The 92,736-nt window shown below is 51.8% G+C and carries 77 protein-coding genes and 3 pseudogenes (1 of these 80 running past the window's edge); 41 read left to right on the top strand and 39 right to left on the bottom strand.

Translation table 11 applies throughout. The features are described from left to right. Positions 1 to 293 (bottom strand): annotated as a pseudogene (locus PsAD5_RS27895) (IS110 family transposase); the annotation flags it as partial. A gap of 15 nt (positions 294 to 308) precedes the next feature. On the opposite strand from PsAD5_RS27895, the gene PsAD5_RS19715 reads away from it, so the two are divergent. The 5 genes and pseudogenes from PsAD5_RS19715 (at position 309) to PsAD5_RS28695 (ending at position 3,142) form a co-directional block, all read left to right on the top strand. Next, complete coding sequence (locus PsAD5_RS19715; RefSeq protein WP_084404406.1) at positions 309 to 626, top strand: Ig-like domain-containing protein; 318 nt, start codon at positions 309 to 311, stop codon at positions 624 to 626. Continuing rightward, positions 568 to 1,149, top strand: coding sequence for a VCBS domain-containing protein (locus PsAD5_RS28600; RefSeq protein WP_063293315.1), 582 nt, complete (start codon positions 568 to 570; stop codon positions 1,147 to 1,149). The genes PsAD5_RS19715 and PsAD5_RS28600 overlap by 59 nt, the downstream gene beginning before the upstream one ends. Beyond that, positions 1,044 to 1,385 (top strand): annotated as a pseudogene (locus tag PsAD5_RS28595) (VCBS domain-containing protein); the annotation flags it as partial. The gene PsAD5_RS28600 and the pseudogene PsAD5_RS28595, both read left to right, overlap by 106 nt. 36 nt (positions 1,386 to 1,421) lie before the next feature. Then, positions 1,422 to 1,847 carry an FG-GAP repeat protein gene (locus PsAD5_RS28590; protein WP_275078137.1) on the top strand — a complete coding sequence of 142 codons (426 nt, stop codon included), beginning with the start codon at positions 1,422 to 1,424 and terminating at the stop codon, positions 1,845 to 1,847. 50 nt (positions 1,848 to 1,897) lie between these two features. Then, entirely contained in the window at positions 1,898 to 3,142 is a 1,245-nt protein-coding gene (locus PsAD5_RS28695) for a VCBS domain-containing protein (protein WP_063293313.1), read from the top strand. Between the two features lie 1,117 nt (positions 3,143 to 4,259). Here the strand turns inward: PsAD5_RS28695 and PsAD5_RS19695 are convergent. Continuing rightward, entirely contained in the window at positions 4,260 to 4,667 is a 408-nt protein-coding gene (locus PsAD5_RS19695; RefSeq protein WP_063293312.1) for a hypothetical protein, read from the bottom strand. Between the two features lie 89 nt (positions 4,668 to 4,756). Continuing rightward, on the bottom strand, positions 4,757 to 8,098 hold the full coding sequence (locus PsAD5_RS19690; RefSeq protein ID WP_063286827.1) for a M10 family metallopeptidase C-terminal domain-containing protein: 3,342 nt from the start codon (positions 8,096 to 8,098) through the stop codon (positions 4,757 to 4,759). Between the two features lie 1,405 nt (positions 8,099 to 9,503). Here PsAD5_RS19690 and dctP point away from each other — a divergent pair. From dctP to PsAD5_RS19675, 3 genes are read left to right on the top strand one after another with little or no spacing between them, the layout of a single operon-like run. Continuing rightward, positions 9,504 to 10,514 carry a TRAP transporter substrate-binding protein DctP gene (gene dctP / locus PsAD5_RS19685; RefSeq protein ID WP_063293342.1) on the top strand — a complete coding sequence of 337 codons (1,011 nt, stop codon included), beginning with the start codon at positions 9,504 to 9,506 and terminating at the stop codon, positions 10,512 to 10,514. A 53-nt stretch (positions 10,515 to 10,567) separates the two neighbouring features. Then, the gene (locus PsAD5_RS19680; RefSeq protein ID WP_063293311.1) at positions 10,568 to 11,218 is read left to right on the top strand and encodes a TRAP transporter small permease; all 651 of its coding nucleotides are present in this window, start codon (positions 10,568 to 10,570) and stop codon (positions 11,216 to 11,218) included. 2 nt (positions 11,219 to 11,220) lie between these two features. Then, the gene (locus PsAD5_RS19675; protein WP_063293310.1) at positions 11,221 to 12,528 is read left to right on the top strand and encodes a TRAP transporter large permease; all 1,308 of its coding nucleotides are present in this window, start codon (positions 11,221 to 11,223) and stop codon (positions 12,526 to 12,528) included. 37 nt (positions 12,529 to 12,565) lie between these two features. On the opposite strand, the gene PsAD5_RS19670 is transcribed toward PsAD5_RS19675, so the two are convergent. Next, positions 12,566 to 13,045 (bottom strand): FCD domain-containing protein, encoded by a 480-nt coding sequence (locus PsAD5_RS19670; protein WP_275078136.1) that lies wholly within the window; start codon positions 13,043 to 13,045, stop codon positions 12,566 to 12,568. After that, a pseudogene (locus tag PsAD5_RS28690) lies at positions 13,028 to 13,180 on the bottom strand (GntR family transcriptional regulator); the annotation flags it as partial. The pseudogene PsAD5_RS28690 and the gene PsAD5_RS19670, both read right to left, overlap by 18 nt. Before the next feature lie 508 nt (positions 13,181 to 13,688). Here PsAD5_RS28690 and PsAD5_RS19665 point away from each other — a divergent pair. Beyond that, positions 13,689 to 15,038, top strand: a complete 1,350-nt coding sequence (locus tag PsAD5_RS19665; protein ID WP_063293308.1) for an FAD-dependent oxidoreductase — start codon at positions 13,689 to 13,691, stop codon at positions 15,036 to 15,038. Between the two features lie 155 nt (positions 15,039 to 15,193). After that, on the top strand, positions 15,194 to 16,807 hold the full coding sequence (locus PsAD5_RS19660; RefSeq protein ID WP_208988709.1) for a BCCT family transporter: 1,614 nt from the start codon (positions 15,194 to 15,196) through the stop codon (positions 16,805 to 16,807). A 33-nt stretch (positions 16,808 to 16,840) separates the two neighbouring features. Here PsAD5_RS19660 and pdxR read toward each other — a convergent pair whose 3' ends face one another. Continuing rightward, entirely contained in the window at positions 16,841 to 18,328 is a 1,488-nt protein-coding gene (gene pdxR, locus PsAD5_RS19655; RefSeq protein WP_063293306.1) for a MocR-like pyridoxine biosynthesis transcription factor PdxR, read from the bottom strand. Positions 18,329 to 18,540: 212 nt separating this feature from the next. Between pdxR and PsAD5_RS19650 the strand changes: the two genes are divergently transcribed. Both PsAD5_RS19650 and PsAD5_RS19645 read left to right on the top strand, forming a co-directional pair. Continuing rightward, positions 18,541 to 19,281 (top strand): enoyl-CoA hydratase/isomerase family protein, encoded by a 741-nt coding sequence (locus PsAD5_RS19650; protein ID WP_063293305.1) that lies wholly within the window; start codon positions 18,541 to 18,543, stop codon positions 19,279 to 19,281. Positions 19,282 to 19,301: 20 nt separating this feature from the next. Next, positions 19,302 to 20,888: a CoA-transferase gene (locus PsAD5_RS19645; RefSeq protein ID WP_063293304.1), complete on the top strand. Its 1,587-nt coding sequence runs from the start codon at positions 19,302 to 19,304 to the stop codon at positions 20,886 to 20,888. A gap of 219 nt (positions 20,889 to 21,107) precedes the next feature. Here PsAD5_RS19645 and PsAD5_RS19640 read toward each other — a convergent pair whose 3' ends face one another. From PsAD5_RS19640 to PsAD5_RS19620, 5 genes are all read right to left on the bottom strand, one after another. Further along, positions 21,108 to 21,872, bottom strand: a complete 765-nt coding sequence (locus tag PsAD5_RS19640; protein ID WP_063293303.1) for an ABC transporter ATP-binding protein — start codon at positions 21,870 to 21,872, stop codon at positions 21,108 to 21,110. Next, the gene (locus PsAD5_RS19635; RefSeq protein ID WP_084406009.1) at positions 21,869 to 22,921 is read right to left on the bottom strand and encodes a FecCD family ABC transporter permease; all 1,053 of its coding nucleotides are present in this window, start codon (positions 22,919 to 22,921) and stop codon (positions 21,869 to 21,871) included. Before PsAD5_RS19635 ends, PsAD5_RS19640 begins: the two co-directional genes overlap by 4 nt. Continuing rightward, on the bottom strand, positions 22,921 to 23,910 hold the full coding sequence (locus PsAD5_RS19630) for a FecCD family ABC transporter permease (RefSeq protein WP_084406008.1): 990 nt from the start codon (positions 23,908 to 23,910) through the stop codon (positions 22,921 to 22,923). The genes PsAD5_RS19635 and PsAD5_RS19630 overlap by 1 nt, the downstream gene beginning before the upstream one ends. 9 nt (positions 23,911 to 23,919) lie before the next feature. Then, the gene (locus tag PsAD5_RS19625; RefSeq protein WP_063293302.1) at positions 23,920 to 24,843 is read right to left on the bottom strand and encodes an ABC transporter substrate-binding protein; all 924 of its coding nucleotides are present in this window, start codon (positions 24,841 to 24,843) and stop codon (positions 23,920 to 23,922) included. A 149-nt stretch (positions 24,844 to 24,992) separates the two neighbouring features. Continuing rightward, positions 24,993 to 26,270 (bottom strand): MFS transporter, encoded by a 1,278-nt coding sequence (locus tag PsAD5_RS19620; RefSeq protein ID WP_063293301.1) that lies wholly within the window; start codon positions 26,268 to 26,270, stop codon positions 24,993 to 24,995. A 560-nt stretch (positions 26,271 to 26,830) separates the two neighbouring features. Between PsAD5_RS19620 and PsAD5_RS19615 the strand changes: the two genes are divergently transcribed. The 11 genes from PsAD5_RS19615 to PsAD5_RS19565 all read left to right on the top strand — a co-directional run bounded on the left by PsAD5_RS19615 (position 26,831) and on the right by PsAD5_RS19565 (position 38,679). Further along, positions 26,831 to 28,390 (top strand): glycosyltransferase family 39 protein, encoded by a 1,560-nt coding sequence (locus tag PsAD5_RS19615; RefSeq protein ID WP_063293300.1) that lies wholly within the window; start codon positions 26,831 to 26,833, stop codon positions 28,388 to 28,390. A 2-nt stretch (positions 28,391 to 28,392) separates the two neighbouring features. After that, on the top strand, positions 28,393 to 29,376 hold the full coding sequence (locus tag PsAD5_RS19610; RefSeq protein WP_063293299.1) for a glycosyltransferase family 2 protein: 984 nt from the start codon (positions 28,393 to 28,395) through the stop codon (positions 29,374 to 29,376). Beyond that, positions 29,360 to 30,136 (top strand): ChbG/HpnK family deacetylase, encoded by a 777-nt coding sequence (locus PsAD5_RS19605; RefSeq protein WP_063293298.1) that lies wholly within the window; start codon positions 29,360 to 29,362, stop codon positions 30,134 to 30,136. Before PsAD5_RS19610 ends, PsAD5_RS19605 begins: the two co-directional genes overlap by 17 nt. A 136-nt stretch (positions 30,137 to 30,272) precedes the next feature. Further along, entirely contained in the window at positions 30,273 to 31,166 is an 894-nt protein-coding gene (locus PsAD5_RS19600) for a GNAT family N-acetyltransferase (RefSeq protein WP_208988708.1), read from the top strand. Positions 31,167 to 31,178: 12 nt separating this feature from the next. Then, the gene (locus PsAD5_RS19595) at positions 31,179 to 31,628 is read left to right on the top strand and encodes an ABZJ_00895 family protein (protein ID WP_057462804.1); all 450 of its coding nucleotides are present in this window, start codon (positions 31,179 to 31,181) and stop codon (positions 31,626 to 31,628) included. A 286-nt stretch (positions 31,629 to 31,914) separates the two neighbouring features. Beyond that, the gene (locus PsAD5_RS19590; protein ID WP_063293297.1) at positions 31,915 to 33,504 is read left to right on the top strand and encodes an FGGY-family carbohydrate kinase; all 1,590 of its coding nucleotides are present in this window, start codon (positions 31,915 to 31,917) and stop codon (positions 33,502 to 33,504) included. Positions 33,505 to 33,533: 29 nt separating this feature from the next. After that, on the top strand, positions 33,534 to 35,174 hold the full coding sequence (locus tag PsAD5_RS19585; RefSeq protein WP_063293296.1) for a signal transduction protein: 1,641 nt from the start codon (positions 33,534 to 33,536) through the stop codon (positions 35,172 to 35,174). A 265-nt stretch (positions 35,175 to 35,439) separates the two neighbouring features. Continuing rightward, entirely contained in the window at positions 35,440 to 36,435 is a 996-nt protein-coding gene (locus PsAD5_RS19580) for a LacI family DNA-binding transcriptional regulator (protein ID WP_063293295.1), read from the top strand. Positions 36,436 to 36,704: 269 nt separating this feature from the next. Then, a complete protein-coding gene (locus PsAD5_RS19575) occupies positions 36,705 to 37,166 on the top strand; it encodes a nuclear transport factor 2 family protein (RefSeq protein WP_082830618.1) in 462 nt (153 codons plus the stop codon). Between the two features lie 93 nt (positions 37,167 to 37,259). Then, positions 37,260 to 38,045 carry a trypsin-like serine peptidase gene (locus PsAD5_RS19570; protein ID WP_063293294.1) on the top strand — a complete coding sequence of 262 codons (786 nt, stop codon included), beginning with the start codon at positions 37,260 to 37,262 and terminating at the stop codon, positions 38,043 to 38,045. Positions 38,046 to 38,115: 70 nt separating this feature from the next. Beyond that, positions 38,116 to 38,679, top strand: coding sequence for a hypothetical protein (locus tag PsAD5_RS19565; RefSeq protein WP_153041404.1), 564 nt, complete (start codon positions 38,116 to 38,118; stop codon positions 38,677 to 38,679). 48 nt (positions 38,680 to 38,727) lie between these two features. On the opposite strand, the gene PsAD5_RS19560 is transcribed toward PsAD5_RS19565, so the two are convergent. Continuing rightward, entirely contained in the window at positions 38,728 to 39,396 is a 669-nt protein-coding gene (locus tag PsAD5_RS19560) for a DUF6058 family natural product biosynthesis protein (RefSeq protein ID WP_063307098.1), read from the bottom strand. An 87-nt stretch (positions 39,397 to 39,483) separates the two neighbouring features. Continuing rightward, on the bottom strand, positions 39,484 to 41,166 hold the full coding sequence (locus PsAD5_RS19555; RefSeq protein WP_063293291.1) for a methyl-accepting chemotaxis protein: 1,683 nt from the start codon (positions 41,164 to 41,166) through the stop codon (positions 39,484 to 39,486). Positions 41,167 to 41,569: 403 nt separating this feature from the next. Between PsAD5_RS19555 and PsAD5_RS19550 the strand changes: the two genes are divergently transcribed. The 4 genes from PsAD5_RS19550 to PsAD5_RS19535 all read left to right on the top strand — a co-directional run bounded on the left by PsAD5_RS19550 (position 41,570) and on the right by PsAD5_RS19535 (position 45,569). Next, positions 41,570 to 43,171, top strand: a complete 1,602-nt coding sequence (locus PsAD5_RS19550; RefSeq protein WP_063293290.1) for a peptide chain release factor 3 — start codon at positions 41,570 to 41,572, stop codon at positions 43,169 to 43,171. Positions 43,172 to 43,284: 113 nt separating this feature from the next. Continuing rightward, positions 43,285 to 44,328 (top strand): class I SAM-dependent methyltransferase, encoded by a 1,044-nt coding sequence (locus PsAD5_RS19545; RefSeq protein ID WP_063293289.1) that lies wholly within the window; start codon positions 43,285 to 43,287, stop codon positions 44,326 to 44,328. A 28-nt stretch (positions 44,329 to 44,356) separates the two neighbouring features. Then, the gene (locus PsAD5_RS19540) at positions 44,357 to 45,055 is read left to right on the top strand and encodes a pseudouridine synthase (protein WP_063293288.1); all 699 of its coding nucleotides are present in this window, start codon (positions 44,357 to 44,359) and stop codon (positions 45,053 to 45,055) included. A gap of 124 nt (positions 45,056 to 45,179) precedes the next feature. After that, positions 45,180 to 45,569 (top strand): hypothetical protein, encoded by a 390-nt coding sequence (locus PsAD5_RS19535; protein ID WP_063293287.1) that lies wholly within the window; start codon positions 45,180 to 45,182, stop codon positions 45,567 to 45,569. A 63-nt stretch (positions 45,570 to 45,632) separates the two neighbouring features. On the opposite strand, the gene PsAD5_RS19530 is transcribed toward PsAD5_RS19535, so the two are convergent. From PsAD5_RS19530 to PsAD5_RS19500, 6 genes are all read right to left on the bottom strand, one after another. Next, the gene (locus PsAD5_RS19530) at positions 45,633 to 46,061 is read right to left on the bottom strand and encodes a hypothetical protein (protein ID WP_208988706.1); all 429 of its coding nucleotides are present in this window, start codon (positions 46,059 to 46,061) and stop codon (positions 45,633 to 45,635) included. Positions 46,062 to 46,146: 85 nt separating this feature from the next. After that, positions 46,147 to 47,037 carry an AraC family transcriptional regulator gene (locus PsAD5_RS19525; RefSeq protein ID WP_063293285.1) on the bottom strand — a complete coding sequence of 297 codons (891 nt, stop codon included), beginning with the start codon at positions 47,035 to 47,037 and terminating at the stop codon, positions 46,147 to 46,149. Between the two features lie 436 nt (positions 47,038 to 47,473). Continuing rightward, positions 47,474 to 47,812: a hypothetical protein gene (locus PsAD5_RS19515; RefSeq protein ID WP_063293283.1), complete on the bottom strand. Its 339-nt coding sequence runs from the start codon at positions 47,810 to 47,812 to the stop codon at positions 47,474 to 47,476. Positions 47,813 to 48,223: 411 nt separating this feature from the next. Then, entirely contained in the window at positions 48,224 to 49,156 is a 933-nt protein-coding gene (locus PsAD5_RS19510; protein ID WP_063293282.1) for an IS110 family transposase, read from the bottom strand. Between the two features lie 333 nt (positions 49,157 to 49,489). Then, complete coding sequence (gene lepB, locus PsAD5_RS19505; RefSeq protein WP_063293281.1) at positions 49,490 to 50,443, bottom strand: signal peptidase I; 954 nt, start codon at positions 50,441 to 50,443, stop codon at positions 49,490 to 49,492. Between the two features lie 754 nt (positions 50,444 to 51,197). Continuing rightward, positions 51,198 to 51,665 carry a hypothetical protein gene (locus PsAD5_RS19500; protein ID WP_063293280.1) on the bottom strand — a complete coding sequence of 156 codons (468 nt, stop codon included), beginning with the start codon at positions 51,663 to 51,665 and terminating at the stop codon, positions 51,198 to 51,200. A gap of 480 nt (positions 51,666 to 52,145) precedes the next feature. Between PsAD5_RS19500 and PsAD5_RS19495 the strand changes: the two genes are divergently transcribed. Together PsAD5_RS19495 and PsAD5_RS19490 are read left to right on the top strand one after the other, a co-directional pair. Then, complete coding sequence (locus tag PsAD5_RS19495) at positions 52,146 to 52,832, top strand: potassium channel family protein (RefSeq protein ID WP_208981836.1); 687 nt, start codon at positions 52,146 to 52,148, stop codon at positions 52,830 to 52,832. A gap of 212 nt (positions 52,833 to 53,044) precedes the next feature. Beyond that, positions 53,045 to 53,365: a carboxymuconolactone decarboxylase family protein gene (locus tag PsAD5_RS19490; protein ID WP_057462788.1), complete on the top strand. Its 321-nt coding sequence runs from the start codon at positions 53,045 to 53,047 to the stop codon at positions 53,363 to 53,365. Between the two features lie 173 nt (positions 53,366 to 53,538). Here PsAD5_RS19490 and PsAD5_RS19485 read toward each other — a convergent pair whose 3' ends face one another. Next, a complete protein-coding gene (locus PsAD5_RS19485; RefSeq protein WP_063293279.1) occupies positions 53,539 to 55,359 on the bottom strand; it encodes an ABC-F family ATP-binding cassette domain-containing protein in 1,821 nt (606 codons plus the stop codon). A 385-nt stretch (positions 55,360 to 55,744) separates the two neighbouring features. Here PsAD5_RS19485 and PsAD5_RS19480 point away from each other — a divergent pair, with 385 nt between their 5' ends. From PsAD5_RS19480 to PsAD5_RS19465, 4 genes are all read left to right on the top strand, one after another. Further along, positions 55,745 to 57,331 carry a peptide ABC transporter substrate-binding protein gene (locus PsAD5_RS19480; RefSeq protein WP_063293278.1) on the top strand — a complete coding sequence of 529 codons (1,587 nt, stop codon included), beginning with the start codon at positions 55,745 to 55,747 and terminating at the stop codon, positions 57,329 to 57,331. Between the two features lie 105 nt (positions 57,332 to 57,436). Continuing rightward, the gene (gene oppB / locus PsAD5_RS19475; RefSeq protein ID WP_057462785.1) at positions 57,437 to 58,360 is read left to right on the top strand and encodes an oligopeptide ABC transporter permease OppB; all 924 of its coding nucleotides are present in this window, start codon (positions 57,437 to 57,439) and stop codon (positions 58,358 to 58,360) included. 12 nt (positions 58,361 to 58,372) lie between these two features. Beyond that, positions 58,373 to 59,500 (top strand): ABC transporter permease subunit, encoded by a 1,128-nt coding sequence (locus tag PsAD5_RS19470; protein WP_057462784.1) that lies wholly within the window; start codon positions 58,373 to 58,375, stop codon positions 59,498 to 59,500. A gap of 9 nt (positions 59,501 to 59,509) precedes the next feature. Continuing rightward, positions 59,510 to 61,120, top strand: a complete 1,611-nt coding sequence (locus PsAD5_RS19465; RefSeq protein WP_063293277.1) for an ABC transporter ATP-binding protein — start codon at positions 59,510 to 59,512, stop codon at positions 61,118 to 61,120. 112 nt (positions 61,121 to 61,232) lie between these two features. On the opposite strand, the gene PsAD5_RS19460 is transcribed toward PsAD5_RS19465, so the two are convergent. Next, positions 61,233 to 61,685, bottom strand: a complete 453-nt coding sequence (locus tag PsAD5_RS19460) for a DUF2000 domain-containing protein (RefSeq protein ID WP_063293276.1) — start codon at positions 61,683 to 61,685, stop codon at positions 61,233 to 61,235. Between the two features lie 137 nt (positions 61,686 to 61,822). On the opposite strand from PsAD5_RS19460, the gene PsAD5_RS19455 reads away from it, so the two are divergent. After that, positions 61,823 to 62,317 carry an Lrp/AsnC family transcriptional regulator gene (locus PsAD5_RS19455; RefSeq protein ID WP_063293275.1) on the top strand — a complete coding sequence of 165 codons (495 nt, stop codon included), beginning with the start codon at positions 61,823 to 61,825 and terminating at the stop codon, positions 62,315 to 62,317. 47 nt (positions 62,318 to 62,364) lie between these two features. On the opposite strand, the gene PsAD5_RS19450 is transcribed toward PsAD5_RS19455, so the two are convergent. Further along, the gene (locus PsAD5_RS19450) at positions 62,365 to 63,432 is read right to left on the bottom strand and encodes a dipeptidase (RefSeq protein WP_063293274.1); all 1,068 of its coding nucleotides are present in this window, start codon (positions 63,430 to 63,432) and stop codon (positions 62,365 to 62,367) included. A 196-nt stretch (positions 63,433 to 63,628) separates the two neighbouring features. Between PsAD5_RS19450 and PsAD5_RS19445 the strand changes: the two genes are divergently transcribed. Then, a complete protein-coding gene (locus PsAD5_RS19445; RefSeq protein WP_063293273.1) occupies positions 63,629 to 63,943 on the top strand; it encodes a cupin domain-containing protein in 315 nt (104 codons plus the stop codon). A gap of 58 nt (positions 63,944 to 64,001) precedes the next feature. Here the strand turns inward: PsAD5_RS19445 and trhA are convergent, their stop codons facing one another. Next, a complete protein-coding gene (gene trhA, locus PsAD5_RS19440) occupies positions 64,002 to 64,646 on the bottom strand; it encodes a PAQR family membrane homeostasis protein TrhA (protein ID WP_057462778.1) in 645 nt (214 codons plus the stop codon). Between the two features lie 462 nt (positions 64,647 to 65,108). Here trhA and PsAD5_RS19430 point away from each other — a divergent pair, with 462 nt between their 5' ends. Then, on the top strand, positions 65,109 to 66,575 hold the full coding sequence (locus PsAD5_RS19430; RefSeq protein ID WP_057462776.1) for an ATP-binding protein: 1,467 nt from the start codon (positions 65,109 to 65,111) through the stop codon (positions 66,573 to 66,575). An 8-nt stretch (positions 66,576 to 66,583) separates the two neighbouring features. Here the strand turns inward: PsAD5_RS19430 and PsAD5_RS19425 are convergent, their stop codons facing one another. Continuing rightward, positions 66,584 to 67,447, bottom strand: coding sequence for a hypothetical protein (locus tag PsAD5_RS19425; RefSeq protein WP_063293271.1), 864 nt, complete (start codon positions 67,445 to 67,447; stop codon positions 66,584 to 66,586). A 224-nt stretch (positions 67,448 to 67,671) separates the two neighbouring features. After that, on the bottom strand, positions 67,672 to 68,562 hold the full coding sequence (locus tag PsAD5_RS19420) for a DMT family transporter (RefSeq protein ID WP_063293270.1): 891 nt from the start codon (positions 68,560 to 68,562) through the stop codon (positions 67,672 to 67,674). Positions 68,563 to 68,944: 382 nt separating this feature from the next. On the opposite strand from PsAD5_RS19420, the gene PsAD5_RS19415 reads away from it, so the two are divergent. Continuing rightward, entirely contained in the window at positions 68,945 to 71,128 is a 2,184-nt protein-coding gene (locus tag PsAD5_RS19415) for a malate synthase G (RefSeq protein WP_063293269.1), read from the top strand. A 71-nt stretch (positions 71,129 to 71,199) separates the two neighbouring features. On the opposite strand, the gene PsAD5_RS19410 is transcribed toward PsAD5_RS19415, so the two are convergent. The 4 genes from PsAD5_RS19410 to PsAD5_RS19395 form a co-directional block, all read right to left on the bottom strand. Next, a complete protein-coding gene (locus tag PsAD5_RS19410) occupies positions 71,200 to 71,862 on the bottom strand; it encodes a DUF1906 domain-containing protein (RefSeq protein WP_063293268.1) in 663 nt (220 codons plus the stop codon). A gap of 133 nt (positions 71,863 to 71,995) precedes the next feature. Continuing rightward, positions 71,996 to 72,664 carry a DUF1906 domain-containing protein gene (locus PsAD5_RS19405; RefSeq protein ID WP_063293267.1) on the bottom strand — a complete coding sequence of 223 codons (669 nt, stop codon included), beginning with the start codon at positions 72,662 to 72,664 and terminating at the stop codon, positions 71,996 to 71,998. A gap of 112 nt (positions 72,665 to 72,776) precedes the next feature. Next, positions 72,777 to 74,225, bottom strand: a complete 1,449-nt coding sequence (locus PsAD5_RS19400; RefSeq protein ID WP_063293266.1) for an ATP-binding protein — start codon at positions 74,223 to 74,225, stop codon at positions 72,777 to 72,779. After that, a complete protein-coding gene (locus PsAD5_RS19395; RefSeq protein ID WP_057462770.1) occupies positions 74,222 to 74,950 on the bottom strand; it encodes a response regulator in 729 nt (242 codons plus the stop codon). Before PsAD5_RS19395 ends, PsAD5_RS19400 begins: the two co-directional genes overlap by 4 nt. Before the next feature lie 274 nt (positions 74,951 to 75,224). Between PsAD5_RS19395 and PsAD5_RS19390 the strand changes: the two genes are divergently transcribed. After that, the gene (locus PsAD5_RS19390) at positions 75,225 to 76,232 is read left to right on the top strand and encodes an EF-hand domain-containing protein (RefSeq protein WP_063293265.1); all 1,008 of its coding nucleotides are present in this window, start codon (positions 75,225 to 75,227) and stop codon (positions 76,230 to 76,232) included. A gap of 77 nt (positions 76,233 to 76,309) precedes the next feature. On the opposite strand, the gene PsAD5_RS19385 is transcribed toward PsAD5_RS19390, so the two are convergent. The 3 genes from PsAD5_RS19385 to PsAD5_RS28075 form a co-directional block, all read right to left on the bottom strand. Next, entirely contained in the window at positions 76,310 to 77,896 is a 1,587-nt protein-coding gene (locus tag PsAD5_RS19385) for a SulP family inorganic anion transporter (protein ID WP_063293264.1), read from the bottom strand. 341 nt (positions 77,897 to 78,237) lie between these two features. Then, positions 78,238 to 79,323, bottom strand: coding sequence for a hypothetical protein (locus PsAD5_RS19380; protein ID WP_063293263.1), 1,086 nt, complete (start codon positions 79,321 to 79,323; stop codon positions 78,238 to 78,240). Positions 79,324 to 79,400: 77 nt separating this feature from the next. Further along, on the bottom strand, positions 79,401 to 79,547 hold the full coding sequence (locus PsAD5_RS28075; RefSeq protein WP_193778164.1) for a hypothetical protein: 147 nt from the start codon (positions 79,545 to 79,547) through the stop codon (positions 79,401 to 79,403). Between the two features lie 750 nt (positions 79,548 to 80,297). Between PsAD5_RS28075 and PsAD5_RS19375 the strand changes: the two genes are divergently transcribed. Together PsAD5_RS19375 and PsAD5_RS19370 are read left to right on the top strand one after the other, a co-directional pair. Further along, the gene (locus PsAD5_RS19375; protein ID WP_063293262.1) at positions 80,298 to 81,470 is read left to right on the top strand and encodes an aminotransferase; all 1,173 of its coding nucleotides are present in this window, start codon (positions 80,298 to 80,300) and stop codon (positions 81,468 to 81,470) included. A 219-nt stretch (positions 81,471 to 81,689) separates the two neighbouring features. Beyond that, positions 81,690 to 82,712, top strand: a complete 1,023-nt coding sequence (locus PsAD5_RS19370; RefSeq protein ID WP_063288143.1) for an asparaginase — start codon at positions 81,690 to 81,692, stop codon at positions 82,710 to 82,712. Between the two features lie 34 nt (positions 82,713 to 82,746). On the opposite strand, the gene PsAD5_RS19365 is transcribed toward PsAD5_RS19370, so the two are convergent. The 6 genes from PsAD5_RS19365 to PsAD5_RS19340 all read right to left on the bottom strand — a co-directional run bounded on the left by PsAD5_RS19365 (position 82,747) and on the right by PsAD5_RS19340 (position 91,145). Continuing rightward, positions 82,747 to 84,117 (bottom strand): TIGR03808 family TAT-translocated repetitive protein, encoded by a 1,371-nt coding sequence (locus PsAD5_RS19365; protein WP_063288144.1) that lies wholly within the window; start codon positions 84,115 to 84,117, stop codon positions 82,747 to 82,749. Between the two features lie 19 nt (positions 84,118 to 84,136). Continuing rightward, positions 84,137 to 85,135: a methylmalonyl Co-A mutase-associated GTPase MeaB gene (gene meaB, locus PsAD5_RS19360; RefSeq protein WP_057465849.1), complete on the bottom strand. Its 999-nt coding sequence runs from the start codon at positions 85,133 to 85,135 to the stop codon at positions 84,137 to 84,139. Between the two features lie 142 nt (positions 85,136 to 85,277). After that, complete coding sequence (locus tag PsAD5_RS19355; RefSeq protein ID WP_057465850.1) at positions 85,278 to 85,598, bottom strand: heavy metal-binding domain-containing protein; 321 nt, start codon at positions 85,596 to 85,598, stop codon at positions 85,278 to 85,280. A gap of 230 nt (positions 85,599 to 85,828) precedes the next feature. Next, on the bottom strand, positions 85,829 to 86,680 hold the full coding sequence (locus tag PsAD5_RS19350; RefSeq protein ID WP_063293261.1) for an SDR family NAD(P)-dependent oxidoreductase: 852 nt from the start codon (positions 86,678 to 86,680) through the stop codon (positions 85,829 to 85,831). A 305-nt stretch (positions 86,681 to 86,985) separates the two neighbouring features. Beyond that, a complete protein-coding gene (gene scpA / locus PsAD5_RS19345; protein ID WP_063293260.1) occupies positions 86,986 to 89,151 on the bottom strand; it encodes a methylmalonyl-CoA mutase in 2,166 nt (721 codons plus the stop codon). Then, positions 89,151 to 91,145: a methylmalonyl-CoA mutase family protein gene (locus PsAD5_RS19340; protein ID WP_208988704.1), complete on the bottom strand. Its 1,995-nt coding sequence runs from the start codon at positions 91,143 to 91,145 to the stop codon at positions 89,151 to 89,153. The genes scpA and PsAD5_RS19340 overlap by 1 nt, the downstream gene beginning before the upstream one ends. 747 nt (positions 91,146 to 91,892) lie before the next feature. Between PsAD5_RS19340 and PsAD5_RS28575 the strand changes: the two genes are divergently transcribed. Then, a complete protein-coding gene (locus PsAD5_RS28575) occupies positions 91,893 to 92,594 on the top strand; it encodes a LuxR C-terminal-related transcriptional regulator (RefSeq protein ID WP_057465853.1) in 702 nt (233 codons plus the stop codon). A gap of 122 nt (positions 92,595 to 92,716) precedes the next feature. On the opposite strand, the gene PsAD5_RS19330 is transcribed toward PsAD5_RS28575, so the two are convergent. Continuing rightward, positions 92,717 to 92,736 carry the 3' portion of a DUF2780 domain-containing protein gene (locus tag PsAD5_RS19330; protein ID WP_082597153.1) on the bottom strand. 370 nt of this gene lie beyond the right edge of the window, so 20 of the gene's 390 nt are visible here — the last part of the coding sequence; the start codon falls outside the window, past its right edge; the stop codon is at positions 92,717 to 92,719.

Genomic DNA, 92,736 nt, shown 5'->3' with positions numbered 1-92,736 from the left:
ACCAGCGCGGTGGAGATGATGGGTCCGATGCCGGGGATACTCATCAGCAGTTGGCAGCCAACGTCATATTTGCTGATCTGTTCGATCTCGGTACTGGTCGCATCGATGCGTTCGTCTAGCCACAGCCAGTCTTCATAAAGGCCGATCAGGATGTCGTGCATGCGCGAAGAAATCTCATTGGCGCGATTGTCGAGAATGGCGAACAGAGAGTTTCTCAAACTGCTACTACCTGTGCGCACCGCAATTCCTTGCTCTAACAGGAAGGCCCGGATCTGGTTGATGGTGGCGGTACGACCCAGCCGGTAACAGTGACTATCGTGGGCACCAACGATGCTCCGATTGTCTCAGATATTGCTGCTTCCACCTCGGAAGATGATAGTGTTCTGATCGAGCCCGCTTATATCGATCTGGACGCATCTGATACAGCGACCATCACGTTTGATGCCAGCGGCACGACAGGTGAAGTGTCTCTTGTCAACGGTAAGTTCCGATATGACCCGAATGGTCAGTTTGAGCATCTGGCTGTTGGGGAGACTGCAACTGATATCTTCACTTACACAGTGAGTGATGGCCACTGCAGAGCCAATTACCAAGACGGTCACGGTTACCATCAATGGCGCAAATGATGCGCCGCTTGTCTCAGACATTGCGACATCGACTACAGAAGACAACAGCGTTCTCATTGAACCTGTGTTCTCTGATGCAGACAGCTCCGACACCCACACCATCACGTTTGATGCCATCGGTACGACAGGTGAGGTATCTCTTATTGATGGCAAATTCCAATATGACCCGAACGGCCAGTTCGAGCATTTGGCAGTTGGTGAAACAGCTACTGACACCTTTACTTATACTGTCGATGACGGCAATGGCGAAGTAGTCGCCATGACTGCAACGATCACCATCAATGGCACAAATGATGCTCCAATTGTCTCAGATATCGCGACATCGACTTCAGAGGACACGTTCTCATTGAACCTGTGTTCTCTGATGCAGACAGCTCCGACACACACACCATCACGCTTGATGCCAGCGGCACGACAGGTGAAGTGTCTCTTATTGACGGCAAATTCCAATATGACCCAAATGGCCAGTTTGAACATCTGGCTGTTGGTGAAACAGCAATTGACACCTTCACTTACACAGTGAGTGATGGCACTGCGGAGCCAATTACCAAGACAGTTACCGTTACCATAAATGGTGCAGACGACATAGTTCTGTTCCCAGAGATTGGCGAAGTCAGAGTCTATCCAATTCCTGTTAAGCTATTCGCATCTGATGCATCGACCTATGATTATTTTGGTTCAACCGTCTCAGTAAACTCCTCTGGTGGCATGGTGGTTGGAGCTCACCAAGGAGATGGGCGTGTCAATAACTCAGGTTCAGCATATGTCTATGCGCCGGATGGCAAGGATGGCTATTTGGAAGTCAAGCTAAGTGCTTCTGATGGTGAAAAAGGAGACCGCTTTGGTGTAGCTGCAATCAATGACAATGGTCTTGTTGTTGTTGGAGCATATGGTGACGATCAAAATGGTGTTGCATATGGGGGCTCTGTTTATGTGTACACACCAGATGGTGTAGGTGGTTATTCAGAATATAAACTACCCTCTCTTTATGAACGTGAACGGGACTATTGGGGGGAGAGCCTTGCCGTTAACAACAGCGGTGTCATCGTTGTTGGTGCATATCTGGCAAATTACGGCGCAATTGAAGATACTGGTCGTGATCGAGTTTATACACCTTCCGAGGCCGGCGGATATTCTGTTACCTGGTTGCAGGCCTCAGATACAGCAGAGGATGACTACTTCGGGGGGATGTTGCGATCAGTGACAGTGGCATCATTGTAGTTGGAGCCCCTGGAGATGATGACAATGGTAGTCGTTCAGGTTCCGTCTGTGTGTTCACACCAGATGGCTCGGGAGGGCACACGGAAGTTAAGCTGACTGCTTCCGATGGTGCCGATGTTGATGTTTTTGGCTCCGCTGTTGCTGTCAATGATGACGGTGTTATCGTTGTTGGTGCTCTGGGAGATGATGACAAGGGGGGAGATCTCTCCGGTTCTGTTTATGTGTTCACACCAGATGGCTCTGGTGGCTATACCGAAGCAAAGCTGAACAAAGTTCAGGTGCCTGTGAATACAAAATTTGGCGGTACAGTTGCGATCAATAATAATGGTGTCATTGTTGTTGGAGCAATTGAGGATGATGGCAACGGTAATGATTCAGGTGCTGCATATGTGTATGTCCCCGATGGTGAAGGTGGATATACTGAGTACCGTCTGACAGCACCAGACGCAGGAGTGAATGGCTTATTTGGCAGTGATGTTGCTATCAATGATGCAGGTCTTGTCACGATAGGTGCTTCCAATGCAGATAGTAAGGGAGCTTCTTACCTGTTTGAGCCAGATGCCTCAGGTGCATATGGGGTTATTCAGAATGCCCTTGAGCTTGATGAAGGGACAGATTTTTCTCCGCTTACAGGCGATATTGAGATTGTGTTTGCTGATGATGGTGTTGCTACACACAGTTATCAGGCGAGCGTGACAGGTGTTTCAAGCACAGGTTCGTTGGGAGACCTGGATGCAGATGCACTTCTGGCTTTGTTGAGTGTTGATCGGATTTCTAAGAACCCGGCAGCTGAGCAGGGAACGATCCACCTTGAGTTTGAAGCTGGTGCGAATGTGTTTGATTATCTCAACACAGGTGACAGTGTTGGGCTGACGTATACTGTTGAGCTTGATGACGGCAAAGACCACATCACTGTTCAGGACGTCTCCGTTACAATCAATGGAAAAGATGATGTTGGAATATCAGGTAATGATGTTCTAGTTGGTGGGAGCCGGAATGATACTTTAAATGGATTGGACGGAAATGATGTGCTAACGGGAGGAAATGGGAATGACACGTTCGTTTTCAATGACCTTTCTAGTGGCACCGATACAATCACCGACTTCGAAGCTAGAGACGGTTCAGGTGAAACCATCCGGTTCGACAGCGAGGTTTTTGCAGACTTCGATGCCGTAGTTGCTGCGGCAAGCGATGAGGGAAGTAGTGTTGTGATCAAACTAGATGACGACAAATCAGTCACTTTGAATAATGTTTCAAAGTCAGAACTTCATGCTGATGACTTCCAGTTTGTCTAAATGAGTAAAGGCTGCGCTCGTCTTAGTTGCACGAGCGTAGCTTCTTTCCCTTCAAAATCAACTTCATCATTTTGGGGTCCTTCTCAAGCCTTTCTTGTCCTACGGGGAGTTCAGCAGGTGTTGGTCGCGCGTATGTGAGGTTTACGGTGTTTGTCGTCAGCATCTATGGAGCAGGCTTACGGATTTGAGTAAGGGAGTGTTTTGGCCGATGATCACGACAACGGGAGTGAAGAATGGGGCAAGGCACAAGGACTGCCAGTGCTGCACCTGAGAAGGTAGTCAAGGATATCCGGCGCAAGACCCGCAAACGCTATTCCATTGGAGAGAAGATCCACATAGTGCTTGTAGGATTACAAGGCGAGGAAAGGTATCGACGAGTTATGTCGACAAGAAGGTATCTCACAAGGACTTTGCTATAACTGGTCAAAGGAGTTTTTGGAAGCAGGTAAGAAGCGCTTTGCTGGAGACAAAGCCCGTCAGGCCAAGACCGCAAAGGCCAAACAGCTGTTCAGTGAGGCGTGAGCTTCAAATAAGTTGTTTCTGAGCAATTACTTGAGCTGCGTTTGTTCAAAAAGTATGCTCGAGGATGGAAGGGGACGACGAATGAAGTACCACGCCTATGAGAAGCTGGAGATCATCCGGCTGGTTGAGGCTTCACAGCAGCTAATCAAGTATTCATTGGAACTGTTGGGCACTCTACGTTCCACGTCTTATGTTTGGTATAGTTGTTAGGACGAGGGCGGCGTAGCCCTGCTTGGAGATCACTTATCAAAACCCTCCAATGTCTGGAATCGTATTCCAGATGAGATCGGATCATTGAATTAGAAATAGAAGAACCGGATCTTTCCCTTAGAAAAATTGCTGTCTAGATGTTCAAGAAGTAGTAAAATATGAGAATCATAAAGTTGTGTGTGAACTGGTTCGCTCTGAAATTAGTATAGCTTAAGATGTTGTCATAATATTCAAATTTTCGACTATATGGAAATATTCAAATTAAGTGGTTTGTCTTTATGGATTGATTTTGAGATAATTACAAAAGAGAAATGCAATATGATAATCTAAATTACTTTGTTTTTCGGGGCCCACATGATTTATATTTATTTTAGTACATGCCCCATCAATACATCGTCCTGTAAAGCATAATACCCAATGGCTTGCCGGACTTGATCTTTGTGCTGCCTTGGGCGAGGAGCCAGCCGTCGGGGCGTTGTAGTTGGGCTATGATCCGGAGCGTTGGTGACACCTGAACGTTTGAGGGGCGAGCGACGGAAAAGTCGATGGCTTTTGATTTGCCTGAGCTATTGAGATGGATCTGGGTGGTGAGTTCTCGTGTGCTGTCTTTAATGGCAGTGTCTTCAATGTAGATTTTGACTTGACCTTTGGGAATTTCTGTATCACCTGCGAACGTGAGGGTGCCGCGAATGTCTGATGCTTGTGCTTCGGTGGTCTTAGAGAACGCATCGGTTCCAGCGGCCAATAGACCGGCTGCCAACAAAGCTGCACTACGATTGATCAGAGGTTTCATTCTTTTCCCCATCGGATTGCGTCATCAGAACAGTTTAGATGCATAAAGATAGTAAGAGGGGAGCGTGAGAGCCCCCCTCCTGTAAGTTATCAGACGATAACGAAGTCATCTGCAGAAAGTGACAGACCAGTCTTAAGCTGTGCAAACTGAATTGCACCAATGTCTCCTGAACCATCTGCATCATACAACAGAGCACCGCTGTCGGTATCGTAGATGATGCGGTCAGCAGCATCCTGGCTAACACCTGCTGCACTCATGTGGAATGCAGTCAGATCAAGAGCGCCAGTGCCGCCCAGTTCAGCAAAGATACCATTGTCGAGAAGGATCAGATCCTCACCAACACTGAAGTCTTTGATCTTGTCGACATTGTCGTTGCCAAGCTCTGTTGAGAAGCGGAAGGAATCTTCACCAGCACCACCAACCAGAATGTCAGCACCTAGGCCGCCGTCAAGGAAGTCACTACCTTTTCCGCCGTAGAGCTTATCATTACCAGCTTCACCCGGCTGAATTGGCTCAGGTGGGAATTCAACTGATACGTTGAGTTTGTATGTTGAACCCTCTGGCACTGCTTCTGACCAACCATCACCTGGAACGTCCGGTGACCATGCACCCTCCAGAATGTAGTAGGTACCGGTTTCTTCAACAACGAAGACTATGCTTGAATCACGGTTGCTTGTAGAGCCGGGATCTCCGCCACCATCATCGTTCTGGGTGACAATATTTCCATCAGCATCGAGCAGTCTGACCCAGCTGTCATGGACGTTTGGATCAGCAATACCGTCGATGTCGACAGTAATGGTCGTACCTGCAGCAAGCTCGATACCATAGTATCCACCTTGGCCATTTCCGGTCGCATTAACTGTTGTATGAAGAACAGTTGTTGAATCGAAGATGTCAGGATCTTCTGTCAGAGAGAAGTTATCGGAGATATCGAATGCAGTCGCGATTGAGTTGTTCGTCGCATCTGGACCAAGCGTTGCGTACCCTGTACCCATGCCTGGGCGTGGAATAGGTTCACCTTGATCAGCGAAGTCGCCGAAGAGGACATCATCGCCTTTACCACCACGAAGAACATCGTTGCCACCCTGACCAGTCAAGGTGTTGGCAGCGTTATCACCCTTCATGCGATCATTATGTCCAGAACCTGAGAGGTTCTCGATCGAGATGTAAGTGTCACCTTCTGACTTGCCGCGTCCTAGATTGAGATTGACACCGCTGGTCGCGTCGGAATAGTCCGCAGTATCACTGCCGCGACCACCGTTCAGGACGTCAGCACCTTCGCCACCGGTCAGAATGTCGTTACCTGAACCGCCAGAGAGTTCGTTTGTCTGGTCATTGCCAATGAGATGATCATCGAAGAAAGAGCCAACAACGTTTTCAACGTCAACGATGATATCATGCCTGATGACTGTGCCTCGTCCTACAATCTGGACTGGACCATCTGCGTCGCCACCGCGTGCTGTGCCGTTAGCAAGGTCAACCGTTACGCCCTCAGAACTTCCAGAGTAAACGACTGTGTCGATGCCTTCGCCACCGTCAAGATAATCCTGACCAGATCCGCCGATGAGCGTATCATTGCCTTCATCACCATACAGCAGGTCACCGTCGTTGCCGCCGTCGAGGATGTCATCGCCGCCGCCGCCGTTGAAGACGTCGCCGCCACCACGACCCCAGAAATGGTTGTTGTCGTCTGTACCGATGAAGCGGTCAATACGGTCATCAGAGCCGATCAGGTTTTCAATGCTATAGAACGTGTCACCTGATGCAGTACCACCGCTGGCAACATTGGTCTCAAGGTTGACAAGCAGCTGGAATGGGCTCTCGTGGCTGTAATCCACTGTGTCAACGCCGTCACCACCGCGGAAGATGTCAACACCATCCTGACCCATCAGTGTGTCGTCGCCGTCACCGCCATCAAGGATGTCGTCTCCAGCACCACCAAAGATGGTATCGTTGCCGCGACCACCATAAAGCACGTCATTTCCGTCATCGCTTTCGGTCTGATCTTCAAGATCTTCGAATGCAATGGTGTTGTTGATATCACGGCTCGCCAATGTGTCACGACCACCAATGATGAGGTCATCACCATCCAGACCAAAGATCGTGTCGCCACCAGCTCCACCTTCAAGGGTGTTGTTGTCTTCATCACCAAAGATGAGGCTGGTCAGAGAATCGCCGGAATCGCTTGAGGTGTCGTCGTTACCGGTATCGACTGGTTGGGTCGGAGTGCCACCCACATAAATGATGTTTTCGACGTTCTCGATTTCACCCAGGTCCAGGTCGCTGTTCAGCACAATGATCGTATCGTTTCCGCCGTCGGCTTCCTCGCGTACGATATCATCAGCGGAATCGACGAAGTAAACATCGTCCCCTTTGCCGCCAGCCATTTTGTCAGCACCGCCGCGACCGTCCAGAACGTTGTCGCCATCGTTACCGATCAAGATGTCATCGTATTCACTACCGATGCCATTCTCGATGTAGTATTCGGTCTGGTCTGCATTGTGGCCAGCAAAGATAGACACATTGTTGCTGTGCCCATTGACGCTGGAGAACTGACCAGCACGCAGGTCAAGGATCGTGCCTGCCGTTGATCCGGAGAAGTCAATGGTATCAACACCACCGGTATCGTGGATAGTAAATCCGATATCGTGCTGCATGCCAGAGGATGTTAGCTCATAGCCATACTCTGTGCTGTTGAAGCCGTACGTGTTGTCACCTGTGTTGAGATCGATCTTTTGGTAAGTCCGTGCACCATCCTCGTCGACCTCGGAGAAAAAGCGGCGGATTGTAGCTTCAATATCTGCCATCAATGGCGTGGAAGCTGACCAGCGCGTTGTTTCTCCAACGTCAATGCCATCAAAGTAGGACATCACACTGTATTGCTGACGATCATAAATCCAGGTCGCGTTGTTCAGATAGTTGATCTGAACGCCTCCAGGGCCGCTGTAGTTATAAAGACCCGGGTGATTCAGGCCAAATTCATGACCGAACTCATGGATGAAGCTGTCAAAAACATAACCGCCGATGTCTGTTTTGTTAGGCTCTGTATCGTGGAACTTCTGACCGATACTGACATAGCGGTTGCTTGAGAAAGCGCTACCGTCGCTTTGCTCACCTATCGCAGGACTAACGACCTCCATCCACTGTGTTTCAGAGTCGAATGGCACATCATCTACAATTTCAAACTGGAGAGGAGTAACAGCAGACCACACCTCCAAAGCGCCAATAGCTGCTGCTTTGTATTCCGGGTAATCATTCAATCCGCTGACATTGATCACCAGCGGCTGCGCTGCAATCTCAGGTGTCAGGCTGCGAGGCAATGCACTGACGTAATCAATATAAGCTTCGTAATCTTCACTTTTACCAAACGGATTATCCGGCGTTTGGTCATTAACCCACCACTGATCGTTGGGCTGGTTTGAATTTGGCATCTTTGTCTCTCCCGTTATACAAAGTTTGGGTGTTTAATGCTGCTTGGTTTTATGGTGCGGCCAATTAAAGCCTGACATCGCATGCACGAATGCATTCAACGGCATTGAAGGATGACTGAAGGAATTGATTGGCTAAGAGGCTATGAAAGCTGCGGCCTGAGGCATTCTTTGCTTAGAGGCTGCCCTAGATCTTGCAGCAGTGAATGCCTCAGAATGAGCCTGATAAGAGCTAATCAGACTGCCCGAATTTGATGAACCCGGACTGAGTAAAAGCGTAGGCTTCAATCTGCGAGCAAGAGCAATACTGGCTACGTAAATGCTGCCTCTAAGAGGTTCCCATAGGTTTTCTGGGCTGTCGGTTCCTCTCAGAAACCGGCTGGCGATGGCACTAGTTGTGGCTCGCGAAGAACGAGTGCGCTTATCGATACATTCGGCAAGAGATTCCTCATAGTAATCAAACATTTCGACAGCCCCAAGTTCAGGTGAAGTGCCGTCCCCTCCAGAGCAAGCACATCAGAATTCTTTTGGTTCTTCAATGCCTTGTGTAGATTTAACCTAAGCACACTGCATGCAGTGCTAGAATTCTTTTTTAAATGAGGTTTAAAGTCAACGCTATTAAAGATGATAATTTTTAAGTTACCAAACGTAATGATAAAAAATTTAATCAATAATACGACAAATTACTTTACCGCCATTTCGTGCGCTTACAGTTAACCATTGTCAATCTTAGGTTGTGCTTCAATATCATTATTACCCGCTTGTGGTTGATTGGTGATCTTGAAGAAATTTCACTTTCACGAATTTGAAGACCTTATGCGACCCTTCTTGTTTGTGAAGTTTATCTGTCCATTACTCGTGATGAGGTACGAAACACCTTCTTCCAAATAATTCAAATATTGGGTGCGTGTTTTGCGATTGGATAAGCGTTGATCAAATCAGTGGCTAAATTTTATTTGACCGTTTTGCGAAATTGGGAGTTGCTACAGGGCTAGCGGTAAACCTATTGCACCCAATAGAAAATCAAACTGTATATAAGCATCTATCCGCATGCGGGGTAAGGTTTAGGGGTGGTGAAGATGAGCAAAACTAAGGCTTGGTGAGCTTGGGTTTTGTTGAAATCTTCATTGGCTTTGGTCAGGAACCGCATTGGGAGCGTGAAGACAGCCAGTTATTTGATCTTTGAGCAACGACGACCAGGACTCACACCCCGCAGCGTTGGTTGATGCATGATTACGCTCATCATAGATGCCTGCACTCTGGCACAGGGTTGAATATTCGGAGAGTTTCACAAGCAATACTCGTTTAAATCTGGGAAATTCATTTCTAGAGCTGAGGAACTGTGTCTCCTGTTCTGCTGTCTTTGGCTGAAGCAAAACAAAAAGCTGCTTTCAGAAAGGGAGAGGAAATGATTGGGGCACTTAAGAGATTTTCACGCACCACTGCATTGGCATTGTCACTTGGTGTGATGGGATTTAGCGGAGGTCAAGCGCAAGCTGACGAGAGTCTCATTCTTGCACATGCCATGAATACAGATCATGTATTCCATGCTTTGTCAGAACGTTTCATGGGAGAGCTGGACGGAAAGGCGATTGACATTGATTACCATCCGGGTGGTGATCTGGGGGATTGGACCTCCTTGTTTGAGCAATCCATGCAGGGCGTCGTCCCGATGAGCTTGACTTGGGGGGCATCAGAGTTTGATGGCCGCCTTGATCTCGCCTACCTTGGCTATGTGGTTTCCAACTGGGAGCAGGCCAAACAGCTCTATGGGCCAGGCTCGGATATGCTGGATATCTATAACGGCATTTTGCATGAACTCGACCTTCATGCGGTGGGTATTATTCCAACCGATTTTGGTTCTGTTGTCATCCGCAAAGGCGTTGGCAGGGCGCCTGTAAATTTTCCTAGTGATGCTAATGGTTTGAAGATCCGTGTGCCGGGGCTTCCGATGGCAGTTGAACGCTTCAACAACCTTGGCTTTTCTGCTGTGCCGATCCCACTGGCTGAGGTGTACACGGCCCTGCAGCTTGGTACTGTAGATGCGCGCTCATTCTCGACAGCGGTTGAGACTTACTCCCTCCGAGATGTGTTGGAAACCAACATCCTCACCAATGACTACTTTGAGCACGCCTTCTGGTTGGTGAACAAGGATTGGTGGGAAGGTTTGGCAGACAAGGATCGTGCTGCTCTACAAACCGCAATCGGCACAACACTTGAATGGTCATGGGGGGAAGCTCAGGCAAAGAGCGAAGAGTTCCTGCAAAGAGCACGGGATGCCGGGATTAAGGTCGTTGAGCTGGATGACACACAACTGGCTGCCGCGCGTAAGATTGCGCACGACACCGAATGGCCTGCCATGGAGAAAATTATCGGGTCCGAGATCATGAACCAGATCCGTCAAGCTGCAGCAAACTAGCAATAAACATGATGAAGGCCGAAGTTGTGCTCCGGTCTTCGGTTGGGAGGCATATGACCGTGAACCGCGAGTCTAAACAGCACCCGCGTGCGCCAGTGCAGGTCGCTTCATTCATTTACGACCCAGAAATCACAGAAACTGAACCGCCAGACCATGTCACGGCAATCCCCGAAGGGCCTCAGACCGGAAGCATGCGGTTTTTGCTCAACGCTGAACGCTTTCTGGAAAGAGGGCTTTATGCAGGCATGGTTCTGATGGGAGTTGGTTTGGCATCTATCATGTTCGTTCAGGTGTTGCTTCGTTACGTTTTTGCGCTCCCATTTGTCGGGATTGAAGAGCTTGCTCTGCTCATGGGGGCCTGGTTTTACTTCCTGGGTCTGGCCTATGTGACGCGCAATGGAGAACATATCCATGGGGGTATTGTGACCTTGTTGATCAAGAGCCCCATAAAGATCCAGAGTATTCGCCTGTTAATGACTCTGGCCAGTATCGCTGCTTGCCTCGTGTTTGGATATTACGCCAGCAAGTACGCTATCTTTGAGATCGAGCGAGGCCGTGCGAGCTCCTATATGCGGTGGCCCAAAGGGTTGTGGTCTGCCTCCATGATCATTGGCTTTGCCGGAACCATTATCTATCTCGCACTGCAGGCCATCAATCAGACCATAGATCTCAAGACGAGACTGTCTTTTGAGAAGAAGGGCTAATCATGTTTATCTTTCTTACCTCTCTTCTACTCATCGTGGTTCTGTTGCTTGCCGAGATGCCAATTGCGTTTGCATTTGGTGTTGGCGCGCTTGTATTTGGTATTGCATCAGACTCAAACGTTTCCTTCCTGATCCCATACGCTTATCAAACTACAATGAGCTTTGCGTTGCTGGCGCTGCCACTGTTTGTGCTTGCGGGAACGCTAATGGCGGAAGGTGGGATTTCCGATCGGCTCCTCAGCTTCGTGAATGCCTTTGTTGGCCGGATGAAAGGTGGGCTTGGTGCAGTCACGGTGATCACCTGTGCCTTGTTTGGTGCGATTTCAGGGTCATCCTCAGCTGCGATTGCTGCAATCGGGCAAATCATGATCCCACGCATGGTGAAAGAAGGATATCCGGTTGGCCATGCCACGGCGCTGGTTGCTTGCTCGTCAGTGCTTGCGCTTATGATCCCGCCATCTATCCCAATGATCGTTTTCGCGGTAACTGGTGGCTTGTCAGTTGGCGCGGCCTTTCTCTCGACAGTCATCCCAGGTGTTTTGCTGGCACTTGTCTATATCGGTCTAAACTTCTTCTTTCTCAGGAAAGTAGATACCATTCAGGTCGAAGAGCCTCTGCCATTCAAGCAAGCAGCGCGAAATGTTGGAACCAGTGGGATCAAGGCGTTCTGGGCATTGATGATGCCGCTATTGGTGCTGGGTGTGATTTACACTGGTATTGCGACACCGACAGAAGCAGCTGCGATCTCTCTGGTTTATGCCATTGTGGTCGGTGTGTTCATCTATAAAGGTCTGAGCTTTAAAGGCATTCCGGCAGCATTCGTGCGTGCTGCGATTACGACCAGTTCAATCATTGCTGTGTTGTTCTTCTTGTTCGTGATGAGCCGGGCAATGATCTTGCAGCAGGTGCGACGAGAAGTCGCTGACGTGCTCATTTCTCTGACGGACAACAAGATCCTGATCCTGTTGCTGATCAACCTCATTTTGCTGCTCATCGGCATGATTGTAGATGACGTGTCGGGCAGTGTATTGGCGGCGATTGTTCTGCTGCCCGTGGCCACGAAAATTGGTGTTCACCCAATCCATTTTGCGGCAATTGTCGGTACAAATCTGGGGCTAGGTAATGTCTCGCCGCCTTGTGCACCCATGCTTTATATGGCGGCTGGGGTGAGTAAGCTCACACTGGACAAGTATGTGGGCATCACACTCAAGTTCTTGTTGTTTGGGCACCTGCCAATGGTTCTGATCGTCACGTTCTTCCCAGAACTTTCTCTGGCTTTGCCAAGACTGATTATGGGCATTGACGTGTAATGCAATCATCCTCTGCGGTTCTCAGGATCGCAGAGGATTACTTGCTTATCTGCTTAATCACTTTCAAAGCACAGCCGGCGAGATACTCGTGAAGTTTTAAAAGCTGGTCCTTTGCAGCTGCTTCATTGCCAATGGCCACAGCTCGCATAATGCCAGCATGAAATTGACTACAAACCACGGTGTCTTCCCGTGTCTTGTTTGCAAACCAGAACCTGTGTGACTGGCTTTGCACCCGGGCAAGGGCGTGGTGAAAGTAGGGATTGCCGCTCGCATTGGTAACTGCAAAATGGATTCCTCTGAGAGCTTCCAGAAGGTTTGCATCTTCATCTTCCTGCGCGCTATTAAGTATGTTTTGTGCCAACTGGAGCATATGCACCCGATGCTCACTGCTTCCGCGCAGGATTGCGTACTTGATGCAGGTTGGTTCGATCTCTTTGCGGATCTCCAGAAGTTGCAATTGCTGTGCTGCTGAGATCTCCAGAAACTCAACGCCCTTTCTGGCATGCACCTTCAGCATGTCTTCCTGTTCGAGGGCCTGCAGTGCTTCTCTGACAGGAGTACGGCCTAGGTCTAGTATGGCAGAGAGTTTGTTTTCTGAATAAAGCTGTTCTGTATGCAGTTCTCTGAAGATCACTTTGCGTTCTATCTCTGCCTTAGCGAAATCTGCTCGTGTTGTTGCTTGAAAATCAGGCGCCTATTACTCCGCTCTGCTTAGGCTGTCATGTAAATTCTGAGCGTGAAGCTAGAGCAATGAGAATTGTGAGTGAAGCAATCTGTTTGTTTCCACATTTGTACTTAGGATAAGTTTCAAACTGTACATCTGGTAATAGTGCTTATCTGTCCTCTGGTATTAGTACAGTTGCTGTATTTACTCAGTTGATCTGTGCCTATCGGTAGTTCAGAATCTTCTGATGAGTTTTTATTTATCTATCTGATATTATTTACTTAATCACTCTATGGTGCGTCTTCACCCGGGCGCCGAGCACGTCTGTCTGCTATGGCTTCTCCTGTCTGTATGTACGTTCGTCTACTTTTGTCAGTGCCCGCTCTTCGTGATGTGTTTCACAATATGTTAGTTAGGAAGAGAGGGCTCAAAAGTCACCTCATCCTCTCATATTATCAATATATAACAGTATGTTATCTTATATGTGAGTGACGATATGGCTTGGAAGGAATTGGCGCTGAGCGCAATTGACAGTCCTGTACTGAGCGAGGCTGATGTTGTTGTGTGCGGAGGCGGTCCAGCTGGTGTTGCAGCGGCTGTCATGAGTGCCAGAGAAGGCCTCAAGACTGTCCTTGTTGAGAAGAACGGCTTTTGCGGAGGCGGGGCAACTGCAGGCTTGTCTGGGACGATCTGTGGTCTTTATCTGACACAGGATGACATCGCCAAGAAAAGACCTGAGCAAGTTGTCTTCTGCTTCGCAGAAGAGTTCCGCCAACGGCTGGCCGGCAAGCAAGGCGTGACCGAACCTCAGATCTACGGCAACACGCACGTTGTTACGTTTGATCCTTTGCGATGGCGTGAGGTCGCAGATGATCTTCTCGAAGAAGCGGGTGTAACCTGCTTGTATCATTGTCTCATCACAGAAGTGGTGCGGGAAGAGCAGCGTATTACTGGCATAAAGCTGGAGAGTTCTGCGGGTAGTTCATTCCTGAAAGCGAAAGCGTTCATTGATGCAACGGGTGATGCTGCTGTGCTGGCCAAGGCAGGTTGCAAGCATTCCTACGGCGACAAAGGCACCATTCAAAACCCGACAATGATGTTCCGTCTTTCTAATGTGGAAGAAGAAGGGTTCTACAAGGTCTTTGGAGAAGACACCATCTCACCTGTTGCGGTAACAGAAAAGCTACGGGAAGTGCATGCCAGTGGTGAGCGTCATCTGCCTAGGGACAAGGTCTGGGTGTTCCCAACTCCGCAAGAGGGTGTGTTTTTGATGAACTGCACACGTCTTGCCGGGCAGGGCGGGCGTATGCTGAATGTCATCAACCCAGTAGACCGGACATATGCTGAGATATATGGCAGACGCTCTGCTCGCGATTACCACGCTTTCTTCAAGGACAACATTGAGGGATTTGAAAAAACGCAGCTTATTGATATGCCACCGGAAATCGGTGTGCGTCAGACACGTACCATTCGCGGTATCAAAACGCTGAGTAATGATCACGTTGTGAACTGTGAGAAACCGGCAGACGGCATTGCACGGTCTTCCTGGCCGATTGAGTTGCATGCGGGTAAGCAAAGCAAGCTGCATTGGCTGATGAACGATTACTACGAAATCCCTTGGGGAGCACTTGTTCCTGAAGAGATGGAGAACATCGTTGTAGCAGGGCGCAGCCTGAGTGCAGAGCATGAAGCTCTTGCATCTGCTCGCGTGACTGCTCAGTGCTTTGAAATGGGACATGCAGCAGCGGTTGCAACACAAATTTCACTTGAGAAGTCAGTGAAATACAAAGATCTGGATCCAGAGTGGGTCCGGCAAAAAATGCGCATCAACAATAGCGCATTGTAACACATAGCCACATTCAAACTGACCACAAGTAACTGTAGGAAGCTGTATCTGAGAGGATGCTGCTTCCTGCAAAGGGGTTCGTGCGGCCTAAAACTGCTCGCGTCCCATCACAAAGGCCAAACATCGGGAGAGATATTATGGCTTTGGAGGAACCCATGACAAGACCAACCACAAAGACGGGGGAGATACTTAAGCCCAGCTTGGATAAAACAATTTTTCTGCCAAGCCTGCTCTTCAGTCTTGTGATCATCGTGCCGATGATCTTAATGGGTGAGGCACTCAATCCATACATCACGGCAATCAATAAGTTTGTATCGCACACTTTTGGCTGGGCCTATATGGCGTATGGCACCATTGGTCTGTTCTTCCTTGCATGGGTCGCCTTTGGCCCAATGGCAAACGTCAAGCTGGGAAATGCAGAGGACAAACCGGCCTTCAACGATGCAAGTTGGGCTTTCATGATCCTGGCCGCAGGCTTCGGCATTGGTGTCGTAAACTGGTCCATGGTTGAGCCTATGATTACAATGGCCTCTGCTCCTGCTGGTGCAGAGCCATTCTCCGCAAAAGCCGCTGAAGATGCACTTGCCTATGGTTTGATCCATTGGGGACCATTCCTTTGGGTTGGATATATGGCACTCGGCTTGCCATTCGCTTACTTCTTGTTTGCACGAAAACCTAAGGTTCAGCGTTTCGCTCTTTGCTTTGAGCCTATCCTGGGTCAAAAACGGGTAGAGGGTCCAATCGGCACTGCGATCAATGCATTTGTTGTATTCGGATTGATTGGCGGCATCGGGACAACGCTTGGCCTTGCAATCCCACTTCTGGCGGGTTTGCTCTCCGTTTTCCTCGGCATTGAGCACACAATGTTCGTAGAAGTTGGCGTTCTGATCTTCTTCGGTGCGTTGACCATGTACTCATTGTCAAAGACCATTTCCAAAGGCATGAAGTTGCTGTCTGACTTCAATGGCTGGCTGGTTGTTGTCGTGCTGGGAGCCATGATCCTTTTTGGTCCAACCACATACATCATGAACAGCTTCACAAGCATTTTTGGTAATGCAGTGGAGTTGATGCCTCATGTCTTTACTTGGACAGATACATACGGCCTGTCAAACGGTTATGCTCAAGATCAGAGCGTATTCTATATGGCATGGTACATTGCTTATGCCCCGCAAATGGGTTTGTTTGTTGCATGTGTATCTCGCGGTAGAACTTTGAAGAATGTTGTACTGGGGTGTGTGGGCTACGGTTCTCTGTCTGCCTTCGTGTTCTTCGCCATTCTGGGTGCCTTCGCTGTTCAACTGCAGCTCTCTGGAACTGTCGACCTTGCTTCAAACTTCAATGAACACGGTATTCCATCTACTGTAGCATTGGCATTAAACAACACACCACCTCCGGCTTTGGCTGTGCCAATCTATCTGGTTATGGTTGCCATCTTCGTGATCACCACAATTGAAGCATGTACCCGTAATCTGGCGTCCATGACGAACAAGAACATCAGCGGTGATGTTGAGCCTTCCACTTCATCCAGAATGATCTGGTGCCTGATCATTATCGGTATCAGCTTTGGTGTGATTCTGGTGGGTGGTCTAGATGTGGTCATCACGTTGGCCTTGGTGCCAACTATTCCACTCGTTGCCCTTAGTTTCCTTGCAACTTATTGCATGGTGAAAGCAGCGCGCAAAGACTTCCCGCATTTGTTCCGTTCGCAATACTCCGCGATTGAACGGAAGGAAGATGGAACTCTGACGGTGAACACAGCAGAGCTCTAAGAAACAAGAAAGAGGCGGCTGCGGTTGCCTCTTTTATCTTCCCCCCAATGCTGCTTTTGCAATGAGCTCTATTCCTTCCGGAATGAGGGCATTATCTATAACAGAGTACCCCAGCCGGATATGGTTCAAGTTCTCGCTTGGATTGGAGAATGTGAAGCCGCCTGTCTCAAAGTACACGCTGGACTCCATCACTTTCTGCTGCAACTTACCTGCGTCAATATCCTCAGGCAACTTCAGCCAGATACTGCCGCCACCAAACTCTGGGAGGACTGATGCTCCCGGAAAGTGCGCCTCAAGAGACCGATGCATAGTCTGGCATCTGATTTTGTATTCCTGCGAAATCTTGGCCAGGAACCGGTCAAAATACCCTCGCTGTAAGAATAACGCGACACTGCGCTGGTTGTTGACAGGGGGGGGGCGCAAAATGTGGTGACGGAGCGCCTTTGCTTCTCGAATGAACTCCCGATCAGCAACCAGATAGCCAATTCGCAGGCCGGGCATCAGGCTTTTGGAAAGACTGCCTGCATAGATAACATTGCCGGAGCGGTCGAGGCTTTTCAGGGCCGGGGGAGGCGTCTTGTCAAACGCAATCTCCGCCTCATAGTCATCTTCAATGATGAACTGCCGGTTGTTCGCTGTGATCCGTAGCAGTTCTTCTCTACGCTCCACTGGCATTGTCACGGTTGTCGGAAACTGGTGGCTCGGCGTTGTATAAAGGCACTTGCACTGGTTGATTTCATCACTGAGTATCAGGCCGCCCTTGTCAATTGGAAGCCTACGCACATTCAGGTTTTCCATCTGTGCCATGTTCAGAATGTCCGGATAACCGGGATCTTCTATTCCGATGGTTTCACCTGTTCGCAAGAGCAGTTTCACAGCCAGATAGAGCGCTTGCTGACCGCCCAGAGTGATCAGAATCTCCTCTGGGTGTGCGATAATTCCGCGCTTGGATAGTACGCGCTGCATCAACTGTTCTACGAGCAACTCATCATCGATTGATGAGTAGTCCGTCGCCCAATTTCTCATCTCAACCACATTGACGGAATCTCGAATACATTCGCGCCAACTGGCGATTGGAAACAGGTTCGGATCAATCAATCCGCAAATAAATGGAAAGCGAAACCGCACCAGGCTGTCGCTCGGCTTTACCACACGCGGCATATTAAAACTCCGCCCACGGAAGTGAGAGGTGAAGTCCATTTTAATCACATCTGTATCACTACTATTGGATGATGATGTATACAGATTCTCAGAGGCCCGGCTCGACAAGAGAGCATCTTCGCGAATGTAAATGCCTGCACGGTCCCGGCTCTCGACAAAACCATCTTGTTTCAGGCTTTCGTAGGCAAGTGAAACGGTTGTTACGCTTACTTCTAAGTCTTTGGAAAGTTTGCGAATTGATGGGAGGGGGCGGTGGATTGGAAATTGCCTGTTCACGATTGCTATCGCCAGCTGACGTCGAATTTGAGTCTGCAAACTCTCGGTCGAATTTCGATCAATTCGGATCAGGTTGGCGTACATGCTTTTCTCTTTCTCAGTCTATCTAATGAAACTGTATACATGAAAGAGAGTTACTGTATATAAAAGAAAATAACAATCGAAAATAGACTGTTCTCAATTCGGAAGGGTCGGAGAAAGGCTGAGGATACACCTCTGATGTCTTTCCGCTCTTTTTGAAAACAACGGGAAGCTGGTTTGCCGGGATGTGAACCAGAACTACTTGGGAGCAGACTATGTCAGTTGAGTTTTCAGTCGAAAACAAAGTTGCTTACATACAGCTAAATCGGCCTAAGCAACGCAACGCGCAAAACAAAGAAATGCTGGATCTGCTAGATGCAGCCATGGAGCGGGTGGAGACCTGCGATACCATTAATGCAGCTGTGATCTATGGTGCTGATCCATCGTTCTGCGCAGGCAGTGACCTAACGGAACTTGGCGCGCTGGATCTGAATGGCATTTGTGATGTTGAGAAGCGCAAAGCTGCCTTCCTGCTCCGCATATCGCTTTGCCCAAAACCAATTGTTTCAGCTGTACAAGGCTACGCAGTTGGCGGCGGCGCATTCCTCGCAGCAGCTTGTGATGTGGTTATCGCGGCAGAGAACGTGAAGTTTAAAGGCATGGAAGTGCCAAACGGCTGGATCACTCCATGGGGTTTCCACGCCCTCAATGCTCGCATGGCGCCACGCCACGCGCAGCGCGCAGCTTGGGGCTACAAATTCATCACAGCGACAGAAGCACTTCGCATCGGTCTGGTTGATGAAGTTGTTGCTCTGGAAGAACTTTTCGATTCTGCTCGGTCTGCTGCAGAAGATCTCGCAGCTCTCCCGCCAGTTTCAGTGCAAGCAACAAAACGCTGGTACCTGAATGCTTGTCTGGCGGATGGAGAGGTTGAAGACGCCAAGCTTAACACTCTCTTCCGCCAGCATTGCCAAATGGAAGCTGCGCAAGAAACCTTCAAAAAATTCGAAAAATAAGAGATCACTGGGAGATAGATGTGACTAAATTCTCAACCCTTGAACAAGCTCTGTCTGGTATTACAGACGGCGACACCATTGCTTCCACTGGCGTAATTGGCTGGATCACTCCAGACGTTCTGCTCAAAGGCGTTTCTGATCGCTTTGAGGCAACTGGCCATCCAAACAATCTGGATTTTTACTTCCCATGCGGCACCGGTGATGCAATGCATATTGGCGGTATGGACCACATTGCGAAGAAAGGTCTTCTACGCCGTATCATGGCAGGTTCCATGCTCAACCCTGTTCATCCGGACACCGGTGAACGCCCTAAACTGATGCAGATGATCCAGAATAACGAGATCGAATGTTTCAGCTGGGCCATGGGTACATCCATGCACTGGTTTCGCGAAGTGGCCCGCCGTAGCCCAGGTTATCTGACTAAAACCGGCATTGGCACTTTTGTTGACCCTGATGTTTGTGGCGGTAAGTTCACTGAAAGCTCTCAGGATGGTCTGGTCGAGAAGATTAAATTCAAGAGTGAAGACTACCTGTTCTACCCATCTCGCCCAATCCATGTCGGCTTGCTACGCGCAACCAGCGCAGATGACAATGGCAACCTGTCTTTTGAAAACGAAGCATTGCTTTCTTCCAATATAGCAATCGCAACAGCTGTTCGTGCATCTGGTGGTGTCGTGATCGCGCAAGTCGAGAACAAGGTAGATCGAGGTAGCCGTCCAACAAACATCGTGAAGCTTCCAGGTGCTCTGGTAGATCACGTTGTGCTGGTAGACCGCTCCGAGCAACCAATGGTTACGGATATCGACTACGACGCCAACTACCTTGGTCTCAACCGCATCGAGATGACTGAATTACCGCGTCCTCCTGTCTGTGTAGACAAGATCATTGCTCGCCGCGCTTCCTGGGAAACCAAAAAGCATGAGCTCGGCATCCTCGGTTTCGGCGCATCCGGCGACATTCCACTGGTGATGGCAGAAGACGGCAAGTTCGACGGTGATGAGATCTACGACTATCAGTTCACCACAGAACACGGTTCTTATGGCGGTGTAGTTATGATGGGCTGGCAATTTTCTGCCAACGCAAACCCTGAAGCGCTTGTTGATGGTTTGACCCAGTTCGACGTCATTGAAGGCGGTCTATGCAAGTTCGCGGCTCTCGCATTTGCTGAATTTGACTCTCACGGCACAATCAATGTCAGTAAGTTCGGCAAGGTGAACCCAGGTTCAGGCGGCTTCATCAACATCGCACACAACGCCGAGCGTCTAGTATTCACCGGCACCTTCACCACCGCAGGTCTGAAAACTGCTGTAAAAGACGGTAAGCTTGAAATCGTCAAGGAAGGCAAGATCAAGAAGTTTGTCGAGACCGCACAGCACATCACTTATCTGGTGAAAGAAGGCGTCGTGAAGCGCGAGCAGAACGCCAAGATCGTCACAGAACGCGCTGTCTTCGAAGTGCACGAGGATGGCCTGCACTTGATCGAAATCGCACCGGGCATTGATCTGCAGACCCAGATCCTGGACCAGATGGACTATGCCCCTGCAAAAATCGCAGAACCGCTTCCTCTCATGGATGCTGAAATGTTTGCACAGGACTACGTCGAGTAGTTTCATGCAAGGTGGAGTGAGCTAAGCTTGTTGCTCACTCCACCAACTCTTCTAAGGAAACTCCCCGAGAGTTTGCAAACCCTGCTGACTGCCCCTGTGTGCCGCAAACTCTCTCCCCGCTTCAGCCCACTTTAGCCATCGCAAACCCCGCTAAACCGGCTGAAGCGGTTGTTTTGTCGACGAAATTGAGCACTTCAATCTTTCTTTATACTTGCCCCCTCAAACAGGCGTTACCACCGGAGTCTGAGACACTGGATCAGCGTAAACGCTAGTGTCAATTTCGTAGACTGAGCTCACCAGAGACGGGCTGACCACCTCGTGTGGTGTTCCCTCGGCAAAGATCGCTCCATCACGCATGACGACGAGGTGGTCTGCGTAGCGGGAGGCCTGGGCTATGTCGTGGAGGACGACGACCACGGTGCGGCCTTGGCTGTTGAGCTGTTGGAGGAGATCCAGTGTCTCGTACTGATAGCGGATGTCCAGATAGCTGGTTGGTTCGTCCAGCATGATGTAGGGCGTGTCTTGAGCCAGACACATGGCGATGAAGGCCCGCTGGCGCTGACCGCCGGAAAGGTCTTTCAAAGCCCGGTCTTTGAACGTGTAGAGCCCTGAGGTGTGCAAGGCTTCCTCAACAATCTCAAAATCCCGTCGGCTGCGAATACCCAGGAGCGATTGATGCGGGGCACGGCCATACCCGACAAGTTGCTCAACACTGATGCCAGTTGGAACCACAGGGCTTTGCGGCAAAAATGCAATCTGCCGTGCAACAGTTTTAGCAGGCAGGCGATGGATTGCTTCACCATCAACGGTGATGCTGCCGCTCTTTAACTTGTTGATCTGGCCGATGGTTTTCAGCAGTGTTGACTTACCGCAGCCGTTGGGGCCGATCAAAGCGGCATAGCTGCCCTTTTGAATGGTGAGATTGATGCCCTTGAGCATGAACTCTTCGTAACCGGAGGTGACGTTTGAAAGAACGATGCTCATGTGCTTTGTCCTTTTTGTGAGCGGCTCATGATCCAGATGAAGTAAGGAGCGCCCAGCATTGCACTCAAAATGCCTGCGGAGACTTCAAGCGGCGGCGCAATAGCCCGTCCAACCGCGTCTGCCAGAACAACCAGAAGTGCCCCCACCAGAGCAGCAGTTGGCAGCAAAAGGCGATGTCGCCCTCCAACAAGGGAGCGACTGATATGCGGTGACATCAAGCCGATAAAGCCAATCACACCAACCACGCCAACGGAGATACTGGCAAGCAGGGTTGCAACGCCCAGCAATAAAAGGCGCATCTTAGTCGTGCTTTGGCCTAGTCCGCGGGCGGCCTGGTCTCCCAGTTGTTGCAGGTCCAGTTGATAGGAGAGCACCATAGTCAGACCCAAAAGGCTCACAAGTGGCATCCATATCGATTGCACATGCACCCACGTACGAGCCCATAGGGAGCCGGTGAGCCAGACAAGTGGGTTTGAGATTTCCAGCGTTGCGGCTGTCACCAGCAGATAATCAACACCTGCATCGCACACCATGCCAACGGCAATGCCAACCAGAGCCAGACGGGCAGGGGAGACTTGGCGCAGATGAGCTGCAAACAGCACCACCACCGCAGCAACAATCCCACCAAGGGCCGCAGCAAAAGGAAGATAAGTGACAGGCACATTGGGCAGGAACATCACTGTACCCAAAGCAGCCAGTGCAGCACCTGAGTTAATGCCCATGATCTTGGGGCTGGCCAGCGGGTTACGAATGATAGCCTGGACAATAACACCGGAAACAGCAAGGCTTGCCCCGGCCAGCAAGGCAATCAACACACGGGGAAGCCGTGACTTCCAGATAATATAGGTCTGCTTTTGGCCCTCCAGATCAAACAAGCTGTTCAAAATCACATCCAGCGGGATATTAACCGCGCCCACACCCAGACTGAGCAAGCTGACAAAGACGCAGGCAAACAACAGCAGCATTTGGACGCGAAAGGCTTTGGTGCTCCGGTGGCTTTTAAAATCTGTACGCCACTGTGCGCCGGAGGCCTCAGAGAGCATGCTCATCAGTCAATCTCCTTGGCCGTGATGGTCAGGTACAAAAAGTAGGGCGCGCCAATCAGGGCTGAAACCACACCCACCGCAGTTTCCTCCGGGAAGTTGATCAGCTTGGAAGCGCCATCAGCAACAAGCATCAAGGTGGCACCACACAGCATAACCGCGGGCACCAGTACACGATGGTCTGTGCTAAAGGCAGCGCGGCACACATGCGGAATGATCAGGCCAACAAACATCACAGGCCCGGCAACGGAAACGGAAACGCCGGTCAGGATTGCCGCGAGTAAAATACCGAAAAGCAACGTAAACCGCGGATCAGAGCCAAGCCCTTTTGAGGCTGCTTCACCAAGCGCCATCAAGTTAAGCTTATGCGACATGAAGAACGTCAGGAGGCCACCTGCCAGACACCAGACAAGCAGCGGCGTTGCCTGCCTCCAGCGCACATCTGCAATGTCACCTGTGGTCCACTGGATCACGGAGAGGGCAAGTTCATCATCCAGCGTAAAAGTGAACCGCACCAATGCAAACGCAAAAGCGCTGACTGCCACACCAGAAAGGATCAGGCGCAGCGCACTTAACGCGCCCTTGAGGCCACCTGCAAGCGTTAGAGTCAGACCACCGGCAAAGGCAGCACCCAGCACCGCCATGGTGTCGATGTTGAAGAGAACGAGCGAGGGGAACACCAGCCCGATGGCGATGCCCAGAGCTGCGCCCTGATTGATGCCAAGGATAGACGGAGAGGAAAGTGGATTGCGCGTTGTGGCTTGCAGCAAAAGCCCGGCAAGGCCGAGGTTCGCGCCAATCAATGCGGCAATGAGAGTGCGCGGAGCACGGATATCGCGCACAATGGAAAGGCTCTGCTCATCAAGTTGAGCAAAGACCGAGTTCAGGATTTGGAGAAACCCGATATCTTGTCGGCCACCTGTGGCAAGGGACAGCGCCGCTCCACCGAGCAGCGCCATCCCCATAAGGCTCCAGTACATGGCAGTGAGTGGCATGTGCGTGGCTTAGTTCTGAACTTGCTTCATAATGTTTTGCAGGTCATTGGCGGTCATTTCTGCTGCCACCATGCCGCGCAGACGAGACCACACATGCGCTTCCACGTAAAACACACGGTCGTTTTTCACAGCGCTGATGTTCTCGTAAAGCGCTTCACCTTTCCAACCATCCGCAAAGGCTGGGTCTGCGTAGCGGCCCAGAATGAGAATGTCCGGGTTCACAGCAGAAAGCTGCTCCAGAGAGGTCTTCACGTAGTTGGATTCATAAACCGCACCCTTGGTTGGCTTCATACCGCTGGCAAAGCCAAAGCCTTTCAACAAAGAGCCATTGTAGGAAACTGGGGAATGCAACCACAGACCCTTTGCGTTGGTCACACCAAACTGGATCTTGTAGTCGCCAGCCTTTTCAAACTGCGCGCCAATCTCAGCCATTTTGGCTTTATGCGCCTCAACGCGGGCTTTCATCTCATCTGCCTTGCCAACGGCAGCGCCAATCGCTTCTAGCTGCGCAATTGCAGAAGGGTAGTCACCACCCAGACTGTCAAAGACAACCGTCGGGGCAATTTCAGAAAGCGTGTCATAAGCGGCTGTATGCCGGGTCTTGTCGGCAATGATCAGGTCTGGACCCAAGGATGCAATCACTTCAAGGCTTGGTGTCTTACGGGTGCCAACAGAAACCCAGTCCTGCCCAATCTTATCCGTATAGGCGCTGATGATGCGCTCACGCTTCTTATCATCCGCCACACCCACAGGAGCAACGCCAACGGCAGCCAGCGCATCAACAAAGCTATATTCCAGCACAACAATACGCTGAGGCTGATCAGGAACAGTGGTGGTTCCCAGCTCGTGTTTTACATCACGCGCGGACGCTCCAAAGGCAACAAGAGTTGAAAGGGCACCAGCGAAGGCGGCTGCGAAAAGATTGGTTTTCATCGGCTTGACTTCTCATAAGGACGGGCAATAGCAAAGGTTGTAGGGTGAGCTATTGTATACCTGATAATTATAGTCAAGTTTAAATAAGAGTTTTTACCTCATATTTATTCGATAACGCAGACATGCTGCAAATGCCTGCGCATAACCACTTAAGACGAAGGTTGTTCTGACAGCTCGTCCACTTCCATCTCCTTGGCAACTTCTTCGTCAGCAAGAATAATCGTTTGCGGTGTGGCCGTGCGCGTTGGCGCAGAAGGCACAAACACACTCTTCTCGCTCTCAGCAACAGCAGAACGCTGTGTGAGGCGCCATAAGGTAAAGGCAAGAATAAGCGCATGGGCTGCAAACGTGGACATGAACAGGCCGATAGACCCGAAAACGCTCATCAACACGCCGCCCAAAAATGGCCCGATCATGGACCCCACGCCAAGCATCAGCAACAAACCACCGCTGGTCTGCATCGCATCCCCCGCATCTGCATGGTCATTCGCGTGGGCAACCAGTACCGGGTAGAACGTGTAAATCGCAGCGCCAAAAATTACCGCTGAGGCAATGGCGATGTTGGCACTGCTGGTATCCGCAAACAGGAAGATGGAGTCCGCCGCCAAGGCAACCACAGCAATCGCAATCACAACATAGCGGCGGTCCGTGCGGTCTGAGATCATGCCGATTGGCACCTGTGCAAAGGCGCCAGCCAAAATGGATGAACTCACAAACAACGTGATGCTGGCAATCGGCAGACCAACTTTCCCGCCATACACAGCCGCCAACGTGCCAAAACTGCCGTTGGAAACGCCAGTCAGAACAACAGCAACCACGGCAACGGGAGAGTTACGCCACAGCCGCCTGATATCCAGTTTGACCTGTGCAAGGGGAGCCGGAGCAGGGGTGCGCGTGACAGCTGTCGGGATAAGCGCCACCACATAGAACATGGAGGCAATCACAAAGAACTCGAAGCCATCAATCGGACCCATGGAAAGAACCACCTGCCCACCCGTGGTCGCAGCAAGGTTCACCATGGTGTAAGTGCCAAAAACAACCCCGCGGTTGCTTGGGTCAGAGCGCTCCGTCAACCAGCTTTCCACGATCATGGCCGCCCCGGCAAAGGCAAACCCTGCCACGGAGCGAAAGGCAATCCATGCAATGGGATCAACCATCAAGGAGGAAGCCAGAACTGACAAGCACGCCAAAGATGCCATCACACCAAAGGCCCGAATATGCCCCGCCCGCTGCACGATCTTCGGCACACTCAGGCAGCCAGTCACATACCCAATTGCCCAGCCAGTCCCCAACAGACCGAGAGAAAGAGAGGAGAAGCCCTCAAACGTACCTCTAAGCGGCAAATGCATACCGGTAACACCACCGGCAAAAAACAGGAAGGCAGAGCCCAAAAGCAAAGAGGCGATAGGAAGAAGAAACTGACGCATGGCAACGACCCGGAAGCTGGGCAAGTATCCCCGAAAATACTTACCCCGAAAAACACCAGGAAGGATAAAAGCACAACTCCCCCAAAAACGCGACAGCTTTATACCTACTCCCCTGCTTGAGAACACCTTTTCACGAAACAGCGAGAACAATCACGGAAACCCGTAATGGAAAGCTGGAAGGAAGCGACTACCTTCTAAAACTCTGAAGCAAGGAAGGAAAATGGAAGTGTTCTGATTTTGTTGGCTTGAATAACGTCTTAGTTAGAGATCTCGTATCAGTAGGGAGATGTATAGAAATAGTGGGTATTTTAAATAGTTATTTATGCTCAGTGAATGCGGCGCAACTGACTTATTTCAATGAATTAATTTAATTTATTCACATAAGCTGATACCGAAAGAACACAGGGCATTGCGACTTGCCTGATAATCCAACCAGATATCGAATTGAACGTGGAGATTCGAAAATATATTTGTTAGTTATACGCACTGAAATTGCTATTTTTAAGAGAATTTAGGGATGCCTCGGGCTGCTGCTGCGGGGCTGAGCCTTTTTGGTGGTTATGGACACGGATTACATCAAGTCAGAGTTCGCTTCGGACAAAAGTATTTTTGCTCGGGTTAACATCGGATCAGTTTGGCTCGTTTTGGCAGTACTAACTGCGCATCTGGTGCTCTACACAGCGATATCAGCGATATTTGCGAGTAACCTGCCTTTGGATGCAATCGAGTCTTTGTATTGGGGTAAAGAATGGCAACTGGGGTACTTTAAGCACCCGCCAATGTCAGCTTGGATGATTGACATTGTTGTAAGGTTCTTTGGGCGCTCGGATTGGATTGTATTCGCCAGCTCTCAACTCTGCACCATCCTGGCGATTATTCCGGTCCTTTTCATCGTACATGAGCGATATGGAGCAAAAGCCTGCGGATATACTGTTCTTGCTGTTTTCCTGACGCACTTCACGACACTAACTTCTATCGAATACAACGTGAATATGGGCTTCCTGCCATTTTGGAGCTGGATGGTATTCACTTTTTTGAAGGCCGAAGAAAAAGATAGCCTTTTCTGGTGGGGCATGTTTGGGGTGGTGAGTGCTGGTGGTATGTACGGTAAGTACATTGCTGGTGTGTTTCTAATCAGCGCAACATTATGGGTCTTGCTTAGACGTCGAGATCTACTCTTACGGCCAGGGCCTTACCTCGCTGTAGCTATGTTTCTGATAGCAGTTACACCCCACGTACTCTGGCTAGTGGATACTGATTTTCTCCCAATTAAATATGCGATGAACCGTTCTGGTAGTGAAGGCACAGCGTGGTATCTGCATTTTGCGATGCCGATCAAGTATCTAATTGAGTTCATTTATTCAGTTGCTCCAATGTTGCTTGCGCTTGCAATTGCTGCAGGGTGGCAACGGATGAAGTTAGCGTCGTTTGCTCGGGTTGGTGATCTCATCAACGACGTATGGTCAGATCCGTTCTTGTTTGCTGTTATCGGCCCTGTCGTTGTAATTGCTGCAATCTCTCTGGGACTTGGTGCAGACATCAAGACTGCATGGTCAATCCCACTTGGTGTTGTGTTTGCAGGCCTTATTGGTGCTGCAGCCAATTCATTGGATGTCAGTCTAGGTTCTTTCAAACAGCGCTTCATAGCTTCGTGGACTATCCTGTACGGCCTGCTGGTACTGATTTATGTCGGCATATTCGTGTTTTCTCCAATGGTGAAAAGCAAGCCTGCTCGCATGCAGCATGATGGTCCGGCATTAACTCAGATCGTGGAAAAGTATTGGTACAACCACGAGTCTGAGCCTTTTGAGTACACCATTGGTAGTCGTTGGCCAGGAGGAACTGTGGCTTGGTATGCGTCTCAACGGGCATCACTCTTTGAAAAGGCAAGTCTTAAGTATTCCCCGTGGATTGACGAGAAAGATCTACAAACCAAAGGCGCGGTCTACGTTGACTATAAAGAACCTAAAGCCAAGGTTGCTGGAATGTGTGTGATTGCTCCTCAAAAAGTACATTGGCCTGCTCCTGGCGGAAGAGTTTACAAAAAACATCCTGAAGTTTGGATTGCTGTTTTGAAACCTGTATTAGGTCCAAATGCTGTGACATGTGAGGGAGAATGACTATGAGTGAAAACACCCTCACACTTGCAGTGCCAGTATTTAACGAATCTGAGTCTTTGGAGGTCTTTCACCAACGTCTTGGAAAAGTTGCTGAGCAGCTCATTGATCAGTTCGCGTTAAATATCGAAATTCTTTACGTAGACGACGGCAGCTCTGACGGCAGCCCCATGATCATGAACCAGCTTTCAAGTGGCCGGTTCAGTGTGAAGACCGTTTGCTTTAGCCGCAACTTCGGCAAGGAAGCTGCGCTGGTGGCGGCAATAGAACGCTGTCAAAAAGGTGCGATTGTTTTCCTCGATAGTGATGGTCAACATCCACCTGAAATGTTGCCTGAGTTTGTTCGCCGCTGGAAAGAGGAAGGCAATGATGTTGTCTATGCGGTTCACAATAAACGGCAAGATCATCTGATCAAACAGAAGCTGGTTGGGATCTTTTATCGCTTGATAAATGCAGGGAGCCGGTTTGAAATTCCTGCAAACGCTGCCGACTATAAGCTGCTATCTCCTCGCGCTTTGGAAGCGCTAAAGTCTTGTCAGGAACGCATACGTTTCTTTAAAGGCCTTTCTACTTGGATTGGCTTCAAGCAAAGCGCGATTGAGTATGAACCAGAAGAACGCATCTCAGGCACCACTAAGTGGAATTTCCTAAAACTGCTTAGTTTGTCTTCTGAGGGCGTTATCTCATTCTCAACGGTCCCACTACGCGCAACAATGTTTCTGGGGGTAGCAATTGCTATCCCATCGTCTCTTTATGGTTTTTGGATTGTGTTGTCGTCGCTGCTGCTTGGCAATGATGTGCCTGGATACTCATCCCTTTTCACCGCAACGGTCTTCTTAGGCGGACTTCAGCTGATCTTACTGGGGGTTGTTGGTGAGTACGTTGGACATATGCTGCGTGAAATTAAGCAGCGTCCGATTTACATCGTCGCAGAAGAACATAGCCAAAGCTCCAAAACAACTGAGGTTGCAAATGCGCTTGGTGGCTGATGATTACGCCTACACTTCGGAAATCAGCAAAAGCATTCTGTGGTTGCTGGAGAACGATAAGATTCAAGGCACGTCGTGCATGGTGGTCACAGATGCATGGCCAAAGGACGTGACAGCATTAAAGGTGCTGAGTAAGCAGAGGCCCGATATCCAGATCGGGCTTCATATCACGTTGACAGGGGATTGGCTTAAGCCATCATCCTCAGCTTTAGAATGGGCTGCGTTCCCAACAATGCCGCAGCTCTTGCTCAAATCGCACTTACGCAAGTTGAATACCTGTCAAATCGAGAAAGAGATTGCATCGCAGATTGAGAATTTTCAACGCGATTTCGGCCGTCTTCCCGATTTTGTAGATGGTCATGAGCATGTACATCTGTTCCCCCAAATCCGAAATGCATGCGTCAAGGCATTGCATGCTGCTGGGTTTAAAGGTTGGGTGCGGCAGTGCGGGGGGCCGTTAAAGGGGGTTTTGAAGCGACCTCATCGTTTTAAGTCATTGTTCCTGAACTACCTCAGCTGGTTGTTTAAGAAACAGGCTGATCGTTATGACATTCGCTATAACAGGGATTTTGCAGGCATCTACGATTTTTCGATGAAAAGTGATTTTAGCGGCTTGCTGGAAACATGGCAGCAGACTGCGTCTCAGGATAGTGTTTGCATGTGCCACCCAGGGGTCGCGCATTCTAACTCAAATACTCCAGATCCAATTGCCCAATCACGCGAACGCGAAATGCGCATCCTGTCTGAATCAAGGCGATAACAATTGCTACGAAGGGGCGAAGTACAGCTTGCGACCCAAATCCTCACACCAACGCATTGAGCATTAGCCCCTGTTCAGGGTATTCAGGTGGTGTTGGTGTCACTTCGGGTGATTCAGTGTGGTGAGAGGGTTGGGTGTGGTTTTATTTCGTCGGGCTTCAGAATTTGCGATAAGTCAGCTGCATCAGGTTATGGTTTTGGCGTTCTCCGATTATGTCATCCAGATGGATATGCCGCTCGCCGATTTTGAGCGGATGATTATGGCTCGAGGCTTTGACGAGGAGTTGTCCTGGGTGGCCACCGACAATGAGCAGCTGGTTGGCTTCTGGTTCATCGGCAAGCAAGGCGCTTATCCTGGCACCATCTACGCAGTCTCCACCGGAACTGTGCCACAGGCTCGAGGCAAGGGGATTGCGAGCAAGCTCTTTGCCAAAGTGGAAGAACACGCAGCTCAGCAAGGCTATCATCATGTCCAGCTGGAAGTAATCACCAGCAACACGGCAGCCGTAAAGGCCTACGAAAAGCTCGACTTCCAAACGCAGCGCGACTTTCAGTGCTTCAGCTTGCACAAAGCAGCATTTGCTGAACGGGGCTTTGAGCATACACCAGCACTCACTGACTGGGCTGAGATTGAAACGAAAACCGCTGAACTGTGGGAGTGTGCACCAAGCTGGCAAAACACTACCTTTGCAATCCGCGCACTTGCAGAGGGCGTCGCCACCTACAAGATTGAGCAGAATGGGCAGCTGGTGGCCTATATCGCGTTTACCTGCAAAACCGGCGCAATCATGCAAATCGCTGTGGCTTCGGAATATCGCCGTCAGGGCCATGCCTCTGCGTTGCTCAAAGCTGCGTTTGACAGTGTGAACAAAGATGCGCTCACGTTCATTAATGTGGATGAAGGGGATGAGACCATCATGCAGGCCCTGTCAAAACTGGGGGCAACAAAAACACTGCAGCAATATGAGATGCATAGAGCATTGCAAACAAACACAGCTCATGGTCAAGAGAGCATGCTGACCACCCCCTAACTGGCAATTCTCATGACACAACTGCGCCGCTCTCTCTGGTTCTATCTCAGCTCGTTCATCGTGATCTATACGATGGTGCAGGTGGCTGTGACCGTACTGGTCTATCACTATGGCATCAAAGAAGCGGGCAATCTGTTCATTGAGCTCGGTTTGCCTGTGGTTTTGGTCAGCCTGATCTTTGTGCGCCGCGAACATAAGGCACCAACCGGCTCTGTGTACTGGGGCCTGTTTGTCGGCTCTCTCTCCGTCAGCATTCCCATTTCCATGATGGTGCGCAGCTATCTGCTGTCCGGCAGTGATTATGCTGGTGCGCTCAGCCCGGTCCCGTCCTTTGCGGGAGATGAGATGGGGCTCTTCTTCATCATTGATCTGGTGGTCCGCGCGCTTGCGTTTGGCATCGGTTACGGGTTCTTCGCCCGTCTGCTGTGTGATGCACAAAACCGCTCGAAAGAGCCGAAGTAACTCTCCTGAACCACACAAATCCTGAAAATTAGTGGCTGGCGGAACCATCCTCCAGCCTGCTTTGCTGTCTGCATCCACTGCGTGTTGCCGAAAAAGAACCCGCGGTCGTTGGAGGCAGAACAGGCCTGGGAAAAGCCTGAAGCTACTTGGTGATCTTGACGCTAAGAGACGCTGCACTATGAGAATTTTTGCATAATTGCCATTTGCTTTACACTTGCTAACACGAGTTAGCAGGTGTAGTTAGCAGGAGAGAAGAACAATCGCGAGTCGAAAGGGGAGGCCGCGTATGAAACAGACATGTTACGCTGGCATTGATGTCGGTTCTGCAAGTGCACGTGTAGGACTGTTCAATGAAAATGGAGAGCGGCTGGCCTTCGCAGTCCGGCCCATCAAGCAGTTCCATGGACGTACCAACTTCGTAGAACAGTCCTCCGCAGACATCTGGCAGCAGATTTGCGCGGCTATGAAAGAGGCGATGGCCAAGGCAAACGTGTCTGCAGACAAGATCCGCTCGTTGGGTGTGGACGCCACCTGTTCGCTTGTGGCTGTCGCGCAGGGGGGCAAACCTGTCTCAGTCGCTGAAAATGGTGATACTGATCAGGATATCATCATGTGGATGGACCATCGGGCTGCCGAGGAAACGGCGCTGATCAACGCCACGGGCGATGAGGCACTCAAGTATGTGGGCGGTGAAGTCTCCATTGAAATGGAACTGCCGAAAATCCTTTGGCTCAAAACCCATTATCCAGATCGTTACACCAACACAGTCCGCTTCTTTGATCTGGCCGACTATCTGGTCTGGAGAGCAACGGGGGCGGACGCCGCCAGCACCTGTACGCTGACCTGCAAGTGGAACTATCTGGCACATGAAGGCCGCTTTGCGGAGGATATGCTGCAAGCCGTTGGCCTGCATGATCTGCCGGAAAAAGTACCGAAGAAAGTACTGGATCTGGGGCAAGCCGCAGGCGGTCTGTCAGAGCAAGCTGCAAAGGATCTCGGCCTCAATGCAGGAACACCGGTTGCAGCTGGCATCATTGATGCGCATGCAGGCGGTCTGGCGCTTATTGGGGCTGAACCGGACGGCGGTCTTGCCATCATCAGCGGCACTTCAAACTGCCACATGATCGTCAACGAGAAACCAGTCATGGTGCCGGGCGTCTGGGGCCCGTACTGGGGCGCCATGCTGCCGGGTTATTGGCTGGGCGAGGGCGGGCAGAGCGCAGCTGGCTCTTTGGTGGAATGGACCATCCGGCAATCTGACGCCTATGACGAGCTCAAAGCCGAAGCTGCCAAACAAGGCATGCACGAGATCGCACTCCTCAACAACTGGGTGCTGGATCTGGAGGCGCGGGAAGCGAACCCGACCCGTGGCCTTCATGTCCTTTCTGACCATCACGGCAACCGCTCGCCGCGTGCCAATCCGCATGCAAAGGGCGTTGTCTCCGGCCTGACGCTGGAAACGGGCTGGGATGCACTGGCCCGCCTTTATCTGGCAACACTGCAATCCATCGCTTATGGCACGCGCCATATCATCGAGGAAATGACGAAGGCCGGACACAGCATCACCAAACTGTTCATGTGCGGCGGAGCCACTAAAAATCCGCTCTGGCTCAGAGAATATGCCAACATCACGGGACGTGAAATTCAGCTGGCGGAAGAAGACGATGCCGTCACGCTGGGCGCTGCCATTCTGGGTGCGGTGGCCTGCGGAGACTTCAAAGACATTCCATCAGCCAGCGCAAAGCTGGTGCGTGTTGGTGGTCTCATCAAGCCGGTGCGCAGCACCGCAGAGTTCCACACTGCCAAATATCAGGTCTACCTCAATCTTTACGACAACCATCAGCACCACAAGGCGCTCATGGAAAAAGCCATTTAATTATCAAAACAAGTTCAGGAGGACACCACGTGCTCAACCTGCCACAGGCCCCAGCGCCTATCTGTGTAGCGGACAAGGAAATCCTTGTTGTCACCAATGCCGACCTTCGTGAAAGCGCCAACGTCGCTTGTTGGCCAACCTTTGAGGATTACGCGCAGCGGTTGGAAACTGCGCTGACCGCACAGGGCTACAAGATGAAGCGTGCCCATGAGTATGATGCAGTGCGCGGCCACGGTTTCATTTCTTCGCAAAAAGAAGGCTCGGAGCTGTTTGCGCGGATTGATCCGGTAGCCCCGCTCATCGTGTTGCTCACTGCATGGCAGTACTCACACCACATCGCGCCATCGCTTGCCAAGCACAAAGGACCAATCCTGCTGCTTGCCAACTTTGATGGCACATGGCCGGGTCTCGTCGGCATGCTCTGTATGGCAGGGTCTTTGACAAGCCTTGGCGTAGACTATTCCCGTCTGTGGTCCCAGTCGTTTGAGGACGAGTTCTTCAACTCAAGCCTCGCTTCATGGCTGAAGGACGGCAAACTCAGCCATGACACCTCCTATCTGCAAGATGTCTCCGCAAACCATGCGGTTTTGCAAACCCCAGCTGGTCAGGCAGGGCAACAGGTAGGCGAGTACATCCTCAAGAACAAAGCCATCCTTGGTCTGTTCGATACCTTCTGCATGGGCATGATGAACGGCTACTTCCCGGTCAAAGCTCTTACAGATATCGGCATGCCGCTGGAAAGCCTCTCTCAATCTGCGCTTCTGGTAGAAATGGAGAAAGTGCCTCATTCACTGCGTGAGGAATGTCTGAAGTTCTACGAGGACCGGGGCATGACCTTCCAGTTCGGCAGCGATGATGCAACTGAGCTGACCCGCGAGCAGGTGCTGGAACAATGCGCCATGATGATCGCCATGGCCCGCTTCACCACGCGCTTCGGTCTCTCTGCCGTTGGTGTGCAGTATCAGCAAGGCCTGAAAGACAGCTGCGCGGCTTCTGACTTCGCCGAGGGGGCAATCGGCTCGACAGTGCGCTTCCCGATCCCGGACGAAGACGGGTCCATCATCTGGGAAGGCAAACCAATCCCATGCATCAACGAAGTGGACATGGGCACTGCTATTCCGCAAACCATGATGTGGCGCCTGCTGGATGCCATGGGCCTGCCAGCAGAAACCACGCTACATGATGTGCGCTGGGGCAGTGAGTATGAAGGTACCTTCTATTGGGACTTCGAAATCTCCGGCTCCGTTCCCTTTGAGCACCTCAAAGGCGGTGTTGCAGGCGCGACAGGTTATCGCCAGCCAGCCATGTACTTCCCCAAAGGCGGTTCCAGCATTGCAGGCCAGTGTAAGGCGGGGGCATTCTTCTGGGCGCGGGCGCATTATGAGGGCACACAGGTCATCATGCACATCGGCACAGGCCATGCGGTTGAATTGCCGGAAGACGAGTTCGAGCGTCGCCGCAAAGCCACCACCTATGAGTGGCCTTTGATGAACTGCACGCTCGATGGTGTTGGACGTGACGATCTGATGGCAGGGCACCAGTCCAACCACATCACGGTGGCTTATGTGCCGGAAGACAAGCTGCGCGATGTGCTTCAGGCATTCGTGGCTCAGGCACTCACACAGGGCATTAATGTCAAAATCGCAGGTTCTGCGAAGGACATGCTCTGAGGCTTTGAAAATGAGTTTGAGCATCGCGTGGTGCTCAAACTCACGCAAATGCCGCGGGATATCCACGGACACCAGCCCGCACCTGCCATATTCTACTTGGCAATTTGAGGAAGGCTGACTACCACTCGACATTCAAGCGTATTTGTGAGGCATGCTGAATGCACTTCGCAAAAGGATATACGCCGGAGCAATGGGTTAGAGCGTACTCTGCGACCGCAAGCAAGCGAGGAGGGGCTCTGAAGAAATCAGGGCGAGAAACGACGCAATGGCCAAAAAGCCGGATGAAATTGCAAAGGCGCTCGGCGTCTCCATCACCACAGTGCGACTGGTGCTGGGCGGCAAGGCAGAGAAGTACCGCATCAGCAAAGCCACCCAGGCCCGCATTCGTGAATATGTGGAAGAGCATGGCGTTAAGTTCGACCTGACCGCCCGCAGCCTCAAGCTCAAACGCACCAACACCTTTGGCCTGATCATCCCGCGCCTCGCCAATCCATTCTTCGCCAAACTCTCTGAAGAGCTGGAACACCGGTGCCGCGAAACCGGCTATCAGCTCATCATCAGTTGCTCCAACTCAGATGAGGAGACGGAGAAGGAGCTGGCAAACGGCCTTGTTCAGCGCAATGTGGATGGCCTGTTTGTGGTCTCGTCCACCTCTGGCAGCCAGCAACATCTGGGCAACACCATCACCAAACCAATGGTGTTTCTGGATCGTGATTACGGCAACACCGATGCCCCCGTCATCACCTCAAGCAACTTCGAGGGTGCAAAAGATCTGACTGCAGCCATTGCAAAGGCCGCGGGGAATGAACCGGTCTACTTCCTGATCGGCGGCAGCAATCAACCCACCATCATCGAGCGTGCACGCGGATATCTGGATGTTATGCCGGACAATGCAGGCGAAGACTGGACACTCCAGTCGGCGCGCAACCGCACACAGGATGGCGAGCAGATGATGCAGACCCTTTGGGACAAGCTCGGCACTGCCCCACAAAACCTGATGGCCTCCTCTCTGCCGGTTCTGGAGGGAGCTCTAGCAGTCCTGCGCGAGAGGCTCGGGCACATCCCGGCCCAGCTACGCCTTGCGACCTTTGATGACGATAAGATGCTGTCCTTCCTGCCTAATGAGATCTGGTCAATCAAGCAGCAGGAACCTGAATGGGCCGAAGCCGCATTGCAGGCCATGACCCAGACCATGAGCAGCGAGCAGCCACACAGCAAAACCATTGCGACCCGCCTGATCCACCGGCCCAAAGATCAGTAATCCATCACTATTTGTGGCGGAAATACGGCAGAGAATTATACCTCTGAAAACCATAGAACCGGAAGAAGGTGCTCATTCCGCTGCGTAACCGTTATATTCCTTAGGTATGTAGTGCAGGCAAATGCGCTAGTCTGTCTGCGGCTATGGTACTCTTTGGAGACGAACTCGGGCTTATCCCTGAAATGCACACCGGATTTCGACAGATGGATACGCGCGAAAACAAATAGTTAGAGCATTGCCGAATGCCCTGACCAGCTGGGAGCATGTAGATGGATACTATTGGGCCAATCCAAAATCGCATAAGTCGCTTCTTTATTGATGTCGATGACCGAAATTGGGCGTCTGTCGAAGCTGCGATGACTGGCCTTGTTCATCTGGACTATTCCTCCTTCGGGGCAGGGGAACCCGTTGATCTGACGCCGGAAGCGATCACAACCGCATGGAAAGAGCTGCTACCCGGTTTTGATCAGACCCATCATCAAATCGGCAACGCCCTTGTTGAATCCAAAGAGCAAAAAGCCACAGTCAAAGTCCATGCCACTGCCACCCACTTTATTGATGGAGCAGAAGGCGGCGACATATGGGTGGTCTATGGCACCTACCACATCGCATTGGTGCATGAGGGCGGGGCTTGGAAAATCAGCAGCATCCAGTTCAACTTCAAGTTCCAGGATGGCAATATGGATCTGCCGGTGATCGCGCAGGCCCGTGCGGATGAAAAAGCCGAGTAACCAGCAATAGCATTTTTAGTCTGGGCGAATGCCCGCAGGCCGCATATAACAGCAGGTGCGATACTGCCGTAACTGGCGTGATAGGACCTGCTTATGCTGCTGAACTTGCTTTCCAAATGCACCTTAGGGGCTGCTCTCCTCATCGCGCTGGGCGCAGCCACAGCACAGGCTCAGGACAAATCCAGTAAGTCCGAAAAGCTCTTTCCCGGTATCATTGGAGAGGACAATCGCGAAATCATCGACAGCTGGGACAAACCATGGAACGCCATTGGCCGCGTCAACGTCGCCGGGTTCCGCTCCCGCTCCATGTGCTCTGGTACATTGATCTCAGATCGCATGGTCATCACAGCAGCTCATTGCCTGTACAACGCCCGCACCGGCAAAGCGCACGTTCCCTCCAAAATCAACTTCGTGGCCGGGGTGCGCCGGGACAAATTCATCGCCCACACCACAGCCGCCTGCACCTACTTGCTGGATGGCTACACCTTCACCACCCGCCCGACGTTGAAGCATGCCGCAACCGATGTTGGCGTAATCATACTCTCAAAGCCGCTGGACGTGCCGCCGATGTCGGTGATCAGTAAATTGCCGGAAGTCACCCAAAATCTTGACATCACCAGCGCCGGATATGCTCGTGATCGTCCGTTTTTGCTAGCCGCCGATAAAAACTGCAAACTGCTGAAAGACCGAGGCGACCTCTGGCTCACGAGCTGCGACACCAACTACGGCGGCTCCGGCGGTCCGGTGATGGTGGACGAAGGCGGAGAACTCAAACTCACCGCCATCATGGTCGCCTCCGCCCAAAACAAATTCTCCATCGCAGTGCCGAAGAATGTCTGGTCCCACCTTCTCGACAAAACGACCTGCGAAGATAAATAAGCTTAAGCCTGCCTTTACCTTAAGCCCAACACAGCCTCACACACACCGATCCAGCCCGTCCTGTCTCTTGTTGCCAACGAAAACAACAAGGGACAAACCCATGAAATTTCTGAGTATCTTTGCAGCAATTGCTGCTTTCCTATCGATTTCGGTCGAGGCAAATGCTGCCCTTCAACAATGCCGAACCATTGACAGCGTAATTGCTTCATCTGAGCTGGACACAAATCGAGACCAAGGCGGACATATCGCAAAGCATGTGATCAACGAAGGCATTTTCAGCAGTGATGCAGATGCACAAGCAAAGCAAACAGACACATTTTTCCTGGATGAAGATCAATATGAAAGCGTTGCTGCCATTTTCCTTGCAAGAGGCGCTGGTAATTGTGAAACAACGGGTTCTGCTGCAAATGTAGAGATCGACCTTGTACAGGCAGATTTTGCAACTAAACCGGCTGCATTTATTGGATACAATTGTAAAGCTGGCTCAATCCTCACTGATAATAATCCATTTGCTGCTGGTCCACGGGTGTATTGTGGCCAGGAAGGGACATCTTTCACACCATCACAAATCCGGTTTGTCATGAAATGGGTGGATGGAAATTGGGTTATTCGCACCGCATTTCCGATGCCTTAAAATGAGTTGGGCGCAGCACCACGCTGCGCCTTCCACCATGGCGACGCCTTAAGCAGCAACCCGCTCCGCCAGATACCGCTCTCGCACATCAATGATACAGCGCTGTCTCGACGACTGACTTACCTCGTGTGGAGCGAACTCGGATTCGACACCGTCCAGAAAATCAACAGTCTGCCGCAGTAGTGCAAGCTGCTCGCCTGAGAACCGGTGAGGCTCGGTCTCTGTCATCTTCTCAACGTACCGCACACCAACCTGTTTCTGGAAGATTGTATCCGGCTGGCCGTCACGGGTGCAGATGCCATAGGTGCCGTTGAGAAAGTGCCCCCATGTGCGCTCCTCCAGATCCCCGTCAAACGCACTCAGCACCTCAGGGTGGGACGCATGCAAGCGAGTTCCCAGCTCTCCGGAAAGAAAAGTCTCCTTGGCATTACGAAAACGGGAGAGGAAGAACGCTTTGGCGGCCTGTTCCTGTGTCAGGCCAAAACACTGTAAATCCTCAAACCAGCGGCGATGGCTCTTCAGGTGAAAGCGATAAAGCTCCCGTTCCTGATGCTGACCGAGGAATGAAACACACAGTGAGCTGTTGGTGAACAGGTAGGAGGCCGCTGGCATCACCCGCCGCTCCAGCAGGCTCTGCCAGTCTGCGGAGGAAAGGCCAAGCAGATCCAGAAACACCTGTTCCTCATAAAACTCCGAATATAGATAGTTGAGCAGCAAGATACGCTCCTAAAGCAAGAGATGGAAAACCACCTCAAGCTCTAACCCACTTCATTCATGGAATGTTTCGATACGGATCGAACTAAGCTAACCTGCGCGCACCTGGCTCAAAAACGCCTGCATCGCATGTTGCATCTGGTCAGAGCGTTGGGAGAGGCTGGCGATGGAGTGATGGATCTCCTCGGAAAGCTCACCCGTCTTGCCAGCGGAGCTCTTTACTGTGTTGATCGCCCGGGCAATCTCCGCAGTGCCGTCTGCTGCACTGGAAATGTTCTCGGCAATGCTGTTGGTCGCCGTTGCCTGTTGGTCAGCAGCAGACGCCATAGCTGTGGTGTGCTCGCGGAAAGAATTCACCAGCGTCGTCAGCTCATCGGTTGCTGAGATGGATGCATCCACCACACTCCGCATTTCCTGTATCTGCGTTTCGATCTCCTCTGTAGCAGAGCCGGTCTGCTGGGCCAGAGCCTTCACCTCAGAGGCAACCACCGCAAAGCCTTTGCCAGCATCCCCCGCACGGGCCGCCTCAATAGTGGCGTTCAGCGCCAGCAGGTTGGTTTGGTTGGAGATCGCATTGATCAGGTTGGTCACTTCGCCAATGCGTTCAACAACACCTTGCAAGCGTCCAACCGCGACGTTTGTTTGTTCAACCTGAGAAGCTGCACTTTGCGCCACTGCTGAGCTGGTGGAAACCTGAGCGTTAATCTCGTTGATGGACGCAGAAAGCTCTTCCGTTGCACCTGCCACACCCTGCATGTTCCGGCTGGCTTCTTCCGAGGAAGCGGAAGCAATCTCGGATTCTTCTGTCGTCTGCGCAGCAATTTCAGCAAGGCTGCTGGCCGTTGCATCCAGCTGAGTGGTGGAGCTGCGAATGTCTGTTGAGATCTCCAGCACAGAGCCCTCCAGATCGCAGGCTAGTCGGTCCAGCTCAGCACGGCGCTGTGCTTCTGCAGCTTCCCGGGCTTGTGTGCGTTGAGCCTCAAAATCCTGAGACTTCTGCAACTCGCCCTTAAACACCTCCAGAGCCTTGGAAAGAGCGCCAATCTCATCCCCGCGCTGGCAATACTCAATCTTTACATCCAATTGCCCATGAGCAAGGGCGCGGGTGGTTTCGCTCAGCCGTACCATCGGTTTGGAAACAATTGCGTAATTCAAATAGCCAAGCAGCGTTGCAGCCAGAGCTACCACCATGGCGCCCACCAGCGAAACTGTTTGCAGGATCTGCAGATCATGGGCCTGCGAGCCAATCAGCACGTCACGGCGTAGTTTCAACTCTTTGGCAATGGCCTCAAACCCAAGTTCAATCTCTTCCAGCGACAAGGCACTTGTGCCGTCCATCTCCATGTCGCGGGCGACATCATGAGTGGCTTCATCGGCCATCAGCAGCATCTGTGTGTTGGTGTAAGCATCCATCCACGATTGCCATGCGCTGAGCAGTTCTGCCATGGAAGTCGCCTCCAGCTGCAAGGCATCCACGTCCGACCCAACGGTCTGGAAGATCTTTGGAATGGCGACTGCATCAAGCTCCAGCTTTTCAGCCCAGTGATCCTGACCCGTCAGCAAATAGTTCTTCAATGAAATGGCCTGATCAAGAACCAGAATTTCCAGCTCTTCCAGCTCGGTCTGGATCTCGTTGAAGTGGGCAACTTCAATCGCATCGTGGCTTACACGCACGGAGGAGAAATAGGAGAGGCTGCTGATGAGCAGTCCTACAACCGCAAGGATACCAAAGGCGGCAAAACCCTTGCTGGAAACAGATAAATTGCGCAACATAATTTGATCTCGTCAAATATGAAAAGTAAATAACAGTTGCATGAACCTTCTGATTTTAAATATGGAATCACTAAATTTACGCAAAATCGTTTTTTCAGTCTCCAGTTAATGCAACGTAAAGATGTAAGAGGTTTGGGTTAATTAAAATATTTTCAGTATTACTTTTGAATTTTGCAGCACTGTCATGCCCTGCGGAAAAAGTTCAGCGAAGGGCTGGCATTGCTTCATTACATTCTGTAAGACCCAATCCGACAAAAGTTTCAGCAGATTTTGCGCGTGTCAGGTGTTCCTTGCTGCGGACGGCCATAAGCCGGAAAGAACACCTTAGAACTTTGCGCCAGATGGATACCCTCAAATCTGCACTATTTGAATACGCAGGAGTTTGCCTGCAAAAGGAGGCTCTATGAGCACAGCAGGCACGGAAGCCTATAAGGCACGCCGCACATTCGCGATCATCTCTCACCCGGATGCCGGTAAAACCACACTCACCGAGAAGCTGCTTCTGGGCGGTGGTGCGATCCGTGCTGCGGGACAGGTGCGTGCGCGTGGTGAGCGCCGCCGCGCCCGCTCTGACTGGATGAAGATTGAACAGGAACGTGGTATCTCTGTTTCATCCTCCGTGATGACGTTTGAGCGCGATGGCATTCTCTTCAACCTGCTTGATACACCGGGCCACGAAGACTTTTCTGAAGACACCTATCGTACACTGACCGCTGTTGACGCAGCCATCATGGTGATTGACGCTGCAAAGGGTATTGAAACCCAGACCCGCAAGCTGTTTGAAGTTTGCCGGCTGCGCGATATTCCAATCATCACCTTCGTCAACAAAATCGACCGTGAAGGTCGCCACCCAATGGAAGTCATAGACGAGATTCAAGAGGCACTGGCCCTTGATGTAACGCCAATGAGCTGGCCTGTTGGTATGGGTTCCGACTTCTTTGGTGTTTACGATCATATCGGCAACCGCTTCTTCACCTCCACTGAGGGCCGTGGTGGTGCTCTGGATACCATCAAAGATGTTAAAGGTCTGGAAGACCCTGAGTTGGTTGGTGAACTGTTCGATAACATCCGCGAAGAACTGGAAGAAAACGTGGAACTGGGCGGTGCAGGTTACCCTGAGTTCGATCACGAAAGCTTCCTCGAAGGGCATCTGACCCCGGTCTTCTTCGGTTCTGCTCTGCGCGATTACGGTATCGACCAGATCCTCGATTTCATCGCAGCCTATGCACCACCTCCACATTCTCAGCCAGCAACGGGTGGCCGCACCATCAAGCCGGAAGAGAAAAAGGTAACAGGCTTCGTGTTTAAGGTTCAGGCCAATATGGACCCCAAACATCGTGACCGCATCGCGTTCGTGCGTCTGTGCTCCGGCACCTTCAAACGCGGCATGAAGCTTAAGCATGTGCGTGCTGGCAAGCCAATCACCGTGTCCGCTCCAATCTTCTTCTTTGCAGAAGAGCGTGAGATCGCGGAAAAAGCCTATCCGGGCGACGTGATCGGCGTGCCAAACCATGGCCAGCTGCGTGTGGGCGATACCCTGTCAGAAGGCGAAGAAATCCACGTCACCGGCCTGCCAGCCTTCGCGCCTGAAATTCTGCGCCGTGTACGCCTGACAGACACCATGCGCGTTAAACAGATGCGCCGTGGCTTGGAAGATCTGGCAGAAGAAGGTCTGGTGCAGATCTTCAAACCAGCCATTGGCACCAACTGGATTGTCGGTGTTGTGGGTGTGCTTCAGCTGGACGTTGTGGTGGATCGCCTCAAAGCGGAATACCAGACAGAAATCGGTTTTGAGACCGCCATGTACAACACAGCGCGCTGGATCGAGTGTGACGACAAGCTCAAGCTTGATAAGTTCCTTGAGACCAACCGCGCCCATGTGGCACTGGACCGGGACGACAAGCCTGTTTACCTCTTCAAAAACGCTTGGGAAGTAAGCTACATCGGTGAAAAGAACCCTGATATCGGCTTCCGCGAAACTCGCGAAATCGTGCATACGTCTTAAGCTTATCTCCGAAAAGCGGTTTGGACTAGAATACGCCTAGAAACAAAGCCTTGGGCTCGGCGCGTGAACCTTGTGAACGCGACAGGCTCCAAGGCAGCAAGGATAAGAATAAGATGAAAGATCCAGCTCTCGATACATTGCTGCTGCCATTTGAAGATGGCCTGCTCAACTTTTTTGAGGAAGGTGCCGCTGATCAAAAAGCGCTCTTCCTGCGTGCACGCATGGGCTTTGCCATGAATGGCATCGCCAAAGATCGCCTGATCTGCCAGCAGACCTTCGCACCGGACAGAGACAATCTGGAACGCGCTGGCTTCACAGTTGCACCGGAAGTTGACGGCCAGTACCCGCTCGTCATGCTGCTGCCACCGCGCCAGCGTGATGAAGCCCGCGCCCTCATGGCAAAGGCTGTAAAGTCCGCAGTAGAGGGAGGCCTTGTTGTTGTCAGCGCCTCCAACACAGAAGGCGCCAAGACAGCTGAAAGCGATCTCACCAAACTGGCAGGCAACACCGGCAAAGTCTCCAAAAACAAATGCCGTGTGTTCTGGGCAGAAATTACACCAGAAAATGTGAACCACGAACTGGTGGAAGAATGGTCCAAACTGGATGCGCCGCGCGAAATCATGGAGGGCGAGTTCGTCAGCCGTCCGGGCGTGTTCGCATGGGACCATCTGGACAAAGCCTCTCAGCTTCTTGTTGCAACACTGCCAGAGAAACTGGCGGGCCGCGGCGCTGATCTGGGCTGTGGTTTTGGCTACCTGACCCGTGAAGTTGCCAAACGCGAAAAGGTCAAAGCTATTGATCTTTATGAGGCTGAAAAGCGCGCGCTGGACTTGGCTGAGCAGAACCTGAAGGGTAAGACCGGAGAGGTCGCGCTGGACTTTATCTGGCAGGATGCCACCAAAAAGCTGGCACGCACCTACGACTTCATCTTCACCAACCCGCCATTCCACGCAGGTGGTAAGCAGGACCGTGCAGATATCGGGCAGGAGTTCATCAAATCTGCCGCCCGCGGCTTGCGTCCATCCGGTCATCTGTGGTTGGTCGCCAACCGTCATCTGCCATATGAAGCAACGCTGGATAAGGTGTTCGCCTCCTACGAGATCATGGCAGACCAGAACGGCTACAAAGTCATTCGCGCCATCAAGGCGAATAAATAAACTTGCGGCTTTGAGTTAGGAACCAGGCATGAGACTTGTGAAGCTATTAGCAAATCTGGGATACGGCAGCCGCAAAGAAATGCAGGCCGCCATCCGCAATGGTTGGGTCACTGATAAAGACGGCAACCCAATCAAAGCCGATAGCAAGCTGCCTCATGAAGACATCCTGTTTGATGACGAGCCGCTGGACCCGCCAGAGGGCTCCGTCATCCTGCTCAACAAACCGCTTGGCTATACCTGTTCTATGAAGGATCGCGGACGTCTGGTGTTTGACTTGCTGCCAGACCGCTACCGCGTGCGCAAACCAGCTCTGTCCTTTGTGGGCAGACTGGATAAGGACACCACCGGCCTGCTGCTGTTCACTGATGACGGCAAACTCCTGCACCAGATCATCTCACCCAAGGCAGATGCCGCAAAGATCTATGAGGTTGAGCTCGACCGCCCGATGACAGGCGGGGAAGCGGATCAGTTTGCATCCGGTGAAATGATGCTGGAGAACGAGACCAGGCCGCTCAAACCAGCAGAACTGGAAGTCCTGAGCGAAACAACAGCCCGCCTCACTCTCCACGAAGGCCGCTATCATCAGGTTCGCCGCATGTTCGCCGCCACCGGCAACCACGTAAACAAACTCCACCGCGCCCAACTCGGCAATCTCACCCTGGACGGCGTGGAAGAGGGGAGCTGGAAACTGCTCTCACAAGACGACATCGACAAGATCTTTGGGTGATCGCTGAAAAGAGCATTCAGCCTCACTCCGGCTCCAAATGAGACATGAGACCTTTATTGCTTAAGGCCATGCTAGCAATACTTCAAGCTTTGCAGGATATGGCCTTCTTAAATGAGGTCCATAAATGCACCCGAAACTGAAACTGGCTGCAGCTCTTGTGCTCAGCGGTGTTGCTCTTGCAGCTTGCCAAAGCCCCAACCAAAAACTCATTCATGAGAATATCAAGTCTGGCAAATACCCGCTGACCTATACAAAGAAGGTTGGCAAATACACCTTGTCCTATGGCAAGCCAGACAAAGCGCGGAACTGGCAATTCCTGCTCAGTATCACCCCAACCACCAATCCATTCCGGAACCAGGAAGTGCTGGCGGCGATCTTCGAGACGGTCACGCCCATGTGTAACTCCCGCCTGCCAAATGCCGATCCCAACAAATTCGGTATCCTGAGCAAGAAACCGCTCGTGGATGAGAGCACACAGACCTCAAGGATCCTGCTGTCCTGTAAAACTCGATAGAGCGAAAGATAAGATAGAGCGCTGACGCCGTTCTTCAGCGCTCATTGCCTCAAGCAAACAGCATCACCGCCCAGCCTTCTCCCGCACCATCTCCAGATGAGTCCGGATCTTCTCCTCATACGCCCATGTAGAGAGCAGGTTGCCGAGCAGTTTTTGGTTGGGTGTGCGCAGGCAGACCATGTAAAGCTGGGTATCCAGCGCTGCCATCCACACCAGCGGAACCCACAGCGACCAGCAGGCGACCTCAGCCAGCACATATCCGCCGGATTGCACAATGACCCAGTTTGTTACCCAGTAAATCCCGATGGCATAGATGATCGTCAGCACGGTCATCAAAACACCCGCAAGCAGCCCCCAATAGAGCCCCTTGCGTGCCCACAGCAGCAAAGACAGGTAGATGCCCCACATCCTGAACAGGGTCAGGAGGTGATAGAAGAACAGGCGCCTGAATATCCAGCCGAAGACCATGAACCGCTCGCAAACAGCCAACACCGCCAAACCCTAAGGCGGCGCCCCTTAACTCCGCGATAAACCGCAGGCGCAGTTTGACGGCAACCCGCTTACCAATCACAGGGGCTTAAGAAAGAGGCCGCACCGGAATGCAGATCACGGCAGTTTGTGGCCCCGTCTCACCGGTCATGGAAGGATACAGCTGGAAGCAGGGGATGTTCTCCGGCTCGTACCCGCTCAATGGCAACCACGTGCCATACATATATTCCCAAGCGGCCTGCGATTGATCATGGGTGATCACAAAGTGTCCGCAGGCATAACGCCCGCCGCCAACCACCATCTTGCCCACTTCGCCCTCAACATCCGCTGGTCCGCGCAGCGTCAGGCAGGAGCTGAAACGCATCTGCTCCACATCGGTCACCTGCGGATCATCGTGGAACAGGCACATCATCTCCGCCCCATGCATCAGCCCGCGCGGTCCGGCCCATGCCATCAGCGCGCCAAACGCCTCGCCAAAAATCTCGGGCCGTTCCTGAAAGTTGCCCGTCCGGCGCACATAAGCCACCGTGCGCGGCTCCAGTTTGCACACCTCCACCTTGTCCGCAACCAGCCCGCTCGCAGGCCGTTCCAGCACCATGGCCTCACCATCAAACGCCTCAACGGACGCAGTCGCATCCCGCCGCCACTGGCTGGCGGACATGCCAAACCGTGCCTGAAACGAACGCGCAAAGGTGGAGGGTGAGGCAAAGCCCATGTCCAGCGCCGCATCGGTAATGGAGATGCTGGCATTCTGCTTCAGCCGCCGCGCGGCCTTTTCAACCCGCACTCGGCTGGTGAACTGATTGACCGTTTCTCCGGTCATGGCCTTGAAGATACGGTGAAAGTGATAGGGAGAAAAACACGCCGCATCGGCAATCTGCGTCAGCGAAAGCTCCTCGCAGATGTTCTGCTCAATGTAATCCATCGCCCGGTTAATCCGCTGCGTATAGATGTTTTTCTGCAAAGCTTCATGCCGCATAATCAGCCCCCCAAACTTGCAAGGAGACTACAACATCTCCCCCAAAAGGGGAGCCTGATTTTAACGCGAAGCAAAGGTAATCCGGCAAAACGGGCAGGGGGTACAACATCAAAAGCACAGCTCGGTCAGGGATAAAGAAAACTCCGCCACTCTATGCTGTCGCCGCCCACCGTTCTTTGCAATTCTTGCTATGTTTGCATCCCACATGCCACGGCCTGTAAAGGCGCTGGCCTGCGAAGGGATGACAGCTCCGCAGACCAGCAGGGCACCCTTGGCGGCAATGCGGGGTGTATGCGCGTTCCGCCTCCGGCACCACAGCGGCTGGCACGCACGGCGCCAAACGCTCAAGCACAGTCGGTCTGCACAGGCGCATCGCGGCAAAACACCTGCCACGGGCACCTATGCAGCCATCAAAAAAGCCGATTGCCTGAGATGATCAGGAACCGGCTTTGTCTGGAAACAGCACTGTTTTGGTTATGGGCTGCGGCTGGTCGACCTGCTCCCGACCGTATTCCCGAAACCTGCTTTTGGGCATGGGAGAGGAATACGCGTCAATAATCTGTCCGCAGCTTTTTTGAAGAGCTTCCAAGCGGTCGCGGAAGGCATAATGCAAAGTGAACAAAGCATCCCGCTCACTGCTGTCCTGCATCCTCTCGCTCAGCAACAGCTGCTGCATATAAGCAAGGTTCTGCAAATCAGATGCAGCGACGAGCACTTCGTCTATTTCATTTTGGAAAGTATTTGTGGCGCTACATGCGCAGAGGGAACTGGTCATTTCAATGCCCCTTGTATACGGCAGTTGAAGGACCGCACGTCAAAAGGGCTTTCGACGACCCACTGGCGAGCGGGAGGTTCGAAACCTGATACAAGGCAGGCAGGTTTATTCCTTCCCGAAGGAAGTGTTGTATTCACCGTCCTCCCGCTCATAGCAAAGGGTTTGCGCCTCTTCAGAAAAAAGGCACAAAAAATCCGCCATGTACGGGAGCGGTAACCGCTTGTATCGAGGTTTCGACGCCTCACACATGAATGTGGAATGAAACATCCAACTTGTCAAATCGGTACTTCTGCCAAGGGTGTGGATTGGTGGAAAGTGTAGGGCGTTTCAACGGGAGATTGGGCTAGCCAGATTCCAATCTGTCATCACCCCCATGATGCCGCCATCCCGCACTCGATGCGGCAACTGTGTTTATGCATTGAATGGAACACTATCTCTGAGGAGTGCATTGGCTGTGATGAGTATCTTTCTCGCCAGAGCAATCATTGCCGCTTTGAAGGGCTTCCCTCTTTTGATGAGGGCTTGAGCAAATGAAGCAAAGTGAGAATTAGATCGTGCCGCTGTAACCGCTGCCATATAAAGCGCGTTCCGCACGCGTTTGCGCCCACCCTTAATGGCCCGATGGCCGCGAAACTGACCACTATCTACATTGAAAGGAGCAAGGCCAGCCAGAGCGGCAATGGCTTTGGGCGATGCGTGCCCGAGCTCGGGCATCAAAGCTAATAGAGTAGTTGCAGCAACAGGGCCTACGCCGGGAATAGAGCGTAATAGCTTGTTATCATGAGTAAATTCGGCTGTCTCTTTGAGCAGTGTATCTCGCTTTTGCTCAATGAATTTAATTTCTTCATTCAGCCAACTGATATGGCGTGCGATGCTGGCATGTTCCTCAGATAAAGCTTGGGCCAGGCGTTGGCGTTCTTTCTTACGTGTATCAACAAGCTCATCCCGCCGTTTGTGCAAGGCCGCTAGTTGGTCGCGTTCTGGTGCTCGTTGTGTGGTGGCGTCAGGTTTTAGGCATTTGCCCATGTCTGCCAGCATGCGTGCATCTATCTGATCGGTTTTTGCCATCTGCCCGAGGGCTCGAGCAAAATCCCGCGCCCGCGCTGGATTTACCCGGGAAAACCGGATCTTCAAAGTGTGGAGAGCATGTGTCAGCTTCCTGTCATAACGTCCCGTAGCTTCAAAGATAATGTTCAAGCTGGGCATGTCAGGTAATGCAGAAAGCCAGGCGGAAATCGCTTCACTGGTATTTTCTATCTGTAAGTGCTTTGAAGTGCTCTCCTCAAAAATATCCAGATAGGCTTTAGAGATATCGATACCAATATAGAAAGGGTGTAAGGTCATGGAGCCTGTCCCTGTGCTACGTGGTCCGCAAAAGCGGCCACCATCAACTGTTCAGGTTTGGTAATACATGCGAAGCGGGGTCTGGCCGCGTCACGATCTAAAGCCGTGCTGGGCTCTGATCTGGGACCCAACGACCTCCGCCTCGCTACCATTCAAGCACAAAACAAACACACAGGGACCCAGAGCCACCCCACCACAACTCACCATCTCAGTACTGGATACCGGATCTCCACTCCGCTCCGTCCGGCATGACGGCGAAGAGAGGCACTAGCACAACCCTTTCCCACTCGGTGTCTTCCCGGCCTCCGAGCCGGGATCCATACCCATCAAGCTCTAGGGGTTAATCAGCGTACCAATTCGGCTTAGGTCCTTAGACCAGTATATGAACAAGGGTTTGGCATAGATATTTTCTGCCGGCACGTATCCAAGCTGTGACAAGACCCGACTGTCAGCTGAATTGTCGCGATTATCGCCCATTACAAAATAGTGCCCCTCAGGAACGCGATATTTCGGCGTGTTGTCTAGCGAGCTGTTTGGATAGAGATCTAGTACTGTTTGCTGTGCGCCGTTTGGAAGCTCTTCTACGTATTGAGCTATGTACTTCTTGTTTCCATAGCTGTCGGTGAGTATGTGATCTTCAGATAGCCGAGCTTGCTTTACAGGGGCACCGTTTAAGATGACAACACCATTTTCGATTTGGACAGTGTCACCTGGAAGGCCAATAATACGTTCCACATAGTCGATTTTGTTGTTCCTAGTGTACTTCAGAATAACCATATCGCCTTGTTGAGGTTTTATGCAGTTAAAGCCACAAGAAGTTGCAAAGACGTAGTCGCCAGGAATAAGCAACGGCTGGTTGTTGTTTGAAGGTATGTAAAAGGTTCTAACTTTCTGGGACGGGAGGAAATCCATTCCAATGGAGCTAAGATAAGGTGTTTGGACAATTGCAATAGAGATCCAACAAAGTAGATAAACCCACCATCGATTGTACCATTTTAAAGTATAGCTTTGCTGCTTTCTGCATAAGAGCAAGAGATCAACAAATGCGATCACAAAAAGACTAATCACAACGATCAAAAAAATACCGAGGTAAATTCTACTATCTATGAAGGTAGGAAGTGGAGTTAGGGTAAATATTATGCCCGACCAGAGGAGTAGAATAAACATTAGAAAACGTTTTGGGTGGCCTAGATACAAATATCCAGAGCCGCTTATGAGCTGAAGCAGCAAAGCTATCCACCATCTGCGCTTCTTAAAGGTTGATGCGTTTGTAGAAACTGTAGTCATGTTAAAAATCTTGCTTAGTTGAAAATGTTCTTTTTATTAACATAAGTTGTATTTTGTGCAAGTTGCACTCGTGGATCTAGATCCCGGCTCGGGGGTCGGGAAGACGTTGGTGTGGGAGGCGAAGTGATGGCAGTTCCCCCATGCCGTCATCCCGCACAAGCGCAGCGCGATGCGGGACCCAGAGTGGCGAGGCCAAGTCTCTCGGTACCTTCTCCTTGAAATGACCCGCCAGATTGGAAGCGGCTTTGTGTTGTTTCCAAACCAGCCTCAGCACATGCCGCCCTAGGTCCCGGCTCGGGGGCCGGGATGACGTCGGTGGGGAGGTGGCGTTGCTGCGGAGATAGCTGGCAACGTCATGATGTGGAGGCGAGGTGATGGGTGATGGCAGCTCCCTCATGCCGTCATTCCGCACAAGCGCAGCGCGATGCGGGACCCAGAGCGGCGAGGTCAAGCCTCTCGGTATCTTCGCCTTGTAATGACACATCAGATTGGAAGCGACTTTGTGTAGTCTCCAAACCAGCCTCAGCATATGCCGCCCTAGGTCCCGGCTCGGGGGCCGGGATGACGTCGGTGGGGAGGTGAGGCGGCGAAGAGGTGAGGTGGTGGCGCTTAAACCTGTGCCGTCATCTCCTGAGTGTTTGCAACTCTCGATCGCAGCCTCGAAATAGGCACCGGAGGCACAGCTGATCAGCTGCAACAAAAGAGGGTACGCTCCAGTCAGAAAAGGGGCTCAGACTGGGGCGCGGGGGACTTCTTAGAGGAAGAAGTCGCCGTAATCAAAGCTGCTGTAATCGGAGGCCGCGTCATAGCCGCCATAATCAGCGCCATCGAAATCCATTGGATTGCCAACGCTATGGCCACCGGTATCTATAGTAATGCCAGAGCCAACGACCGTGTGACCTCCAGTATCAAGATTAACACCAGAACCAGTAACATGGTGGCCACCGGTTGTGACGGAGTTGCCGGATCCGGTTACAACATTGCCGCCGGTGTTGATGCTGTTGCCGCCAAGGTTGCCGAAGTCAAAATCATCATATGGATTGTCATAGGAAATTGGAGCAGGGCCATCTGTGATGGTTCCATTCGGCGTCGTGATCGTGTTTCCTGTGGTGTTGACTGTGTTCCCTGGTGCAACCGAGTTGTTGCCAGATGAAATGCTGTTGGTGCCAGGATTAGGAGCACCGCCGAAATTGAAGTAATCAGGATTGAAGTTGTACCGCATATAAAATTTTTCCTTTTACTTTATTAGAAATGCGAAATTTAGTAATTTCGCACTGCCCGAAAATATGAGTAAGTTAAACTTTTAAGTTTATCCCGCATATTATCGATGTGGTAAGTTGTTGTGGGAAAAAGCGACGCAATGTAGTTTTGTATGTGTCTTTTTTGAGAATATTATAGTCAAACTTGCTTCAGGCTTGTCGGAAATAAGTTGTGTTTCTAGTAATTTATTGTTGATCTGAGTCAATAATACATAAGTGAACTTGAAACTCTTAAATGTAGACATGCAGAACGTGTGTTTTTCCAAACACATAACTCGGCTCAACGTCGCATGCGGGGAGTGAGACAGAAAGGTATGAGGCAAGATTGCTACGCGCTGACACACTCCCAAATTTCATGGGCAAACCCACCCGCCAGATTTCCCATTCTTTAGCCTTCTTTTGCGAAAATTAGCGCAAAAGAACAAAGAAAACTGGGGTCCCCGGTGCGGTCGCAATCTCTAAAGAGTCTGTTTGATTATCGGATTGAGGTGTTTCTCTTCAGTCAGATGATGCTCATGTTCGGCGCTTTGATCTTGCCGGGCCAGACACTGGACACGCCTGTTTTCAACGCGTTTTATAGCTTCAACATCGCAACCGGCATGCTCATCACGTTAAAAAGGAGGCAGTTTTTCAGGTTGGTCGCCGTGTTGCTTGCCTGCTCGCTGATCCTGTCGTTTCTTGACACGCCGATCTTTCCGACAATCGACCCGCTGGTCCCGCAAATTGTGATCTTCTTTGCCTTCCATGCTGTGGTGGCCGTCGTGCTGATTGATGAGATGCTCAGGACGTTTGAAGAAAACTACCGCGTGGTGCTGGGCGTGCTCAGCGGCTACATATCAATCGGCATGGTCTCGTTCTTTCTCTTTATACTTATAGAGCACGTGCACCCGGGCTCCTTCAAAGGCCTGCCCATAGAAAATGTAGAGACCCATTCGCAGGAAGAAGCCCTCATGTATGCCGCCTTCATCACGCTGATGACAATCGGCTACGGCGACATCGTTCCACTGACACCCATCGCCCGAAAGGCCGCAATCATTGTTGGGCTGGCTGGCCAGTTCTACATGGTGGTGCTCACCGCCATCATCGTCGGCAAATTCCTCAAATACAGACAGCCGAAAAAGAAGGACTGACGTGCGCGATAGCTGCAAAACCGCACCTGCGGCGTTTTCTAAAATGGCGCCCGCAGCCCTTTATAAAAATAGCGCCTGCGGCTTTTTTCCAAAATAAAGAATGAAAGCGACCCGTCTGATCCTGATTAAAGCTGAACGGGTTTCATTGGTGGTTATTAAGCGCAGCCTGTTTTAATTGCCCGGAAAAACCTGAGCCAACCGGAAGGTCGCCCATGCCAATGTTCTCCATGGACAATATGCGCAAGCTGAAGAAGTTCAGTTCTTTGGCAACCGGTAAAACCTGGAAGATGTTCATCGCCTTCAATGCAGAGGCCATGTCCGACGGCGTGATCTCCAAAAAGAACAAGCAGCTCATTTCACTGGCCGCCGCACTCACCACTCAATGCCCATACTGTATCGAGATCCATCGCGAGAACGCCAAGGTCTGCGGTGCAACAGATGAAGAGCTCGCCGAAGTCGTCTTCATCGCCGCCGCCATCCGCGCCAGCAGCGCCATCACCCACGGCACCCACATGATAGAGCATGATGAATAACACCGCGGGCAGGGGGATAAGCCGGCCTCTGAACACCAGCGGTACCACGCGACCAGATTCATAAAAAACGCTGGTTTCTCCCAAACAACGCAATTGAACGCACAAAACAACGCAAACAAAAAAGGCTCCGGAAATCTCCGAAGCCTTTTAAAAATCATAGGAATATTAGGGGTTTAGCCCTCATCGGCAAGCATCTCCAGCTCCAGCCACTCTTCTTCAAGCGCAGCAAGGTCCTCGTGCAGCTTCCCAACAGCGGTCATCACTTTGTGAAAACGGTCCGGATTGGAGCTGAACAGGTTCGGATCCTCTAACTCCTTCTGGCCCTTAGTGATTTTCGCTTCCAGTTTTTCAATCTCACCCGGAATGTCCTTCAGGCGGTGCTGCTGAGTAAAGTTGAGGCCGGACTTCTTGGTCTCCTTCTTCGGCGCAGCAGTAGAGGACTTATCCTCCTTCGCAGCACTGGAAGCCTTGTCCGCCTTGGCAACTTTACGCGCCTGCACACCTTCACCGCGCTGGCGCACCATGTCGGTGTACCCGCCAGCATACTCACCCCAATTGCCGCTCTCATCTTCCATGGTGATGATGCTGGTGCAGATGCGGTCAAGGAAGTCACGATCATGGCTCACAAGCAGGACGGTGCCGGGATAATCAGAAATCAGCTCCTGCAACAGGTCCAGTGTTTCAAGGTCCAGATCGTTGGTCGGCTCATCAAGCACCATCAGATTGGAAGGAGCAGCCAGCGCACGTGCCAACAGCAAACGTCCCCGTTCCCCGCCCGAAAGCACACGCACAGGAGTGCGCGCTTGTTCCGGCTTAAACAGGAAGTCCTTGAGATAACTCATAACATGCTTGGAGGTGTCGCCAAGAATAACCATATCCCCGCTGCCACCCGTCATGGCATTGACGAGCGTGTCATTGGGGTCCAGCTTCTCGCGCTTCTGGTCCAGCGTGATCATCTGCAAGTTGGCGCCAAGGCGGATCGTGCCCGCATCCGGTGCAAGCTCGCCAGTGAGCATCTTCAGCAAGGTGGTCTTGCCAGCCCCGTTCGGCCCCACAAAGCCAATCCGGTCCCCACGCAAAATGCGGGTGGAGAAGTCCTTGACAATCGCACGCTCTTCGTAGGTCTTGCCGATGTGCTTGGCTTCAGAGACGAGCTTACCGGAGATATCCCCCTCAGTGGCAGCCATCTTCACGCTGCCCTGCGGTCCTTTATGCTCCTTGCGCTTCTGACGCAGATCAGCCAGCTCCCGCACCCGTCGCATATTCCGCTTACGACGCGCAGTCACGCCATAAACCATCCAATGCTCTTCCTGCCGGATCTTCTCATTCAGCCGGGCTTGCTCTTTTTCTTCCTCTTCAAAAACCTTGTCCCGCCACTCTTCAAACTTGGCAAACCCCTGGTCCATACGGCGGGAGATACCCCTGTCGATCCAGTAGGTTACGCGGGATAGGTTCTCCAAAAAACGACGGTCGTGCGAGATCAGAACAATGGCAGACTTCATCTGCTTAAGCTCAGATTCCAGCCATTCAATCACCGGAAGGTCCAGATGGTTGGTCGGTTCGTCCAGCAACAAAATATCCGGCTCCGGCGCCAAAGCCCGCGCAATCGCCGCCCGCTTGGCTTCCCCGCCCGAAAGCGTCTCCGGATCTTCCTCACCCGTTAAGCCTAAGATTTCTAATAGGTATTTGGCCCGATATTGATCATCACCAGGAGCCAGCCCACCTTCAGCATAGGCAAGAACCGTCGCATACCCCGAAAGATCCGGCTCCTGAGGCAAATACCGGATCGTCCGCCCCGGCTGCAAAAAATACTCGCCCTTATCCGGCTCTGTTAATCCCGCGGCGATTTTCAGCAGTGTCGACTTGCCAGACCCGTTTCGACCAACTAAGCAGATCCGCTCGCCTTCCCCGACTTGCAGTTCTGCACCAGTCAGAAGAGGTGTGGTTCCAAAGTTAAGGTGTATGTCTCGCACATGAAGAAGCGGTGGTGCCATTAAGCTTGTCTTTCCAGATTCCCAAAACAGCGCATTTCAACGCTAGGAGTAGATTTGTTGGTAGTGCTCTACCACAAATGAGCCAAGGTGAAAGTTTTTTGCCGCCCCTGTGAAAAAACGGGGAGCACAAATGCTGGGCGTCATAGTGACGCGATTGCAAAAGATTCAGTAACGTAATTTGAAATAATTGTTCCAAATTTAGTCTATATTGGAAATAATGCTTCCGTAATCGTTCATAATGTAAATAAGAGATTAAAATAATCTCCGATTACGAGGAAATTTTGATCCTCCGACACTTGCTATAATAACGCAACAGTGAAATGTTGCTGCGAACTGCCAGTCTCCAAATCTGGCGGAATGTAACTTGAGGAGAGGGGAGATCTGCATGATCAAGTCCATTCGTATGTCAGCGCTAGCTGCAGCCCTTATTGCTGCTACTTCGCTATCTGCCACGGCTGAAACCGTATACAACCGTGGTAATTCCGCTGACCCAGAAACACTTGACCAGCACAAGACATCTACAACTTATGAAGCTCACATTCTGCGTGATCTTTATGAGGGTCTTGTTGCTTACAACGCGAAGGGTGAAATCATCCCCGGCGCGGCCGCAAGCTGGACTGTTTCTGACGATGGTCTGACATACACATTCAAGATGCGTGACGACGCAAAGTGGTCAAACGGCGATCCGGTTCTGGCTGGTGACTTCGTTTACTCCCTGCGCCGCATCATGAACCCAATGACCGGTGCGAAATACGCAAACGTCCTCTACCCTATCCTGAATTCTGAAGCCGTTAACAAAGGCGACATGGAAGGTGAGAAGCTCGGCATTAAAGCAATTGATGACAAGACCCTTGAAATCAAGCTGCACGCTCCAACTCCTTACTTCATCCAGCTTCTGGCGCACCAGTCCGGTCTTCCGGTACACCCTGCATCCGTTGAAAAGTTTGGTTCTGACTTCGTAAAGCCAGCCAACATCGTAACCAACGGCGCATTTGTACTGTCCAGCTTCGTACCAAACGATGCTGTGACCGCAGTTAAGAACCCTTACTTCCATGACGCAGCAAACGTTGCTCTGGATTCAGTTAAGTTCTACCCGACTGAAGACCGTGGTGCAGCTCTTCGCCGCTTCCAGGCTGGCGAACTGGACACTAACAACGATGCCCCACTGGAGCAGATCGACTTCATTCGTGGCACTTTGGGCAATCAGTTTAAAGTCGCGCCATATCTCGGCAACTACTACTACGCGCTGAACCATGAATCTGAAGCTATGAAAGACCCTGATATTCGTCAGGCTCTGTCCATGGCAATCGACCGTGAATTCCTTGCAGAAGACATTTGGGGCGGCACTATGGTTGCTGCTTACTCCCTCGTGCCTCCTGGAATCGACAACTACGGCGAACCAGCTTACGCTCCTTGGGCAGAAACTGACCTGCTCGACCGTGAGGAAGAAGCTAAGAAGATTCTTGAGTCTAAAGGTTACAACCAGAGCAACCCTCTGAAGGTTGAAATCCGTTACAACACCTCTGAGAACCACAAGAACACTGCTGTTGCAATCGCAGACATGTGGAAGCCTCTTGGCGTTGAAGTGTCCATGTTGAACACTGACACCAAGACCCACTATGCACACCTGCGTGACCGTGGTGACTTCGATGTTGCTCGCGCAGGCTGGATCGGTGACTACTCCGACCCGCAGAACTTCCTGTTCATGACTGAAAGCGACAACACAGGCTTCAACTACGCTCGCTATGAAAACCCTGAGTACGATGCGCTCATGGATGAAGCAGCTGTAACTGTTGACCTCGAAAAGCGTGCAGCGATCCTGAAGAAAGCAGAAACGATCTTCATGCGTGATCTGCCATTCCTGCCTTTGATGTACTACGGCTCCAAAAACCTTGTTTCTGATAAGGTTTCCGGTTTCGAAACCAACCTGTTGGACGTGCATCCAAGCCGCTTCGTCAAGATTAACAAGTAATCTTTAACGCGACAGAAAATGCCAGTCATGCAGGATAGCTCATGGCTGGCATTTTTGTGAACTATCGGTAAATAAAAACGATAAACAACTGGAGAAGCAAGGCCCATGTTACGCTATGTCCTGAGCAGATTGCTCAGCGCGATACCGACCTTGTTCTTGATCATTACGATTTCCTTCTTCCTTATGCGCGTAGCGCCAGGTGGTCCGTTCGATCTGGAACGTCCATTGGAAGCAAAGGTTATGGAGAATCTGAACAAGATCTACAATTTGGACAAATCTCTTTGGGAGCAGTACCTCATTTATCTCAAGAGCGTATTGTCCGGTGATTTTGGTCCAAGTTTCTTCTTCCGAGATTTCTCGATCAATGAACTTTTCGCCCAAAGTCTTCCAATCTCCATGCAGCTCGGTCTTTCTGCACTGGCTCTTGCCCTGGCTGTTGGTGGGTTTTTGGGGGTTATCGCAGCGCTGCGCCAGAATAAAGGCGTCGACTACTCTGTGATGGCCGTTGCGACACTCGGGGTGACCATCCCGAACTTTGTTGTGGCACCAATTCTGACACTCATACTGGGTGTGCATTTTGGTTGGCTCCCTGTCGGGGGCTGGGGCGGTGGCGCCTTTGTCAACATGGTTCTGCCTGTCGTAACGCTGGCTCTTCCGCAGATTGCAGTTGTTGCCCGTTTGACCCGTGGTTCAATGATTGAAGCACTGCGTTCCAACCACGTCCGCACAGCACGCGCTTATGGCCTGTCCGGATACACCGTCGTTGTCATTCACGCTCTGCGTGGGGCAATCCTGCCGGTTGTGTCCTACCTCGGCCCTGCAGCTGCTGCATTGCTGACCGGTTCCGTCGTTATCGAAACCATCTTCGGTATCCCGGGTATTGGCCGCTACTTCGTACAAGGCGCTCTGAACCGTGACTACACACTCGTAATGGGTACTGTCGTAGTCGTCGCTTGTTTCGTCATTATCTTCAACCTCATCGTGGATCTGCTCTATGCAATGCTTGATCCTCGTGTGCGTTTTGACTGAGGACTCGAATTTATGAGTGTTACCTCCGACCAGCTGAAAGAAGCCCCGAAAATGGGCCGCTCGCTGTGGGATGACGCCCGTGATCGTCTTCTCGCAAACAAAGCAGCAGTGACCTCTCTGATCGTGCTGGCAGTGATCACACTGCTGTCCGTCGTCGGGCCAATGCTGACGCCGCACCCATACGATCAGGTTTATCGCGATTACGTGAAGCAGCCTGCGAGCCTGGAAGCTTATCCGAAGCAGGATGAGATCCAGCCAGCCTTTGCAAAAATTGCAAAGCGTGCTCGTATGACCGTCGACAGCTATGAGCTGAACGATGGCAAGGTGACTGCAACAGTAACATCCCGTCGCAAACTGGATGAGCGTTATGCACGTTACTTCGATCGTTCTGATCTGTTTGAGAGTGCTGCAATCAGCAACATTTCTTCAGATAAAAAGAGCGCGACTGTAACCGCTGACATTCAGTACATGCACTTCTACTTCGGTACGGATGCAAACGGCCGTGACATGCTCACCCGTACACTGATTGCAGGTCGTGTTTCCTTGACCATCGGTCTGCTGGCAACCTTCGTTGCAATCAGCATCGGTGTGTTCTGGGGGGCTGCCTCCGGTTACTTCGGTGGCAGGGTCGATCTGGTGATGATGCGTGTTGTAGATATCCTCTACTCACTGCCATTCATCTTCTTCGTGATCATGCTTGTTGTGTTCTTTGGCCGTAACTTCGTCCTGATGTTTATTGCCGTGGGCGCTGTTGAGTGGCTGGATATGGCGCGTATTGTGCGCGGTCAGACCTTGTCCATCAAACGCCAGGAATACGTACAGGCTGCGGAAGCTATGGGTGTTGAAGGTGGCGGTATTCTGAAGCGCCACATCATTCCAAACACACTTGGTCCGGTTGTGATCTACATGACCCTGCTGGTACCAAAAGTGATCCTGCTGGAAAGCTTCCTGTCCTTCCTGGGCCTTGGTGTTCAGGAGCCAATGACCTCTTGGGGTGTGTTGATCTCCGAAGGTGCGCGTAACCTGCAAGGTGCAGCATGGATGCTGGTGTTCCCGGCAATCTTCCTCACCTCCACATTGTTCGCGCTGAACTTCATCGGCGACGGTCTGCGCGATGCGCTGGACCCTAAGGATCGATAAGAGGACAGAATGAGCAAGATTAACGAAAACACTGTTCTTGAGATCGACACTCTTAAAGTTGATTTCGAAACCAACACCGGCATGGTTCACGCAGTAAAAGGCGTGAACATCCATGTGGACTCCGGCGAGACTGTCGCGATTGTGGGCGAGTCTGGCTCTGGTAAATCCCAGACCATGATGGCAGCCATGGGGCTTCTGGCAGGCAACGGCATCACCCATGGTGAAGTCCGTTACCGCGGCACGAACATCCTTGGGTCTTCCATTCGTCAGCTCAACAAGATCCGTGGTGCGAAAGTGACCATGATCTTCCAGGAGCCGATGACTTCTCTGGATCCGCTCTACTCCATTGAGCGCCAGCTCTGTGAGCCAATGGTTGAGCACGGGGAATACACCTGGGCAACAGCTAAAAAGCGCGCTGTAGAGCTTCTGGAACTCGTGGGTATTCCTGAGCCGGCACGTAAAGTGAAGGCGTTCCCCTATGAGATGTCTGGCGGTCAGCGCCAGCGTGTCATGATCGCGATGGCGCTCGCAAACGATCCGGATATCCTGATCGCGGATGAGCCAACCACTGCGTTGGACGTGACCACTCAGGCTCAGATCCTTGAGCTGATGGCAGATCTTCAAAAACGCCTCGGCATGGCAGTTGTGTTCATCACCCACGATCTGGGTATTGTTGAGCGCATCTCCGACCGTGTGTATGTGATGAAGTCTGGTGAAGTTGTTGAAGAGGGCAACACCAAGGAAATCTTTGGTAATCCTCAGCACGATTACACCAAGATGCTGCTGGATGCAGAGCCAACCGGTTCTAAAGCCGTTGTGCCTGACACCAACCCGATTGTTCTGGATGCAAAGGACGTGCGCGTTGAGTTTGAAACCGAGACTGGTTTCCTCAAGCCAAACCACGTTCTGCGCGCTGTAAACGACATTTCCATGGAAGTGCGTGAAGGCCAGACACTCGGCATCGTAGGTGAATCCGGTTCCGGTAAATCCACTCTGGGCCGTGCTGTGCTTCAGCTTCTGCCAACAGCAGGTGGCCGTGTTGTTTACCTCGGAAACGACATCACCGGTGCAGCCAAAAAGAAGATGCAGCCGCTTCGTAAAGAAATGCAGCTCATCTTCCAGGATCCGTTCGGGTCTCTGTCCCCGCGTATGACCGTGGGCCAGATCATCACCGAAGGTCTGTTGGTGCATGAGCCTCAGCTTTCAGCCAAGGAACGTGATCTGCGGGCTATCCAGGCGCTTGAAGAAGTGTCCATGGATCCGGCCATGCGCAACCGCTACCCACACGAGTTCTCTGGTGGACAGCGTCAGCGTATCGCGATTGCACGCACCATGATCCTCAATCCAAAGCTTGTTGTGCTGGACGAACCCACCTCCGCGTTGGACCGTACCGTGCAAAAGCAGGTGGTTGAGCTTCTGCGGAACCTGCAAAAAGAGCATGGCCTGACCTATCTCTTCATCTCTCACGATCTGGCTGTGGTTCGCGCTATGTCCGATACTGTGATGGTGATGCAGAAAGGCGAAGTGGTTGAAAAGGGACTGGCAGAAGAAATCTTCTCCAACCCGAAAGAAGACTACACCAAAGAACTGCTCGAAGCTGCTGCGTTAAAGCCAGCTTGAAGCTAAGCGATCAAAGCTTTTAAAATTGAAAACCCCGGTGCAACGCGCCGGGGTTTTTGCATGAGGCGTGAGAGGTTCACTGTCAAAGTGCACCGCATCGTTTGCACTCAAACTATCTTAACAGCTTGAGCGCTCCCACAAGTGAGCGCACCAGTTTGCTTGGACCACAAATCCCTATCCCATCTACCTTCTCTGTTTTCAGAGCTTGTGTGGGTACCAGAGCGTCATACTCAGCGAAAGAATGGATTGATCTGGCAAAGGCGGGAAAGACAACCAGAGTAATTTCGTCAAGGTGTGCGGAGGACTTCGTCAATAAGTTCTGCATTTGATCGACATTGGCCTGCAGGATAGGGACAGGACGATCCGCACTGCACTTGAAAGACACACCCTCACGGTCCGTTAAGGTTACTCCGGCCAGCCCGGTGTTTTCTGTTCCAATCCCAATTGATATAGCCCCGACCGTATTTGCGAGCAGACCCGTAGGTAAATCCGGGTCCGCCACAATCGCAAGCCGCAAATCCTGTTCACCTCGAAGTGGTTGTTTCTTGATTTGATTAGTAAGCATCTTTGTCTCCTTTATGGGGACAATATCTGGACGCAGAAGAGAAGGTTGATCTATCTTACCCTAAAATGAGCTATATATAGGTAGGTGCTACCTGAAAATCGCCAAAGTTAGGTATGCTCTACCAATGGAAGTGCAAAATGTCTCATGAAAGTAGCGGGCAACAAAAGAAAGCTGTTCAGCTGGATGCCGCAGATAGGAAAATCCTTCAGGTTTTGCAGAAGGAGGGGCGCCTTTCAAATACTGAGCTTGCCGAAAAGGTGGGTATGTCCACCTCGCCGTGTTGGCGGCGCGTCAGACGGTTAGAGCAGGAAGGGGTGATCAGTAATTACGCCGCTCGTCTGGATCGAAAAACTCTGGGCCTTGGTGTGTTCGTTGTCGTGATGATCCAAATTGACGCGCACAATGCAGAACAGGCCGTGGAGTTTGAAAAGGCTGTGCTGAAGCTTGAGCAGGTCATTGCCTGCTACTCAGTCGGAGGGGGAGTTGATTTCGTGCTGCAAGTGGTTTGCGAAGATCTTGATGCGTATGCCGAATTCTCAATGAACATCCTACGGCGCCTTCCCGGCATTAAAGCTATGGAAAGCAACTTTGTGCTCAAGGAGCTAAAGCCGCTCACGGGCTGGCCTGTTTGACTGACATGCCAACCCATTTTTCACATCTTCGCGGCAAGGAAGGGGAATTAAATCCCCGCTCGCTCCAAAACGCTGATCCAGTTCTTGTGCGCGATCTTGGCGATCAGGTCCTCACCGAAGTCTGCTTTGCGGAAGGCTTCGATCAGGTTTGGCAAACCAGCCACATCCTTGATGTCGTTGGCAACCAGACAGCCGTCGTAGTCTGATCCAAGCGCAACACCATCTTCACCCAGTTTGTTGATCAGATAGTCTGCATGGCGCAAGATCACGTCTAAAGGCATATCAGAGTTCAGCTGACCATCAGGACGTAGGAAGAAGACCGCAAAGTTGATACCCACCAGTCCCTTGGATTCAGCAATCGCATCAAGTTGCTTATCTGTCAGGTTCCGGCTCATCGGGCAGATCTTGAACACGTTGGAATGGCTCGCCACGATCGGTTTGTCGGTGATCTTGGCCAGATCCCAAAAGCCTTTCTCATTCAAGTGAGACACGTCCAGCTGGATCTTACGGTGATTACACTGGCGCACCAGCTCTTTACCCACATCAGTAAGACCTGGGCCAATGTCTGGGCTATGCTCAAACTCCATCGGCACGCCATATCCGAAGATGGTCTCACGGCTCCAAACAGGACCGATAGAGCGCAAACCGCGATTATACAGCAGCTCTAGCGCTTCAAAGTCCTTATCGATGCACTCGGCGCCTTCAACATGCAGCATCATCGCCAGTTGCTCAGCTGCCATTGCCTCCTTGATTGCAACAGTTGAACGGCAGATCTTCACCTCACCATTCCCCTTGGCTTCAAGGTCCTCTGCAATATCAAGAAGCTTCAGAGTATAATCCAGCGCTTCCTGTTGGGACACGCCTTTGAAATGCTCAGGGCTTTTGAAGTCAACCTCTTTACCTTCCTTCGGTTTGGCTCGCACAGAAGGGGTAAACATGGCAAACAGCCCACCAGCAAAACCGCCTTTGCGGGCGCGTGGCAGATCGATGTGATCGTGACCAGCCTCCTCAAAGAAACTGCGTTCCTTGGGAGTATTCGACCGACGCTCCAACGAGAGCAGCGTATCGTTATGGCCGTCAAAAACCGGAACCAGGTTGGAGGCAGTATCTGTCATGAAGAACTCCGAAAATGAAAAATGCTATGAGAAAAACCATATGTGAAAAGCAAAAGGGATCTACGCAAAGCCCACGGCCACTGGCACAAAGCTAGGTCACATTGGCGGAATTTGAAACTACACTGTTAAATATTAAACCCTTAAAATCAATAGGATCAGCGGATATTTCTGGATGGTTTTATGAGGGAACAGCGCAATGGCGACAGTGATCAGAAGCTCTGACTTTACGGCAGACAAAGCCTGGGGTGCACAGCAGATTGCCAACATGAATGGCATTACCACACGGCTGCATTGGACGGATCAGCCCTACAAGTGGCATGTAAATGAGGGCGAGGAAGTGTTTGTCGTGCTGTCTGGATGCGTCGAGATGAAGTATCGCCAAAACGGCGAGGAACTCTCCGCCCTATTGAACACAGGCGATATTTTCTATGCTTCAATCGGCGCTGAACATATAGCACAGCCCCGCGGTGAGGCGCGTGTACTGGTCGTTGAGACTGAGGGCAGTGTCTGATACCAGGCGATTTGGGGAAGGGGACTGCTGTCCCCATCCTCGGTCTTGAGCGAGTAGGTCAGGCCAAGCCAGGCAAGGCCACATCTACCATGATCATCGCGAAATGACAGGCCGCTGCTGACAACACAAAACCGTGCCAGATTGCGTTTTGGAATGGCAGGTTCTTCCAGATGTAAAACAGGGTGCCAACCGTATAGAGGCCACCGCCGGTCGCAAGCAGCGTGAAGCCTGCCAGGGAAAGCTCATTGTAAATTGGAACAATCGCAAAGAAGCTCACCCAGCCCATCGCCAGATAAATAGGCACAGCCAGCTTATCCATGGAAGTAATGTGCAAGATCTTGATGGCCGCACCTGCCACCGCACAAATCCAGATCCCAACGAGCATGGAAATCCCAAGCCACCCGCCAAGAACCATCAGGCATAGGGGAGTGTAGGTACCGGCAATAAGGAAATAGATTGCGGAATGGTCCAGACGGCGCAGGATGCCAATTTTGTTATCTTTCTGCAAAATATTGTAGGTCGCAGAGCAGACAAGCATGGCCAACAGCGTACCCGCATATATGTAGATGCTGATTTGCCGGGCGTAATCATCCGCTGCCCACAAGACCATAACAAAGGCTGTTGTCGCAGCAGCTCCAAACGCAATGCCCACAACGTGGATGACGCCGTCAACCACTCGTTCTGCGTAGGTTTCTTCCCTCATCCGCGGACAATCCCCCAATTAATCCAATATATACCCTCTTCCATAATGCAGGTCCAAGCTCGTAAACTCAACTGTAACTAAGTTGCAATCTGGTCATTTACTGGGCAATTCTCAATTCTGAAGGTCATGCCCTTGGAAATCGGGCATATCCAATTGCCAGTCTCGCCCAGATGTGGCATTGCCTCTCTCGGCTTCCCAAAAGAAGCTGCTCTGATTTGAAAGACCCTTTGGGCTCTGTGGGAAAGAACGCGAAAGCGAAACAGCTGCTTTGCAATTTTCCCTAGAATCGGAGATTTTGCGCTGACTTCCCAAGCAGCAGTCGATGCCATTTTCGGGTTTGTAAGCGTTGGTTCTTGCCAGCGTCGAAATCTGAGAAGCGAACCGCAGCGCACTTTAAAAAACGTTTATTGCCGATACCCGGTCAATCACCTGCCTCTTGCGAGGCGCAACAAGAGATTTTGAATGACGGTCAGCATCGAAATGGGTGTCAAACCTAATGGCACCTCCTCTGTTGTCGATCTTGAAGAATTGCTTGCAACGCGACTACTCGTGCAGGGAAACTCCGGCTCGGGCAAATCGCACCTGCTACGCCGCCTGATGGAGCAAAGCGCACCATGGGTGCAACAGGTCGTGATTGACCCGGAAGGCGACTTTGTCTCGCTGGCAGATGAGTTTGGGCATGTGGTGATTGAGGCGACCATGAATGATCGCGAACTCACCATGATCGCCGCCCGTGTGCGCCAGCACCGTATTTCCGTCATTCTCAACCTAGAACACCTAGAGCCGGACAAACAGCTCAAAGCCGCTGCTGCCTTCCTGAACGGCCTGTTCGATTCCGACCGCCAGTACTGGTATCCGGTTCTGGTCGTCGTGGATGAAGCTCAGCTGTTTGCACCTTCCGCCTCTGGCGATTACGGCGAAGAAGCCCGCCGCCTTTCCCTGATGGCCATGACCAACCTCATGTGTCGTGGTCGTAAGCGTGGTCTGGCTGGCATCATCGCAACCCAGCGTCTGGCAAAGCTTGCCAAGAACGTGGCTGCGGAAGCTTCCAACTTCCTGATGGGGCGTACCTTCCTTGATATCGATATGGCCCGCGCCTCCGACTTGCTTGGCATGGACCGGCGTCAGGCAGAACAGTTCCGTAACCTTGAGCGCGGACAGTTCATCTCCCTCGGCCCGGCAATGACCCGTCGCCCGCAAAAAGTGGTGATTGGCGAAGTTGTCACGGGCAGCCGGGGGGGCTCGCCAAAGCTGATGCCAATGCCGAACCAGCCAGTTGAAACAGCTGCTGAACTGATCTTCACAGCAACGGACAATGATCCGGTGCTGCACAACAACCGTGTGGCCGCGCCTTCTGCAAAAGACGTTATGTTGCAGCTGTCACAAACAGCCGCCAGCAACATGCAGGCACAGCATAAGGAAGTTGTTGAAGCCGAACCGGAGGACCTCTTCAATCTGGAAGAGAAGAACCAGCAGTATCAGGAGATCATCGCCAAGATCCTTGAAGACCCTGAAGCTGCCTTCGCTCCGGTCTCACAGCTCTATCAGGATTTTCAGGTCCGCTGCCGCATTGATCGGTTGAAGTCTCAGGATCTTGCCAAGTTCCGTAAGTTTCTTTCTGTGGCCCGTGCTGGTGTCGATAAAAAAGAAGTCGAAGAAGGCGACTGGCAGCAAGCAGAAGTGATTGCTGGTCAGCTGCCAGAAGAGATGCGCGGCGTCTATCTTCTGTTGGCCAAAGCTGCCTTTGCAGATGAGCCGTGCCCGGCAGACCTGGACATCGCGAAAGCGTATGGTACCCGTTCACCGGGCAGAGCCCGTTGGCTGCTCACCCATATGGAAGAGCAGGGCTTCATCATCTGTGCCAGTGATCTGCGTGGAAACCGCATCGTGACCCTGCCGGATATCGGCAAGCAAACCGCAACCAAATAAGCTGTAGGTCAGCGGCCATCCGGCAAGGAATGGCCGCCCGCAGGCCCATCCACTTCATCAAAGAAGGTTGTCTCGGTGCTTCGCGAGCAGGTGGAGCACAAATGCGGTTTGGATGGCAGAACATACTTCAGGCAGCACGCTTTGCGCCGCGGAGCATACTCTGTCAGCCCCTCCTGCTGACGCTGACGCCAGACAATCCCACCATTGATCTTCTTCCCAAGGCTCGCAAGATAGGCACGCATCAGGCTCGCCACATCTGATGGTTTTGCACCATGGCGTCGCAAGACAAGAAACGGCGATATGATGGAAACAGCCACGGTGGAATAAAACACCGAAGGCGCCACTTTCCGCCGCCCAAGCTCACGGTGGAAGACCTGAATGATTTCCTCAAAGCAAATGGAAAGCGCGAACAGCTCCGCAGGACCCTGATCCGGATTAAGCTCGAAATCCTCTTCCGAAAGGCGAGGGTCAAAGAATATCTCCACCCAGGGGGCCTTGCCATGCAGGACAAACCGCAGTTCATCAATGCGGGGTGCACGGCCACTCAGCAGGTAACTGACCGAAATCCGGTTGAGCAGGATCTGGCAAATTGTCTTCAGGGCAAGACTTGCTGCAATCTTTGTCGTCGGTGCGCCGCGATCTTCCTTGATGTAGTCGATCATGCGCTTTGCAACCAGACCGAAGTTGCTGTCAAAACCGGAAAACTCCCGCAGCTCTGCAGCCACCACGTGCGGTGCAGGAGCGGTGATTGCCCGCGCAGCAACCAGCTCACCACCTTCAGGCAGAGCAGCCTCAATGAGGCCTGCAAAACGTGCGGGGATGCCCGCTGTTTCGAAAGTGGGAATATCTGAGGGCGATAGACCGGTGGACACTGCCTGCAAAACCTCTGGATCTACGACTGCGCATATCCGGAAAGTGGAATTGGATTTCCGAAATGGATACGCTGAAACTTATAGTTACGAGGCGCGCATGTTTGGCTGACAGTTGGCTGAACACGACACAACAACACTTTCGCGTTACTTAGCACAAAAACAAAGTCTACTGAAATGGTAGACTTTGAAGTCTGTGAGTAATGCACCTGTCTGTTGCAAATGGGTCAGGCTTTCGCCTTGTTGCCTCGCTTCTCCCAGGCAAATTTCTCTGCAATCCAGATGCCACCCAGCACCAGCGCCAGAGCAGCGCCGTGATAAAACGCAAACACTTCCCCAAGCAGCACAATTGCCATCACCGATGCAAACACCGGAACCAGATTAACAAAGACACCAGCCCGGTTAGGACCAATCAGTTCCACTCCGCGCATATAGAAAATTTGGGCAAGGAATGATGGGCAAAGTGAGATGTACAAAATAACGAGCCAACCTTGCACAGAAGGCCAGACCAACGTTTCCTGACTGTACTCAACCGCCAGCATCGGCAGTGACACCAGGGAAGCCACAAAGGCCATCATCGCAAAAAAGGCGAGTGCAGGGACCTTGGGTCGGTTTCTCAAAGCCAGCGTGTATCCAGCATAAAACACTGCTGCAACAAGCATCAGCGCATCACCCGGGTTGATGTGCAAGTTGAGCAGAACCTGAAGGCTGCCCTGACTGGCCACAACAAAAACCCCAAGCAACGTCAGCAAAATGCCGATGAACTGGATAAGCGTCACCCGTGCGCCAAATAGAAAGTAAGCCCCAATCACCACGATCATCGGAATGGAGCCCTGCAAGATGCCCATATTCACCGCCGTGGTGTTGTGAGCTGCCAGATAGAACAGGCCATTGAAACCGGAGAATCCGAACGCGGCCATCAAAGCGATGCTGATCAGGTGAGGGCGGATGTCCGCCCAGGAGGCGACAAGATCCCGCCAGGCAATCAGGCTCATGAGCGCAGCCACAATCCCCCACCGCAAGAACACGATCACCATAGGCGAAACATGCCCCACAGCCAGCTGGCTCGCCACGGCGTTGCCGCTCCACATGAGTGTGGTCAACACCAGAAGCAGCATTGGCCTGCTGTACAGCGGGGTGAGAAAAGGCATGTAAAAAGTCCGTCGGTGAGCGGGCAGGAGGCACCGCTGAAAAGGAGCTGTCACCCTTCACCGTCCCCCAATCAAATGCAAGGTGAATTTCCGCAAGGGCTGTAGAGGTTTCGTCAAGTATGCCCTTTTGCCCGGCATGTCACTGTGAAGTGCAGACAAACCCACCCAAAATCAAAGCATTAGATCGCAGGACCAACACCTGTTGTTCAATCACCTGTGTTTTGAAAGAGCTGGAAACGAATTGATGCATTGAAACTTGAGATTGAATTTGCAAGGGTTTGATCTGAAAAACTCAGCGGCAGGAAGTGACGGCATATCCTGCTAAAAAATGACAATACGAGGGGGACCCATGTCGCAAAGAGTAAGTGTTGCATCACTACAGGTTTCACCGGAGCTCCATAACTTCATCGAAAACGAAGCGCTTCCGGGAACCGGAGTGTCATCCGAACAGTTCTGGGAGGGCTTTTCGCAGATCATCAAGGATCTGACACCAAAGAACCGCGAGCTGCTTCAAATTCGTGAAGACATCCAGACCAAGATCGACAACTGGCATAAAGCCAATCCCGGCACCATTGATCTTGAGAGCTACAAGGCATTCCTCAAAGAGCTTGGCTACCTCCTGCCAGAAGGGGACAGCTTTGAAGTTGAGACGGACAACGTAGACCCGGAAATCGCAGAGATCGCTGGCCCTCAGCTCGTTGTACCAGTCATGAATGCGCGCTACGCCCTCAATGCAGCCAATGCGCGCTGGGGCTCCCTGTATGATGCGCTCTACGGAACCGATGCTATGGGGACCACCCCACAAGCCAGCGGATACGATGAGAAGCGCGGCGCAGAAGTGATCGCCTACGCACGCAAAAAGCTGGATGAAGCTCTGCCACTGGATGAAGGCAGCTGGGCTGATGTCAAAGAATTTGCCATTATGGGTGGTTCTCTGGCGCTGACCCTTGAAAACGAAGAGATGGCTGGCCTTCAGGACCCTCTCGGATTTGTTGGCTATGCGGGCGACAAGGACGCACCAACCTCTATCCTGCTGCAGAAAAACGGCCTGCACTTTGATGTTCTGTTTGACAGCACCAGCCCGATTGGCGCTGCGGACAAAGCTGGCATCAGTGATATCATTTTAGAATCCGCCATCTCCACAATCATGGACTGCGAAGACTCTGTTGCTGCCGTCGATGGCGAAGACAAAGCACTGGCCTACCGCAATTGGCTGGGCCTGATGAACGGCGATCTGAAGGAAGAAGTCGCCAAGGGCGGAAAAACCTTCACCCGTACTTTGAATGCAGACCGCCACTATACGGATGCGCAGGGCGATGCACTGGCTCTGAAAGGGCGCTCCCTGATGTTGGTGCGCAACGTCGGACACCTGATGACCAACCCGGCAATCCTTGATGAGGACGGCAACGAGGTCTTTGAAGGCATCATGGACGCCATGGTGACAGCTCTTTGCGCAGTGCATGACATTGGCCTGCGTGCAGGCGCAACAGCCCGCAACATGAACTCTGTGTCTGGTTCGGTCTACATCGTGAAGCCAAAGATGCATGGCCCGGAAGAAGTCACCTTCGCAAACGAGCTGTTTGGCCGTGTTGAAGATGTTCTGGAATTGCCGCGCAATACCCTGAAAATGGGCATCATGGATGAGGAACGCCGCACCACGGTCAACCTCAAAGAGTGCATTCGTGCAGCCAAAGCCCGTGTCTGCTTCATCAACACCGGTTTCCTTGATCGTACCGGTGATGAAATCCATACCTCCATGGAAGCTGGCCCGATGATCCGCAAGGCGGACATGAAGCAAGCAGCATGGATCAACGCCTATGAGAACCATAACGTGGACACCGGCCTTGCCTGCGGCTTGAGAGAGCATGCACAAATCGGTAAAGGCATGTGGGCCATGCCGGATCTTATGCACACCATGCTGGAGCAGAAGATCGGTCATCCAAAAGCGGGTGCCAACACCGCATGGGTTCCATCTCCAACCGCAGCAACTTTGCATGCCATGCATTACCATCAGGTCTGTGTGCCAGCCGTTCAGGAAGAACTGGCAAGCCGCGAGCCAGCCAAGCTGGATGACATCCTGTCCATTCCGGTTGCGACCAATCCAAATTGGACACCTGAAGACATCAGGTCAGAAGTTGAAAACAACGCACAAGGCATCCTTGGTTACGTTGTCCGCTGGGTAGAGCACGGTACAGGTTGTTCCAAGGTGCTGGACATCCATAATGTGGCGTTGATGGAAGACCGTGCCACTTGCCGCATCTCTTCTCAGCACATCGCCAACTGGCTGCATCACAATGTCTGCTCAAAAGAGCAGGTGATGGAAATTATGAAGCGTATGGCCGCTGTGGTGGATGAGCAGAACGCAGGCGATCCGGCCTACCACAACATGGCACCGGACTTCGACAACTCCGTCGCCTTCCAGGCCGCTTGCGATCTGGTGTTCAAAGGCCGCGTTCAGCCGAGCGGTTACACCGAACCAGTGCTACACAAACGCCGTTTGGAAGCAAAAGCCAAATTCGGCGTTTCTGCTTAAAAAAATAAAACCCTGCGCAGTCCCAAACGATTGCGCAGGGTTTGCTTGATTGGCACTTCATGAGCCAGAATTCAGCTGACATCCTTCGGTGTAAGATGTGTAAATCCGCCAAAATCGCCGTTTGTCAGATTGAGCGTATCACTATCAAACTCAGTTCCTGAAATTTTCACAGTCGGTCCTTGCAGGATGTTCCATTTTCTGGAATCACGGAACTTTTTATAGTCGCGGAAACCTTGTGACTGACTCAGCCAAGTCAGGTCAACTAGCCCGTCTTGCAAGGCATTGGCAGCAACCAATCCATTTCCATAGACGCCAATCTTGTAAGGGTTTCCAGCCTTTTCAAAGACTGACTGGATTTCCTTGAAGTAGGGCGTGATGTAGTGCACGTAGTCGTAATAGGACGCGTCATAGTCAACGGCAAAGTAGATGCCAGAGCCTTTGGGCTGCCTGATTACATCCTGTGCCAGATGCAGCGCCTGTTGAGCCTGCTGTGTTCCTGCAGCACTCGTAAAGGAGGATGGCTTGTTATTGCTGTCCTCATAAACAGTGATGATGGAAAGGCCCGCAGCAATCAGCTGCTGGGCCTCAGTCGGCTGCAATTGCTTCCACTTGGAAAAAGAGTAGTAACGCCCAACGGCCTTATACCCTTTTTTGGCGATCGCACTCGCCAACACTTCCACACCTTCAGCTGTATCAACGGCAGGTTCGGTCTTGATGCCTTTATCGTCAGTCATTGCTTCTCTGCTTCTTATTGTTATGCAGAGTGATGACGAACATGAGAGAAAGGCCGTGAGAGCCTACCAGTTCCAATGGTTAGCGAAGTTATACGCTGGGTTTGGAAGGATGAACCAATGGAAGGTTTATCCCTCATTTGGAGCAGGAGGGAGGTGCAAAGCTTCCAAAGCCACCATAAGAGCCTCGGTTCAGATTGAGTGTGTCCTGATCGTACTGAGTGCCGGCAATTGTCACGTAAGGACCCTGAAGAATGTTCCAGTCCTCAGATTGCTTGTATTCCTGATAGTCATAGTAACCCGTTGACTGAGAAAGCCATGTCAGGTTGGCAAGACCATCACCTTTGGCACAGGAACAGACGAGACCATTGCCATAAATGCCCACATGGTAGGGATAGCCAAAGGAAGCAAAAATATCGTTGATCGCTCTCAGATAAGGCCTGATGTAATGGGTGTAGTCATAGCTTGATGCATCATAATCGACAGCAAAATAGATGCCGGTTTGCCTTGGCTGATGGATGACGGCATCTGCTTGATAAAGTGCTCGTAACGCCTGTTGAATTCCAATTTCGGGTGAGAAAAAGGACGGAGCATTATTGCTGTCTTCATAAACCACAAAGATGTTCAGGTCTGCTGCGAAGAGCTCAGAAGCTTCTGCTTTGGTCAACTGTTTCCAGCTGTACTGGGAGTAATAACGTCCCACGGCTTTGTAGCCATCTTGGGCAAGTGTTTCGGCGGAGTTACCGGCATTTGATGCTGTATCAAGTGCTGGCAGCAAGAGTTTAGGGGAGGTTGGATCTGTCATTTGCTCTGCTTTTTGTTGTTATGCAGAGCAGTGACGAAGCGGAGAGCAACGACGTGAGTGAAGGCGTTCTGCTAGGGTAACAGAAGCCTTAATCTCTCACGCCTGTTGGATGTTAAAGCGGCAGTCTCACAATTGCGACAAGGCCGTTTTCCTCGCCATTCTCAAGGCGGATTGTACCGCCTTGCGCATGAATGATGCTGCGTGTGATCGCAAGGCCCAAACCGATGCCACCTGTTTCTTCATTTCTGGACTCTTCCAGACGAACAAACGGCTCGAACACATCTTCAAGGCGGTTCTGCGGGATGCCCGGACCTTTGTCTGCAATACGAACTTCCGCATGAGCCTCGTCAACTCGGAACGAAACCTCAGCCTGCTCGCCATAACGGATTGCATTGCCAATCAGGTTCTGGAAAGCACGTTTAAGAGACATCGGACGACACTTCAGCACAACACGGTCGCGTGCCTCTACGTTCACATGGTTGCCCATGTCTTCCTGATCATTGGCGATGCTCTCCAGCAAACCGCCAAGGTCGACAGAACGCAACTCTTCCTGCTTGGAATCTTCACGGGTAAAGGCAAGCGTTTCCTCCACCATTGCCTGCATTTCATCCAGCGTGGCGATCATGCGTTCCCGGTCTTCATCATCATCAATAAACTCGGCCCGAATACGCAGTGAGGTGATCGGAGTACGCAAATCATGGCTGATCGCCGCCAGCATGCGGGTACGGTCAGAAATAAACCGCGTCAACCGCTCCTGCATCTGGTTGAACGAGCGCGTCACAGCCTGCACTTCAGCAGGTCCTGCTTCTTTCAGCGGCTTCACATCGGCACCGCGGCCAAGATCATTGGCAGCCGCTTCCAGCGTTCGAAGCGGCTTTGTCAGGCGGTACACAGAGACCCAGATGATCAAAATGGTCAGCAAGGCCATAATGACGATCGGCAGCAATATTGGTACAAACGAGGGCTTCGGAAGCCGGAAGTTGCTCTCGATGTTCAGCCACTGGCCGTTCTTCAGCTCAATGGCAGCAAAGAGCTGGACGCCCTTGAGAGAAAACCAGCGGTATTTTTTGAAATAATCATCCCGTCGGTCATGCATCGCCTGCATGGAACCATGAGAAGATCGCTCACGTCCTTCTGGAGGCGGAGAGGATCGCTCACGCCACTTCTCTTCTTGAAAACGCTCATTGTAGATAACGGCAACACGGGCTTGTCGGTCATGATCCAGCTTGCGCTTCAGGTAGTCAGCAAGCCGAGCCTCCATGCTTTCATCACCACCCGTTTCGGCGACGACCGGAGTGTCTCCAATCGAAAAGCGCGTGCGTGTGTTCGAGACCGTACGCAGAACCTGCTTCTGCAAGCGCGGCGGCGTGGCTTCCAGCAGCTTCACCACATTGGCAGTGCGCCACAAGGCATTATCGCGGGCAAGATTGGCAAGCGCCACCTGACGCTCTCGCCCAAGCAGAACAAAGCTGACGACCTGCGAAAAGATAAGCGCAGCCAGCAGCAGCAAGATGAGCTGGGGAGCAAGACGGCGGGGGATCAGGTATCTGAGAAATTTCATTGGGTGACTTCTTTGACTTCACCGGTAAAGGTGTAACCGCCCCCCCAGACAGTTTTGATCAACTCCGGATTTTTGGGATCAATCTCGATTTTCCGGCGCAACCGGGAAACCTGATTGTCGATAGATCGGTCAAACACTCCCAGTGAGCGGCCAGAGGTCAGATCAAGCAGTTGCTCGCGTGACAGCACAACACGGGGCCGCTTCAAAAACGCCAGCAGCAACTGAAATTCACCGGAGGACAGAGGCACGCTCACATCTTCCGGATCAATCAGTTCTCGCCGTGCAGTATCCAGAACCCAGCCGTTGAACGCCAGTTTTTCTGTATCGATGGGGTCACGTTCCCGCGGAACACTGGTGGCACGGCGCAGCACTGCGCGGATGCGGGCCAGCAGTTCACGCGGATTGAAGGGCTTGGTCACATAATCATCTGCACCAATCTCAAGGCCCACAACGCGGTCTGTATCTTCAGCCATCGCTGTCAGCAGGATCACAGGGGCCTGATTGGTTTCCACCAGATGCCGGCAGAGTGACAAACCGTCTTCACCCGGCATCATGATGTCCAGCACCACAAGATCAATGGAGGAGTTCCTCAGAGTCTTACGTGCAGCAGCTGCACTTTCTGCCACGGTCGTACGCATATTATTCTTCGTCAGATACCGGGCAAGGCTTTCCCGGATATCCCGATGATCATCGACGATAAGAATATGTGCTGTACTCTGAGACATGCATCCTCGCTGTAAGTCTCGTCTCCCATTACCTGTGAAAGACCATATGGTATGCGATGCCTGACTTATGCCGTATTCCCGGGGCCTGCGAAAGGTTCTCAGGACCCAAAAATGTATCAAACTGTCCCAACCCGATATTCTGGCAAATACTGTGACAAAACAGCGTGTTTTCTGGTGTAGTTTTGCGACAGTTCGCTCCTATCTTCTGTTTATCGAAGCACACTCACACAAACCTTCCCCTCGTTTTAGGCTTTGATTTTTAGGAGAACACGACATGATGAATTTCAAAACGATTATGGCTGGCTCTGTAGCTGCATTGATTGCTGGTACCGCTCTGTCTCCTGCCATGGCTGCTCCAGGTTTTGGCGGAAGCTTTGGTAAGAAGATGTCTTCCCAGTTTTTTACAAATTTTGACGCAAACAAGGACGGCTCAGTCACCACTGCTGAGATTGAAGCAAAACGCAAAGCAGACTTTGCAAAAGCAGACACAGCTGGCGACGGCGCAATCACTCTGGAAGAATGGAAAGTCTTCGCAGCAGATCGTTCATCCGAGCGCAGCAAAGACCGTTCAGTCCGCATCTTCCAGCGCTTTGACAGCAACGGCGACGGTCAGGTGACCCGCGAAGAGTTCCTTGACCAGGCAGAACGCATGACAGCGCGCATGGACAAGATGAAAAAGCGCATGGGCGACCGTATGGCCAAGATGCAGGACGGCAAGGGCGGCAAAGGCAGCTGGGGCGATGGCCCACGTGATGGCAAACAAGGCAAGGACGGCTGGCAGAAAGGCCCCCGCGACGGTAAGCAAGGCGGCAAACAAGGCAAAGGTGGCTGGGATGATAGCCCACGCGATCAGGGCATGATGGGCTTTGGCAAGCATGGCGGCAAAGGCATGCGCGGCGAAATGATGGGCGCAATGTTCGCCAAGGTTGATCTGGACAAGAACGGCCAGATCTCCAAGGATGAACTGAGCAAACTCGCTGACCAGCTCTTCGCAAATGGCCCGGTTGATCTGGCTGGTTTCAGAACCATCGCAGCTGAGTTCAAAGAGCCAATGTACGTTCGTTCCTTCCAGCGTATGGATGCTAACGGCGACCTGAAAGTCACACAGGAAGAGTTCTTTGCACCAACTGCTCAGATGATGAAACGCATGGACCGGAACAATGATGGCGTCATCACCTCCGCAGACTTCACGAAGATGAAGAAAGACTGGCGCAAAGGCCAGAAGGACCCCAAAGGTGGCCACGGTCATGGTTACGGCAAGGGACAAGGCCAGCGCGGATAAACCAACCCGCTTGAGCGAATAAAAAAGGCGGAGCCATCGTGCTCCGCCTTTTCTGTATCAGCTTTAGGAAACCTGCATCAGCTTGTCGCTGGCTTGGTCTCTTGCATCTCTGCATCATAATCAACTGCAATGCCGTAATGCGGATCTTCCAGAACGGCGACCTCAACCATGCTGCCAGCTTTGTGCAGCAGGTCTTTACAATCCGGAGATAAGTGACGCAGATGCAAGGTCTTGCCAACCTGCTCATAGCGCGTTGCCAGTGCATCAATTGCCTGCAAACCGGAATGGTCCACCACGCGGGAATTGATGAAGTCAACAATTACATCATCCGGGTCAGACTGAGGATCAAAGATCTCCTGAAAACCAGCAGCAGAGCCAAAGAACAGCGGGCCTTCCAGCTTGTAGATCTTCTGGCCTTCAGAGTTGGTTGTTGTGTGAGCATCAATACGTTTGGACGCGTTCCATGCATAAGCCAGCGCAGAAACAATCACGCCAACCACAACAGCAACAGCAAGGTCAGAATACACAGTCACACCAGTCACCAGCGCAATAACAATCGCATCAGTCCGTGGAATCTTGTGCAGGATCTTGAAGGTGTTCCATGCAAAGGTACCAATCACCACCATGAACATCACGCCAACCAGAGCTGCCAGCGGAATCTGTTCAATCAGCGAAGAGGCAAACAGAATGAAGCTGAGCAAAAACATCGCTGCCGCAATACCTGCAAGGCGTGTCCGGCCACCGGATTTCACGTTGATCATGGACTGACCAATCATCGCACAACCACCCATGCCGCCGAAGAAGCCAGTCACAACGTTTGCAGCACCCTGAGCAAGACACTCTTTGGAGGCGCCACCGCGTGTATCTGTCATTTCAGAAACAAGGTTCAGCGTCAAAAGGCTTTCAATCAGGCCGATTGCAGCAAGAATAATGGAGTATGGCAGGATGATCTGTAGCGTCTCAAGGTTCAGCGGAACCATCGGGATGTGGAATTCAGGCAGGCCACCAGAAATCGGAGCCAGATCGCCAACGGTCTGAACGTTAAGCCCAAGGCCAATCACGATCACAGAAACAACAACAATAGCTGCAAGCGGAGCAGGAATAGCGTTGGTCAGCTTTGGCAGATACCAGATCACAGCCATAGTCAATGCAACAAGACCTAGCATCAACGTCAGGTCCATGCCTGCAAGCCAGCTTGCTGTGCCAGTCACTTCATCAACGGTCTGGAACTGGCCCATTTGCGCAAGAAAGATCACGATTGCAAGGCCGTTCACAAATCCAAGCATAACCGGGTGCGGCACCATGCGGATGAACTTACCCCAGCGCATCACGCCGAAGATCAGCTGAAGGATGCCCATCAGCACAACGGTCGCAAATAGGTATTCCACGCCGTAGGTCACCACGAGTGAGACCATAACAACGGCAAGCGCGCCGGTTGCACCAGAGATCATGCCCGGACGACCACCGAAAACAGCAGTAATAATGCCGACGATGAAGGCCGCGTATAGACCAACAAGCGGTTCAACCTGAGCAACAAATGCAAATGCAACAGCTTCTGGAACCAGAGCAAGAGCAACGGTAAGCCCGGAGAGGAGCTCAACCTTAATAGTATTGGCTGTAAAGCCAGTCTTTTCGGGCGCGTGCGCCTTCGAGGACGAATGCAAGTAGCACCTCCAATGGGATTCTTGGTACTGTTTTAAAGTAGTGGGCAAATCCTAGGCACGCACTGTGAAGTCCGTGTGAAACCAAGAGGTTTCCTGCTCAAGGACAAGAGCTATTCAGCCAGGACACCGCTAAAATTTGAGCGGTTTTTGTCTCCCTTTTGACGCGCTTATACGGGAATATCGTCAAAAACACCATCCCCCCAACGCATAATAGCCATGCACGGGGTGCGGGATTTAGTTAATCCATTAAATAGGCATTGGAGCTATTGGTGTAGCCGCAAAAAAGTGGAGGCATGTTTAGATGATAGACCGTTCACTATCTGATGGGGCTCTATCTAGTATTAATCATCGAAAAGTGATGGCTGATCACGTAAGGCATTTGAGTATGAGTAGTTCCCCAGTATCGCTTTAATTGCGTCTGAACTTAGAGGCTCTGCTAGCTTATTCCCGTTGAACTCTAGTACTCTTAGAACGCGCCGGTTCTTGGATTTGCCATTAATAAGCTGACGGGCCCATTGCACTTTTAGATTATTCAACACTTCAACGTGCACGTTCTTCTTTTTGACTAATTGCCAGAACTCAGCATCTTCAATCACAAAATAGCAATTGCGGCGAACCTGATCTTTTCCTTTCCATTGTCGAGTTTTCTGGTCTTCCTTGTCCCAGTTAGGAGAGGTGACATAAATGTTTTCGATTGAGATCAACCATTCAGGCTGCTCTTCCTCTTTATCGTTCCGCGTGGGCTTCTGCGCCCGCTCAGGAAAAGAGTTGCGATGGATGGGGAAATCGTTAGTGGGCGTGAAGCCGACACGTTTTATGTCATTGTTATTGATACAAGCTGCATAAAAATCAGCGCGTGCATCCAAGGCATCAGGCAAGCTTCCACTTTCCATACCTAGTTTGTTTAGTTCATCAGTGTTTTTTTCTAGCAAGCTGCGTGTCATCGAAATGACCATCCGTGCGGTGGCCTGACAGGATGATACGTCATCTATGGTTGCAAGATTATTGTCGGTTTTTGCTTCAGCTGCGTTCGCCTCATCGGTGGTCAGTTGCTCTGAAATCCATTTCGCTTCCTCTAGAACCTTATACCCTGCTTGCTCAAACCAATAAGACGGGGTTTCTCCTGTAAGGCCTTTTGTAAAGGCAGCACCGGGTTCTGTGCATATAAAAGCGTACACAGCGCTAACAGAGGAGAGCACGTAGAAACCCAATTTCGATAGAAAACTACCATCTTCAGGGGGGAAGATGATCAGCTCATACTGTAAAGAACCTTGGAAGAATGTTTCGTCCAGCGCATCAATGATGTTTCGAACGCTGTCCGCTGTTTGAATAAATGTGTCGAGCTTAAGAGAATGATCATTAACATCAAAATGGATAAACAGACGCTCTGAGCGGTCATCAAATTCTGAAAGTGAAGTTTCTGTCATTAGAATACGCTCCCACAACTAATGCGAGTAGACACTAAACTGACCATCCAGTGTTGAGCAAGGAAATCTTTTGAAAGTCAAAAGGTTGAGCTGCTGGATGGCTTCGCTGGATCCCGCATCAAGTGCGGGAAGACGGCTGAGAATGAACTGTCAGGTTTGCTTGCACCATGGCCGTCATACCGGACGGAGCGGAGTGGAGATCCGGTACCCAGAGCCAAAGGCATTGCTTTCTCGATTTTGGAAGAGAAAGCGAAGCAGGTGATACTAAGTCAACGCGAAAAACTTATCCCCCCGGCCTCAAACCGTGCCCATACTAAGCGCATGCCTATGTAACGGGCTGCTGGCGGAGCGACCGTCAGTTTGTCGTAGGCTGGGTTGGGCTGTTGGAAGATGTAACGCACCTTTCAGTGGTCCGGTGAACCGAACTTCAAACGTGACCGCATGGTTTGAGGGGAAGGGCCCAGGACTATAGGGTATCACGCGGTGATAGATGCAAGAGCACCGGCAGTAAAACCTGCTTTTGCGAAAGTGTCTATCAAAGACGGAGGAACTGCTCGGGCATGGAAACGTGTCTGGGTAAGCCACTTTCTTTCCGGGAAACCGGCTATCGTGCCTTATAGGCAAAAGAGGCGACGTAGTTCATTATAAGAAAGCCCGGGCAAGGCGTGTAGCCAATGCCGAAGAAACATTACTAATAAATAGCGCAGGTATTGCCTGCCGCCTTGCTCATCCCGACTTCCGGGAATTCTTTTCCAACACTGCATGGGATGCCATGTGGTGCTACTAGTGCTTCTGCATTCCCAAAGCGTATCGTTGAAACCTGAGAAACGGTTTGGGCACAAAAATCCGCAATAGATGAAACCGCTTTATGTGGAAATACGCAGGAAATGCATCTAATGCAGACTTTGCAGGATGCCGCCTAATCGTTAGCTTGTCGTCCTGCGAAGAAGCGTGTCAGGCAAGGAGCACCCCGGATGAAACCGACAAACTCAGTATTTACCGGAATAGAAACAACGGTATTTGAGCGCATGTCGCGTCTGGCAATGGAGCATCAGGCCATCAATCTGGGGCAGGGCTTTCCGGATGTAGACGGCCCGCAGGATGTGAGACAGGTTGCGGCTGACACCTTGATGGAAGGGCCTAACCAGTACCCGCCCATGTTGGGCGTCCCGGCGTTGCGACAGGCCGTTGCGGACAACAACAAGCGCTTCTATGATCTGGATGTAGACTGGCAGAGCGAAGTACTCGTCACCTCAGGTGCCACAGAAGCGCTGGCAGACAGCATCTGTGCGCTGGTTGAGCCGGGTGATGAAGTCATCCTGATTGAACCGCTTTACGACTGCTATCTCTCGCTGGTCAAACGGGCAGGCGCCACCCCGGTCTTCGTGCAGGTAACACCGCCAAACTGGGAGCTGCGTGAAGAGACACTGCGCAAGGCGTTCTCCGGCAAAACAAAGGCCATCCTGCTCAACAACCCAATGAACCCAAGCGCAAAGGTCTTCTCTACGCAGGAACTGCAACTCATTGCAGACCTGTGTCTGGAGTTTGATTGCTATGCGATCTGCGATGAAGTCTACGAGCACATCGTCTTTTCCGACGACAAGCACAAACCACTCATGACCCTACCGGGGATGCGTGATCGCTGCATCCGCATCGGCTCTGCGGGCAAAACGTTTTCACTGACAGGCTGGAAAGTCGGCTACATCACAGCCGATCCAAACCTGTTGGAGCCAATTGCCAAAGCGCACCAGTTCATCACCTTCACCACACCGCCAAACCTGCAAAAAGCAGTCGCCTACGGCCTGAGCAAAGAAGATGACTACTACACCTCGTTGGAAGACGACCTGAGAGCAAAGCGTGACCTGATTTCCAAACCACTTGAAGACATGGGCTTTAAGGTGCTGCCGTGCGAAGGCACCTACTTTGTCACCTGCGACTTCTCTCCACTTGGCTTCAAGGGCAATGACGTGGAGTTCTGCCAGAAAATGGTGGAACAGGCAGGTGTTGCCGCCGTTCCGATATCAGCATTTTACGGCACCAAAGGCCCACAGACCTTCGTCCGGTTCTGTTTCTGCAAAAAAGATGAAGTCCTGCACGAAGCTCTGGGTCGTTTGCGCGTCTGGATGGGAGAACTGGCGGTTTCATAAGGGCTCGCACCAAACTGAAGACGCTGCTTCTCTGATAGGCAGTTCTGGCTTTCGGGAATACGCGTAAAAATAAAGACAAATTCGCAAAAGTAGCTCTGCGCTCAAAAATAGAGTATGCAGACGACAACTAACCGGAGCTGCTTGGTCAGGCAAGGACGACTGACAGCCTTCCGCAATTAATCAATTAGCCTGTAATCCAACCCTTGGAAGTTTGAGTGAATGGATAATCCCGTACTCGTCGAAGTGACACGTGGCACCACTGTCGAGAGCCGTCATCGTGGTTCAATCGCTATTGTTGATGCCGATGGTAAGCTGGCATTCAGCGCAGGTGACGTGGAGCAGGGCATCTTTGCGCGCTCCGCGATCAAAGCTCTTCAGGCAATTCCAATGGTGGAATCCGGCGCGGCTGAAGCCCTCGATTTTGACGATGCCGAACTGGCTCTGGCCTGCGCCTCCCATAACGGCGAAGAGACCCATGCCAACTCCGCACGCATCATGCTCTTCAAAGCGGGCCTGACAGAAGAAGACCTGCTGTGTGGCGCACAATGGCCAAAGCACATGGATGATTGCGTTGGCCTTGTGAAGACCGATGACAGCCCATGCCAGCTGCACAACAACTGTTCTGGCAAGCATGCCGGCTTCCTGGCCATGGCCAAGACCCTCGGCATTCCAACCGAAAACTACATCGATTTTGATCACCCTGTTCAGATGGAAATCCGCAACGTTCTGGAACAGATGAGCGGTGGTATTCTGGCCCGTGATGTATGTGGCACAGATGGCTGTTCCATCCCGACCTACGCCATGGACCAACAGAAAACAGCGCTGGCCTTTGCCCGCTTTGCAACAGGTGTTGGCCTCGATCCGGTCCGCGCCAGTGCAGCGGAAACGCTCTACGAGGCGTGCGTCAACGAGCCATACATGGTCGCGGGCAAAAACCGCTTCTGCACCGAGATCATGGATATCTTCAAAGGTCGCGTCTTCGTAAAAGTTGGCGCAGAGGGTGTCTTCTGTGCAGCCTTGCCAGAGCTTGGCTTCGGCGTGACGCTGAAATGTGAAGACGGCTCCGTGCGCGGTGCTGAGGTGATGATGGCATCCACCATCAGATCGCTTCTGGATATTTCTGATGAAGAAGAAAAAGGCCTGAACGCCTGGGAACACCAGCAGTTGAAGAACCGCCGCGATGTTCTCGTCGGCGAAGTACGCCCTGTTGCAGACTTCAAGCGTCTTCTGAACGCCATGTGATGCAAGGCAGGGGCTCCGTCTCCTGCCGCCTCACCTAAACTGCACTGACAAGATTGTCTGTCACACGAATGGAGTGTGGCAGATCCTCCGTTGAAACTGCCAGATCGCCGCTCACCTGTTCATCCCATTTGAAGCCAGCGATATTCACGGCGCAGTCTGCAATGATATTCTGGGAAATGAGCGCAATTTGTCCTTCAGCTGCAAAGCTGACGGCAATGCCAACCGGGGCAGAGCGCACATTATTTTGAGCTGCAATCAAATTACGCATATACGGCCCCCAACCCAGATTAATGCCAATAACCCGCGCATCCTCGACAACATTGCCAGTCACACTGGTATCTGCCTCAACCGCAATACCAACCCCAAAGGTTGGATTGTCCTTCGCATAAGGCCCAGTGCCAGTAATGTCGCGCAATACATTGTTGGAGCACACGGCCAGACGACCACCCTCACGGAAGTTGGTAATGGAAATCCCGTTAGCCGCTGTTTCAATCAGGTTATTACTGACAATCGCGCCCTGAAAACCGAACTCGACAAACAAAGCCACCTCGCCAGAACGATGACAGGTGTTGCCAAGCACTTGAACATTAGACGCAGCATTGGCTCTGATTGCTGAGAACTTGCAGTCACTCACCTTGTTGTTGGAGATGGTGACATTATCCGCCCGAAACACATTGATGCCATTGCCATTCTGGCCAGTCCCGCCACTTCGTGCCGCGATGTTGGAGATTTGGTTGCCCGCAATGATCGAGCCATCATGCCCTTCTGACCACCGATGCACCAGAATACCGCCATTGCCACAATCAGAAACGATATTCCCCTCAATCCGAAGTGCACTAGCATTGTAGCTGAGAAGAGCAACATCTTCGATTGCATGTATGTGGTTACCAATAACAGAGCCTGAACACTGCTCCAGCACCAGACCAGACTTGCTGCTCTTGGTTATTTCGCAGGAATTGAGAACAAGCCGCTCACACTGAGAAAACCACAGCAGCGCCGAAGCCTCTTCAGAAAGAGAGAGGGCATTGCCATCAAAAATAAGATCGCTCAGGCAAATACGATCAGCCTGAATACCCTGCAGAAGAGGGCCACTTCCATTAAGCACCAGACGTGTATGTCCGGGCACGCCGCGCAAGCTCAGCCCACTGGGCAGAGAGAGATTCGAACAGAAGAAATTGCCAGCACCAAGCTGAAGGATCTGCCCTTGCGCTGCGGTCTCATTCATCGCGGCTTGCAGTGTGTAAGAGATATCTTGCTGCAAAGGAGATGCAGGAAACTCCACAATCACCGGCTTCAAAGGCATTGCCGCCTGCGCGTCCTGAGCAGCCACAAGCGTTCCAGTTCCGGCAATGACACCAGCACCAAGAAGGGCACGTCGTGAAAGTCTCTCTTGATCCTCAGTCATTTTGTCCCCCAACGCTGGTTTAAATACCGAACAAGCTCGCCAGCTTACTCGCCGCAGCCGTTGCGGGCAGATTGCCGGATTTCACCGCGCTTTCAACATCAGGCAGCGCCGCTTGAATGTCCGGGTTTGCCTTCAAAGCCGCCTGAAGCTTCTCGTTCAGCAAGCCCCACATCCATGCAAGCTGCTGTTCAGCACGTTTGCTGTCCCAGTCACCGCTCGCCTGCATCCGTTCTTTGAAGATGCCGAGCTGTCCCCACACCTCATCAAGGCCTTCATTGGCAAGGCCGGAAACCGTCAGGACTGGAGGAGACCAGTGCTTGGATCGCGGTGCAAGAATATTGAGGGCGGCACGATACTCAGATGCCGCAGACCGCGCCCGCAGCAGCCCGTCACCTTCTGCCTTGTTCACGGCAATAAGGTCGGCAATCTCCAGCACGCCCTTCTTGATCCCCTGCAGCTCATCCCCAGCACCCGGCAGCATCAGCACGAGAAAGAAATCAACCATCTGCGCAACGGTCGTCTCGGACTGCCCGATGCCCACAGTCTCAACCAGGATCACATCAAACCCAGCCGCCTCACACAAAAGCATGCTCTCGCGGGTTTTGGCAGCAACACCGCCAAGTGTACCGGCTGAAGGAGAAGGACGGATGAAGGCATTACGATCTATAGCCAACTGGGCCATACGGGTCTTATCACCCAAAATAGAACCGCCAGTGCGCGTTGAAGATGGATCAACAGCCAGCACTGCCACTTTGTGCCCGGCTGCTGTGAGATTGGAGCCAAAGGTGTCAATGGTGGTGGATTTGCCAACGCCTGGAACGCCAGTGATACCAATGCGGAATGCATTCCCGGTGGAGCCCATCACCTTGGTCAGCAGCGCTTCGGCTTGCTCACGATGCGCTGGCTTCTTGGATTCAACAAGCGTTATACCACGAGCAAGCGCAGCACGCTGCCCATTCAGCAGCCGCTCGGCAAGATCATCAATGTTGTCTCTGGAAGAAGCGAGGCGTGCATTCATTCAAATAAATCCGGTCAGAAGAATCTCTCCTGCCAACCTTGAACAGATGACGCCCCTTTGCAAGTCAGCGACTTGGAGAAGTTGTGGGGCAGAGCAGAACCCTGCGCCAGTTCTTCAGGAAGGATACGCAAAGAAAAACGCGTTAGCGATAGGTGACAGCAGTACCGGTTGCGGTCACCATCAGCATAGAACCGTTGCTGCCAACAGTCTCATAATCGATGTCGATGCCAATCACAGCATTTGCGCCATAGCGAGCCGCTTCCTCAGTCATCTCATGCAGTGCAATCTGGCGGGCTTTCTTCAGCTCACCCTCATAGGCGCCGGAACGACCACCGACGATGTCGCGAATACCGGCAAACAGGTCTTTAAAGACGTTCGCACCCAGAATTGCTTCACCGTGAACAATTCCCTTGTAGTCGGAAATCTCTTTGCCATCGAGAGTGTTAGTGGTCGTAGTAAGCATATGTCATCCTCAAATCCGTGCCGTGGCCCTCAGCCAGACACACATCAATCCGTTCAATCAAAACCAACAAGCTATGATCAAAGTGCCCGAGCCCATAAAACGTATGGGCGCTTATCTCATGTAGGAAAGGATCTTTAAATTTCCAGAGCTTGCAATTTGCGCCCGCAATTTTGGTAAGACAACTCCAACAAGCATCAGCAAACTCGCGATGGCATGTATGTCATGCAGGACTACCTGATCTTCCCAGCTTTCTGGAAACTGGTAAACTTTTCGCAATAGTCTGGATGCCAACGTGAAAGAGCTGGACGGTTTTCGATAATATCACCAGCTGCCCAGGCGATCCGTAGCTTGTCGGTGTTGGAGTCTACAGCATTGTCGGGACACAGAATATAAAAGTCACCTTCAGCCATACGCTGGAGGAAGTAGTCAACCGTTTGCTCGCTGGTCCACGCATCCTTCGGCTTATCCGGGTATTGGGCCATGTTTATACCCGTGTGAGTAAAGCCTAGTACAAAGAGGTGCACTGAAATAGGCGCATTTGCCTCTCTGAGCTCATGGCAAAGCTGTTCACTTATGACTTTAACGCCTGCCTTGGTCGTGTTGTAGGCAGGATTGCCGGGAGGTGTCGTGATCCCTTGTTTTGAGCCTGTGTTGACCACAACAGACGGGCGGTTTGCGTCCACCATGCGCGGCAGGAAAGCATGAACGCCGTGGATTACACCAAACAGATTGACCGAGATGAGCTGCCGCCAATTCTCCATCTCATCCCAGCTTGAAGATGGAATTTCAATCCCGGCATTGTTCATAAGAACGGCCACTTCACCAGCTTGAAAGGCTTTGTCGGCCAAGGCTTTCACCTGGCTCTCATCAGAGACATCTGTGGGAACACCAAACACGCTCGCAGAACTGGAAGCAACAGCGCGAACGTCCTTTACAGCTTCCTCAAGTCGCGGTCCGGGCAGATCTGCAAGAACTACGCCTAATCCCTGTTGGGCAAACCGAAGGGCAGATGCTTTGCCGACACCACTTGCTGCACCAGTAACGACCGCTAAACCACCGAGTTCAAGAGCTTCTTTAAACATTGTTGTTCGCCTCATGACTGGAAGTTCTATTATGGAAAGAGACCTGCTCTTTCTACCTCACCTGTATGAGCTTTATTCATTAAGGGTTCATTGCAGCACAGATCGCACGCATCTGACAGCCGGTCTGTCACGACCATCTGGCGCAGCAGGAGAAAACGAATTTTGGGGGAGGTGTTCGGGCATAGCTGACTTGCCTATCCACCGATAGGGTTCAACTATGTTGAAGAGCCTGAAGGCGAGAACAAAAGTCTCGCCTTCAGGCTTAGCTATAAATGGTCATCAACCGCGAGAGTGCCTATCGGCTTTCACTCTGCCGCTTGCTGTGGCTCGTAGCCAAGCTTGCCATTGAGCTCGTGGATGAGTCCCTCAGCGGCCTCGGAGATTACGGTTCCCGGAGGGAAGATTGCGGAAGCACCAGATGCATAAAGCTCATCATAATCCTGCGGAGGCACAACGCCGCCCACAACAATCATGATGTCCTCGCGGCCCTCATCAGCCAGCGCTTTCTTCAAAGCAGGGACGAGGGTGAGGTGACCTGCGGCAAGGGAGGAAACGCCAACGATATGTACGTCGTTTTCAACCGCCTGACGGGCTGCTTCTTCAGGTGTGGCGAACAAAGGGCCAATATCTACATCGAAGCCAAGGTCAGCAAAGGCAGAGGCGATCACCTTCTGCCCACGGTCATGACCATCCTGTCCCATCTTGGCAACAAGAATACGCGGGCGGCGACCGTCATTTTCTTCAAACGCCTCAACCAGCTGCTCAATTTTGGAGATGCTCTCAGACATTTCACCAACCTCGCGCTTATAAACGCCAGCAATGGATTTGATTTCCGCTTTATGGCGACCAAACGCATTTTCCATTGCCAGAGACATTTCACCAACAGAAGCTTTCACACGAGCGGCTTTCACACAAAGATCCAGCAGATTGCCTTCGCCAGAGCGAGCTGCATCCTCAAGAGCCTTAAGCGCGGTCTGAGTTTCCTCTTCGTTGCGTTCTTCACGCAAACGCTTCAGCTTCTCAATCTGCTTGGCGCGAACCTCTTCATTGTCCACTTTCAGAACTTCAAGTTCTTCTTCACGGTCAGGGCGGAATTTGTTCACGCCCACAACAGTCTGATGACCGCTGTCGATACGGGCTTGCGTTTTTGCAGCAGCTTCCTCAATGCGAAGCTTCGGAATGCCTTTCTCAATGGCTTTCGCCATACCGCCAAGGCTTTCAATCTCTTCAATGTGCTTCAGTGCTTTGGAGGCCAGATCAGCGGTCAAGCGTTCAACATAGTAGGAGCCACCCCATGGATCGATGGTCTTGGTGGTACCGCTTTCCTGCTGCAGGAACAGCTGAGTGTTACGTGCAATCCGAGCGGAAAAGTCCGTAGGCAGCGCCAAAGCTTCATCCAAAGCGTTGGTATGCAGAGACTGGGTATGCCCCTGTGTCGCCGCCATAGCTTCAACGGTGGTGCGGATGACGTTGTTGAACACATCCTGTGCTGTCAAAGACCAGCCGGAGGTCTGCGAGTGTGTCCGCAGCGACAGGCTCTTCGGGTTCTTCGGCTGGAAGTTCTCCTGCATCAGCTTTGCCCAGATCAGGCGTGCTGCACGCAGTTTGGCAACTTCCATGAAGAAGTTCATGCCAATCGCCCAGAAGAAGGACAGGCGAGGGGCAAAAGCATCAATATCCATGCCTGCTGCCACACCAGCGCGGGCATATTCAATACCATCCGCAATGGTAAAGGCCAGCTCCAGATCAGCCGTCGCACCCGCTTCCTGCATGTGATAACCGGAAATGGAGATCGAGTTGAATTTCGGCATATTTTCCGATGTATAGGCAAAAATATCGGAGATGATACGCATGGAAGGCACGGGCGGATAAATATAGGTATTCCGCACCATGAACTCTTTCAGAATGTCATTCTGAATGGTCCCGGAAAGCTTTTCAGACGGCACGCCTTGCTCTTCGGCAGCCACCACATAAAGCGCCATAACGGGCAGAACCGCACCGTTCATGGTCATGGACACACTCATCTTGTCCAGTGGAATGCCGGAAAAGAGCGTGCGCATGTCATAGATGGAGTCAATGGCCACACCCGCCATGCCCACATCACCGGCAACGCGTGGGTGATCACTGTCATACCCGCGGTGGGTTGCCAGATCGAACGCGATGGAAAGGCCTTTTTGTCCAGCAGCCAGATTGCGACGATAGAAGGCGTTGGAATCTTCCGCAGTCGAGAACCCGGCATACTGGCGCACAGTCCATGGCTGCTGCACATACATGGTTGGGTATGGCCCGCGCATATACGGCGGCAAACCCGGCCAGGTGTTCAGATGCGTCAGACCATTAAGATCTTCTGGACCATAAGCAGGCTTAACAGCAATACCTTCTGGCGTGTTCCATGTGGCTTGCGCATCAGTGGAGGCCGACACGGCACAGTCTTTGTATTCAATCTGGGTGTAGTCAGGAAACAAGCTCATCAAATTGCCTCCACTTCATCAGCCAGCGAAACGCCAACCACTTCAAAACATGTCTTCAGTTCAGCAAGCATATCACAGCCTTGGTATATGGTTCCATCAAGGCCATTCTCAGTCAGCTCAGCAAGAAGATCCTTCGGACGCCCGGCCAGCGTAATGCGTTTAGCACCGGCAGCTTTCAGTTGTTTCAAAACGGCAACGGCTTGTTCCTCGTAAACCTTGTCAGAGGAGCACAAACACACAACCTTGGCATCGCTGATACGGAAACAGGAGATCATGTCATCAAGGCTGTCAAACTGCTTGCCACCCCCGCTGACAAACCCGCCAGTTGCATAAAAGTTGGTTGCAAATGTTGCACGAGCAGTATGCTGAGCAACCGGTCCAAGCGTTGCTAAAAAGACCTTTGGCGGATTGCCTTGCGTTTCCTGGAAAGCCTCGGCTTTGTCCCGGAGGTTTTCAAATGGTGCCGCCAGACGAGAAAGCTTCAGAGCCTGACAATCATTGTCACCCAGTTGCTTACGGCTGGCCTGAATGTCAACAAGACCGGCCCCCTCAGTCAATGCTTTGGCAACCGCCTCAAGCAACTGCCCATCTGTGCTTGGCTCTGGCAGATCCATGCGTGTTGCGATCTCACCAATCTGGTCAGCATCCGCTTTCAGTACGTCAACATCAAGCTCGCCAAGGTTCGGGAAGGCGCTTGTGCCGGTCAACGGATGACGACCTGTTGCGATCAACTTGTCCTCTTCACGTCTGGCTGTCGTAACATCAGAATGAATTACGCCAGATGCCAGTGCTGCAAGCACCCCGCCTTCTTTCTCTATCTTCTGGAAATACGACCAAGCTGCATTGGCAAGGTCTTCAGTGCGCTCTTCAACCAAACCACTTCCGGCAGCAGGATCGCTCACCTGCGCCAGATTGCTTTCTTCAATTAAAATGAGCTGCGTGTTTCGCGCAATACGCCGCGCGAAGGCATTCGGCAAACCAAGAGCGCTTGTGAAGGGAAGAACGCTCACGCTGTCAGCACCGCCAATCCCGGCAGCAAACGCGGCAACTGTTGTGCGCAGCATATTCACCCAGGGATCGCGCTTGGTCATCATCCGCCAGCTGGTTTCCATATGAAGATGGAGCGGCAGGGATGGCAACTGGGCAGCATCCAGCAAACGAGACCAGATCTGGCGCATCGCGCGGGCTTTGGTGATGGTGCCGAACTGGTCAGCACTTGCACTCAGGCAGGCCGAAACATGTGTTGGAAGGTCTTTAGCAGGCACTCCGCCTTTTTCCAACGTACGCATGTAATAGAGCAGGCTGGAAAGGATGAGGCCAAGTTCCTGAACGCTGTTGGCACCCGCATCGTGATAGCAACGCCCGTCACCGCGCAAGAGGCTGCCCTGAATACCGTTGTTGCGGGCGTATCCCGCAAGATCCTGAGCACGCAGCTCAAGCCGCTCAAAGGAGTTACGAACCCGCCCGGAGTTGACAAACACACTCAACGGATCGGAAACACCATGAACAGTCAGCTGGTTTAGCTCAATACCCAAACGCTTGCAGGCTTCAACGAGCAACGCGAGTGTTGCGCTGCCCTCATAACCACATTCAAGGCGGAAATCGATCAGGTCAGGTTTGACCCCCTCAAGGAGCCTCAGCATATCATCTATGCGCTGAACACTCAGTCCGCCACTCAAAACACGCGGGGAGGCAGGAAGAACCAGCTCGATGCTGTCAGCACCGCCCTCAAGGTCTTCGAGCATCTGGGCGTTGGCCTCGGAAACGATGGGATGATCACTTCTCTGAATGATCTTCCAAGGGTGAGAGCGCTCCCTCAATTGCAGTGGAGCACTGTCCGTGCGCCCTTGGTATAATGGCTTATTCTCAAGGCCGCCGGCAATTGGTGTGTTTAATGCATCCAGTGCCGCGCCTTTGAGGGCACGCAGAGCAGATGCTTCCCAGTCGCTGTGCGTCGCTTCTAGGAAATTGCTTGGAAAATCAATGTTTTGCATGTCCATCCCATGTCCTTCTGATAACTTTATACGAAGGAACCTTTGATGGTTTCAAGCTATGCGTTAGGACGAGATTGGAAAACAACTGCCTCAAACACTGCGTAAATTGCAGAACTACTGATGTGACAATGGTTGGACAGTTTTCGCATTAGCTTAATTTATCCTAAACTTGTCGCAATTGACCCTAGGGCATGTAACGCTGTTACTATTGCCGAGAGCTAAGCAGTAGTTTCGTACTCTTACTATAGATATTTCGGAGTTTCTGCGAAATAGCTCCTAGTTAAACTGTTGGGGTAATGCGTTTCTGGGGCAACAGTGGGGCCACTATTTACAAGTACTCTGAATACTTGGAGGTCAGTTGATCTACCTCCGAAAATGAGAATGACGGTATTGCCGAGATTGCTGTAATAACAAGTGGTCTAAGAGTAATGCAAAATACAAGAGATGGTTACATCTTGTAGAAGCGAGGCAACTCAAAGAATTGCCAGCAAACTACAAAATACAGCGATTAACAGGCGTGCAATTTATTTTCTGAGCATGAGATAAGGCAACTGCCATAACTCCGCGATGATGCAGTCCTGCGCTGAATAACCATTCAAAATGAAGAGTTTTCGAATTTACCTGCGCAAACCATCGGTTTGCGAAAGTTAGTTGGCATGCCTTCGGTATGTCAGGTGGGCAAGTGCGTCTTCAATCCAGCAGCACCCGAGCGAGTGCCAGGCGGATAGAAACGGGAAGGCAGGGCAAATGAACGATACTTCAGATATCGAAGCAAAGGTAAAAGCGATTTCAGAAGCACGGGCAGCGAAACCGGTTCTGGATATTGTGGAGTCCTATTTAAGGCGATTGGGTGCGTCCCATATCCTGATCACAGGTCTACCTATGCCAAACAGGACAATTGACAGTTTGGTTCATAGGTTCAGATGGCCTGATGAAAGAAACGGCGGTGTTGAGCGGACAACGCTGAGTGCTGGTGACAGCGCGTTGATGTTGGGATTATCCGGCAATCGTCCGGTCGTCTGGTCAGTGTCCAGCACGGACACGGGCAACTCCGAGCTCTTTGCAGCAATTGGTGAAGGTGCGCGGGTCATGGTGATCCCGGTGGATGCTCTTCATCCGTTCCAGGCAATGGTGGTTGGTGCAGGGCATCAAATTGCCGCTGAACCTTATGATCTGGCATCACTGGAAATTGTGTGCTCAGCAGCGTTCCGGCGCTTGTTTGAGCTGGGTGTGATCTCTGATCAAAGACCAGGAGATCTGTCTGCACGTGAACGTCGTGTTCTGGAACTGACTGCGCTGGGCAAAACTGCCCATGAGATTGCAGAACTTCTGGAGATTTCACAAAGAACGGTTCATGCGCACCTGCAAAACGCAAGTGCCAAGCTCAATGCATCAAATAAGACCCACACTGTGGTTGAGGCATTGCGTTACGGGCAGATTAAAATCTGACCAAAACGTTCTCTCAGTACTGGTGAAAAGCAGGCTCATTTCAAATGCGTCTGCTTTTTGCGTGATTGAATTATATGCAAAGGCGCATACTTGTGAGGACTGATGAACCTCACAAGAGGCTTCTATGTAATTTCAGCAAGTC

This window comes from Pseudovibrio sp. Ad5 (assembly GCF_001623095.1).
Lineage (GTDB): Bacteria > Pseudomonadota > Alphaproteobacteria > Rhizobiales > Stappiaceae > Pseudovibrio.
Note: the sequence above shows the minus strand (reverse complement) of the source record. Positions and strands in the feature narration are given on the sequence as shown.

Excerpts from the sequence above, each read along its gene's own strand:
- PsAD5_RS19695 (WP_063293312.1), bottom strand. The coding sequence starts at position 4,667 with ATGAAACCTCTGATCAATCGTAGTGCAGCTTTGTTGGCAGCCGGTCTA.
- PsAD5_RS19350 (WP_063293261.1), bottom strand. The coding sequence starts at position 86,680 with ATGTTTAAAGAAGCTCTTGAACTCGGTGGTTTAGCGGTCGTTACTGGT.
- PsAD5_RS19460 (WP_063293276.1), bottom strand. The coding sequence starts at position 61,685 with ATGCTTACTAATCAAATCAAGAAACAACCACTTCGAGGTGAACAGGAT.
- PsAD5_RS19675 (WP_063293310.1), top strand. The coding sequence starts at position 11,221 with ATGTTTATCTTTCTTACCTCTCTTCTACTCATCGTGGTTCTGTTGCTT.
- PsAD5_RS19590 (WP_063293297.1), top strand. The coding sequence starts at position 31,915 with ATGAAACAGACATGTTACGCTGGCATTGATGTCGGTTCTGCAAGTGCA.
- PsAD5_RS19625 (WP_063293302.1), bottom strand. The coding sequence starts at position 24,843 with ATGAAAACCAATCTTTTCGCAGCCGCCTTCGCTGGTGCCCTTTCAACT.
- PsAD5_RS19380 (WP_063293263.1), bottom strand. The coding sequence starts at position 79,323 with ATGACAGAAACTTCACTTTCAGAATTTGATGACCGCTCAGAGCGTCTG.
- dctP (WP_063293342.1), top strand. The coding sequence starts at position 9,504 with ATGATTGGGGCACTTAAGAGATTTTCACGCACCACTGCATTGGCATTG.
- PsAD5_RS19370 (WP_063288143.1), top strand. The coding sequence starts at position 81,690 with ATGGATAATCCCGTACTCGTCGAAGTGACACGTGGCACCACTGTCGAG.
- scpA (WP_063293260.1), bottom strand. The coding sequence starts at position 89,151 with ATGAGCTTGTTTCCTGACTACACCCAGATTGAATACAAAGACTGTGCC.
- PsAD5_RS28600 (WP_063293315.1), top strand. The coding sequence starts at position 568 with ATGGCCACTGCAGAGCCAATTACCAAGACGGTCACGGTTACCATCAAT.
- PsAD5_RS19540 (WP_063293288.1), top strand. The coding sequence starts at position 44,357 with ATGAGACTTGTGAAGCTATTAGCAAATCTGGGATACGGCAGCCGCAAA.
- PsAD5_RS19680 (WP_063293311.1), top strand. The coding sequence starts at position 10,568 with ATGACCGTGAACCGCGAGTCTAAACAGCACCCGCGTGCGCCAGTGCAG.
- PsAD5_RS19450 (WP_063293274.1), bottom strand. The coding sequence starts at position 63,432 with ATGACAGATACTGCCTCCAACCTGGTTCCGGTTTTTGACGGCCATAAC.
- PsAD5_RS19665 (WP_063293308.1), top strand. The coding sequence starts at position 13,689 with ATGGCTTGGAAGGAATTGGCGCTGAGCGCAATTGACAGTCCTGTACTG.
- oppB (WP_057462785.1), top strand. The coding sequence starts at position 57,437 with ATGTTACGCTATGTCCTGAGCAGATTGCTCAGCGCGATACCGACCTTG.
- meaB (WP_057465849.1), bottom strand. The coding sequence starts at position 85,135 with ATGAATGCACGCCTCGCTTCTTCCAGAGACAACATTGATGATCTTGCC.
- PsAD5_RS19580 (WP_063293295.1), top strand. The coding sequence starts at position 35,440 with ATGGCCAAAAAGCCGGATGAAATTGCAAAGGCGCTCGGCGTCTCCATC.
- PsAD5_RS19375 (WP_063293262.1), top strand. The coding sequence starts at position 80,298 with ATGAAACCGACAAACTCAGTATTTACCGGAATAGAAACAACGGTATTT.
- PsAD5_RS19400 (WP_063293266.1), bottom strand. The coding sequence starts at position 74,225 with ATGAAATTTCTCAGATACCTGATCCCCCGCCGTCTTGCTCCCCAGCTC.
- PsAD5_RS19430 (WP_057462776.1), top strand. The coding sequence starts at position 65,109 with ATGACGGTCAGCATCGAAATGGGTGTCAAACCTAATGGCACCTCCTCT.
- PsAD5_RS19465 (WP_063293277.1), top strand. The coding sequence starts at position 59,510 with ATGAGCAAGATTAACGAAAACACTGTTCTTGAGATCGACACTCTTAAA.
- PsAD5_RS19610 (WP_063293299.1), top strand. The coding sequence starts at position 28,393 with ATGAGTGAAAACACCCTCACACTTGCAGTGCCAGTATTTAACGAATCT.
- PsAD5_RS28075 (WP_193778164.1), bottom strand. The coding sequence starts at position 79,547 with ATGCCTTTGGCTCTGGGTACCGGATCTCCACTCCGCTCCGTCCGGTAT.
- PsAD5_RS19420 (WP_063293270.1), bottom strand. The coding sequence starts at position 68,562 with ATGCTGCTTCTGGTGTTGACCACACTCATGTGGAGCGGCAACGCCGTG.
- PsAD5_RS19395 (WP_057462770.1), bottom strand. The coding sequence starts at position 74,950 with ATGTCTCAGAGTACAGCACATATTCTTATCGTCGATGATCATCGGGAT.
- PsAD5_RS19480 (WP_063293278.1), top strand. The coding sequence starts at position 55,745 with ATGATCAAGTCCATTCGTATGTCAGCGCTAGCTGCAGCCCTTATTGCT.
- PsAD5_RS19355 (WP_057465850.1), bottom strand. The coding sequence starts at position 85,598 with ATGCTTACTACGACCACTAACACTCTCGATGGCAAAGAGATTTCCGAC.
- PsAD5_RS19605 (WP_063293298.1), top strand. The coding sequence starts at position 29,360 with ATGCGCTTGGTGGCTGATGATTACGCCTACACTTCGGAAATCAGCAAA.
- PsAD5_RS19620 (WP_063293301.1), bottom strand. The coding sequence starts at position 26,270 with ATGCGTCAGTTTCTTCTTCCTATCGCCTCTTTGCTTTTGGGCTCTGCC.
- trhA (WP_057462778.1), bottom strand. The coding sequence starts at position 64,646 with ATGAGGGAAGAAACCTACGCAGAACGAGTGGTTGACGGCGTCATCCAC.
- PsAD5_RS19490 (WP_057462788.1), top strand. The coding sequence starts at position 53,045 with ATGCCAATGTTCTCCATGGACAATATGCGCAAGCTGAAGAAGTTCAGT.
- PsAD5_RS19445 (WP_063293273.1), top strand. The coding sequence starts at position 63,629 with ATGGCGACAGTGATCAGAAGCTCTGACTTTACGGCAGACAAAGCCTGG.
- PsAD5_RS19650 (WP_063293305.1), top strand. The coding sequence starts at position 18,541 with ATGTCAGTTGAGTTTTCAGTCGAAAACAAAGTTGCTTACATACAGCTA.
- PsAD5_RS19550 (WP_063293290.1), top strand. The coding sequence starts at position 41,570 with ATGAGCACAGCAGGCACGGAAGCCTATAAGGCACGCCGCACATTCGCG.
- PsAD5_RS19660 (WP_208988709.1), top strand. The coding sequence starts at position 15,194 with ATGACAAGACCAACCACAAAGACGGGGGAGATACTTAAGCCCAGCTTG.
- lepB (WP_063293281.1), bottom strand. The coding sequence starts at position 50,443 with ATGACTACAGTTTCTACAAACGCATCAACCTTTAAGAAGCGCAGATGG.
- PsAD5_RS19410 (WP_063293268.1), bottom strand. The coding sequence starts at position 71,862 with ATGACTGACGATAAAGGCATCAAGACCGAACCTGCCGTTGATACAGCT.
- pdxR (WP_063293306.1), bottom strand. The coding sequence starts at position 18,328 with ATGTACGCCAACCTGATCCGAATTGATCGAAATTCGACCGAGAGTTTG.
- PsAD5_RS19510 (WP_063293282.1), bottom strand. The coding sequence starts at position 49,156 with ATGACCTTACACCCTTTCTATATTGGTATCGATATCTCTAAAGCCTAT.
- PsAD5_RS19630 (WP_084406008.1), bottom strand. The coding sequence starts at position 23,910 with ATGCCACTCACTGCCATGTACTGGAGCCTTATGGGGATGGCGCTGCTC.
- PsAD5_RS19535 (WP_063293287.1), top strand. The coding sequence starts at position 45,180 with ATGCACCCGAAACTGAAACTGGCTGCAGCTCTTGTGCTCAGCGGTGTT.
- PsAD5_RS19690 (WP_063286827.1), bottom strand. The coding sequence starts at position 8,098 with ATGCCAAATTCAAACCAGCCCAACGATCAGTGGTGGGTTAATGACCAA.
- PsAD5_RS19485 (WP_063293279.1), bottom strand. The coding sequence starts at position 55,359 with ATGGCACCACCGCTTCTTCATGTGCGAGACATACACCTTAACTTTGGA.
- PsAD5_RS19390 (WP_063293265.1), top strand. The coding sequence starts at position 75,225 with ATGATGAATTTCAAAACGATTATGGCTGGCTCTGTAGCTGCATTGATT.
- PsAD5_RS19640 (WP_063293303.1), bottom strand. The coding sequence starts at position 21,872 with ATGAGCATCGTTCTTTCAAACGTCACCTCCGGTTACGAAGAGTTCATG.
- PsAD5_RS19595 (WP_057462804.1), top strand. The coding sequence starts at position 31,179 with ATGACACAACTGCGCCGCTCTCTCTGGTTCTATCTCAGCTCGTTCATC.
- PsAD5_RS19515 (WP_063293283.1), bottom strand. The coding sequence starts at position 47,812 with ATGACCAGTTCCCTCTGCGCATGTAGCGCCACAAATACTTTCCAAAAT.
- PsAD5_RS19340 (WP_208988704.1), bottom strand. The coding sequence starts at position 91,145 with ATGCAAAACATTGATTTTCCAAGCAATTTCCTAGAAGCGACGCACAGC.
- PsAD5_RS19455 (WP_063293275.1), top strand. The coding sequence starts at position 61,823 with ATGTCTCATGAAAGTAGCGGGCAACAAAAGAAAGCTGTTCAGCTGGAT.
- PsAD5_RS19670 (WP_275078136.1), bottom strand. The coding sequence starts at position 13,045 with ATGCTGAAGGTGCATGCCAGAAAGGGCGTTGAGTTTCTGGAGATCTCA.
- PsAD5_RS19555 (WP_063293291.1), bottom strand. The coding sequence starts at position 41,166 with ATGTTGCGCAATTTATCTGTTTCCAGCAAGGGTTTTGCCGCCTTTGGT.
- PsAD5_RS19570 (WP_063293294.1), top strand. The coding sequence starts at position 37,260 with ATGCTGCTGAACTTGCTTTCCAAATGCACCTTAGGGGCTGCTCTCCTC.
- PsAD5_RS19365 (WP_063288144.1), bottom strand. The coding sequence starts at position 84,117 with ATGACTGAGGATCAAGAGAGACTTTCACGACGTGCCCTTCTTGGTGCT.
- PsAD5_RS19635 (WP_084406009.1), bottom strand. The coding sequence starts at position 22,921 with ATGAGCATGCTCTCTGAGGCCTCCGGCGCACAGTGGCGTACAGATTTT.
- PsAD5_RS19405 (WP_063293267.1), bottom strand. The coding sequence starts at position 72,664 with ATGACAGATCCAACCTCCCCTAAACTCTTGCTGCCAGCACTTGATACA.
- PsAD5_RS19470 (WP_057462784.1), top strand. The coding sequence starts at position 58,373 with ATGAGTGTTACCTCCGACCAGCTGAAAGAAGCCCCGAAAATGGGCCGC.
- PsAD5_RS19525 (WP_063293285.1), bottom strand. The coding sequence starts at position 47,037 with ATGCGGCATGAAGCTTTGCAGAAAAACATCTATACGCAGCGGATTAAC.
- PsAD5_RS19575 (WP_082830618.1), top strand. The coding sequence starts at position 36,705 with ATGGATACTATTGGGCCAATCCAAAATCGCATAAGTCGCTTCTTTATT.
- PsAD5_RS19545 (WP_063293289.1), top strand. The coding sequence starts at position 43,285 with ATGAAAGATCCAGCTCTCGATACATTGCTGCTGCCATTTGAAGATGGC.
- PsAD5_RS19500 (WP_063293280.1), bottom strand. The coding sequence starts at position 51,665 with ATGCGGTACAACTTCAATCCTGATTACTTCAATTTCGGCGGTGCTCCT.
- PsAD5_RS19615 (WP_063293300.1), top strand. The coding sequence starts at position 26,831 with ATGGACACGGATTACATCAAGTCAGAGTTCGCTTCGGACAAAAGTATT.
- PsAD5_RS28575 (WP_057465853.1), top strand. The coding sequence starts at position 91,893 with ATGAACGATACTTCAGATATCGAAGCAAAGGTAAAAGCGATTTCAGAA.
- PsAD5_RS19415 (WP_063293269.1), top strand. The coding sequence starts at position 68,945 with ATGTCGCAAAGAGTAAGTGTTGCATCACTACAGGTTTCACCGGAGCTC.